The 115,343-nt window shown below is 37.8% G+C and carries 87 protein-coding genes (2 of these 87 running past the window's edge); 55 read left to right on the top strand and 32 right to left on the bottom strand.

Translation table 11 applies throughout. From position 1 onward, the window contains the following. The 3 genes in view from AAC073_RS02110 to AAC073_RS02100 are tightly spaced (at most 35 nt apart) and all read right to left on the bottom strand, a layout consistent with a single transcriptional unit that may run on beyond the window. A protein-coding gene (locus tag AAC073_RS02110; protein WP_339922176.1) for a cytochrome c crosses the window boundary here: on the bottom strand, nucleotides 1-154 show its start. The gene continues 281 nt to the left of window position 1, outside the view; only the first 154 of its 435 coding nucleotides appear in the window; it begins with the start codon at nucleotides 152-154; its stop codon lies beyond the left edge, outside the window. Next, nucleotides 135-803, bottom strand: a complete 669-nt coding sequence (locus AAC073_RS02105; protein WP_339922175.1) for an SCO family protein — start codon at nucleotides 801-803, stop codon at nucleotides 135-137. Before AAC073_RS02105 ends, AAC073_RS02110 begins: the two co-directional genes overlap by 20 nt. 35 nt (nucleotides 804-838) lie before the next feature. After that, nucleotides 839-1,375 (bottom strand): CopD family protein, encoded by a 537-nt coding sequence (locus AAC073_RS02100; protein ID WP_339922174.1) that lies wholly within the window; start codon nucleotides 1,373-1,375, stop codon nucleotides 839-841. Between the two features lie 49 nt (nucleotides 1,376-1,424). On the opposite strand from AAC073_RS02100, the gene AAC073_RS02095 reads away from it, so the two are divergent. Beyond that, the gene (locus AAC073_RS02095) at nucleotides 1,425-1,835 is read left to right on the top strand and encodes a hypothetical protein (RefSeq protein WP_339922173.1); all 411 of its coding nucleotides are present in this window, start codon (nucleotides 1,425-1,427) and stop codon (nucleotides 1,833-1,835) included. Between the two features lie 34 nt (nucleotides 1,836-1,869). Here AAC073_RS02095 and dnaA read toward each other — a convergent pair whose 3' ends face one another. Next, the gene (gene dnaA, locus AAC073_RS02090) at nucleotides 1,870-3,294 is read right to left on the bottom strand and encodes a chromosomal replication initiator protein DnaA (RefSeq protein ID WP_339922172.1); all 1,425 of its coding nucleotides are present in this window, start codon (nucleotides 3,292-3,294) and stop codon (nucleotides 1,870-1,872) included. A gap of 460 nt (nucleotides 3,295-3,754) precedes the next feature. Here dnaA and AAC073_RS02085 point away from each other — a divergent pair, with 460 nt between their 5' ends. From AAC073_RS02085 to AAC073_RS02075, 3 genes are all read left to right on the top strand, one after another. Next, complete coding sequence (locus AAC073_RS02085) at nucleotides 3,755-5,629, top strand: TIGR00341 family protein (protein WP_339922171.1); 1,875 nt, start codon at nucleotides 3,755-3,757, stop codon at nucleotides 5,627-5,629. 371 nt (nucleotides 5,630-6,000) lie between these two features. Then, on the top strand, nucleotides 6,001-6,438 hold the full coding sequence (locus tag AAC073_RS02080) for an OsmC family protein (protein ID WP_339922170.1): 438 nt from the start codon (nucleotides 6,001-6,003) through the stop codon (nucleotides 6,436-6,438). Between the two features lie 147 nt (nucleotides 6,439-6,585). After that, nucleotides 6,586-7,134 (top strand): CPBP family intramembrane glutamic endopeptidase, encoded by a 549-nt coding sequence (locus tag AAC073_RS02075; protein ID WP_339922169.1) that lies wholly within the window; start codon nucleotides 6,586-6,588, stop codon nucleotides 7,132-7,134. Between the two features lie 53 nt (nucleotides 7,135-7,187). On the opposite strand, the gene AAC073_RS02070 is transcribed toward AAC073_RS02075, so the two are convergent. Together AAC073_RS02070 and AAC073_RS02065 are read right to left on the bottom strand one after the other, a co-directional pair. After that, on the bottom strand, nucleotides 7,188-9,086 hold the full coding sequence (locus AAC073_RS02070; RefSeq protein ID WP_339922168.1) for a family 20 glycosylhydrolase: 1,899 nt from the start codon (nucleotides 9,084-9,086) through the stop codon (nucleotides 7,188-7,190). A 149-nt stretch (nucleotides 9,087-9,235) separates the two neighbouring features. Further along, nucleotides 9,236-10,183, bottom strand: a complete 948-nt coding sequence (locus tag AAC073_RS02065; RefSeq protein WP_339922167.1) for a metallophosphoesterase — start codon at nucleotides 10,181-10,183, stop codon at nucleotides 9,236-9,238. Nucleotides 10,184-10,780: 597 nt separating this feature from the next. On the opposite strand from AAC073_RS02065, the gene AAC073_RS02060 reads away from it, so the two are divergent. From AAC073_RS02060 to AAC073_RS02030, 7 genes are all read left to right on the top strand, one after another. Beyond that, on the top strand, nucleotides 10,781-12,538 hold the full coding sequence (locus AAC073_RS02060) for an SLC13 family permease (protein ID WP_339922166.1): 1,758 nt from the start codon (nucleotides 10,781-10,783) through the stop codon (nucleotides 12,536-12,538). A 36-nt stretch (nucleotides 12,539-12,574) separates the two neighbouring features. Beyond that, nucleotides 12,575-13,168 (top strand): adenylyl-sulfate kinase, encoded by a 594-nt coding sequence (gene cysC, locus AAC073_RS02055; protein ID WP_339922165.1) that lies wholly within the window; start codon nucleotides 12,575-12,577, stop codon nucleotides 13,166-13,168. A 1-nt stretch (nucleotide 13,169) separates the two neighbouring features. Further along, a complete protein-coding gene (gene cysD / locus AAC073_RS02050) occupies nucleotides 13,170-14,075 on the top strand; it encodes a sulfate adenylyltransferase subunit CysD (RefSeq protein WP_339922164.1) in 906 nt (301 codons plus the stop codon). Nucleotides 14,076-14,218: 143 nt separating this feature from the next. After that, nucleotides 14,219-15,478 (top strand): GTP-binding protein, encoded by a 1,260-nt coding sequence (locus AAC073_RS02045; protein WP_339922163.1) that lies wholly within the window; start codon nucleotides 14,219-14,221, stop codon nucleotides 15,476-15,478. A 129-nt stretch (nucleotides 15,479-15,607) separates the two neighbouring features. Next, on the top strand, nucleotides 15,608-16,363 hold the full coding sequence (gene cysQ, locus AAC073_RS02040) for a 3'(2'),5'-bisphosphate nucleotidase CysQ (protein ID WP_339922162.1): 756 nt from the start codon (nucleotides 15,608-15,610) through the stop codon (nucleotides 16,361-16,363). 414 nt (nucleotides 16,364-16,777) lie between these two features. After that, the gene (locus tag AAC073_RS02035) at nucleotides 16,778-16,939 is read left to right on the top strand and encodes a hypothetical protein (RefSeq protein WP_339922161.1); all 162 of its coding nucleotides are present in this window, start codon (nucleotides 16,778-16,780) and stop codon (nucleotides 16,937-16,939) included. 113 nt (nucleotides 16,940-17,052) lie between these two features. After that, nucleotides 17,053-18,456: a UDP-glucose 6-dehydrogenase gene (locus AAC073_RS02030; RefSeq protein WP_339922160.1), complete on the top strand. Its 1,404-nt coding sequence runs from the start codon at nucleotides 17,053-17,055 to the stop codon at nucleotides 18,454-18,456. Nucleotides 18,457-18,593: 137 nt separating this feature from the next. Here AAC073_RS02030 and AAC073_RS02025 read toward each other — a convergent pair whose 3' ends face one another. Continuing rightward, the gene (locus AAC073_RS02025; RefSeq protein WP_020890298.1) at nucleotides 18,594-18,962 is read right to left on the bottom strand and encodes a BlaI/MecI/CopY family transcriptional regulator; all 369 of its coding nucleotides are present in this window, start codon (nucleotides 18,960-18,962) and stop codon (nucleotides 18,594-18,596) included. Nucleotides 18,963-19,302: 340 nt separating this feature from the next. After that, the gene (locus tag AAC073_RS02020) at nucleotides 19,303-20,055 is read right to left on the bottom strand and encodes an acyl-CoA desaturase (protein WP_339922159.1); all 753 of its coding nucleotides are present in this window, start codon (nucleotides 20,053-20,055) and stop codon (nucleotides 19,303-19,305) included. 172 nt (nucleotides 20,056-20,227) lie between these two features. Here AAC073_RS02020 and AAC073_RS02015 point away from each other — a divergent pair, with 172 nt between their 5' ends. The 4 genes from AAC073_RS02015 to AAC073_RS02000 all read left to right on the top strand — a co-directional run bounded on the left by AAC073_RS02015 (nucleotide 20,228) and on the right by AAC073_RS02000 (nucleotide 27,012). Then, on the top strand, nucleotides 20,228-20,848 hold the full coding sequence (locus tag AAC073_RS02015; RefSeq protein ID WP_339922158.1) for a sigma-70 family RNA polymerase sigma factor: 621 nt from the start codon (nucleotides 20,228-20,230) through the stop codon (nucleotides 20,846-20,848). Nucleotides 20,849-20,994: 146 nt separating this feature from the next. Then, complete coding sequence (locus AAC073_RS02010; protein WP_339922157.1) at nucleotides 20,995-22,053, top strand: FecR domain-containing protein; 1,059 nt, start codon at nucleotides 20,995-20,997, stop codon at nucleotides 22,051-22,053. 110 nt (nucleotides 22,054-22,163) lie between these two features. Beyond that, nucleotides 22,164-25,475: a TonB-dependent receptor gene (locus AAC073_RS02005; RefSeq protein WP_339922156.1), complete on the top strand. Its 3,312-nt coding sequence runs from the start codon at nucleotides 22,164-22,166 to the stop codon at nucleotides 25,473-25,475. A gap of 22 nt (nucleotides 25,476-25,497) precedes the next feature. Then, nucleotides 25,498-27,012, top strand: coding sequence for a RagB/SusD family nutrient uptake outer membrane protein (locus AAC073_RS02000; protein ID WP_339922155.1), 1,515 nt, complete (start codon nucleotides 25,498-25,500; stop codon nucleotides 27,010-27,012). Between the two features lie 121 nt (nucleotides 27,013-27,133). Here the strand turns inward: AAC073_RS02000 and AAC073_RS01995 are convergent, their stop codons facing one another. After that, nucleotides 27,134-28,459, bottom strand: coding sequence for a S41 family peptidase (locus AAC073_RS01995; RefSeq protein ID WP_339922154.1), 1,326 nt, complete (start codon nucleotides 28,457-28,459; stop codon nucleotides 27,134-27,136). Between the two features lie 195 nt (nucleotides 28,460-28,654). Between AAC073_RS01995 and AAC073_RS01990 the strand changes: the two genes are divergently transcribed. Together AAC073_RS01990 and AAC073_RS01985 are read left to right on the top strand one after the other, a co-directional pair. Continuing rightward, nucleotides 28,655-29,311 carry a TetR family transcriptional regulator C-terminal domain-containing protein gene (locus AAC073_RS01990; RefSeq protein ID WP_339922153.1) on the top strand — a complete coding sequence of 219 codons (657 nt, stop codon included), beginning with the start codon at nucleotides 28,655-28,657 and terminating at the stop codon, nucleotides 29,309-29,311. 3 nt (nucleotides 29,312-29,314) lie between these two features. After that, on the top strand, nucleotides 29,315-30,637 hold the full coding sequence (locus AAC073_RS01985; RefSeq protein WP_339922239.1) for an AarF/UbiB family protein: 1,323 nt from the start codon (nucleotides 29,315-29,317) through the stop codon (nucleotides 30,635-30,637). A gap of 14 nt (nucleotides 30,638-30,651) precedes the next feature. Here AAC073_RS01985 and AAC073_RS01980 read toward each other — a convergent pair whose 3' ends face one another. Continuing rightward, complete coding sequence (locus AAC073_RS01980; protein WP_339922152.1) at nucleotides 30,652-31,719, bottom strand: serine hydrolase domain-containing protein; 1,068 nt, start codon at nucleotides 31,717-31,719, stop codon at nucleotides 30,652-30,654. 360 nt (nucleotides 31,720-32,079) lie between these two features. On the opposite strand from AAC073_RS01980, the gene AAC073_RS01975 reads away from it, so the two are divergent. From AAC073_RS01975 to AAC073_RS01965, 3 genes are all read left to right on the top strand, one after another. Beyond that, on the top strand, nucleotides 32,080-33,669 hold the full coding sequence (locus AAC073_RS01975) for a M81 family metallopeptidase (RefSeq protein WP_339922151.1): 1,590 nt from the start codon (nucleotides 32,080-32,082) through the stop codon (nucleotides 33,667-33,669). 295 nt (nucleotides 33,670-33,964) lie between these two features. Then, a complete protein-coding gene (locus AAC073_RS01970; protein ID WP_339922150.1) occupies nucleotides 33,965-34,540 on the top strand; it encodes a hypothetical protein in 576 nt (191 codons plus the stop codon). Beyond that, nucleotides 34,540-35,223: a DUF2490 domain-containing protein gene (locus AAC073_RS01965; RefSeq protein ID WP_339922149.1), complete on the top strand. Its 684-nt coding sequence runs from the start codon at nucleotides 34,540-34,542 to the stop codon at nucleotides 35,221-35,223. The genes AAC073_RS01970 and AAC073_RS01965 overlap by 1 nt, the downstream gene beginning before the upstream one ends. A 167-nt stretch (nucleotides 35,224-35,390) precedes the next feature. Here the strand turns inward: AAC073_RS01965 and AAC073_RS01960 are convergent, their stop codons facing one another. After that, complete coding sequence (locus AAC073_RS01960; protein ID WP_339922148.1) at nucleotides 35,391-35,852, bottom strand: hypothetical protein; 462 nt, start codon at nucleotides 35,850-35,852, stop codon at nucleotides 35,391-35,393. Between the two features lie 188 nt (nucleotides 35,853-36,040). Between AAC073_RS01960 and AAC073_RS01955 the strand changes: the two genes are divergently transcribed. Then, a complete protein-coding gene (locus AAC073_RS01955) occupies nucleotides 36,041-36,244 on the top strand; it encodes a hypothetical protein (protein ID WP_339922147.1) in 204 nt (67 codons plus the stop codon). Between the two features lie 43 nt (nucleotides 36,245-36,287). Here AAC073_RS01955 and AAC073_RS01950 read toward each other — a convergent pair whose 3' ends face one another. Beyond that, nucleotides 36,288-37,649, bottom strand: a complete 1,362-nt coding sequence (locus tag AAC073_RS01950) for a transglutaminase-like domain-containing protein (RefSeq protein WP_339922146.1) — start codon at nucleotides 37,647-37,649, stop codon at nucleotides 36,288-36,290. A 299-nt stretch (nucleotides 37,650-37,948) separates the two neighbouring features. On the opposite strand from AAC073_RS01950, the gene AAC073_RS01945 reads away from it, so the two are divergent. From AAC073_RS01945 to xylA, 3 genes are read left to right on the top strand one after another with little or no spacing between them, the layout of a single operon-like run. Next, complete coding sequence (locus tag AAC073_RS01945) at nucleotides 37,949-39,592, top strand: sodium/sugar symporter (protein WP_339922145.1); 1,644 nt, start codon at nucleotides 37,949-37,951, stop codon at nucleotides 39,590-39,592. A 21-nt stretch (nucleotides 39,593-39,613) separates the two neighbouring features. Further along, nucleotides 39,614-41,104 carry an FGGY family carbohydrate kinase gene (locus AAC073_RS01940; RefSeq protein ID WP_339922144.1) on the top strand — a complete coding sequence of 497 codons (1,491 nt, stop codon included), beginning with the start codon at nucleotides 39,614-39,616 and terminating at the stop codon, nucleotides 41,102-41,104. Nucleotides 41,105-41,142: 38 nt separating this feature from the next. Beyond that, entirely contained in the window at nucleotides 41,143-42,456 is a 1,314-nt protein-coding gene (gene xylA / locus AAC073_RS01935) for a xylose isomerase (protein ID WP_339922143.1), read from the top strand. Between the two features lie 81 nt (nucleotides 42,457-42,537). On the opposite strand, the gene AAC073_RS01930 is transcribed toward xylA, so the two are convergent. Further along, nucleotides 42,538-43,956 (bottom strand): tagaturonate reductase, encoded by a 1,419-nt coding sequence (locus AAC073_RS01930; protein ID WP_339922142.1) that lies wholly within the window; start codon nucleotides 43,954-43,956, stop codon nucleotides 42,538-42,540. Between the two features lie 990 nt (nucleotides 43,957-44,946). Between AAC073_RS01930 and AAC073_RS01925 the strand changes: the two genes are divergently transcribed. From AAC073_RS01925 to AAC073_RS01900, 6 genes are all read left to right on the top strand, one after another. Continuing rightward, entirely contained in the window at nucleotides 44,947-46,359 is a 1,413-nt protein-coding gene (locus AAC073_RS01925; protein WP_339922141.1) for a putative oxidoreductase C-terminal domain-containing protein, read from the top strand. 27 nt (nucleotides 46,360-46,386) lie between these two features. Next, a complete protein-coding gene (locus AAC073_RS01920) occupies nucleotides 46,387-47,655 on the top strand; it encodes a prolyl oligopeptidase family serine peptidase (protein ID WP_339922140.1) in 1,269 nt (422 codons plus the stop codon). A gap of 10 nt (nucleotides 47,656-47,665) precedes the next feature. Then, nucleotides 47,666-48,862 (top strand): acetylxylan esterase, encoded by a 1,197-nt coding sequence (locus AAC073_RS01915; RefSeq protein WP_339922139.1) that lies wholly within the window; start codon nucleotides 47,666-47,668, stop codon nucleotides 48,860-48,862. A 10-nt stretch (nucleotides 48,863-48,872) separates the two neighbouring features. Further along, a complete protein-coding gene (locus AAC073_RS01910) occupies nucleotides 48,873-49,760 on the top strand; it encodes a TIM barrel protein (protein ID WP_339922138.1) in 888 nt (295 codons plus the stop codon). A gap of 32 nt (nucleotides 49,761-49,792) precedes the next feature. Beyond that, nucleotides 49,793-51,166: a Gfo/Idh/MocA family oxidoreductase gene (locus AAC073_RS01905; RefSeq protein ID WP_339922137.1), complete on the top strand. Its 1,374-nt coding sequence runs from the start codon at nucleotides 49,793-49,795 to the stop codon at nucleotides 51,164-51,166. A 215-nt stretch (nucleotides 51,167-51,381) separates the two neighbouring features. Continuing rightward, nucleotides 51,382-53,478, top strand: a complete 2,097-nt coding sequence (locus AAC073_RS01900; RefSeq protein ID WP_339922136.1) for an acetylxylan esterase — start codon at nucleotides 51,382-51,384, stop codon at nucleotides 53,476-53,478. Between the two features lie 166 nt (nucleotides 53,479-53,644). Here AAC073_RS01900 and fbaA read toward each other — a convergent pair whose 3' ends face one another. Then, entirely contained in the window at nucleotides 53,645-54,706 is a 1,062-nt protein-coding gene (fbaA, locus tag AAC073_RS01895; protein ID WP_339922135.1) for a class II fructose-bisphosphate aldolase, read from the bottom strand. Between the two features lie 200 nt (nucleotides 54,707-54,906). Between fbaA and AAC073_RS01890 the strand changes: the two genes are divergently transcribed. Continuing rightward, nucleotides 54,907-55,764: an ABC transporter substrate-binding protein gene (locus AAC073_RS01890; protein ID WP_339922134.1), complete on the top strand. Its 858-nt coding sequence runs from the start codon at nucleotides 54,907-54,909 to the stop codon at nucleotides 55,762-55,764. 125 nt (nucleotides 55,765-55,889) lie between these two features. On the opposite strand, the gene AAC073_RS01885 is transcribed toward AAC073_RS01890, so the two are convergent. After that, nucleotides 55,890-56,681, bottom strand: a complete 792-nt coding sequence (locus tag AAC073_RS01885) for an NIPSNAP family protein (protein ID WP_339922133.1) — start codon at nucleotides 56,679-56,681, stop codon at nucleotides 55,890-55,892. A gap of 174 nt (nucleotides 56,682-56,855) precedes the next feature. On the opposite strand from AAC073_RS01885, the gene AAC073_RS01880 reads away from it, so the two are divergent. The 3 genes from AAC073_RS01880 to AAC073_RS01870 all read left to right on the top strand — a co-directional run bounded on the left by AAC073_RS01880 (nucleotide 56,856) and on the right by AAC073_RS01870 (nucleotide 59,661). Further along, nucleotides 56,856-57,803, top strand: coding sequence for a UDP-glucuronic acid decarboxylase family protein (locus tag AAC073_RS01880; protein ID WP_339922132.1), 948 nt, complete (start codon nucleotides 56,856-56,858; stop codon nucleotides 57,801-57,803). A 258-nt stretch (nucleotides 57,804-58,061) separates the two neighbouring features. Beyond that, nucleotides 58,062-58,469: a response regulator transcription factor gene (locus AAC073_RS01875; protein WP_339922131.1), complete on the top strand. Its 408-nt coding sequence runs from the start codon at nucleotides 58,062-58,064 to the stop codon at nucleotides 58,467-58,469. Then, nucleotides 58,462-59,661, top strand: coding sequence for a sugar transferase (locus tag AAC073_RS01870; RefSeq protein ID WP_339922130.1), 1,200 nt, complete (start codon nucleotides 58,462-58,464; stop codon nucleotides 59,659-59,661). Before AAC073_RS01875 ends, AAC073_RS01870 begins: the two co-directional genes overlap by 8 nt. Here AAC073_RS01870 and AAC073_RS01865 read toward each other — a convergent pair. Continuing rightward, nucleotides 59,658-60,884 (bottom strand): glycosyltransferase, encoded by a 1,227-nt coding sequence (locus AAC073_RS01865; protein ID WP_339922129.1) that lies wholly within the window; start codon nucleotides 60,882-60,884, stop codon nucleotides 59,658-59,660. The genes AAC073_RS01870 and AAC073_RS01865 overlap by 4 nt on opposite strands. A gap of 146 nt (nucleotides 60,885-61,030) precedes the next feature. Here AAC073_RS01865 and AAC073_RS01860 point away from each other — a divergent pair, with 146 nt between their 5' ends. Then, nucleotides 61,031-62,200 (top strand): glycosyltransferase, encoded by a 1,170-nt coding sequence (locus tag AAC073_RS01860; RefSeq protein ID WP_339922128.1) that lies wholly within the window; start codon nucleotides 61,031-61,033, stop codon nucleotides 62,198-62,200. A 22-nt stretch (nucleotides 62,201-62,222) separates the two neighbouring features. On the opposite strand, the gene AAC073_RS01855 is transcribed toward AAC073_RS01860, so the two are convergent. Genes AAC073_RS01855 through AAC073_RS01830 form a run of 6 tightly spaced genes read right to left on the bottom strand, consistent with a single transcriptional unit; the run spans nucleotide 62,223 to nucleotide 69,820 of the window. After that, nucleotides 62,223-63,551, bottom strand: a complete 1,329-nt coding sequence (locus AAC073_RS01855) for an oligosaccharide flippase family protein (RefSeq protein WP_339922127.1) — start codon at nucleotides 63,549-63,551, stop codon at nucleotides 62,223-62,225. After that, nucleotides 63,548-64,681: a glycosyltransferase family 1 protein gene (locus tag AAC073_RS01850; RefSeq protein WP_339922126.1), complete on the bottom strand. Its 1,134-nt coding sequence runs from the start codon at nucleotides 64,679-64,681 to the stop codon at nucleotides 63,548-63,550. The genes AAC073_RS01855 and AAC073_RS01850 overlap by 4 nt, the downstream gene beginning before the upstream one ends. Nucleotides 64,682-64,692: 11 nt before the next feature. Next, nucleotides 64,693-65,601, bottom strand: a complete 909-nt coding sequence (locus tag AAC073_RS01845; protein ID WP_339922125.1) for a glycosyltransferase family 2 protein — start codon at nucleotides 65,599-65,601, stop codon at nucleotides 64,693-64,695. Continuing rightward, nucleotides 65,594-67,021 carry an O-antigen ligase family protein gene (locus AAC073_RS01840; protein WP_339922124.1) on the bottom strand — a complete coding sequence of 476 codons (1,428 nt, stop codon included), beginning with the start codon at nucleotides 67,019-67,021 and terminating at the stop codon, nucleotides 65,594-65,596. The genes AAC073_RS01845 and AAC073_RS01840 overlap by 8 nt, the downstream gene beginning before the upstream one ends. Nucleotides 67,022-67,050: 29 nt before the next feature. Beyond that, the gene (locus AAC073_RS01835) at nucleotides 67,051-69,192 is read right to left on the bottom strand and encodes a Wzz/FepE/Etk N-terminal domain-containing protein (RefSeq protein WP_339922123.1); all 2,142 of its coding nucleotides are present in this window, start codon (nucleotides 69,190-69,192) and stop codon (nucleotides 67,051-67,053) included. Nucleotide 69,193: 1 nt separating this feature from the next. Beyond that, nucleotides 69,194-69,820, bottom strand: a complete 627-nt coding sequence (locus AAC073_RS01830; protein WP_339922122.1) for a TolC family protein — start codon at nucleotides 69,818-69,820, stop codon at nucleotides 69,194-69,196. Nucleotides 69,821-70,104: 284 nt separating this feature from the next. Here AAC073_RS01830 and AAC073_RS01825 point away from each other — a divergent pair, with 284 nt between their 5' ends. Together AAC073_RS01825 and AAC073_RS01820 are read left to right on the top strand one after the other, a co-directional pair. After that, entirely contained in the window at nucleotides 70,105-70,767 is a 663-nt protein-coding gene (locus tag AAC073_RS01825; RefSeq protein ID WP_339922121.1) for an acyltransferase, read from the top strand. Between the two features lie 47 nt (nucleotides 70,768-70,814). After that, on the top strand, nucleotides 70,815-71,513 hold the full coding sequence (locus AAC073_RS01820; protein WP_339922120.1) for a LytTR family DNA-binding domain-containing protein: 699 nt from the start codon (nucleotides 70,815-70,817) through the stop codon (nucleotides 71,511-71,513). Between the two features lie 289 nt (nucleotides 71,514-71,802). Here the strand turns inward: AAC073_RS01820 and AAC073_RS01815 are convergent, their stop codons facing one another. After that, the gene (locus AAC073_RS01815) at nucleotides 71,803-75,927 is read right to left on the bottom strand and encodes a response regulator (protein WP_339922119.1); all 4,125 of its coding nucleotides are present in this window, start codon (nucleotides 75,925-75,927) and stop codon (nucleotides 71,803-71,805) included. A gap of 212 nt (nucleotides 75,928-76,139) precedes the next feature. On the opposite strand from AAC073_RS01815, the gene AAC073_RS01810 reads away from it, so the two are divergent. The 14 genes from AAC073_RS01810 to AAC073_RS01745 all read left to right on the top strand — a co-directional run bounded on the left by AAC073_RS01810 (nucleotide 76,140) and on the right by AAC073_RS01745 (nucleotide 98,538). Continuing rightward, nucleotides 76,140-77,306, top strand: coding sequence for a glycosyltransferase family 2 protein (locus AAC073_RS01810; RefSeq protein ID WP_339922118.1), 1,167 nt, complete (start codon nucleotides 76,140-76,142; stop codon nucleotides 77,304-77,306). Nucleotides 77,307-77,445: 139 nt separating this feature from the next. Further along, nucleotides 77,446-78,222, top strand: coding sequence for a cupin domain-containing protein (locus tag AAC073_RS01805; RefSeq protein ID WP_339922117.1), 777 nt, complete (start codon nucleotides 77,446-77,448; stop codon nucleotides 78,220-78,222). Nucleotides 78,223-78,362: 140 nt separating this feature from the next. Further along, nucleotides 78,363-78,950, top strand: coding sequence for an RNA polymerase sigma-70 factor (locus AAC073_RS01800; RefSeq protein ID WP_339922116.1), 588 nt, complete (start codon nucleotides 78,363-78,365; stop codon nucleotides 78,948-78,950). Nucleotides 78,951-79,095: 145 nt separating this feature from the next. Continuing rightward, the gene (locus AAC073_RS01795; RefSeq protein WP_339922115.1) at nucleotides 79,096-80,091 is read left to right on the top strand and encodes a FecR domain-containing protein; all 996 of its coding nucleotides are present in this window, start codon (nucleotides 79,096-79,098) and stop codon (nucleotides 80,089-80,091) included. Nucleotides 80,092-80,185: 94 nt separating this feature from the next. After that, entirely contained in the window at nucleotides 80,186-83,512 is a 3,327-nt protein-coding gene (locus tag AAC073_RS01790; RefSeq protein ID WP_339922114.1) for a TonB-dependent receptor, read from the top strand. A gap of 13 nt (nucleotides 83,513-83,525) precedes the next feature. Further along, a complete protein-coding gene (locus tag AAC073_RS01785) occupies nucleotides 83,526-85,205 on the top strand; it encodes a RagB/SusD family nutrient uptake outer membrane protein (protein ID WP_339922113.1) in 1,680 nt (559 codons plus the stop codon). 251 nt (nucleotides 85,206-85,456) lie between these two features. After that, a complete protein-coding gene (locus AAC073_RS01780) occupies nucleotides 85,457-86,950 on the top strand; it encodes an arylsulfatase (protein WP_339922112.1) in 1,494 nt (497 codons plus the stop codon). A 123-nt stretch (nucleotides 86,951-87,073) separates the two neighbouring features. Then, nucleotides 87,074-88,786, top strand: coding sequence for an FAD-dependent oxidoreductase (locus AAC073_RS01775; RefSeq protein WP_339922111.1), 1,713 nt, complete (start codon nucleotides 87,074-87,076; stop codon nucleotides 88,784-88,786). A gap of 15 nt (nucleotides 88,787-88,801) precedes the next feature. Then, on the top strand, nucleotides 88,802-90,205 hold the full coding sequence (locus AAC073_RS01770) for a Gfo/Idh/MocA family oxidoreductase (RefSeq protein ID WP_339922110.1): 1,404 nt from the start codon (nucleotides 88,802-88,804) through the stop codon (nucleotides 90,203-90,205). Between the two features lie 138 nt (nucleotides 90,206-90,343). Beyond that, on the top strand, nucleotides 90,344-91,966 hold the full coding sequence (locus AAC073_RS01765) for an FAD-dependent oxidoreductase (protein ID WP_339922238.1): 1,623 nt from the start codon (nucleotides 90,344-90,346) through the stop codon (nucleotides 91,964-91,966). 238 nt (nucleotides 91,967-92,204) lie between these two features. Continuing rightward, entirely contained in the window at nucleotides 92,205-93,983 is a 1,779-nt protein-coding gene (locus AAC073_RS01760; RefSeq protein ID WP_339922109.1) for an arylsulfatase, read from the top strand. A 9-nt stretch (nucleotides 93,984-93,992) separates the two neighbouring features. Further along, nucleotides 93,993-96,017, top strand: coding sequence for an FAD-dependent oxidoreductase (locus tag AAC073_RS01755; RefSeq protein WP_339922108.1), 2,025 nt, complete (start codon nucleotides 93,993-93,995; stop codon nucleotides 96,015-96,017). 587 nt (nucleotides 96,018-96,604) lie between these two features. After that, complete coding sequence (locus tag AAC073_RS01750) at nucleotides 96,605-97,405, top strand: alpha/beta hydrolase (protein WP_339922107.1); 801 nt, start codon at nucleotides 96,605-96,607, stop codon at nucleotides 97,403-97,405. Nucleotides 97,406-97,407: 2 nt separating this feature from the next. Beyond that, nucleotides 97,408-98,538: an ATP-binding protein gene (locus AAC073_RS01745; RefSeq protein ID WP_339922106.1), complete on the top strand. Its 1,131-nt coding sequence runs from the start codon at nucleotides 97,408-97,410 to the stop codon at nucleotides 98,536-98,538. Between the two features lie 10 nt (nucleotides 98,539-98,548). Here AAC073_RS01745 and AAC073_RS01740 read toward each other — a convergent pair whose 3' ends face one another. The 7 genes from AAC073_RS01740 to AAC073_RS01710 all read right to left on the bottom strand — a co-directional run bounded on the left by AAC073_RS01740 (nucleotide 98,549) and on the right by AAC073_RS01710 (nucleotide 104,204). After that, the gene (locus AAC073_RS01740) at nucleotides 98,549-98,875 is read right to left on the bottom strand and encodes a multidrug efflux SMR transporter (RefSeq protein WP_339922105.1); all 327 of its coding nucleotides are present in this window, start codon (nucleotides 98,873-98,875) and stop codon (nucleotides 98,549-98,551) included. 151 nt (nucleotides 98,876-99,026) lie between these two features. Then, complete coding sequence (locus AAC073_RS01735) at nucleotides 99,027-99,638, bottom strand: alpha-ketoglutarate-dependent dioxygenase AlkB (protein ID WP_339922104.1); 612 nt, start codon at nucleotides 99,636-99,638, stop codon at nucleotides 99,027-99,029. Between the two features lie 25 nt (nucleotides 99,639-99,663). Continuing rightward, complete coding sequence (locus tag AAC073_RS01730) at nucleotides 99,664-100,593, bottom strand: NAD-dependent epimerase/dehydratase family protein (protein WP_339922103.1); 930 nt, start codon at nucleotides 100,591-100,593, stop codon at nucleotides 99,664-99,666. A gap of 121 nt (nucleotides 100,594-100,714) precedes the next feature. Beyond that, the gene (locus tag AAC073_RS01725; RefSeq protein WP_339922102.1) at nucleotides 100,715-102,283 is read right to left on the bottom strand and encodes a glutamate synthase-related protein; all 1,569 of its coding nucleotides are present in this window, start codon (nucleotides 102,281-102,283) and stop codon (nucleotides 100,715-100,717) included. Between the two features lie 442 nt (nucleotides 102,284-102,725). Beyond that, the gene (locus AAC073_RS01720; RefSeq protein ID WP_339922101.1) at nucleotides 102,726-103,238 is read right to left on the bottom strand and encodes a hypothetical protein; all 513 of its coding nucleotides are present in this window, start codon (nucleotides 103,236-103,238) and stop codon (nucleotides 102,726-102,728) included. A 35-nt stretch (nucleotides 103,239-103,273) separates the two neighbouring features. Continuing rightward, nucleotides 103,274-103,708 carry a hypothetical protein gene (locus AAC073_RS01715; protein WP_339922100.1) on the bottom strand — a complete coding sequence of 145 codons (435 nt, stop codon included), beginning with the start codon at nucleotides 103,706-103,708 and terminating at the stop codon, nucleotides 103,274-103,276. Beyond that, a complete protein-coding gene (locus AAC073_RS01710) occupies nucleotides 103,689-104,204 on the bottom strand; it encodes a sigma-70 family RNA polymerase sigma factor (protein ID WP_339922099.1) in 516 nt (171 codons plus the stop codon). The genes AAC073_RS01715 and AAC073_RS01710 overlap by 20 nt, the downstream gene beginning before the upstream one ends. A 278-nt stretch (nucleotides 104,205-104,482) precedes the next feature. Here AAC073_RS01710 and AAC073_RS01705 point away from each other — a divergent pair, with 278 nt between their 5' ends. The 4 genes from AAC073_RS01705 to AAC073_RS01690 all read left to right on the top strand — a co-directional run bounded on the left by AAC073_RS01705 (nucleotide 104,483) and on the right by AAC073_RS01690 (nucleotide 111,755). Continuing rightward, complete coding sequence (locus AAC073_RS01705; RefSeq protein WP_339922098.1) at nucleotides 104,483-105,154, top strand: RNA polymerase sigma-70 factor; 672 nt, start codon at nucleotides 104,483-104,485, stop codon at nucleotides 105,152-105,154. Nucleotides 105,155-105,216: 62 nt separating this feature from the next. After that, entirely contained in the window at nucleotides 105,217-106,212 is a 996-nt protein-coding gene (locus tag AAC073_RS01700; RefSeq protein WP_339922097.1) for a FecR domain-containing protein, read from the top strand. 184 nt (nucleotides 106,213-106,396) lie between these two features. Further along, a complete protein-coding gene (locus AAC073_RS01695; RefSeq protein WP_339922096.1) occupies nucleotides 106,397-110,065 on the top strand; it encodes a SusC/RagA family TonB-linked outer membrane protein in 3,669 nt (1,222 codons plus the stop codon). Nucleotides 110,066-110,078: 13 nt separating this feature from the next. Continuing rightward, on the top strand, nucleotides 110,079-111,755 hold the full coding sequence (locus AAC073_RS01690; protein WP_339922095.1) for a SusD/RagB family nutrient-binding outer membrane lipoprotein: 1,677 nt from the start codon (nucleotides 110,079-110,081) through the stop codon (nucleotides 111,753-111,755). Between the two features lie 177 nt (nucleotides 111,756-111,932). On the opposite strand, the gene AAC073_RS01685 is transcribed toward AAC073_RS01690, so the two are convergent. After that, entirely contained in the window at nucleotides 111,933-113,318 is a 1,386-nt protein-coding gene (locus AAC073_RS01685) for a TolC family protein (protein WP_339922237.1), read from the bottom strand. A 34-nt stretch (nucleotides 113,319-113,352) separates the two neighbouring features. After that, nucleotides 113,353-115,343, bottom strand: the 3' portion of a protein-coding gene (locus AAC073_RS01680) for an efflux RND transporter permease subunit (protein WP_339922094.1). It continues 1,237 nt past the right edge of the window; only the last 1,991 of its 3,228 coding nucleotides appear in the window; the start codon falls outside the window, past its right edge — the gene reads right to left on this strand; the stop codon is at nucleotides 113,353-113,355.

The raw sequence follows: 115,343 nt of genomic DNA, 5'->3' as shown, positions 1-115,343 counted from the left end.
TGCTACAATGCTGCAGATAAAGTTGTTGACCTTGAATGGCATATTGCCTGGTTTTTAGGTCATCTATTCCATTAATACCTTCCTGATCGTTAGAATCCGCACTACCACAGCTAGTGAAAATTATCAATAATAAGCTACCTATTGCTGATTTCATGGTTTTTTCCTAGTAATTTGGGAATGTCTTTAATAAGAAGGTTTACCTGAGTTTCTTTCGTTCCATCATAAACCCCTCTTATTCTTCCTTCCTGGTCAATTAATACAAAAGCACCGGAATGCAAGAAGCCGCCAGGTTCATTTTTATCATCCATAGCTGTGGTAAGGTAACTTGTTTGACCAATTTCAAATATTCTCTCCTGTTCTCCAGTTAAAAAATTCCAGGTACTTGCATCTTCAATGCCAAGCCTAAGTGAATAATCTTTCAAAAGTGCTTGCGTATCATATTCTGGATCTATTGTATGACTCATAATCATGAAATCCGGATCATCTTTATAGGCTTCAAAAACCCTCAACATTTGTTTTTTCATAATTGGACAAATAGTAGGGCAGCTCGTAAAAAAGAAATCAGCAACATATACCTTACCTTTTACATCGGCGTTGGTTACTTTTTTTCCATCTTGATTTGTGAAACTGAAATCTGCTATGCTGTGATAGACAGTGTCAGTTGTCGGCTTACCGTCCACTATTTTTTCCTCCACATGGCGATTACCTAAGATTGGCAAAGCGTCATTACTTGAATTAGATCGGCAGGAATATAGCGTTGAAACGCTTAATACGAGTAAGCAGAAATAAAGTGATCGAAGCATTATTTTTTAATTATTATGACGTTGTAAGGGCTTGATTAGTTCCTTTCCCGTATTTTTTTATACCACTTTGTAGCTAGCATTAATGTAATGCCTAGCAAAACCAAACCAGTGATTCCCCACAGCATATTTATTAAGCTTTTGAGCACGATTAAAAAAACAATGGCAAATAATAACAGTGTTGCTATTTCATTCCAGAGCCTAAGTTTGGAGCTATTCCAAACGGGAGCTCCTTTTTGTAAGGATTTAAAAATGTAATGACAGCGAAAATGATAAATGTAAAGCAACAATACAAAAACAAGCTTGGCATGCATAAAAGGCATGGATAAATAGCCTGGATTGTAATACAAAACCCATGAGCCAAAAATAAGTGTCAACACAGCAGATGGCCAAGTAATAATGTACCAAAGCCTACTGGCCATTATATCCAATTGAGGTTTCAATATGTTTTTCTCCATTTCAGGCCGATCCAAAGCTTCTGTTTGGTAAATAAAGAGCCTTACGATATAGAATAATCCAGCGAACCAGGTGACAACGAAAATTATATGTAAGGCTTTAATGTATTCGAATGCCATTCTTGCTATTTTTGGCTAAATTAATGGATTCTGATCGTTATTGAGACATATGAAATCAAAAAATATAATATATCTACTTACTTTTCTTGTTGGTGCACTTGTTCTTACCATCCTGTTCCAGAGTTTAAGTCAACCAGGGATAAAAGACCTTAAAGGAAATTACAAAGAAATGGCTGTTTACAGAAATGAAAACAATACAGGACCTGTGATAAGAATTTTCGCAGTGTTTACTGAGGGTAAAGATTGGGAAGACATGCGTGCCTATGGGGAATATATGCCACATACTAAATATGGGAATACCAAGGTGTTCTTTTTTGACCAGCCAATAGATGACTTTGATTTGTCTCCTAATCCACCTTACTTTAAAGAGGTTTTTCAAGAATCGTGCATTGGTAGTTATGAAAAAACTGCCATGGGACAAGCAAGTTTTAAAAAATACCCTTTCATTGAATCCAATTGAAACTTCATAAGGAAGATATTATTGGATTCGTCAATTAATAAGACCTGATTTTAAATTGTTTTTTCTGCTCAAGTACTGCATTTCTAAAAGAGACTTCAGTTTCCATTAAGTCGTTGACTGCCTGAACAGCATGAATAACTGTACTATGGTCTCTTCCGCCGAAATGGTACCCAATTGATTTGAGCGAGTGGTTGGTAAATTCTTTGCTAAAGTACATGGCTACTTGCCTTGCAATCACAATTTCCTTTTTACGTGTTTTGGCTTTAAGGTTTTCTAACTTAATCCCATAATATTCAGCACAGGATTTTTGAATAAATTCTATGCTTACCTCAGTTTCAATATCCTTTACGATATTCTTCATAATTGTCTTGGCCAATTCAAGACTTATTTCAACCCTGCTTAATGAGGCATGGGCAATTAATGAAATCATTACCCCTTCCAATTCCCTTACATTAGTATCTACCGTATAAGCAAGGTATTCAATGACATTGTCAGGGATATCTATACCTTCAGACTGCATTTTTTTTCTTATAATCGCTATTCTTGTTTCGAAATCAGGCATTTGCAAATCTGCAGTCAATCCCCATTTGAAACGCGACAATAGTCGATCTTCTAAGCCCATCAAATCCTTTGGCGCACAATCAGAGGTCATGATGATCTGCTTTTTGTTTTGGTGAAGGTGGTTAAATATGTGGAAAAACATTTCCTGAGTTCTTCCCTTACCTGCCAAAAACTGAATGTCATCAATAATCAATACGTCTACTTGCATGTAGAAATTGGTGAAGGACTTGATGTTTCCATCCTTAATGCCGTCCATGAACTGGTTGACAAACTTCTCTGAAGAAACATAGAGGACAAACTTCTCCTCCGGACCATTTTTGATTTCATTGCCAATGGCCTGTACCAGGTGTGTTTTGCCTAAACCTACGCCACCATAAACCATCAATGGATTAAAAGAAGTAATGCCTGGTTTATTGGCTACTGCAAATCCTGCAGATCGAGCAAGACGATTACAATCGCCTTCTATAAATGAACCGAAAGTATAATTTGAGTTTAGATTGGATTGCAGGGTGGTTTGCTCATCCAAACTTGAAAGATCAAAGGGACTATGGGCAGATGCCAGGTTTTCCTTTTTCTTGGCAGCAGCCGAGCTATTGGCACCCTGTGGGTAGCTCACCATATAGGGTTGGTTTTGAGAGTTACCTTTATCTACTACTACCGCATATTCTAATTTTCCATTGGCCCCTAAAATAGTTTTTATTGCTAGTTTTAAAACTTCGACATAATTGTCTTCCAACCACTCATAAAAGAACTGGCTTGGAACTTGAATCGTGAGTACAGAACCATCGATTCGTGCAGGAATTATAGGCTTGAACCAAGTCGAAAAACTCTGTTCATTGACGTGTTTTTCGACCACCCGCAAACATTCAGTCCATATAGCATTTGCCTCTGAATTCATTGAATTTCTTTTAACGAAAGTTGAAAAATCGTGAATACTCCTTTATTAGGGGGTAACAAAACTGAGGAAAATTATCTTAAATAAAAAATGTCTTTTTACTTGATTTTTTTACTTTATGGGTACATTGTCAGATCAGGCAGATTTTGATTTTTTTTTATTTGAAAAATTAAAAAACTTCCTTGTTTAACAATAAGCTAATTTGGGACTATTGATTAATTTTAGATGCATTTTTGTTTTTTAAAACGCCTCAGGTTTGGTTCTCTATCTTTACGAAGAGCTGCTATTAATGGAATAAAAAAATGTTTAACTCATAAAAACTATTTTGGTTAATAACCTCAATTTTTTAGAGCCGGGTTTTTAAAATTGAAAACACGCTTAGCAGTATTTTCTGACTTGTTTAAATTATAGTGTATTGGTTAATGGGTATAAATTGGAAGATTAAAATTTTAAAAGATATTTGATGAAAAGCAGAATACTTATTTATGATGACAAGGTAGAAGATCAGGTTCAAAAATCAATTGTTCCAGCTTTTGGAACTGAGTTAAAAGCTATTCTGCCGTTTTCCTATGATATAAATGAGCGTTTACAGGAAGGTGATCAAATAATTACTTTTCTTTCTGATGAACAATTGAAGTCTTTTCTAATTGTAGCTTTGGACAAGGGGTTTGAATTGGCACTATTGCCACACCCTAAAATGGATAATGGAATTAAGGGTTTCGGAATAAAGGAGGACATTGAAGAAAATATAAATCATATTTTACTTGATGAGAAGCTTGCCAAAGTGGATTTGCTGGAAGCGAATGGAGTACCCGTTTTCAATACCATAATTATAGGTGAATCATTGAGTTTAATGAGCGGATCTATAGCCAGATTTGGTTGGCAAAGATTTTGGCAAAGATTAAGTTATTTCTTTAAGCTTTTTTTTAACACGAGGTTAAACAGTTTCAAAATTAAAGCAGGTGACCAGGAAGAAATTAACACGGCAGCCATAGGTTTAATTATAGTGCATCACGCCCAGAGCAGTCTTCTAAGTAAAAGGATTTTGGAACATGCTGTCATTAATGATGGAAAACTACATGCTTTTATTTTAGCACCCAAAAGTATTAGTGGCTTATTCTGGTTTGTTCTTAGCAGCTTTTTTAGAAAAAAAGGCAATACAACATTACCTCCTTTTGCTGCACATATTAAAACCTCAACGATAACAATTACTGGAGACAAGGCAATAGATTATTCCCAGGATGGAATATTATTGTCCACTGATCTATTGCAGGTTGAAGTTTGTAAAGGAGGCTTAAATATGGTGCCTGGTCAAAAATTAGACATGGAAAACAAAGGAGGAAGCGATGATGTTTTTAAAATTGAAGCCCTGCCTCGAGGAGATGTAAGAGAGGAATTACTGAAAAGAAAACTTCCTCTCATAAACCATGCAACAACTGAGGAATTTAAAGACCTATTTTCAAATCTAAGAGCCAGTTCCGTCACTTCCAGTGTTTATCTTGTGTTAATGTTTTTGGCTACCTTGATAGCTACTTTGGGTCTTTTTGGAAACTCTGCACCTGTGATCATAGGAGCCATGATCTTGGCTCCACTGATGGCTCCAATCATTTCGCTTTCCATGGGAGTCTTAAGACAGGATCGAACTTTGATCTTAAACAGTTCAAAGACCATAGGTTGGGGGGTATTACTTGGTTATATATGTGCCATTTTTATCACCTGGCTTACGCCATTAAACATTGCCAATGATGAGATTTTAGCGAGGGTACGGCCGAATTTATTGGATTTAGGTATTGCTGTTGGGTCAGGTATAGCTGGTGCTTATGCCAGTGCAAAATCAGAAATATCAAAAACCTTGGCAGGTGTGGCCATTGCTGTAGCTCTGGTGCCTCCTTTGGCAGTGTCTGGTATAGGTTTAGGCTGGATGGATTGGGATATTTTTCAAGGTGCATTTCTATTGTTTTTAACCAACCTTGCAGGCATGGTGATGGCCGCAGCAATGACTTTTTTATTCTTGGGATTTAGTCCATTTAGACTCGCAAGGCGTGGAATTCTATATTCATTAATTGTTGTTGCCTTAGTAAGTCTTCCGTTGTTTTTCGGTTTTATGGACATGGTGAGGGAAAACAACATAATTTCCAAACTAAACGGATACGCTAATAATGGGGTTATCTTGAGAGATATTTCTGTTAGAAATATCAAGCCAATAAGGCTAACTGTGAAAATTGTAGCAGATGGAACGCTCGACAAGGGGCAATTGGATATTATTAAGGATGATATTGAAAGACTGTTAGGTGAGAAGGTAGAGTTGGAAGTAACCGTGGCCCTGAAAGTCCATTGACAAAGAAATTTTGGGTTAACTGGAAGAAACTTACCTTGACTTGCTTTTACTATACAGGGATCACTGTATGTTTTGATGGTACTTCTTAGTTGTGAATCAAAGTGTATAACATGCAGATATGAGTAGATCGCATAAATTTGAAATTTTATGTGAATTAATTGAAGTGAAAAACCAGGCATAACCAGCATTGGTATTTTTGTCATGCAAGATTAATGGTGATTCTCTATTTGTGCTTAGGCATTATTTTTGATTGACTAGGTGCAATTGAACTTAAGTCCGTGGGACAAAAGGTTTAGTATTTTTGATAGATAATTAATACATTGAATATTGAAATTCAAGAACAAACTTTAAACCAATCAATACCTAAAAAGATGAAAAGAAAAGCAACAGCAATTTGGAAAGGCTCAGGAAAAGACGGTAGTGGAACCTTGTCTTCACCAAGTGGATTTTTTGACAAGTCGCCCTATAGTTTCAAGACTAGGTTTGAAAATGAGGATGGTACAAAAGGGACTAATCCAGAGGAGATGATCGCAGCCGCTCATGCCGGTTGTTTCAATATGGCATTGAGTTTTCAGATTGCTGGAGCCGATTTGGAAGCAGAAGAATTAGATACGACCGCTACAGTTACTATTGAAAAGGGTGATGCAGGCTTTGCTATCACTGGGATCGTTTTAAACTTGACAGGTAAAGTCCCTGGCATGGATGAAAAGCAGTTCACTGAATTGGCCAATGCGGCAAAAGAAGGTTGTCCGATTAGTCAAGCATTGAGTTCAGTACCTATTTCATTGAATATTACATTTAATTCTTAATTCCTTCGGAAGTAAGTTAGACTTTAAAAAGTACCAAAGAGATCTCTTTGGTACTTTTTCTTTTTTTTAAATCCCGAATTTTATAGAGGTAGCACTTTGTAATTAAGAGGCGGCAAATATTTGGGTTAAAAAAACAGACTAAGTGATATGAATAAAAAAGTGTCAATCCTTGGGTGGGCCACTCTTTTGGGCTTCGGCTTGGCAGGCCTTTCCTTGGTGTATTTTTTTCAACAAACCAGTTTGGTGGCATTATTCGTGGGACATTGGTCCATACCTAACCAGTTGTTTGCTGGACTATTGTCGGGGATTACAGGAGCATTTATTTCCTTAAAGATCATCAATGCCCCCTTTTTTAGAAAAGAGAAGCAAAAATACAATGCACTTATCAATAGTTGGCCTTGGACAATAAAAGGAATTATTTTTATTTCAATCTGTGCTGGTGTAGGAGAGGAGCTTTTGTTTAGAGCTGGGATCCAACCTTTCCTTGGTCTATGGGTAACAGCTTTTCTTTTTGTGTTTATTCATGGCTACCTTAACCCCTGGAATTGGAGGATAAGTGTGTATGGAACTGTAATGATTCTGTTTATAGCACTTATGGGCTATCTCTTCGAGAAAGCAGGAATCTTATCAGCAATGGTTGCACATGCCGTTTTTGATGCTATTCTACTTTACTGGATAGCCGTAAGAAAATCTTAGAAATTTAATTCTCTGATTTCTTACAATATTCACATATATTTTCTGGCATTTATTTATTCCAAGATTACACTAAATTCATTGCTGCTCCTGCCACCCGGAGTGATCGTAACATAGCGAAGTGTTAGTGGCTCCTGGCCTTTTCCTACAATAGGGGCTAATACAGGGTTCGTGTAAAACATAGCCGTTTGATCCGCTTTGTGTCCGTCAAAGGTGTAATAGATACTTGCATTGGCCACTTTAGGATGGATTTTTACAAGGTGTCTACCACTTTTCGCGTCTTTGCTGATTTCTACTGTAGCCTCAGGAATTCTGAAAAACACATTGTTTTGCTCAAGGGCAAGTAGTCTTTCAGGTAACCTATCTAAACTAAAGGAGTTAAAGTCTTTGTTTTCCTTCTTTTTCCAAGCTACTTCTGCCAAGGCGAATGCTCTAGGGAATAGGAAATACTCTAATTTCTTATTAGAAGGGATGTATTCTGTCCATAAATTTGCTTGAACACCCAGGACATGTTTTGATTCCTCTTCTGTAAGAACATCTGGAATCGGATGGTAACTGTAAACTTTCTCTAAAGGTAAAAACCCTCCTATGGCCAACGGTTCTGTTGATTTATCATCGCTCTGACTGTGGTCAAAATACATGTGGCTATTAGGGGTCATGATGACATCATGGCCCATTTTAGCTGCCTGAATCCCTCCTTTTTCACCCCTCCAACTCATTACAGTGGCATTTGGAGCTAGCCCTCCCTCGAGAATTTCATCCCATCCGATTAGCTTCCTTCCATTTTTATTGAGAAACGATTCTATTTGCTGTATAAAATGACTCTGGAGTTCGTGCTCATCGGCTAGATTTTCTTTTTTAATTACATTTTGAGCAATTGCTGATGTTATCCAATGGTCCTTGGGTACCTCATCACCTCCAATGTGGATGTATTCACTTGGGAAAATTTCCATTACTTCCGTAAGTACATCTTTTAAAAAAGTAAAGGCTTCAGGGGTAGGGCCAAATATATTATATTGTACCCCCCAATAACCAGGGACATTCTGGCTGATATCATTGTCATATGCATTACCATCCTCATTTACTGCAGCTATACTCCCTGTTCCTATTCCTTCAAAGGTATCAAAGCTACCAAGTTCCGGATAGGCTGCCAGAATTGCAGAACTGTGTCCAGGAAGTTCTATTTCCGGTATTACCGTTATCTTTCTCTCTGCTGCATATTTTACTATTTCTTTAGCCTCCTGCTGGGTGTAGAATCCTCCGTGAGGTTCACCATCGTAAATAAATGGCTTAAAATCATAGTATTGACCAATAATCGTGGAATCTCTCCAGGCACTTACTTGAGTAAGTTTTGGGTATTTTTTTATTTCTAAACGCCAGCCTTGATCGTCTGTAAGGTGCCAATGGAGGGTGTTTAATTTTAATTGTCCCATCAAATCAAGTATTTTTTTGATTTGGTCGGTACTAAAAAAGTGTCTTGACACATCAAGCATGATTCCTCTGTAGCCAAATGCAGGTTTGTCAGTTATTCTTAATTGGGGAACGGAAGCTTGTCCTCCATTTATTTCGATTAACTGAAAAAGAGATTGAAGTCCATAAAATATACCTTTAGAGGAGCCTTTAATAATGACCTTTGTGCTGTCAATATCTAAAGAATAACCTTCGTCATTATCTGCTAACTCCACTTCCTCAAGAATTATAGAAACTTCGTTTCGAGAAGTAGCGATTTGAATGGGTAACTGAAATCCAACTTTTGCGGCAAGCATTTCATTAAAAATAGATGCCGATTTTCTGCTTTCGTCACTCAAAGCTGCAATAATAGTCCCATGTTTTAATATCAGGTCACCCTTACCCATTTCAATAGATTCAGGTAATGGAATAATGGGGGTTTGGGCTTGGAGATTTGAGGCCAAAAGAGCGATCAATATGCTGGCAAGGAAAAAGAATCTATTCATGTGGAAAGATTTATATTGGATACGCTTTATTTAAAATAAAGTAAGTAAAGTTAAATAAAAAAATACACTAACTCAACTGTGTTAGTGTAAATATTCGAAAATTAAGGTTAGAATTTTCGACACAGGTTTATAAACCAAAAAAATTCAAATTAATTTCCTTCGATATAAAAAGGGTCAATTATAAATAAATTGGGGTTTTCAGGTGCCACTTTTATTTTTACTGAATGAATATCTTGGCTTCCAAATACCTGGACTGCGGTAAAATTAGTAATGGTTTTACCTTTATTATCCATTAAAGGTTTGGTCATCATAAAATGGTGGTGGTCACCATACAAAAGAAGAACTGGTTTGTCGAAATCTTGTACCTGTTCCCTAAGTAAGGTAACGAAGCTGGCATGTCCATTATTTTTATCCTTATTGTTATAATTTAATCCAGCATGTAAAATGAGTACGAGGCCTTTACTTTGGTTGGTTTTTGCTATTTTGAAAAGAGATTTCAACCAGAAATCATTGGCTAATTCTCTTTCATAAAATTCATCATTTATGGCATTTTCTCCACTCTGAAAGTTATTGTTAGAACCTATTACGTGCAAGGTACCAAACGTTACGCCAGATTTTTCCCATGTGGAATTTTCAGGGAATTTTTCATAACCTTCAACTTTGTTTTGTCTTGAGAGTTCAATGGGTTGATGTCCTTGGCTGAAGCTATTTGAGAAAAACAATTGCCTTAACTTATCCAATCTTTCTTCAGGATCATAGCTTCCACAAGACTCCCTGTAGCAATCTGTCCATTCATTGTCACCAGGTGTATAAATTAATGCCTCATCGAAGGTGTTGAAGTAGTCTTTTATTTTACCATAGTATTCATCAGAGCACGGAACACTTCCTGCTTTAATATCACCTACGTGGATTGTGAAAGCTGGCTTGGCCTCATTAATTTGAGTGATCATGCGGTCAAATCTTTCAAAATCTTCAGGTAACTGGTAAGGAACATCTCCAATTGCCATAAAACTAAAAGAAGTTTTGTCTTCTGGTGAACAGGAGGATAAAATTACACTTGTTACTATTGCAAAAGGTAAAAATACGAATGTTTTCATGTGCCTAAGGTAATAATTTGGCAGGTATTTACTTGAAATTATTTTTTGAAAGGTTTAGAATTTAAACTGAAAAAAGGATGATTTTAAACTTTACTTTTCTTTGGATAATATTTTTATTTCTAATAACCAGTTAGTTTTAGAAAAAATATAGCTTAATAATATTTCGTTTTTAGCGCTATTTTCCTTTTGAGAAAATTGACATCTTGCAATTATTTAATTACAATTCTTGCCTTTTTCGAAGTAAAACCATAGTTTCCCTATCAATTTGCAAGACTATTGTATTTTTCATGATTTTTGAACAAGCCTATTCATGCCATAAAGTAGGATTTATAATCATCTGAAAATTTTGAAATGACTATTTGCGCGACTACTTTTATATTTTCATTACCCATTATTTGGATCATTTGTTCAATAATAGGTGATGCTTTAAATATTTACTTCCGAAAGCACATTTTCTTTACCTTAGATAAATTTAAAATGTTTAAAACACTTAATTGCCCTCAAATATATAGTGTCGTTGAGGATTAAAATTTTTAAAATTCCCTATAAATTAAGTGGCCTGACAGGCGACGCTATGACCAACAAATTTAAATTTTAATGTTCCCATCAGGTCTGATAACCATATTGATTGTAATCCTTCTGGTAATTGTGCTGTACAAGGATCTATTGAGGCCTTCCTTTGCTTTTTTGGGAGCTGTCTTTATCCTGTTGGTATTCCAAATAATTACTCCTGATGAATTTTTGATGGGACTGGCTAATAAACAGATTATTGTTATTTTTCTGTTAATTGGTTTGACTTCAGGAATACAGCAAAATATAGGAACTGGATTTTTTTTCAAAATCTTTAGTCAAAAATTAAAGCCTGGTACATTTAGGATTCGACTCATGTTGTTGGTTAGTAGCCTCTCTGCTATTTTAAACAATACGCCGGTGGTGGCATTTATGATACCTTATGTAAAGGAATGGACCAAAACGAATAAATTTCCGGCATCAAAATTCTTAATACCCCTTTCCTATTCGACTATTTTAGGAGGGATGATCACTGTGGTAGGGACATCTACGAATTTGGTGTTGAATGGCTTAATTAGTCAGTTTGGATACCCCATGTTGGGCTTTGAGGATTTTCTTTATTTGGGTGTTTTGGTTGCCACCATAGGCATGGTCTATTTGAGTATTGCTTCTAATTATTTACTACCATCAAGGGAGGAAAATAAAAGTGAAGTGATTGATCACTTGAATGAATACTTAGTGGAGACCTATCTGCCAATGGATTCTAAAATGCATGACAAAACGGTTAAGGAGGCTGGGTTGAGACAACTTAAAGAAATTTTTCTTGCTGAAATCCGAAGAGGAAAAAAAGAAATCTCTCCTGTTGGGCCAAATGAAATTTTGCAAAAAGGCGATAAGCTATTTTTTGCGGGAAACTCCGAAGCTATTTTAAAATTAATTCAAGAGGAAAATGGCTTAAGCTTACCTGAAGATGGTCATGTCTCTAATTATGGATTCTTTCAGTTGACTGAGGCAGTGGTACCTACGTCTTCATCTTTGATAGGAATAAAAGTTAAAGACAGTGACTTTAGAAATAAATACCAAGGCTCTATTATATCCATTCATCGCAACGGTACGCAACTTAAAGGCAATATTGGTGAGACCAAGGTGCATGCAGGAGATCTATTCCTTATGTTGACAGGTAAAGATCACAATAGAAATGATTATTACAAGGATTTAATTATTGTAACATTGAGAGGAGAGATAAGTACTGATAGAGGTAACTTGAAAAGGTTGCCTTCATTATTGGCTTTGGCGGTGTTGTTTACTGGTATTATTGGGTGGATAGATCTTTTTGTGGCAGCTTTTGCAGGAATTCTTACCCTCTATCTATTTAAAGTGTTAAATTTGCAAACTTTAAAGAAAGCGGTTGATTTGGATCTTTTGTTGATTCTTGTTTGTTCGCTTTCTTTAGGTCTGGCTTTAAATAAATCAGGAGCAGCTAATGTACTGGTGAATCTATTGATTCAGTTGACTGATGGATCAGGGGTGATGGTTGCTTTGGTACTATTGTTTATCTTGACGTTAATTTTAACAAGTTTGATAACCAATGCAGCAGCGGTCTCGATTATGTTTCCAATAGCTTTGGAGTTAGGTAATCAATTAGAACAGCCTTTGACGCCTTTCTTTGTGGCAATTGCTTTTGCTGCTTCTGGAGATTTCATGACCCCTATTGGTTACCAAACCAACTTGATGGTGATGGGCCCTGGGAATTATAAGTTCAGAGATTATTTTGTTATTGGCTTTCCACTTACTTTGATTTATTCGGTAGTGGTATTATGTTTTATTAATTGGTATTACTTATAAGTTATAAAAAAGTGTGTAGTTAATTTTATTTTCCTAATGCGTGAAAACATTCATCCATCTGTATTTAAGGTACAAGCCAAACACCGGAAAAAAGCACTTAATCAGGAGCCAAAATTAATTTGGTTTACGGGACTTTCAGGTTCTGGGAAATCTACTTTGGCAAGTGCCACCGAGGATGCACTGTATAGAATGGGGTATTATACTTATCTTTTAGATGGGGACAATATTAGGACAGGATTAAATAAAGACCTTTCGTTCAGTAATGAGGATAGGATAGAAAATATTAGAAGGATTGGAGAGGTGGCTAATTTAATGTTAGACGCAGGACTAATTGTAATATCAGCATTTATTTCCCCATTTATTTCAGATCGTGAAATGATTAGGAAATTGGTCGGGGATGATAATTTTCTGGAAATTTACTTGGATTGTCCACTGAGAATATGTGAAGAAAGAGATGTAAAAGGCTTATATAAGAAAGCTAGACAGGGGCTGATTAAAGACTTAACGGGTATTGGGTCTCCTTATGAGCCTCCTGTGTCTCCTTTTGATGTGGTCCATACAGCGGAGGAAAAAATGGAAGATTCAGTAGTAAGATTGGTAAAAAAAATAAATAAAAAAATAAAAATTTGATATGGCACAATACTATTTATCTCATCTGGAGGAATTAGAGGCAGAGGCAATTTTTGTTATCAGAGAAGTTGTTTCTCAATTTGAAAAACCAGCCTTGTTATTTTCAGGAGGTAAGGATAGCATCGTTTTGGCTCATTTATCGAGAAAAGCTTTTTATCCGTCTAGGATTCCTTTTCCATTAATACATATTGATACTGGTCATAATTTCCCTGAAACTATTGCCTTCAGAGATCAATTAGTGAAGGACCTTGGCGTACAACTAATCGTTGGTTCGGTACAAAAGAGCATAGATGAAGGAAAGGTAAGGGAAGAAACCGGAGCAAACGCCAGTAGAAATGCATTGCAAACAGTCACTTTGCTGGATACTTTAGAGGAAAATAAGATAGATGCTGCCATGGGAGGTGCTAGAAGAGATGAGGAGAAGGCTCGTGCGAAAGAACGTTTTTTCTCTCATAGAGATGAATTTGGGCAGTGGGATCCTAAGAACCAAAGACCTGAGTTATGGAATCTTTTCAACGGTAAAAAGCACATGGGGGAACATTTTAGAGTTTTTCCTATTTCCAATTGGACAGAAATGGACGTTTGGCAATACATACAATCCCAAGATATCTCACTGCCTTCCTTGTATTTTTCTCATCAGAGAGATTGTGTTGTCAGAGATGGCGTAATACTGGCCAAATCGGAATTTGTTCAATTAAAACCGAACGAAGAGGTAAAGAATATGACTGTAAGATACAGAACCTGTGGGGATATGCCTATAACTGGCGCTGTAGAATCGGAGGCGGATAACCTTGATAAAATCATTGCTGAGGTGGCGACTACTAGAACAACAGAAAGAGGTACCAGGGCAGATGATAAAAGGGGAGAGACAGCCATGGAAGACAGGAAAAAGAGTGGTTATTTTTAGGTAATAACCCTATTATCCCAGCCGGTTAGAGGATATGTTTTTGATAAATAGTGTAAGTACCCCTATGGTGGAAACCCTGAATATCAGAATCAACGGCAAATTTGAGATTTATAAAAATTCTAGTGAAATAGTATACATACAATATGAGCATACAGGAAACCAATCAATTGTTAAGATTTACCACTGCGGGATCTGTTGATGATGGAAAAAGTACCTTAATAGGTAGATTGCTTTATGATTCAAAATCTATTTTTGAAGATCAGATTGAAGCGGTGAAAACTTCCAGTGAAAAGAAAGGGTTTGATTATGTAGATCTTTCTCTGCTTACAGATGGTTTGAAGTCTGAAAGAGAACAAGGGATTACTATTGATGTAGCTTACAGGTATTTTGCTACCCCTAAGCGAAAATTTATAATTGCTGATACTCCTGGTCACATACAATATACCAGGAATATGGTGACGGGAGCCTCGACCGCAAACCTTGCAATTATATTGATTGATGCAAGAAAAGGACTATTGGAGCAGACTTTTAGGCATAGCTTTATTGCTTCCTTATTGAAAATCCCACATGTCATTGTATGTGTAAATAAAATGGATTTGGTAGATTACGATGAGGAGGTTTATCAGAAAATCATTAAAAGTTATAAGGACTTTGCCAGCAAGATGGAAATCAAAGACATTCATTTTGTGCCTATTTCTGCCCTCAATGGAGACAATGTAGTGGACCGGTCGACAAGTATGAAATGGTATGAAGGACCTACTTTACTCTACCTTTTGGAAAATGTTCACATAGCGTCCGATTTCAATCATATAGATTGCCGTTTTCCTGTGCAAATGGTAATTCGACCTCATACGCATGAGCACCAGGATTTCAGAGGATATGCTGGCAGAATTGAAGGAGGAATATTCAAACCAGGGGATGAAGTGAAAGTTTTGCCTACCGGTTTTACTTCTAAAATAAAAAGCATTGAACTAAATGGAAAGCCAATTGAAGAGGCTTTTTCTCCAATGTCGGTAACCATGACATTAGAGGATGAATTGGATATCAGTAGGGGAGACATGTTAGTAAGACCCAATAACATGCCTAGCGTGTCCCAAGATATCAATGTCATGATTTGCTGGATGAGTACTAAGGCATTGGCAGGAAGGACCAAATTGTTATTAAAGCATACTACCCAAGAATGCCAGGTAATGGTAAAAGAAATTCTTTACAGAGTAAATGTCAATACACTGCATAGAGAAGAAGGTGTGGATCAAATAGGGATGAATGATATAGCGAGAATTAGTCTCCGATCTTCAAAACCTTTGTTTTTTGATTCCTATAGAAAAAACAGGCAAACGGGATCAATTATTTTAGTAGATCCAAACACCAATGAAACAGTAGCTGCAGGAATGGTGATTTAGAAAGGGTTTTATTGTATATGACTGATTTTCAGATTAATTTGAACATTATCCGTTATGATAAACGGGTAATGTTTTTTGTTTATTAACAGAATTATTTAATGTGGATAGTTTTGCTTTTACTGAATGTACATGCAGATTGACGAAAAACACCTTACTGAAATAGCTCTAGCTGCAGCCAAAGCTGCCGGACAAGAGATATTAAAAATCTATGAAAGTACCGATTTAGGTCTCAAATACAAGGCGGACGAATCCCCACTTACAAAAGCAGATTTAGCGGCGCACCAGAAAATCTCTGAATTTCTAGTGAACACCCAATTGCCTGTCCTTTCGGAAGAAGGAAAGAATATCCCTTTTAAAGAAAGAAAAGATTGGGATATTTTCTGGATGGTAGATCCTTTGGATGGTACCAAAGAGTTCGTTAAGAAAAATGGAGAATTTACTGTCAATATAGCATTGATAAAAAATGGTGTACCAGTCATGGGAGTGGTCTATGCGCCTGTTTTGGATTGGATGTATTGGGGCAATAGTCAAGGAGCTTGGAAAACCGATGAGATTGGGGCTACTATAAAGCTTTTGCATAAAGGTGATAAACTGGTAGAAACGATTGTAGCGTCCCGTTCACATTTGAGTATAGAAACACAGGAAGTTATTGACCAATATCCAGGGGCAGAGGTGATCAGTATGGGGTCTTCACTCAAATTCATGCTATTGGCAGACAATAAAGCACAACTTTACCCTCGGTTTGCCCCAACTATGGAATGGGATACTGCTGCTGCCCATGCAATCTTAAGGGCTTTAGGGTATGAGATAAAGAAAGTAACAGCCAACGAACCGTTAGCCTATAACAAAGAAAATCTATTGAACCCTTGGTTTATAGCTTCTTAATACCATAATTTGGGTAATGTATTTTTATTCACATTTGTATTAAATACATAAATTTCAATGTGAAACGAATATTTAAGCCTACAAGTATATCGTTTCCAATTATTTAAAATTTTTTGAAAAACTTCTAAAAATTAATAATATCTTTACCTAATTTTCCAGCAATAGTAGAATTAACCCAATTTTCCAGTTTTAGGATTTCAATAAAACAGAAATCAACCGAAAAGTTTATTAAATAGTGAATTTAAAGCAGCGTCGTTACCTATGTTGATTGGATTAATTCTTATTTTATTTTTTTTAGTTTGCGTATTATCAGGTGTTTATGGGTTCTGGTCGAATGGATTTTTGGATTTCAATTTTATTTTTAAAGAAATAATTATTTCCTCAATTCGGAGTCGCTTTATATCAATTGGTGTAATGAATACTTCTGAACCAAAATTAAAACTAATCATAGATTTAAAAGCCATATTTAATCCTGCTCAGAAATTGGTTATTGCAATGTCAGATGTGGGCAATGATGTGAGAAGTCCTACTCGTACCGTTTTAGTCTTCCATAAACTCATGATAAAAGGAATCTAAAGATTTAGCGTATAGAATTTAAATTTTAGTATTTTAGTATAATTTTTAATAAGTAGAGTAAAAGGGTAAGATGAGGTTCACCCTGATTTTATAAATGTTTTAAACTATAAGAAATGAAAGTCCAGAATATTTGTTGTATTGGTGCTGGTTATGTTGGAGGCCCCACAATGGCCGTAATAGCAAAAAAATGTCCAGATATTAAAGTTACAGTAGTCGATATCAATGAGGCACGTATTGCAGCATGGAACGATGAAAATGTTGAAAACATCCCCGTGTATGAACCTGGTTTACCAGGAGTAGTTGCTGAAGCTAGAGGCCGAAATTTGTTTTTCTCTACAGATGTGGACAAAGCAATTGATGAGGCTCAAATGATTTTTATTTCTGTTAATACACCTACCAAAACATATGGTGAAGGAAAAGGACAAGCAGCAGATTTAAAGTGGATAGAACTTTGTGCAAGACAAATTGCCAGAGTAGCAAAAGAAAAGAAAATAGTAGTAGAGAAATCTACGCTACCTGTAAGAACGGCTAGTGCTTTAAAAGATATTTTAGAACACACTGGCAATGGGATTAATTTCCAAATACTTTCCAACCCTGAGTTTTTAGCAGAAGGAACAGCCGTTGAGGATTTAATGGCTCCAGACAGGGTGTTAATTGGTGGTGACCAAACTGAAGAGGGCTTAGATGCGATCAATTCCTTGGTGGATGTTTATGCTAGATGGGTACCGAGAGAGAGAATACTTACCACCAACGTTTGGTCTTCGGAATTGTCTAAATTGACGGCTAATGCTTTTCTTGCACAACGAGTTTCCTCTATTAATTCGCTTTCAGAGCTTTGTGAACACACCGAAGCAGATGTAAATGAGGTATCAAGGGCTATAGGTACTGATTCTAGAATTGGGCCTAAGTTTCTTAAAGCATCAGTAGGTTTTGGAGGTTCATGTTTCCAAAAAGACATCTTGAATCTAGTGTACATTTCTCGGTCTTATGGCCTGGATGAAGTGGCAGATTATTGGGAACAAGTGATCATAATGAATGATCACCAGAAAAAACGATTTGCTAAAAAAATTATAAAGAATTTATACAATACCGTAAGTGGGAAAAAAATTGCCTTTCTGGGTTGGGCCTTTAAAAAGGATACCAATGATACCCGAGAATCGGCTGCTATCTATGTAGCGGACCACCTTTTGAATGAGCAATCAAAGGTATCCGTTTTCGACCCTAAAGTGACAGAACAACAAATATATTCTGACTTGGATTATTTAGGCAGTCGTAATCCTGGAGAGAACAAGGAGTCTTTAACAGTTGATACTGATCCTTACCGAGCCTGTAATGGGGCGCATGCCATTGCTGTCCTTACTGAGTGGGATGAGTTTAAAACATATGATTGGCAAAAGATCTATGACAATATGTTAAAACCAGCACATGTTTTTGATGGAAGGAATATTATGGATAAGAAGGCCTTGCAAAATATAGGTTTCCAGGTACACTCCATTGGCAGTGCCGATGACAATTAAAGCTATACTGTTCTAGACAAAGAAGTAAGAGGAGGGTTGATTTTTACTCCTCTTACATAAGTCTGAACTAAAAAAAAGGTGAACGATTTATTGTTCACCTTTTTTTGTACTGGTTATGAAGCGTTAGTTATTAAAGATTAGTTTTCTTTAACATCATCTTTCACTTCAGCCATGATTTTTTCCAAAGCTTTGATATCTAATTGCTCATCTTTGGCAAAAAAGGAAGCTAGATTAGCAAATGAACCGCTAAAATACCCAGTCAATAAATTTTTAATTGTAAAACTTCTGTATTCGTCTTTTGAGACTATTGGATAATATTCGTGCGATTTCCCATATGCTTTGTGCTTTACAAAACCTTTCCTTTCAAGAATACGTATGATTGTCGAAACGGTGTTGTACGCTGGTTTTGGAGCGGTCATTTTTTCCAAGACATCTTTGACAAACCCTTTCTCGATGTCCCATAGAATCTGCATTATCTGCTCTTCTGCTCTTGTTAGTTCTCTCATATTGAATTATTATTGTAGGTGATTTTTTATGAACTTAACCATTTAGTTTTTTATTTGCAATACTTTTTTAAAAAAACATGGGGTTTCACTTGGTATTTTTCAAAAATGTCCCTCAAATACGGATTTTTAAATAATTTGTCATGAAGAATATGCTTATACCAACAATTAGCAATATAAAGGATTGATCAATGATAATATTCTAAGATGGCAAACTTACCTCTAAACCATCTATTCTTATATTCTTATGAGAAAGGTCAATAATTATATTATTCAAAAAGTAAAAAAGTGCTAAAAATTAATTTCTAGCACTTAAAATAAGTTTTTGGAGGGATCGTAAGATTTATTTTACGGATTTTAGTTTGATAATTCCTGTCGCATGAAGTAATTTGACTATAGGGTAGGTCGGGTCAAACTCGAACCATTTCACTGCAAAATTCACTCTTTTAGGTAGTCTATGGTGGTTGTTTTGGAATAGCTCTCCAAGCATAAGAAAATCTAGTATCAGTGAATTTTTAGATTTATCATTGTTATCAAAATTGGCATAGCCATATTTGTGACCACTCCAATTGACTATAGCGCCATGGACAGGACCCATCATGAAATGAATGGGTAAAAGGAAATACATCCACCAATGGGTGCCAGGAAGATCAAACACACTAATGCTAAGGACATAAATCATAACGTAGACAATAACCCATCCAATGCGGATCCCCATCGTATCTGCAAAACGATCAAATTTATTCCAATCAGGAACATCTTTAATGAACCTTTCCTCAGGTTTTGCTCTAAAAGAAAAATGTTCATTGTAAATTTTTTTGGTTTTCCACATCATGGTGAAAAGATTTTCAGTATGATGTGGACTATGTGGGTCTAAAGGAGTGTCGCTATATGCGTGGTGCATCCTGTGTAAAATAGCATAGGCACGAGGCGATAGGTAAGAGCTTCCTTGACAGGCCCAAGTGAAAATGTAAAAGAATTTTTCCCAATATTTGTTCATTACGAACATTTGATGGGCAGCATACCTGTGAAGGAAAAAACTTTGGCAAAACAAGGAGAAATACCAGTGCAGGAGAAAGAAAACAATTAGAATCACTTGAGATATAATTTGATATAGTTTGTAAAATTAAATCGTATTTTCATTAATTACGCAATCCAGCCATTATTTTTTACAAAAGGTGATTATATTCATATTTCTGGACCCTCTTTGGCGAATTTTAAGTCGATTTAGTTTTCTTTTTAATTCTTAAAAAGAAAACGATACATTTATGGAATTAATGAATCAACCCGACCCAAATATTAACCGTTCTGTCAAGGTCCTTTCATCTGAAAATAACGCAAATGAAAAGTTATTAGTAAGTGATTCATACCTGTGGCAACAATTTAAAGACGGAAGTGAAGCTGCATTTATCAAAATTTACAATGATAATTTCAGTTTGCTTTTTAATTACGGATTTCAACTAGTCGGTAACCAAGAGCTTATTGAGGACTGTATACAGGATATTTTTATTTACCTTAGACAAAGAAGAAGTTCGCTTGGTTCAACAGATTGCATTAAGTTTTATTTAATGAAATGCATGAAGAGGAAACTAATTAAAGAGAATAAAAAGTCCAAAATTTCATTTTCATTGGAATCACATGAAGGTTTTTCAATAACTTTTTCTCATGAAGACTTTCTAATCGACCAACAAATTGAACAGGAAAAATCTGATAAACTTAATATTGCATTAAGTCTACTTTCCAAAAAGAAAAGAGAAGCCATCTACTATTTTTACTATCAAAATCTTAATTATGGCCAAATAAGTGAGTTATTTGGATTTTCTCATATTAAATCTGCGAGAAATTTAGTGTATAAGGCCCTTGCTACACTTAAAGATTCCATGAAGTAAAGGATTTATTTTTAGGGTGTTAGGAATTAATCCTGTCAAAAGTAAACACTCTTTATAAGCCCATTTAATTTTTTTTTAACAAATTTTCACAATTTTTTGATGTCATTTTGGCTCTTCGCCCCTTATAGGGTTGAAGGTATCAAATAATGGGAAACAAAGAGGGAACATCACTGGTATTATTAACAAATCCTGAATTTGTTCAATGGGTATTGCATCCTAATAAGGAATTGGATATTTATTGGGAAAATTGGATGCGCGTACATCCTGAAAGTATTCATGAGGTAAAAGAGGCAAGAGAGATTCTTCTTGGTTTGAAACACAAACCACTTCATGTTTCTCAGGAGGTAAAGTCTAGGGTTTTGCAAAATATCTTAGCAAATGATAAACCTGTTTCATCTGAATTATCTCGTTACTCGTTTGATTATAAGGAAAGTAGATCATGGTTGACCATTAAGCAATGGTATAAGGTTGCAGTGATTTTAGTTTTAACCTGCTATACAGGCTATTTGTTAAATCATTTTATAGGATCAGAGAGTCCTTCAGAAGAAAATCAGGAAATACAAGCTACTTTAATCACGAAACTTACACATAACGGAGAGAAACTAAATTTTAAACTTCCAGACGGTTCCTCTGTTTGGTTAAATTCTGGAAGTCAATTGACCTTCCCTAAGGAGTTTGATTCTCTTGAGAGGAAAGTAGTATTGATAGGTGAAGGGTATTTTGAGGTCAAGAAAGACACCTTAAAAGCATTCAAAGTGGTTTCGGGAAATTTGGAAACAGAAGCATTGGGTACATCCTTTAACGTTAATTTTTTTAATCCAACGCAAGTATTGGTCTCATTACTCAGTGGTAAAGTGAAAATCCAGACCAAGGCCTTGGAGGAGAATTTTATACTTGAGCCAGGTCAACAACTGCGATATATTCCAACGGAAAAGGAAATTAAAATTTTTAAGGTTACATCAGAAGCGGCAATTGGTTGGAAAGAAGGCTTGCTTACCTTCAAAAATGCTGGATTTAATGAGGTTATTGAAAGCCTGGAGCGTTGGTATGGTGTCAAAATTCAAGTATCAGGTAAGCCATCAAAGGCTTGGAAATTAAGTGGTAGGTATGAAAATCAAAATCTTGATTTGGTGTTGGACAGAATGTCCTTCGTTGAGAATTTTAATTATGAAATAAATAGAAAAATCATTCACTTAAAGTTTTAATAATATGCATAAATAAGAAAATAGGGGGGTCCCTCGAAAATAGGCAGTTAAGCAAAGTAATTTGCTATGCCTCACCAAAATAAACGATTGAACAGTAAACCAATAAAACTATGAAATTTAAATTACAGAAGACAATCTACCTATTGTCACGCTATTTGCTATATGGGTTTTCCTTGCAGCTCATATTCTTTAACCTGGTTTTGGCATTAAATGTCAATGCTCAGTTCAATAGCATAGAAGATGTAAAGGTGAGTGTGACAGAAAATGAAATGACTTTAGGGGAATTTCTGCTCAAAATAGAGTCAGAAACTGCTTTTACTTTTTCTTTTGATAAGGCGGATGTTAATAAGAACATTTCACTGCTGCTATCCAAAGGGAATGCTAGTATAGAATCATTTTTGAAAGAGATCGCCTCACAAACTTCTTTAGGTTTCCGCCAAGTCAATGACCAAATTGACATACGCCGTACAAAAAATGAAGATATAATGACTCTTATCGAAATAAAAAAGAACATTAAAGGTGTGGTTAAGGATGACGAAGGTCAGCCATTGCCTGGGGCCACTATTTCTGTACAAGGGACAACTACTGGAACTATTACTGACCTGGATGGGAGTTATTCCCTAACTGTTCCAGATGGGGCTACTTTGGTTTTTTCTTATATTGGATATGAATCTCAAATCATTAACATAGGAAATCAATCTATCATCAACGTAACCATGTCAATGGATGAGTCTTCTTTAGAAGAGGTCGTGGTAGTAGGTTATGGAACACAGAAACGTAGTGACCTTACGGGTGCTGTTTCTTCTGTTAAAGCCGAAGAATTGACTGCTTACCCAGCCATTGATGCTGTCCAAGCTTTACAAGGAAGAGCTGCGGGAGTACAAATTCAGTCAAACAATGGTGCTCCTGGTGCCAGTATGAAAGTAAGGGTAAGAGGTGGAACCTCTATCAACGCCAGCAGTGATCCTATATTTGTAGTGGATGGTTTTATTGGTGCAGCTATGCCTCCTCCAGAAGACATCGCTTCAATTGAAGTCCTTAAAGATGCTTCTGCAACTGCCATTTATGGTTCAAGGGGAGCCAATGGTGTCATAATGGTGACCACTAAAAGAGGTAAGTCAGGTGCTGCAAGGATTGAATTCAATACTTCTTACAGTATGCAGAATGAAATCAATAGGCTTGATTTGCTAAATGCAGCTCAGTTTAACGATTATATTTCAGATGCACGACCAAATATACAGCCTGCGGGTGGTGATACTGATTGGCAAGACCAAATATTCAGAACAGGCGGTATCCAAAACTACCAGCTTTCCATTTCCGGAGGGACGGATAATGTTAATTATTATGTATCAGGTGCTTATTTTGATCAGAAAGGTGTCATTATTAATTCTGATTACAACAGGTTTAGCATTACCAGTAATTTAGATATCCAGGCATCAGAAAAACTTAAAATAGGACTGAATCTATTTGCAAGAAGAAGTAACAGTGATGGCGTAAGAACGCAAGAAAACTCTGGTGGATTAACTCCTGGAGTAGTTGCTTCGGCCTTCAAATTTGAGCCTGATCAACCAATCTATAAGCCAGATGGCACATTTACAGTGGCGAGACTTAATGATCCACATGACAATCCATATGCTGTGGCTACCCAATTGGAAAACGAAAATGTAAATGACAGGTTTCAAGGTAATTTCTTTGCGGAATATGATATCATAGAGGGCCTTAAATTTAAAACAACCTTTGGTGCCACTGCCAATACTTCTAGAACTGGAACCTATGCGCCAACTACTGTTACTGAGGGAAGAAATGTAGGTGGAGATGCTTCTATTGATGCTTTCAGAAACACTTTAGTATTGAATGAAAACTACCTTACTTATTCCAAAACATTTGGTACTGACCACACTGTTTCGGCTATGGGTGGTTATTCTTTCCAATCTTCTGAAAGCGAGAGTTATGGTGCTAGAGGTACTTCGTTTATTACAGATGCCTTCTCTTTTTGGAACCTTGGATCTTCAGCTGTATGGCAGGCACCGAATTCTTCGCTAACTGACTGGCAGATTTCCTCGTATTATGGTCGTTTAAACTATTCCTTAGGAGATAAATACCTCATCACATTCAATGCGCGTTATGATGGTTCTTCTACATTTTCCAAAAATAATAAATGGGCATTCTTTCCTTCTGGAGCGATTGCATGGAACATGAAAAACGAACAATTCCTTGAAACTTCAGACCTTATCAGTTTTTGGAAGTGGAGAGGAAGTTATGGTATTACTGGTAACCAAGCCATTTCTCCTTATCAAACTTTGGCCAGGTTCACACCTGTTTTCACCATTATTGATGGAGTACCTGTAAACGCAGTAAGGCCTACTACTGTAGCCAATGATAATTTGACCTGGGAAACTACAGCGCAACTGAATATCGGGACTGATGTAGGGTTTTGGGATGATAGGGTTACTTTCTCTGCAGAATATTACAGGATGGTAACTTCTGATTTATTATTTGCGGTACAATTGCCTCAATATTCAGGATATACTACCCAACTAAGAAATATTGGTGAAGTAGAAAATAAAGGTGTTGAACTTACTTTAGGTGCTAGAAATCTTGTAGGGGCATTCCAGTGGGACATGGATATCAATTTTTCCAGAAATAGAAATAAGGTGCTCTCCTTACCAGAAGGAACTGAAATCCAATACGGATCAGGTCCAGGTCATATGGTTGGTTTAGGTACCACTCAACTATTGAAGGAAGGTTACCCAGTAGGAAGTTTTTACGGTTGGGTTTATGATGGCGTATACCAAGAAGGTGATGATTTTATACCAGGTGGAGGTTTTGAACAACAACCAGGTGGAGAGAAGTTTAAAGACCTTAACAATGATGGAATCCTTAATAGTGATGATAGAGAAATTATTGGTAACCCCAATCCAGATTTCTTTTGGGGGTGGAACCATGCCTTTAGGTACAAGAATTTCGACCTGAATGTCTTCTTCCAGGGTTCTTTTGGAAATGATATTCTTAGCTATACTTTAATGGAGCTTAATTTGATGTCAGGTATCAACAATGCGACTACAGCTGCACTTGATAGATGGACACCTACCAACACCCAAACAGATGTACCCATGGCGTTCAATGGTAGAACCCGTAGGGTTTCAACCAGATGGATTTATGATGGTACTTTTACGAGGTTAAAGAACCTTTCTTTAGGCTATAATTTCCCTAAAACCATAGTAAATCGTTTGAACTTATCAAAACTGAGGTTGTATGTTAGTGCACAGAATATCCTGACTTTTACAGAATATGAAGGATATGATCCTGAGGTAAATTATCGTTCTGATGGCGCCACAGATGGCAACCGAAATCTAGGATTGGATTATGGAAGTTATCCTAATGCAAAAAGTTATACCGTAGGTCTTAATGTAGGATTTTAGGCATCAAAAAACAGAAACAATCATGAAAACGAATATATATAAATCTCTCGTATTGGCAGCCACTTGTCTGTTTGCAAGCTGCGCTGACTTGGAAGAAAAGCCTGTAGGCTTATTGGCACCGGAAAGTTTATTTAACTCCGAAAAGGATGTGGAAACAGCCATCTTTGGTGCTTATGGGTGGATAGCCAGTGAAAGGCTGTACGGTAGGCAATTTGTTACATCTATCATGTTAAGAGGTGATATGGTCGATATTGGAGACAGAGGTACTCCTGCTGAAAGGCAGCAAGTTAATGACTTTAATATGGATGATAACAATGGTATGGTAAGGGTTTATTGGCCTTATTGGTACCAGGTAATTAGTGCTGCCAATGCAGCAATTGCAGGGGCTGAAGGTTTAGACCTTGATGAAGCAGTTAGCAATCAATTAATTGCTGAAGCCAGGTTTGTAAGGGCATTTAGTTATTATCACTTGGTACGCGTATTTGGCGACATTCCTTATATCGATTATTTTATTACAGATCCTGAAGCGGTAAAAGATATTTCCAAGACTTCCGTGGCAGATGTCTATGTAGGGATTTTGGCAGATTTGGAATTTGCAAAACAATACCTTCCTGATACTCAACCTAACAATGTTAGGTCAAGGCCTTCTAAAGGAACAGCAGCATCTTACTTGGCCTCTGTAAATCTTACTTTAGAGAATTATTCAGCTGCTTATGAAGAAGCCAAATGGGTGATTGATAATAAGGACAGGTTTGGTTATGACCTAGAACCTGATTACCAAAATCTTTTTAGAGCTGATATGGCTGATAACTTAAAGGAACACATATTTTCTATTGATTTCTTAGGACAGCAAAATGGTGGTGGAGGAGCTAATGATGATATCATGCCTCCAATGACTGGTATTCGAGGCGCAGACAATCTTGGTTGGAGTGTATGTGTTCCTTCTATGGCAGTGTACAATACCTGGGATGATAGAGACTATAGAAAGCAGGTTAGCTTTGAAAATGAGGCCTTGGTCAATGGTGTAATGGTATCTTATACTGAGTTCCAAAACACCCAAAGACCACACATTGCCAAATACAGAAGGTTCCCTGGCAACAGTAATTCAGATGGCAGGTATTCCGATAACAACTATGCAGCCATGCGTTACGGTGAAGTGTTGTTAATAGCGGCAGAAGCTGCCGCAGAAGTGAACAATGGACCTACAGCAGAAGCAATGTCTTTAGTGAATGCTATTAGAGAAAGAGCCAGGAATGCTGCAGGGCAAATGAATAGTTTCCCTGAAGATGTTCGATCTGGTATGGATAAAGATTCATTTATCAACTTAGTGCTTGAGGAAAGAAGGATTGAACTTTCTTTTGAGTATAAAAGATGGTATGATATTAAAAGGAGGAATTTAGGTGATGCAGTTTTTAAAGGAGCAAATAGCCTCGAACCGCATCCTAATTTTGATGCTTCAAGAGATTATTTGATGCCGCTACCAAACTTGGAATTAGATGTAAATCCAAACCTAGCTCCACAAAATCCAGGTTATTAATTGGATATTGAAAATCAAAGGGTGGCAGGTTTATCCTGCCACCCTTTTTTAATTTTATCCCAAGATTGGAATTAGAAAATTCTAAATAATTATATCGTTAAAGATCAACGCACATTTTGGGTTAATACGCCGGGAATTCTTTTTGAAGACCAGTAAAACCATCAATCATCTGCCATTTCTGTTTATATGACTTAAGTCGGGAAGTGGCATTCAGACTTCCATTTAAGATAAAGGATAGGGCAGTGGATAATCTATCGTCGTCAAGGTTACCCCAATTGACAAAAGAGTCTTCTGAAGCTTCAATATCCACAGGAAAACCATCATAATATTCAGCTTCACCTGAAGCATTTGAAATGGCAAAGGTAATGGGAACCAACTCCACATTATTTTGATCCAAGGTCTCATTAAATGAGGACAAGGGGAAAGACCCTACAGGTTTGCCATAAGTTGTTTCACCTATTAATACTACCTCCATATATGGTTTCAGACAATTTATCACCAATTCGCTTGAAGAGGCTGATCCTCTTGAGGTAATTACTACTAATTTTTCTAAATCAATATTATTGCTCTTTTCGAAATTATAAAGCTCGTTAAGATTGTCCTTTTCGGTATTAAATGCATTGGTATACATTAGTTTACCGTTGGCTTGCGATGGTACCAAAGCATTCATTATTTGCTCGGCTACATCTACCGAACCTCCTCCATTGTATCTTAAATCAAGAATCAATTCATCAATGTTTTCCGATTCGAAATAATTTAATGCCTCTTCTACTTCCAGACTTTTGGTAGGCATTAAATTGGCAGTAGCTTTGAAACTGTTGTATACCCAATACCCGATTTTTTTATTCCCTTCTTCAATAATTTCCTTGTGAAGGACAGAATTTGCCTGATAATCATTCTTGATATTGGTTCTAGAAGTGGTACTTCCATCAGGTAGTTTGAACGTGAAAGTATTAGAAATGCCAGGCAAATTGTCCCCTAAATTAAAATTATAACCCCCTTCCACCCTATAAGAAGCTATTGGCTTGCCATTCACCTCAATAATCTGCCAACCTCTTTGCCAACCGTCCTTTCCGGCCGGTGAATCATCGTATACAAAAGAGACAAACAATTCATCACTGTCATTTAAGCCAAAGCCAAATCCATGCCCTACATTTTGCCCTGTAAATGCATCATTAAAATCTTTTTTTGTAGTAAGGTAAGACCACCTATCCAGTTCAACGTACATAAGGTTATACAATAATTCATCATTAGTCCCATAGCTATTGACGTTTACTACACTTGGTAATTGGTCGTTCCAATAATACCATTCCCGCATACTTTCCAAAATGGCATTTTTAACGAGATTAGGGTCTTGGGGAGTTTCGTCTGTAATTTTTTCACACGATGTAGTGCTGAAAGCAGCTACAAGAAGCATTGAAAAGATAGTAATTTTGGCCTTTAACATTGAAGTGAAATGGTTAAACTGTTTAATAAATAACGAAAAAAATCAAAATATAGATGTTTAAATTTTAATTCAACCCTCGTGAATCTACTCATTCTCCAACAGGATGTTATTAATAATTAAAAAAATTCACAACAATTAACAAACCACTAGGGCATTTATCTTGTTAATAGGGGGAGACTAAATTAGTATTTGAAAATGACAGAAAAAACTAAAAATCAGCAAACTGACGATAGTAAAATTATTGAAGGGTATATTAATCATATTTTAGAGACGGGGCACGAGCCAGCTTCTGTTTTTAAGTTTGCCAAGGACTTAAAAATGAAAGAAGCTGTCTTTTATGAGCACTTCACTTCTTTCGATGCTGTGAAAAAAGCAGTATGGGAGTTAATTTTTGAAAACACCCTTTTTACCTTGGAAAGCCAAGAGGTTTACAAAACCTATACTTCCAGAGAAAAGCTGCTGGGGTTTTTATTTACTTGGATTGAAGAATTAAAAGAAAGAAGGTCTTACTTACTTGCCGTCTATGGCGATGTAACAATAAAGGACAGAAGTTTCCCCAAAGAATTAAAGGGGTTTAAATCAAAATTTAAGGATTTCGCCAATAGTATCGTCAATGAAGGAAGGGCAACAGAGGAAATTGCTGAACGACCTTATTTGACAGATAAATATCATGAGGCCATATGGTTACAGGTCATGTTCGTGTTTCGATTTTGGTTAAAAGACGATTCCCCAGGTTTCGAAAAAACGGATGCGGCCATAGAAAAGTCAGTGAATTTGGCTTTTGATCTGATGGGGAAATCGGCAGTGGACAGTTTTGTTGATTTTGCAAAATTTTTATTTCAATCCAAATAAATGATGACAGAGAAATTGAATGAGCAGCAAAGCATACCGGTTTCAAAGGTGCAAAGAGCAGCTAAATTTATAAGTACGGGAGCTAAGGTCGGTGGGAATTACGTGAAGCATTACGCAAAAAAAGTGGTGAACCCTTCGATGACCAAAGAGGAACTTCATAAAAATAACGCTACAGACATTTATGACTCATTAAGTGAGCTTAAAGGCAGTGCGTTAAAGGTGGCTCAGATGATGGCAATGGATAAAAACATGCTTCCCAGAGCTTACCAAGACAAATTTACGATGGCACAGTACAGTGCACCACCCTTATCATATCCCTTAGTAGTAAAAACGTTCAATCAATATTTTAAAAAAGGTCCCGAAAGCCTTTTCGATACTTTTACTACTTCCGCTGTAAATGCTGCATCGATAGGTCAGGTACATAAGGCCACAAAAGGGGACAAAGTATTTGCAGTTAAAATTCAATATCCAGGGGTAGCTTCCAGTGTGAGGTCGGATTTGAAATTGGTTAAGCCATTTGCACTTCGATTATTGAATATGAATGAGCGGGAGTTGGACAATTATATGGACGAAGTGGAGGGGAAATTACTCGAGGAAACAGACTATCAATTGGAGGTCATAAGGAGCAAAGAGATTTCAGAAGCATGTAGTCATATAGAAGGCCTTAACTTTCCAAAGTATTATGAAGAGATGAGTAGTGCTAGAGTGATTACAATGGATTGGATGGAAGGGAAACATTTAAAAGAATGGTTGGCAACAAATCCTACGCAGGAGGCAAGAGATAGGGTGGGACAAACCTTGTGGGATTTTTATGACCACCAAGTACATAGTTTTAAACAAGTACATGCAGATCCTCATCCTGGTAATTTCATTATACAAGGAGAAAATGAATTGGCAGTGATCGATTTTGGCTGTGTGAAAGTTATTCCAGAGGATTTTTATTCAGGATATTTTTCATTGATTAAAAAGGATTTGTTGATCAAAGAAGAAGAGTTGGATCAAATCTTTTATCACTTGGAATTTATATCTGACCGAGATTCCCCAACCGAAAAAATATACTTCAAAAACACCTTCAAGGAAATGATATCTTTGCTTGGAAAACCTTTCCATGTAGAAACATTTGATTTTGCGGATGATGATTATTTTCAGATGATTTTTGCCTTGGGAGATAAAATTTCGAATGACAAAATGTTTAGAAAATCAAAGCAGGCAAGGGGATCACGGCATGGATTGTACATCAATAGAACCTATTTTGGTTTGTACAATCTATTGAACCAATTGCAGGCAAAAATACAGACGACTAAACCGGAATGGCTTAAGAGTTAGAAGTATTCTTTTGTTTACAAATGTTTTATCATGCTATAAGCCAATTTGTATGGAAGTAGAGGGTCATCAAGTTGGTTGGTCGTTCCTGTCATGAAGGTTTGAAATTCAGGTATGTAAAAACTGAATGCGCCAGAGGTAAAACCTGAATTCCCAATGATTTCAGGATCTTTGGTGGTGGTTGGCAAGATGCGTGATTTTTGGAATCGAAGAAGACCTTTACCTTGACTCAACCCTTGTCTAAATGGTAGCCATTGCTTTGTGTTTTCCAGTTCGGAGAGAGGGAAAAGATGGCCATGGAAAAAAGCCTTAACAAAGCTGAGGCTGTCTTTGGCTGTACTTACGATGCCTCCTGAGGCACCAAAAGAAACCATGGACAGAGGTGAATTTAAGGGCTTGTTTTTATATGAATACAGGGAGGGAGTTCTATCATTTGGGTCTTTGTACACATAGGTTTGGTTCATAGAAAGTCTACTGAAATGAAAATCGTTTAAGGTCTTCTCCAACGACTCACCATTTATACTTTCAATGACCTTACCAAGTAGTTGGTCATTGGTAGAGGAGTAGACCCTTTTTTTTGATTGCCCCGGTTTGAAATCAGGTTTTTGATTTTTTGTTCTTTTTAAAACTTCTGCATATCCCCATTCTTGGTCTATACCGGAGAGAATGTCTTCTTTTAACGGATTCTCATTGTCTTTGGAATAATTCAAAAAATCAGGAATACCAGAATTCTGCGAAAGTAAATGGGAAATGGTGACCTCGTGGGTATAGTCTTTTCCCCGTATGCTAATTAATCCTTCGTAATCCTTTTCGATAAGAAAGTCTGTAATGGGCTGATCCATTCTTAGTAAACCTCTGACTTTTAATTTCAGCACGATTGCCAACAAGTGAAGATTCCCTAACTCCGTAATAAAATAGGGCTGATCTAAGGATACATCCCCCGTAGTTCCCGACCAAAGCAATGGCTCTGAATTTTCTTTATAAATGCTAAGAACAAGTCCAGGAATTTTTTTCTGGTTCGAAAACTGGTTTAACGCTTTATTCCAGGCAGTGAAAATAGTAGATTCCCTGTCGGTTGTAGTCATAAAATAATATTTATGATTAAAAGGGTAAGTTACTAAAATAAAACTTTAAAAGTCAAACAGTATTAAAGGTTCGCAATTATTTAAAGGTTAAATAATTGTGTTTGTAATTTACCAATGATCTTTATGGAATTTAATATAGCAGTAAGTTTCAGGGAATGGATTTTTTTAGCACATGTTTCATTAAATAGGCCTCCCATACGAGCCTACACGGATCAATGCTATTATTGCATTTAAATGTGAAAATGTAAAATTATAATTTTATCTACTTAGCTAGATTTTATGTTGAAAAATAACGTATTTTGATATATAGACGATGATTGATCAAAATTTTGGTCTTTTTTATCATTAAATATTACTACTATGCTAAGAATAAAATCTTGCTATTCCCTGATGGGTTTAATTGGTGCATTACTAATCTTTAGTAGCTGCAGTAACAATTCTACAGAAATTAAGGATGAAGACAGGCAACTACCAAGGATAGCGATAGCTGGGCTAGCGATAGAGTCAAGTACATTTTCACCTGCGGTTTCAGAGAAAGATGCTTTTCATGCGCGTAGGGGCGAAGAAATATTTAATTATTACCCATTTATGAACCAGGACTCTGCCAATCGAACAAGGGCAGAATGGTTTCCCACCTTAAGAGGTCATGCCATTCCTGGAGGGATTGTTTCGCGAGAAGCCTATGAATCACTAGTTGGAGAAACCCTGGACAGGTTAAAAGAAAACTTGCCTTATGATGGTTTGTTTTTTGACATTCATGGTGCCATGAGTGTTATAGGTTTAGACGATCCAGAGGGTGATTTTATTGAAAGAATTAGAAGTGTAATTGGTAAGGAAACGCTTATTTCCACTTCTATGGATTTGCATGGAAATGTCTCTTGGAGGCTCGCGGGCAACACGGATTTAATAACTTGCTACCGTATGGCACCGCATGAAGATGCACTCGAATCCAAGAAGCGCGCAGTGGATAACCTTTTGGAGCGCTTAGAGTCAGGCAAAGGAAAACCAGCGTATAAGGCTTATGTTCCTGTACCTATTTTGCTCCCTGGGGAAAAAACGAGTACTCGTGTAGAACCTGGAAAGTCCCTTTACGCAGAAATAAATCCGGTAACAAAGCAAGAGGGTATCATTGATGCCGCTATTTGGGTAGGATATGCCTGGGCAGATGAGCCAAGAAACCATGCGGTGGTAATGGTGACAGGAGATTCCAAGGATTTGGTCAAGCAAATAGCAGAAAAACTTGCCAATAGTTTCTGGGAGAAGCGAAATGATTTTGATTTTATCGCCCCTACAGCCAGTTTGAAAGAGAGCCTCGATATGGCTATAGACAGTCAAGAAAAGCCCTTTATGATCAGTGATATGGGGGATAACCCTACTGCTGGTGGAGCTGGTGATGTTACTTGGACACTGAAAGAAATACTTGATCGACCTGAATTTAAGTCTGATTCGGGTCCTTCTCTAATTTATGCTTCTATTCCAGGTCCGGAATTGGTAGAAGCGGCTATGAAAGTTGGCGTAGGATGCAAGGTTTCTGCTAAAGCAGGAGCAGCAGTTGATGACCGTTTTTCACCACCAATACTTTTATCAGGTACTGTAGAGGCAATAGAAAAAGGAGATAAAAATGCTGAAATTGAAGTTGTTGTTAAGGTAGGGAGTGTAAATGTCATAGTCACTAAAAAGAGGAAACCCTATCATAGAGAAAGTGATTTTACCAATCTGGGTTTAATGCCTAGAGATACAGATATTGTGGTCGTAAAAATTGGCTATCTGGTACCCGAGCTATATGACATGCGAGCAGATTGGATAATGGCACTTACTCCTGGTGGAGTGGATCAAGACCTGGAAAGACTGGAATTTAAACGCATTAAGCGGCCCATGTTTCCGTTTGATAAAGACATGGATACCCCCGATCTGAGTGCACAGTTGGTTCCCGCATCAAATGAATTTTGATCAGATGTATCTGTTTTGGGTTATTTAGATTAAAAAAACGGATGCCTTCCCCATCTCATTGAAATCTTAAACGGCTCAGAGTTGCTGGACTGAGTATATTCCCTTTAATTTACATTATGAAAATAGTATGCCTGATTTGTTGTTGAAAAACGACAGGTCAGGCAATTCTATTTACAGAAAAATTTCAATTTTCATTCAAGAAGTATCAATTATCAATGGGTTGATTTCTTATTTGTACCGTAATACCTAAAGCAGAAAACTTCTAGAGCGTCAGAATTGTATGAAATCCGAAAAAATGGTAAAAAAATATTGGGCTATTTTCTTCTTTTGTTTTTTTTCTCAATTGACTTATGGACAGGTGAAAATTGAAAAGGAATCAAGGGTAATGAGCAATGAGGTTCCTGAAATAGCCATAAAATGGCTGGAAGATGTTTTTGACCATAAGAAAAAATTAAAATGGTATTTTGAGGAAAGTGCTAACAGTTGCAGCTTTGAAGCTAAATTTATTCGAAAGGGTAAAAAGTACAGTGTTGAATTTAGTGAAACTGGCTTTATTGAAGACATAGAAGTATTTGAACATTGGAGAAAATTACCGCATTCTGTAAGAGATAATATCTCGGATTATATGGAGGATTTGTTTATTAAGTCACGAATAGAGAAAATTCAAATTCAATACACGGGAAGCAAAGAGGACATCCAATATTGGGTGCAGACTGATTTATTGAATCAAATGGTGGTAAAATATGAAGTGGAGTTTTATGGTCAAACGGAGAATTCAAAAAAACTATGGGAAGGATTATTTGATAGGGATGGTAAGGTCCTGATGAAAAGAGAAATTTTATTGTCACCTTCAAATAATCTATTTTATTAATGCGTAAACTATTATTAATCTTTCTTTTGTCTCTTCCTGCTCATCTGATGGCCCAAGGAACCGTAAGGCTATTTGGGTTTTTCCCAGAATTTCAAGTTGGTTTTAAAGCAACAGAAAAACTCAAGGTCATAGGTAAAATAGAAAGTCAACACGGAATGGCGGAAAAGTTCGAAGGAAAGGACGTTGATGTTGGTTACTTTCACAATCTTACAGATTTTCAAGGATTTTTAGGGACCAAAATAAACCCCTTTATTGATATTGCTGGCGGTTATCAATACCGCGTAGATAGTCGTGGAGAGAATAGCCACAGAACAATTCAGCAAATATCCATTCTTCAATTACCTGGGAATTACAAGATTGGCCATAGGATAAGAACAGATCAAACCTATTCCGTATTTGAGAAAAACAGTTATAGGCTTAGGTATAGAATGTCTTTTGAACTTCCAATTGAAGGCAAAAGCCTTGATCCGGGAGAATTTTACTTGGTATTTAGCGATGAAGTACTTTATAGCTATCAGGCAAGGGAAAGCGGCATTGAAAATCGATTAGTGGCTTCTCTAGGTCACCTGTCGAAAGGAAAGCAGAAATTTCAGGCGGGAATCGACTATAGAACAGATCGATTTTTTGATCCTGACCTAAGACACAGGAGTTGGTTTAAATTTGGTTGGTATTTGAGTTTTTAGGGCTAAACCCGTATTGATTTCAAACCACCTATTGGCTTGTGGCATAACTCAAATGCAAAAAACAAATCCGAATTAACATAGTCAGAGGGATTTAACCCTGACTATGTTTTAGAGCTGGGCCTTTTAGGCTTAGTCCAGGTTTCAAATTGAATCATAACTTACCCAGCTTAATAGACATCAATAATTTTATAATTTTGCCCCTTCATACTAAATGCGTCGCCTTTCTTTTTGCCTTTCATTTCATTGTAAATTGGGGCTTCACGCGATATACCGAATAAGGTGTGACCATCAACTTCAAATTGCTCTAAACTCACACTTGGAAAAAAAGTCATTTTATCCGTCTTTACTACAGCACCAAGCGTTACTTCAGTGAAAAGATGGTCTGAAGTTTTCATTTGCTTTAAAAAATCCAACTCTTCAATTACGAAGTTTAACTCTCGTGAAATACGGTGGATGACAAGAGCACTTTCGTTTTCCTGACCTTGTTGGTCATATTCCTGTGGTTCGTCTTGAGGTTGTTGGTCTCCCTCTCTTATTTCTTTTATCCTTTGTCTAAAATCTGACACGATGCTTTCTTGATGGTTGATGGCTTCTTCCATCACTTTTTTCTTATAGGCTACTTTATCCATGATTATTTATTTGTTTTGCCTGAAACGTGTCAAAAAGACTGCCAAAAATGTTATTTATTGATTTATTTTTAGGGGCGGCCTACGAAGAATTTAACAATAGACTATTCCGTAAAATTCTTAGAAATGATCTATTATTTTTGAATTTTTTAAAAAAGATGTATCTTTAGTAGAATCAGAATTTGTAAAATATGAAAATTGTAAAAAAATTAAAGGCATATGCTATTTTTACCCTATTGATGGGCTTCTTCTTTACGTTTACTGTTTCTTCCTGTGGAAGTAAAAAGGGTGAAAGTACAGAACAGACGGAAGAACACCCTGCGGCGGAAGAAGAGCATCCTACTGCAGATGAAGAACATCCAACAGATAGTGATGAGCATCCAAAAAAGGAATAATACCAGTCATTAAAAAAGCGCTAGATAGCGCTTTTTTAATGACTTAATTTGTTCTCGTGAAGGAAAATGTTGTCTTAGCTACTGCTGATTCCCCATTGATTTCCAACACAGGATAGGCCATGAAATTTACTGGGCCTGCTTCTGGTCCAGGGCTCAAGTTGAGGTCCCTACCTCTGCTAAACTCTATCCTATTTGCAGGGTGGCGGCCGAAATAATAGGTTGAAAGTGCGGTGTATTTATTTCCTTCACTTATGTCTACTGGCCACCATTTCCCATCAGCATAAAATTCAGCCCAGCAATGGTAACCATCAATACCACCTTCATCCCTGTCAGAGGGAATTGCTGCCCCTATAGAGAACCTTGCAGGAATGCCAACTGACCTTGCCATAGAAATAAATAAGGAATGGAACTCCGTGCAATTCCCAGTTTTGGTATCGCAAGCGTAAATCGAATCACCTTTGCCATAGTCTCCGTACTTCATGTATTTCATATTGTCTATGATATAGTCGTATATAGCCCTTGCTTGTATAAGGTGACTGTCTTTCTTTTTTTCTCCAATTGCCTCCAAAGCCAATTCCCTAAATCGTCTTCCTACTGGCATTAATGCACTCGATTCTAAATAACGAGGGGCTATCTCAGTGCTGTCCTCATAAGGCCCTTTCTCTTTCCTTTTTACATTATAAACCATTGTCACTGGCTTGCCACTCTCTTCTGAACTGAGGTCCAGAAAAAGGATGTCATTGTTATTCGCATCATCTTTAATGATCTCGTGTTTGCCGGGGATATCTTGTTTTATAAGTTCTATTTCCTGAAAATCATCAGTAACAGCTACTGGAATCCACATTTTGGCCCTGCCTTCTATAGTAGGTAAAATCACTTCGTAGTTGAATTGAAATTGATCTTCACCTTCTATTACTCCAAGTAATTTGTTACTTGCCTCAGCTACAGGAAGCCTATGCCAGGTTTTGTCAGGTTTTTGCTTCCAGGTGTAAAAAGGCTTACCATTCAATTTGTGAACGGTGGTTTCGGTTACCTCCATTGCGCCAGGTTCCCCTTCCATGAAAAAATCCACATCATATACGTCTCCACTGGTATCTGCAAGGTCAACGCAAGCAAAATGACTGTTTGGGCCTAAGTTTGACAGGTATTCCGTGTGAACCCGAACCAGTTGCAGCCTTAATAATTTGCTGTCATCTCTAACGAGAAAATAGCCCTCATTTCCTGCTGCTTTGTTTGTAATAAAAGCTTTGATGCCCTCTTCAATATCAGCAATGTCTACCTTTGGTATAGACTTAGCTTCAGTAGCTGGTTTTTTTGTGTCCTTTTCTTTGGACTGGCAACCTACAAAAGCAAAGCAAATGAAGGATAAACAAATCAGCGAAGCAAAACACGAAAGATTTTTCATTTTAAGTCTTTTAATGGTTGATCTAAGGGGGCTTGAAAGAAATTAATTGATATAAAGTTAGTGTTTCTTACTCAAGTATCAAGTAATGCATGGTAATCCGATTTATTCCTATCAGGAGAATTAGAAAAGCCAGTTGCCATTCCAATTTCAGTACTACAAGCAATAAACAGAAACCAATGGACTACCTTTCTAAGGTATTTTATTTTATCAAAACCATTATTGATTATATTGCATCTTAATTTTTGATTTCTAATATGCAATTGAACTAAGAAAAGCACAAACCCATTAATCCAAAATTCATGAATTTCACCTCATTAGACCTGGCCATATTCGTTGGTTATTGTATTCTCATTATACTGATGGGATATTTTGTATCAAGAGAAAAAGAAGGCCATGTAAAAGATTCCAATGATTATTTCTTAGCCAGTAAGGCCTTGCCTTGGTGGGCAGTAGGAGCATCCTTGATAGCATCAAACATTTCAGCAGAACAATTTATAGGGATGTCTGGATCGGGGTTTGCACTTGGCTTGGCCATATCTACTTATGAATGGATGGCCGCAGCTACTTTAATAGTCGTTGCTATATTTTTCCTTCCCATATACCTTAAAGAGGGAATTAGCACCATGCCTCAATTTCTGCTCAAAAGATATGATAGCAGGGTAAGGACAGTAATGGCTGTATTTTGGCTATTGGTATATGTTTTTGTAAACCTTACTTCAGTGCTTTATTTGGGAGCATTAAGTCTTGAAACCATATTGGGAGTCCCCATGATGTATGGAATTGCAGGACTAGCAGTGTTTGCAATGCTGTATTCTATTTATGGAGGGCTAAAAGCCGTGGCTTGGACAGATGTGGTTCAGGTATTCTTTTTAATCTTAGGTGGCCTAGCTACTACTTATCTGGCGCTATCAATGGTGGGCCAAGGAGATGTATTCCTAGGTATATCAACACTCTTGAATGAAGCACCAACTCATTTCAATATGATTATTAATGAAGGAGAAATGATGATTCCTGATGGTGGAGGAGGTGAAAGGGATGCCTATATGGACTTGCCTGGACTTTCTGTTTTAATTGGTGGTATGTGGGTAATCAATCTTAGTTATTGGGGTTTTAATCAGTACATTACACAAAGAGCCTTGGCGGCGAAATCGTTGAATGAAGCTCAAAAAGGGATGCTCTTCGCTGGGTTCCTTAAGTTGCTAATGCCACTTATTGTAGTGATACCGGGTATAGCAGCCTATGTGATTGTTAATCAAGGTATAGATCCGGCGTTTGCTGAATCAATGACCGACCCTGTTAGTGGTATTATCAAGTCAGACAGAGCTTATCCTACATTACTTCAGTTGCTTCCATCGGGCTTAAAAGGACTGGCCTTTGCTGCCCTGACAGCAGCCATCGTTTCTTCCTTGGCCTCCATGGCCAATAGTACAGCTACAATATTTACGCTAGATATTTATAAAAATTTCTTTGAAGAAAATGCTTCCGAGAGAAAACAGGTGAGAGTTGGTAGAATTACAGCCATTGTTGCCTTTATAATAGCGGCTATCGTTGCTCCGGCATTAAGAGAGTTAGATCAGGCCTTTCAATACATACAGGAATACACAGGTTTTGTGTCTCCGGGTGTGTTTGCCATTTTTGTGTTTGGTTTCTTTTGGAAAAAAACGACTTCAAATGCAGCATTGACAGCAGCGGCATTGACAATCCCTTTATCAGCCGCTTTTAAATTTTTGATGCCTGCCTTGCCATTTATAGATCGAATGGGTTTGGTCTTTTTAATCCTTTCAGGACTTATCGTTGCCATCAGTTTATTTGAAGGCAAAGGGAAAGATCATCCAAAGGGAATAGAGATAAGCAAGGACCTATTTGGCACAAGCACTCAGTTTAAAATAGGTGCAATACTGATATCCGGTATAATCGCGGCCCTATACATTGTATTTTGGTAAATTTTAATTTCCGTTCGTAACATGAGACAACTCCTAATAGGATATGATATTGGCAGTTCTTCTGTAAAAGCCACCCTACTAGATGCCGATTCTGGTAAAGTGGTTGCAGCAAAAGGGCTACCTGAAGTAGAGATGAATATAGATTCCCCTCAAAAAGATTGGGCGGAACAGGATCCTGAATTGTGGTGGAGGTACATTAAAGAAACAACGAAAAATATATTAGTTAAGGGCCATGTAAGGGCCGGAGAAGTAAATGCAATAGGTATCTCCTACCAAATGCATGGTTTGGTGATGGTGGATAAAAATAAAGAAGTCATCCGTCCTGCCATTATTTGGTGTGACAGTAGGGCAGTGGAAATCGGAAATAAAGCTTTTTCAAATTTGGGAAGTGAATACTGTCTAGGTCACCTGCTAAATTCTCCGGGGAACTTTACCGCCTCAAAACTTAAATGGGTAAAGGAGAATGAGCCTGACAAATTCAATAAAATCTATAAAATAATGCTTCCGGGTGATTTTATAGCCATGAAACTTACTGGAGAAATCCTCACCACAGAATCTGGTTTATCAGAAGGGGTGTTCTGGGATTTTCCAGAAAATAAGGTTGCAGACAGGCTTTTATACCATTATGGGATAAATGCGGATTTGCTTCCCAAAGCTGTTTCTTCATTTGGTATGCAGGGGGGCTTGTTGCCAGAAGTTGCCCAGGATCTGGGCCTGGATGCAGGAGTGCCTGTAACTTACAGGGCAGGTGATCAACCCAACAATGCCTTTTCACTAAATGTGCTTCAGGAAGGGGAATTGGCCACCACTGCAGGAACTTCCGGAACGGTCTTTGGCGTTAGTACCAAGCCTGTATTTGATCCTTTATCAAGGGTCAATACTTTTGTACATGTCAATCACCAAAAAAGTGACCCGAGGTATGGTGTTTTACTCTGTATCAACGGAACAGGAATACTTAACAGTTGGCTTAAACGATCCTTTGGTAGTCAATCGCTGAATTATGAAGAGATGAATCACTTGGCAGCAGAAGTACCAATAGGTGCTGAAGGGCTAAGTTTTCTACCTTTTGGCAATGGGGCAGAAAGAATTTTGGAAAATCAACAAGTCGGTGCACATCTTTCAAAGTTAAACCTTTTGAAGCATGACAAAAGGCACGTTTTCCGTGCTGGTCAGGAGGGAATAGTTGCAGCACTGACTTATGGATTTAACATCATGAAGAGTATGGGGCTCAACTTGAAAACGGTGAAAGCTGGTAGAGCCAACATGTTTTTAAGTCCGATTTTCAGAGAAGCTTTTGTTAATATGAACGATGTTTCTCTTGAACTTTACGATACAGATGGTGCTCAAGGGGCGGCCAGGGGAGCAGGAATAGGAGCAGGAATTTATTCAGGTGCTGAGGAAGCATTTCAGGGATTGGATAAAATCCAGGATTTCGAACCAGATGCACATAAAAAGGAAGCCTACGAAGCTGTTTTTTCCCAGTGGGAAGATTGCTTAAACCAGATAAAATAATTTACAATACTTATCTAAAACCTAACAAAAATACAATTATGTCAGATTTGTTTTTTCCTGAAATTGATAAAATTAAGTTTGAAGGAAAGGATTCTAAAAATCCATTGGCTTTCAAATATTACGATGAAAACCGTGTTATTGGAGGTAAATCGATGAAGGAGCATTTTCGTTTTGCAATCGCTTATTGGCACTCATTCTGCGCTACGGGAAATGACCCATTTGGGCCAGGGACAATCGTTCACAAATGGGATAAATCCAATGACCCGATTCAAAGGGCTAAAGATAAAATGGATGCAGCATTTGAGTTTATTCAAAAAATTGGCGCTCCATTTTATTGTTTCCATGACATAGACCTTATCGATGAAGGGGACAGCATTGCTACCTATGAGAAGCATATGGGAGCTATCGTTGATTATGCCAAACAGAAACAAAAGGAAACAGAAATAAAATTACTTTGGGGAACAGCTAATGTTTTTAGCCACCCAAGATACATGAATGGAGCAGCCACCAACCCAGATTTCGATGTGGTAAGTAGAGCAGCCACACAAGTAAAAAATGCCATAGATGCTACAATTGAGCTTGGAGGTGAAAATTATGTTTTCTGGGGAGGTAGAGAAGGTTATATGTCTTTGCTAAACACCGACATGAAAAGGGAAACAGAGCATTTGGCTCAATTCTTAACCATGGCCAGAGACTATGGTAGAAAACAAGGGTTTAAAGGTACTTTCTTGATCGAACCCAAACCCATGGAGCCAACCAAACACCAATATGACTATGATGCCGCTACTGTTATTGGTTTCCTTAGACATTTTGGATTGGACAAGGACTTTAAATTAAATCTTGAGGTTAATCATGCAACACTTGCAGGACATACTTTTCAGCATGAATTGCAAGTAGCGATGGATGCTGGACTTCTAGGCAGTATAGATGCCAATAGGGGAGATTACCAAAATGGTTGGGATACCGATCAGTTTGCAATAAACTTACAGGAGCTCACCGAAGCAATGTTAGTATTGTTGCAAGGTCCTGGTTTTTCCTCTGGTGGAGTCAATTTTGATGCTAAAATCCGAAGAAATTCAACTGACCTGAATGATCTTTTCCATGCACATGTTGGTAGTATGGATGCATTTGCAAGAAGTTTACTTATCGCGAGTGATATCATGGAAAAGTCAGATTATCAATCCCTAAGGAAGCAACGTTACAGCTCCTTCGACGGAGGAAAAGGAAAAGATTTCGAAACAGGCAAACTTGATTTGGAGGCTTTGAGAAATCATGCATTGGAAATTGGCGACCCAAAAATGATCAGTGGGAAACAAGAGATGTACGAAAATATCTTGAATCAATATATCTAAAAGAAGAGAATCATTGGTTTTAAAAAAAGCTGCTTAGATTCTAAGCAGCTTTTTTTATGCTTAGTTTTTACAGGAAATTTTTTACGCTAGCTTTTCTTGTGCCAAAAGTACCTTTACTTCTTTTATCAGTGCTTCGCTAAGTCCGTACACCAGGTTAAGGTCTTGATCCCAAAATTCCACCTTTGCCAAAACACTTTCTACAACTACTTCAGGTGTTTTAATCTTCCAAACTTGATCAAAATATTTAACTATCTCAGCTTTGTCTTTAATCGGGGTAATTTCACCATTATAGTGCCCTCTGTAATAAACAATCATCGCTGCAAACGCTTGAACCATACCTGTAGGGATTTTATCTTTTTTATTGATATAGTCTAGCAAGGATGGCAATACCCTGACTTTCCATTTGGAAATAGAATTCAATGCAATGTCACTGAGCTTGTGTTTGATAAATGGGTTTCTGAAGCGGTCAAGGACATCTTCAGCAAAAGGTGTTAGGTTTTCAGTAGGTTGGTCCATTGATGGGATTATTTCATCAAAGATAACTTTCTGAAGATAATTGCTTGTGCTCTCATTCTCCATTGCATCCTTCACTAGCCTAATCCCTTTAAGGTAAGCTACAGGCACTAGGCAAGTATGGGCACCATTTAGAATACGTACTTTTCTAGTTCTAAAAGGAGCAATATTTTTCACAAAAAGAACATTAAAATCTGTACTGTCAAGAGGCAATTCGGTATTCAACCAATCTGGGCCCTCTATTGCCCAAAAATGAAAGGGCTCAGCCATAACCATTTGTTCATCTTTAAATCCAATTTGGGTTTGAATATCGTTGCCATTGCCCAAGGGATAACCCGGGACAATTCTGTCTACTAGAGTGTTGCAGAAAGTGTTGTGTTTGACAATCCAATCTTCAAATGACCCTGGGAGTTCCCATAGGTTGATGTATCTGAGGATGTTGTCCTTTAGTTTTTTACCATTATTGTCTACCAACTCACAAGGAATCATTACCAGACCTTTTTGCGGATCACCTTTGAAATGCTGGAACCGTTTATAGAGTAATGCCGTCAATTTACCTGGGAAGGATTCAGGTGCTGTCGCCCAATCTTTGTCCTCTTCATCAAAATATATTCCCGCTTCAGTAGTATTGGAAATTACAAATCTTAAATCGGGCGATTTTGCAAGGTCTAAATAAGCCCTGTAATCTATAAAAGGATTTACAGCACCCCTTACTGATTGTATGAGTCTGTTTTCTTCTATCGTTTTGCCTTTGCTTACTCCTCTGGTTATAATATGGTATAAGCCTTCCTGGTCATTAATTCCTTCCGCTGGCTTTCGGCTATGTACCTGCACCATCTGAATGTCCCCATTAAATGATGTTTTTTCGTTAAGGACGTCTATCATCCAATCAGCAAATCCCCTTAAAAAATTCCCTGTTCCAAATTGGATAACTCTCAATGGACGAGAAACAGTTGTTGGGATATTTTGTCTATTTAATAGTTTCATGCTTTACTTAAAATTAGTATAATTAATGTGGTTTGGAAATAATTTTCGCTTGTGCTTTAGCAAGCAATCTTATAGTTGTGATATTTTAATCCTATGGATAGTGGTAATTGAAGAGGGGTAATAAAGGATGTAATGGTTTCATTTTGTATTTGTTAAAGACCTTTGAATTTAGAAAATCTCAAGTCATTTTAAACCAAGATCTGAAATGGGATTACAATGTCATAAATACTAAGGAAATATCGCACCATAGTAATTATTTTTTTCAAAAGTTGCGATTCGCCTCACTACCCCCAATAATATGCCTATGCTGTATATTATAGCAAACTTTAATCAAATACTATACCACTATTAAACATAATCTACCTGTAAATTTTACTTAAAATCGAATGTTAAAATAAGTAACGTATATCCGTTAAATGAAGTCAATATTTATAGCTAAAAAAGGGAGATTTTAATCTCAAATGGATACAACATGTATATTCCTGAGCTTATTTAGGTATAAGCTCCCACCCTTTAAGCTTTTCTTTGGTATTAATTAAATAGTTAGCAATATAAAAAGTATTTGATGATAGTAGGTCTCAAAAATTCCTCTTTTTCTCAGTAGGGAATATCTTTATTTATTGTTAAGCCCTAGATTGAATGGATTTTCAAATCTGGACGATTCTGCTAAACTTACTACCAACCTAGTTATTAAAATCCTATTCAATTTTCATGACAGTGCGCAGAAATGATGGATTCCGGTTATTTTTCAATCTATAATTGCTAAAATGATTGTTTTAGTGGTTACCATTCAATACCATTTATAACGAATTATTGGTTCTTATGCATTTAATGCAATTGCTTGCGCTAATATTTGTTTTATTCTCCTTTAATATTCTTTATATTTAATCCCTTGATGGTTTTTCTTGCTGTTCTTTTTTGAACAATAAATGGATCTTCTTGAATCAAAATAGATTACCTAATTCTAATTAATTACCAAAACCAAATATTATGAGATTCAATAGTAAATTTTGGTCACCTTTTGCTGCCTCAATTTTGCTTTTATCAGTATCATGTTCCAACGAAAAAAATGTGGAAGAAGAAGTAAATACTACCTTCACTGGTGGGAAAGACGAAATTAAACTAATCACCCTAGATCCAGGACATTTTCATGCACACCTTGTGGTGAAATCCATGTATGATCAAGTAGATCCTAAGATTTTCGTTTATGCACCTGATGGACCCGAATTAACGTCGTATTTAAAATCCGTAGAAAGCTACAATACCCGTGAAGAAGATCCCACAAGCTGGGAACTAGAAGTATATAAAGGGGACGACTACCTTCAGAAAATGCTTAGTGAAAAGAAGGGTAATGTAATGCTAACCGCTGGCAACAACAAAGAAAAAACTGCTAATATTAAGGCGACCATTGAAGCTGGAATAAATGTGTTGGCGGATAAGCCGATGGCAATAGATGCAGCAGGTTTTGAAACACTCAAGGAGGCATTTGAATTGGCAGAAAAAAACGATGTCCTTTTATTTGACATCATGACTGAACGATTTGAGATTTCTACCATTCTTCAAAGAGAGTTTTCTCTAATTCCAGAAGTGTTTGGACAAATGGAGAAAGGAACCGTCGAAAATCCTGCCATCACTAAGGAGAGTATCCACCATTTTTACAAGCAAGTTGCTGGAAAGCCTTTGACCAGACCAGGATGGTTTTATGATGTCAATCAGCAGGGCAATGGTATTGTTGATGTGACTACACACTTGGTAGATTTGGTTCAATGGGAAAGTTTTCCAGGCAAGGTCATTAATTATGAAACAGACATCGAAATGATCAATGCCAAGAGATGGACGACTGACCTTACTCTAGAGGAGTTTACTAGCTCTACCGGTCTTAAAGAATTCCCTGACTACCTTCAGCCAGTGGTATCTGATGGTTTATTAAAAGTGTACGGCAATGGCGAAATTAATTACAAGATCAATGGCGTTCACGCAAAAGTGTCTGTGATCTGGAATTACAAAGCTCCTGAAGGTTCTGCTGACACCCATTATTCTATTATGAGAGGAACCAAAGCTAATTTGGTTATCAGACAGGATGCAGAAGAAAAATACAAGCCTGAATTATACATAGAACCCGTTGAAGGTCAGGATTTGGCTGAATTTGAAGAGAATGTAACCAAACAAGTAAAAGTGCTTGCTGCTACATTTAAAGATTTGGATGTTGTGAAAGTGGAAGGAAAAAATTCTTGGAGAATTATAATCCCACAAGCTTACAGACATGGACATGAAGATCATTTTAGAGAAGTTACCGAAACCTACATCAAATACTTAAAAGAAGGTAAGCTACCAGATTGGGAAGTTCCTAATATGTTGGCCAAATACTATGTGACTACACAGGCTTTAGAATTGGCCAAATAATAATTTACTACTAAAAAATAAAAGCGGATGAAAAAGCAAAGGAGGGACTTTATTAAAACTGCTGGATTGGCAGGTTTTGGTTTAGCAGGAGGCGTAATATCTCCTCAAACTTTCGCTTCTTCATCTGCAATTAACGACTTTGCCATGACCAAAAGTGACCTAAGTATTGTCGGTCCTTATGGCCCCTGGGCCAATGGGTTGATAAGCAAAGAATTGCCCTCGCTTTCATTTAGAAACGAGCGATTCAAAGCGCTTGATTCTTGGAAAAAGGAGGCCATGGAGGTGGCTAAAGAACGCCTTGGAATTCCTGATATAGGGCCTTTACCCGAAGTGACCATACATGATACTTATGTCAATGATGGGTTGCATTTCGAGGAAATCAGTTGGCAATTGCCCTATGGTAATCCTACGAAAGCCTTGGTGATTAAGCCGGCAGGCGTAAAAGGTAAGTTACCAGCCATATTGGCTTTTCATGATCATGGGGGAAACAAATATTTCGGCGTAAGAAAAATTACCCGAACAGGAAAAGAACAGCATCCACTAATGGTGGAACATCAGGATCATTACTATGAGGGTAAAGCCTGGGCCAATGAAATGGCCAAGAGAGGGTATGTGGTAATTGTGCCTGATTCCTTCACCTTTGCCAGTCGCCGAGTACTTTTGGAGGAAGTGCCTGAGAACCGCAGGGGAGGCTTAACAGATGAAAACCCAGAAAAAGAAGAAAACATTGCAGCTTACAATAAATGGGCTTCAGACCATGAACACATCATGGCCAAATCCTTGTTTTGTGGTGGTACAAGCTGGCCAGCAGTGTTTTTTGCAGAAGACCAAATCGCATTGGAAATTCTACTTGCAAGAAAAGATGTAGATCCAGACAGAGTAGGCTGTGGAGGCCTTTCTGGTGGTGGTTTGCGAACGGTGATGATGGGGGGGTTAGACCATAGAATCAAATGTGCGGTCTGTGTGGGTTTTATGAGTACATGGACAGATTTTTTATTAAACCGAGCCTATACGCACACCTGGATGGCGTATGTGCCAAGGCTACCCAATGAATTGGATTTCCCGGAAATTTTAGGCTTGCGTGTTCCATTGCCCACATTGGTGCTTAATGATAGTGAAGATCAATTGTACACCCTTCCAGAAATGCAAAAAGCAGATAAAATTCTGGAGGCGGTTTTTGATAAAGCAGGAGCAAAAGAAAATTACAAAGCTTCCTATTACCCCGGACCTCACAAGTTTGACCAAGCCATGCAAAAAGAGGCTTTTGAGTGGTGGGATCAGTGGTTAAAAATTTAACTATTTCCTTATGAAAAACACCTTACTTATGAATTCAAATTGGTATTTAACAGCAATTTTGATTATGGTTTTCACCTTTCCCAAGGCAGTAACTGCACAAAGTGCCGACGCTGACATGCTTTGTGTAGGGGATCATTGGACAGAGGCAGAAGGAGCTTCCTTTCTTCAAAAAGAAAAGGAAAAATACAGTACTGAAAAAGCTTGGGACAAAAGAGCCGCAGCGATTAGGAAACAAATTCTAAAAGGGACAGATCTTGTGAAAATGCCTAAAAAATCCCCATTAAAACCAATAATGGGTGAGATTAGAAAATTTGACGGCTATGTGGTCCAAAACATTGCTTTCGAAAGTTTACCGGGGGTATTTGTGACGGGTAGTTTGTATATGCCTAATGAAAATCCAGGTAAATTACCAGGTATCATTAGTCCTCATGGCCACTGGACAAAGCCTGGCGATGTGGGAAGATTCAGGCCTGATGCGCAAAAAAGATTTGCTTCTATGGCCAGAATGGGTGCCATAGTTTGGGCATATGATGCTGTTGGTTATGGTCAATTGGGAGAAATGGGCTGGGAACACAGAGAAGGTGATGTACTTAAATTGCAATTGTGGAACAGTATCAGAAGTGTGGATTTTATACTTTCATTAGGTGCTGATCCTGATAGATTGGCAGTTACAGGAGCTTCAGGTGGAGGAACGCAATCATTTCTTTTGGCAGCAGTAGACGATAGAATCGATGTTTCAGCACCAGTAGTCATGGTTTCGGCTCATTTTTTCGGTGGATGTGAGTGTGAAAGTGGCATGCCAATTCATAAAGGAAAAAACTTTCAAACCAATAATGTAGAGATTGCAGGAGTATTTGCACCAAAACCACTTTTATTGACCTCTGTAGGTGGAGACTGGACCAAGAACACCCCGAATGTCGAATATCCATTCCTCCAATACATTTATGGGTTAAAAGGTAAAACTGATAAGGTTGAAAACAAACATATCCCTGAGGACAACCATGGTTATGATGAAAAGAAAAGAAAAGCTGTATATCCTTTTTTAGCTGAGAATTTAAAATTGGATCTTTCAAAAGCCATGTACAGTGATGGCCGTTTAAAAGAAGAAGCAGTTACAGTAGAAGATCAAAAAGCATTGTATCCTTTCAATGATAAGAATCCTTTCCCTGCCTATGGTATTACTTCCATAGATAAAATAAAATGGTAAACCCAAAACAATGAACAACGATCAAAATAATCGAAGAGAATTTCTTAAGAAAAGCCTTATATCCGGTATAGCACTCAGCAGTATGGGAGCAACTTGGGCGAGTCCAGCAGTACCAAGAGCGGCTTCTATGAAGTTGGGTTTGGTGACTTATCTGTGGGGAAAAGACTGGGCTTTACCCCAACTTATATCCAACTGTGAAAAAGCAGGTTATGAAGGAGTAGAGCTTCGGACACAACATGCCCATGGCGTAGAAACGAATCTTAGCAAAAAGGAACGGAAAGAAGTTAAAAAGAGGTTCAAAGGCAGTTCAGTGACATGCGTTGGATACGGGAGTAATTATGAATACCATAGTGCTGATCCTGCAGAGTTGGCTGCAAATATTAGAGATACCAAAGCATACATAAAACTTTGTCATGACATAGGTGCTACTGGAATTAAAGTAAAACCCAATAGACTTCCAGAAGAAGTGCCTAGAGAAAAAACCATCGCTCAAATTGCTAAATCCTTTAGCGAGGTAGGTGATTATGCTAAAGACTATGGTCAGTTGGTACGGGTAGAAGTGCATGGAAAAGTTACCCAACAGCTTCCGGTGATGAAAGAAATATTTGATCAGGTAACCTCTTCTAATGTTAAAATTTGTTGGAATAGCAACAATACGGATTTAATGGAGCCAGGACTAGAGGGGAATTTTGATATGGTCAAGCAATGGCTAGGAGATACGACACATATCAGGGCATTTGATGAAAATGATTATCCTTTTCAAGAACTTCTCAAGTTGATGAATCAAGCTGATTACAATGGATGGATATTAATAGAAGCACATAGTGATCCAGCTGATAAATTGGCAGCAATGATTACCCAAAAGGAAACATTTGATAGGTTACTGAAAACCCTATAGGATAGAAAACCAAAATTATTCAAAAAATTGAAATGACGGAAAGAAGAGATTTTATCAAAAAGAGCCTTTTGGGAAGTGCTGGACTGGCAGTAGCAGGGATGACCATGAGTGCCAAATCCTATGGCAATATTTTAGGTGCCAATGACCGGATACAGATTGGTATGATCGGTATAAGAGGCCAAGGAACCAACCATATCAACCAATATTGTAAGCTCAAGGATAGCCGGAATGTGGTCATCAAAACATTGTGTGATACTGATGAAAATACCTGGGCAGAAAAAGTGAAACTGGTGAAAGATTCTGTAGGGGATAAGCCCAACACAGAATGGGACATGCGGAAGGTGTTAGACGATCCAGAAATTGATGCCGTATCATTTGCTACACCAAACCATTGGCATGCACTCGGAACCATTTGGGCATGTCAAGCAGGGAAACACGTTTATGTTGAAAAACCTGCAAGCCATAATGTGTTTGAAGGCAGGAAGATGATTGAAGCGGCCAGAAAATACAATAGAGTGGTTCAGGTAGGTTTTCAAAATAGGTCAATTGAGAATGTACAAGATGCTATGAAATTTCTTCATGAAGGCAATATAGGTGAAGTTTACATGGCCAGAGGCTTGTGTTACAAACCAAGGAATAGTTTCGGTATTGCCAAGGACAGTGCTCCTCCTGAAGGATTGCACTACGACATGTGGCTTGGGCCTGCGCCGTATAGAGCATATAATGAGAAAAAGGGACATTATAACTGGCACTGGCACTGGGATACAGGAAACGGTGACACTGGAAACCAAGGGCCGCACCAATTTGATGTTGCTCGCTGGGGATTGAATAAAAATGAGCATCCCGTATCTGTATTTTCATCAGGAGCCATTTATGGCATATCTCCCAAAGAATGCTCGCAGGAAACCCCCAATACCCAGACTTCCATCTTTAAATATGAAGATGGCAAAACTTTAGAATTTGAAACCCGCGGAAGGTATACCAATGGAGAATCTAGCCTCGGCACCAAAATTGGGAACATCTTTTATGGAACAGATGGGTACCTGGAGCTTGACGGTGGTACCTGGAAAGCTTTCCGCACGGATGAGAAAGAACCGTTTGCTACCTCCCAAATGGCTAAATCAGAAGTTTCCAGTAGCAATGTGTTGGTAGCTGCTCCAGGTGGTGCCGAACACTACGCTAATTTCCTTGACAGTGTGAGGGCAGGAAACAATGAAAGATTGAATTGTGATATTAGAGAGGGGTATTACTCTTCTGCTTTGCCGCAGATAGCTAACATTTCTTATCGTTTAGAGAGAGGGCTTAAGTTCATGGGAGAATATGAGAAATTTGCCAACGACACTGAGGCAGATACCATGCTCACAAGACCTAGTCGACCTCCTTACGTGGTCCCAGATCAAGTATAAATTTTAAGCACAAAGGCCTCAGGATTTGGTCTTTTGGTTATTACGATTAATTAGGAAGGTTTTTTCTTTTAAAATGAAAGAAAAAACCTTCCGTTTTTAAATCATTCTTGCTCTCAAATTAATAACCACAGTTGATATTTAATTAAATAATTTTTATACAAACGACTACTGGTTTTGAAAACCCTTAGTACCATTTTATTACAAACCTTCTTCAAATGAAAAACATACCACTGACACTATTGCTTTTTTTAGGCTTGTCTACTATCGGGTTTGCTCAAGAAGACCTAACAGTGATACAATCTCACTGGGTTAACTTCACCGATGGTCCCAATGCCCTCTACAAACACCAAAGCCAACAAGCACTTGAAATGCTTGAAAAAAGAGAAAAGGCAATTTCTTCCATCTCTTCCTTGAACGAATGGAAAGACTGGCAAGCCACAGCTAAAGACAAACTGATGGAGGTCGTAGGACCATTTCCTGAAAAAACACCTTTAAACCCAAAAGTTACAGCAAAGCATAAAGGTGATGGATATAAATTGGAAAACATTGTATTTGAGTCCCGCCCGGGATTTTATGTAAGTGGTACACTGTTTATTCCGGATGGAGTGAAGGGAAAAACACCGACCATTATTTATTGCTCAGGGCATACTCCATTGGCTTATAGAGCTCCAACTTATCAGCATGTAATACTTAATCTGGTGAAAAAAGGGTTTGTGGTTTTTGGCTTTGACCCTGTTGGACAAGGAGAAAGATTGGAATATTTTGACCATGAAACCAATAAAGATTTGGTAGGTGGCCCGACCAAACAGCATTCCTATCCTGGTGCACAAGCATTTGTGGCAGGCTCTTCAGAAGCCCGACACATGATTTGGGATGGTATTAGGGTAGTTGATTACCTGTTGACCAGGAAGGAAGTAGACCCTGAAAGAATTGGAATCACTGGTAGGTCAGGAGGAGGAACACAGTCCTCTTATATCGCGGCCTTCGATGAAAGAATAAATGCTTCAGCTCCAGAAAATTATATTACCAATTTCAAGCGACTGATGCTAACCCATGGTCCTCAGGATGCAGAACAAAATTTTTACCATGCGATTGCAGAGGGTTTAGACCATCCTGATCTTATGATCGTCAGAGCTCCTAAACCCAACTTGCTAATCTCCACTACCCGTGACATGTTTAATATTGAAGGGGTTAGGGAAACTAGCAAGCAGGTTCAAAGAATTTATGATGCCTATGGCGTTTCCGAGAATTTTCAAAAAATTGAGGATGATGATGGACATGCCTCGACAAAGAAGAATAGAGAGCGAATGTATGCCTTCTTTAGAAAGCATCTTGATCTTCCAGGACCTGTGGAGGACCAAGATATCGACACACTAGATATGGAAGTATTGCAGGTTTCTCCTACAGGGCAGCTAGTGACCAGCTACAATGGCAAAACAACGTTTGAACTTAATAAGGAGGGATTGCAAGAATTGAAAGGCTCACTTAAAGAGAAAGTCGCCTGGGCCAAGAAACTTTCAGGCTATCAAAAGCCGGGAAAATTGTCAGAAACCATGATGGTGGGTAGGTTCCAACGAGATGGGTATACCATAGAAAAACACCTGTTGAAAGGAGAAGGTGACTACTGGTTGCCTTATCTATTGATGAAGCCAGACCATGCTACGGACAAAGCGGTTTTATATCTAGATCCATCTGGTAAAGCTGTTGATGCGGGTGTAGGTGGAGACATGGAGACTTTGGTGAAAGCGGGAGCCATGGTACTTGCTCCTGATCTTTTAAATACCGGAGAGATGGGCAATGGTGGTTTTAGAGGGGATGCCAATTTTGATGGAAATTCTTATAACCTTTGGTTTGAAAGTATTTTGATTGGAAGAAGTATTGTAGGGATTGATGCGGGTGATGCCAACCGCTTGGTAGCAATTTTACAGGAAAAAGAAGGTGCCAGAGAAGTAAAAGGAATTGCCAAAGGAGAAATGTCTTCCGTACTGCTCCATGCTGCCAATTTCAATACCTCCCTATCTTCTATAGCGTTGATAGATCCGATGAGTTCTTATAGAGGAATTGTAGCGTCTCACAAATATAATACTAGTGAAATCAATTATTCAGTAGCAGGTGCATTGAAACATTATGATTTACCAGATCTATTGGAAAATTTAAGCAATACCAATCCATTGGTTCTACATGAAAACACAGAAATAGAAAAAGAATTCTCGCTATTACCAGAGCGTGGAGGTATAGATAAAATCAAGTCTCATGCTGTAAAAAATGCAAACGATAGAAAAGCCTATTTGACAAAATGGCTTAACCCATAATAGTATTTAAGGGTAAAGGTTTAATTCGGTGGAATCTGATGACGAGATAAAAGGGCTCAGAAAAAGCAGATTTAGAAATACGGGTTAAAATTATCCTCAATACTATCAAACTAAAAAAGCTACCCAAAACGGGTAGCTTTTTTACGCTAATAGCAATTTTCTTACCTTAGTTTCTATCCAAAGCATTAAGCATATCAAAGGCAAGTTCTAATCTCTTACCAAAGTTTTCTTCACCTTTTCTAAGCCAAACCCTAGGGTCGTAAGACTTCTTATTTGGACTATCTGGTCCATCGGGATTTCCCAATTGGGTTTGAAGGTATCCTTCTTTGCTGTGGTAGTATTTTAATACACCTTCCCAGAAGGCCCACTGAAGGTCAGTATCAATGTTCATTTTTACAGAACCATAACCATTGGCTTCTCTGATCTCCTCTACAGTAGACCCTGATCCACCATGGAATACGAAGTTCACAGGTTTGCCAGTAGTTCCGAATTTTTCGTTGATATAATCTTGAGAGTTTTTCAAAATTATAGGTTTCAATGAAACATTACCCGGTTTGTAAACTCCGTGAACATTTCCGAAAGCTGCTGCTACAGTGAACAAGTCGTCCACTTTTTTCAACTCCTCATAAGCATAAGCTACTTCTTCAGGTTGCGTATATAGCTTGGAGCTATCGATTTCCGTATTGTCTACACCATCTTCTTCTCCACCAGTAACACCTAGCTCAATTTCAATTGCCATTTTAATTTTAGCAAATTCCTTGAAATATTTTACAGATGTTTCAATGTTTTCCTCAATAGACTCCTCGGACAAATCCAACATGTGAGAACTAAAAAGAGGTTTTTTATAAGCTTCGTAATAGGCTTTTCCTTCGGCAAGTAAGCCCTCTATCCAAGGAAGTAATTTCTTAGCTGCATGATCTGTATGCAATACTACAGGCACACCATATATTTCAGCCATTTTATGAACATGCAGGGCACCAGCAACACCACCAGCTATAGATGCTTGTTGTTTGTCATTAGGTAGGCCTTTACCAGCATAAAATTGAGCGCCACCGTTAGAAAACTGAATCATTACCGGGGAGTTGACCCTTTTTGCGGTTTCTAAAACAGCATTCACAGTGTTACTGTTGATACAGTTTACTGCAGGCATGGCAAATTCACTTTCTTTCGCATAGGCCAATAGGTCTTTAAGCTCTTCGCCGTACTTTACTCCAGGTTTGAATTTCATATTAAATAATTTATGGTTGTATTAAATATTGATCCTCCCCTCATCCAATGAAAGAAAGGTTTGGAACTCAAAGATATAAATAGTGCAGAACATTTGCCTTATGATTTGGTTGAAAAATACTTTTTTACCGAATATTTCATAAATTTCATGCCCAATTTTATTCGTTGGAAACTATAAAATTTCCTTTATATATTTGCTATATGGAAACGATAAGGATTACAGGAGTACCTGAACATTTTAATTATCCTTGGCAGCAGATGGTTAAAGACCAACCTTTTTTGGAGGATCAGGTTGAATTGGTTTGGGAAAATGAACCCAGAGGATCTGGCGCCATGAACAGTGCCATAAGAACTGGCGCTACAGATTTAGCCATCATTCTAACAGAAAGTTTTCTTAAGGACAAAGTTGAAGGGAATTCGGGGAAAATCATAGGCTATCACGTGAAATCCCCTTTAGTCTGGGGGATTCATGTCCCAAGTGCTTCTGAGGTACATCGTCCCAAAGATTTGGAGAATGCACCGTTTCTTGTGAGCAGGATGGGTTCAGGATCTCATCTAATGACCTACCTTCTAGCGAAAAAGGAAGGCTGGGATACGAAAAGCCTTAATTTTGATATTGTCAGCAATCTAGAAGGGGCCATTAATTCTTTTAAAGACAAAAAGACTAAGGGGTTTCTTTGGGAAAAATTTACCACAAAGCCATTGGTTGACGATGGACACTTTAGAAGGGTAGGAGAGATACCAACACCTTGGCCCTGCTTCGTAATCGTTGCTTCAGAGAAAATGTTAAATGAGAACAAAGGCTTGCTAAAGAAAATTCAGAAAGAAATATATCGTACCAACAAGCTGTTGATGGAGGACAAACAAAGCTTTGTATTGCCAATAAGTGTGGCCTATAAGCTTGACCAAAAGGATATTCAAGAATGGATGTCACAAACCAATTGGGCAACTGATGGTGAGGTGCCTGATAAGGATGTTATAACCACCCTAGATGCTTTGCTAAACCTTGGGTTAATAGATAAAAGGTTAGCACCAGATGAAATAATTGAAAAATTATAAATAAAAATTCTATGCACATGAGATTGTATGCAATGGCATTTTTGATTTCATACAATTACATCAAGGCATAAAAAAGGCCGATAATATTATAATATGATCGGCCTTTTATTGTGGAAAATTAAATTTTAGAAATCTGAGTAAGCAGTAGGTCTTAAAAGTCTTTTGTCATTTTTAGCTACAGTATTGTCATACTCGTTATTAGCCTTTAAAGCCAACCAAGCAGGGTAATCACTAAAAGTGGCCCAATGGGCGTCCCTATCTTCCATGTTTTCAAAGGCTGTCATATAGACCAGGTTAGGCATATTTGCACCAGCAATCGGCTCTCCATAAAATACGCCATTGAAATTCAATTCATCAAAAATATCGATTTCACCTTCATTAAACATTTTCACTTTCTGATTGTAAAGACGTTCTGTTGCTGATTCATAACTTCTTAATTCATAAATTCTTTCGCTTTTTGGAGCGCTTAGTTTGGGCAGGGCCATTCTGGTTCTAGTTTCAAAGGCTTGCAATAAAGAGGTTTCTATCCTGCTGAAAGAAGGATTATCGAAGGCAGCCTGAATATATTCTTTGCCATCCTCTTGATGTTTGGCATCTGTATTTAACTTTCTTTGGAACCTAAAAAAGTCTTTAGCATTCGTAAAGGGTAAAAAAACGTATATCTTTTTACCAGCATCTGGTTCTGAAGGCAAAGGCTTGAATACACCTACATGCGCTACCCCAGCTCTATGTGCTGCGGGGATAAAGGCATTTTCCAAATAGTTGTCAATTACTTTTTCTTGGCTTGAATTTTCGATATGGTACATTCTAATCTCATAGAGATCGCGCTTGCCATCTTGAGCAATCAATGTTGTAAAAGAACCTATGAAAAGTAGCGCTATAGTCAATAGCTTTAAAATGGGTAAATTGTTTGTCATGGTATTTTAAGGGTTTAAACGATTTTGTTGATAAAATTATTAAATAGATACATAAATTTAAGTAAATTATAGGCAACATTAAAAAAATGTTATTTGAATGGAGAATATATTATTATTTTTGGATATCAAATGCGCAGTAATAAATATTAAGTTTTTAACTAATTGTTTAATAAAATGAAAAGGATTTTAGTAACCGGTGGAGCCGGATTTTTAGGTAGCCATCTTTGTGATAAACTTTTGGGTGAAGGTCACGAAGTGATATGTGCCGACAACCTTTTTACAGGAAGAAGAAGAAACATTCACCACCTATTAGAGAATAAAAATTTCGAGTTTTTAAGGCATGATGTAACCCTTCCATTGTATGTAGAAGTGGATGAAATTTACAACCTAGCCTGTCCTGCCAGCCCTGTTCATTATCAGTTTGATCCAGTTCAAACCACAAAAACTAGTGTTATTGGTGCAATTAACATGTTGGGCCTTGCAAAGCGGTTGAAAATAAAGATTTTGCAGGCCAGTACCAGTGAAGTTTATGGGGACCCTGAAATTCATCCTCAACCAGAATCTTATAAAGGCAGTGTAAGTACGATTGGACCCCGGGCATGTTATGATGAAGGAAAAAGATGTGCTGAAACTTTGTTTTTTGATTACCATAGGCAGCATGAATTGAATATCAAGGTTATGCGGATTTTTAATACGTATGGACCAAGGATGCATCCAAATGATGGCAGGGTTGTAAGTAATTTTATTGTTCAGGCTTTAAAAGGAGAAGACATTACTATTTTTGGAGATGGAATGCAGACACGTAGTTTCGGATATGTGAGCGATTTAATTTCAGGAATGCATAAGTTGATGAACAGTGCGGACAGCGTGATTGGACCTATCAATATTGGTAATCCTGTTGAGTTTACAATGCTGGAATTGGCCGAAAATGTATTGGAACTTACTGGTTCTAAAAGCAAACTTAAATACATGCCTTTGCCCCAGGATGATCCTATGCAAAGAAAGCCCAACATAGATTTGGCGCGAAAAGAACTTAATTGGGAGCCAAAAGTACAATTAAAAGAAGGCTTAATTGAAACAATTAAGTATTTTGATCTTGTCTTGAAAGAGGACAACATATAGGTACCAAATTCATTTTAGCATTGTTCTTATTAAAGGACAATGCTATTTTCCAGCAATGCTTTATTTTTTTTTAAATACGAATTTTAGTTATTCAAATATTATATTTTGTATTTTATAAACTTCAGAGAATAATTGTTCCTTAATATTCCAAAACATTTGATTAAATAAGGAAATTAAATATTAAAACCTTTTTTTATATGAACGTTCGTTTTTACCTTTATTAGCAATATTAATAGGTTAAATTTTTATTCGGCAATTATGAAAAGTAAATATAAAATTTTTGGTATTGATGATGAACCTTCAGTTTTACTGATCATCCAGCACTATTTTAAAGAAAAGTTTGACGTTAAAGTATTTAATAAACCAGCAGATGCCATTTCAAACATGCAAGAAGGAGATTTGCCAGATATTATTATTTGTGACCTAAATATGCCTGAAATAAGCGGTTCAGAATTTGTCGGCCTTGTTCGTTCAAGCGGCTTTTTCTCTTCCATTCCTTTAATTGTTCTTTCTGCTACAGATTCTTCTGAAAAGAAAATCGATATTTTAAATCTTGGAGCAGATGATTTTATGGTTAAACCATTTAATCCCAAAGAACTAGAAGCGAGGATAAATTCAATTTTGAGAAGAACAGGAAAATTTGCAATCGAATCCATAAATGAATAAACAAACTAAAAAAATCGCATTGATTTCCGAGGACCCTAAGGTGATCGATGCAATTGAAAAGGCTGTTGGAGATGTCTTTGAAATTAATACTTTTTCTAACGGCATTATTTTTTACAACTCGCTTTCTACTTCATCAGATAGCTTTTGTTTGATCCTAAGTGATTCTACATTATTAGATGTACATGGGATCGCTTTAAAAAATACAATTGAAAAACTAGGTTTTGGGCACTTGCCATTTTTTATGATCGTGGATAAAGCCACGCCAACAGACATTTACAATGCCATTTCTAAGGGGGTTTCTGATTTTATTTTAAAGCCAATTAATGGAAGGAAATTAAAAACCCGACTGGAGTTTCAGATGAATCATCCAGTAATAAAAAAGAAGAATACTGAATACACGGCCCTAAAAGAATCTAAAACGCCATTTGTTAAAAGATTGTTTGATATTGTGGTGTGTAGTTTTATTCTTTTGGCCTTGCTACCACTATTTTTGATCGTAGCAATTTTAATTAAATTAGAATCAAGAGGTCCTGTGTTTTATTATTCTTATAGAGTAGGTACGGGCTACAATATTTTCAAATTTTACAAGTTCAGGTCAATGGACCCGGATGCAGATGCCAAACTGCAGCAACTTAAGCATCTTAACCAATACAATGATCCTGAAGAGGTGGAAGAAGAAGTCCAAGCTTCAACATCACTGAACGAAGTAAAGGAACTCTGCGAATTTTGTGAACAAGCAGGAGGTGGGTGTTTGCAGCCATTGTATGATGACAATAAAATGGTTTGTGAGAAAATACTTATGGCTAAAAATGACAGCAATAAGGACGCCGCTTTCATTAAAATCAAAGACGACCCAAGGGTGACACGTATTGGTAAATTTATAAGAAACACAAGTATAGACGAATTGCCTCAGTTATGGAATGTTTTAAGAGGCGACATGTCGCTTGTGGGCAATAGACCTTTGCCTCTTTATGAGGCTGAGAAAATTACTACTGACAAGTATTCACTCAGGTTTCTTGGTCCAGCTGGGATTACCGGGCTTTGGCAGGTAGAAAAACGAGGGAGAGGCGCCATGTCTGAAGAAGAACGATTGAGTCTTGACAATGATTACGTCAAAAATTTCAGTGTGTGGTTTGACATAAAAATTCTTCTAAGAACTATCCCAGCTTTGTTTCAAAGTGAAAATGTTTAGTCCACCAATAATTCCCAAAATAACTTAACACGCCCTTTCCAAGTGTTTTTCGAAGCCTCAAGAAATCTAAGTTCAGCTTTTTGACTTGTATCGGTTGCTAATTCGGTTGCAATAGCGCTATTAAACTCCTTGGATGTCTTTTCCAAGCTAATCAGTGGATGAAACAATTGAATGTCCTCTGAAAAGGGGGTCGCTACTATTGGTTTACCGGATGCTAGGTATTCATTGATTTTTAGCGGATAGATACTTTTTGTAACTTCGTTGCATAAAAAAGGCAATATCAAAAGCTGGAAATGCGCCAGATACTGGGGGAGTTGTTCTATTTTTTTAGGTCCTGTAAAGTACAAGTTTGGAATTTCATCCAGGTTTATAGTCGTGTGTCCATTATGATTTCTAGGGCCGACCATGACTATACTTTTATCTCGATTTGCCTCACATATACCTTTTATAAGATCATAATCCAGTCTATGGCAAATGTTTCCAGTATAACCGATTCTAGGTTGTGGGATCCTTTTGAGGTCTTCTGGGATTTCCAGTTGCTTTTCGTAAGCAGTTTTAAACAAATCAAAATCTGCGGCATTAGGAAAGTAGGACACCTTTTTTCCTGAAAGATTTTCCAGGTCTTTTTGCAGCATAAGGGAAGTTACAAGACTTTCATCTGCATTTCTAACAGCCTCTATTTCTTTTTGGGCACCATGCTTTCTCAAATACAATTCTAAAGCTCTGATATTGTCTCGGGATTGGTAAACATATGCCTTGGGTTTAAATTTTGTTGGTAATTTGTTTAAGTACAAAGGATTAAAAGAATTGAAGAAAATAAAATCTTTTTCACTAAGTTCTTTTAATGCTTTTTGTATTGATTTGGCTAATCTTCTGTCATTCCAATCTGAAAGTGTATTGTACAGCATTCCAGGAGGTAACCAATTTATTGGAAGCATCAAAGGAGGAGTCAATGCATAAAGAAAAGGGCTAAATTGAGGCAAAGGTTTAAGGCTATTCTTGCTCCAGATTAGGGCTTGTTTTCTTGCATAGACGGATGGTTTCTTACGCTCTTTGAAGTAATCCAATAGCGTAAAAGGATAGTCTACATAAATAACTTTTTGTGTTTGTGCAAAAGTTTTGGCCAGCGACCAGGAAGCTGATGAAAATTCTCCGTCCCACCGGGACATGCTAGTCATTACTATGGTAACCTTATCAAGCGTAAGGTTAGAAAAATCCTTCATAAAAAGCTGTTTTTTTTCTAAAATAATGAATGTTTTCCGCATTGGAAAGCTTAAATTTAGGTTTATATAAACCATTAATTTTTAAAGCTTTGATCTTATTTATTATTATTTCGTGTATTTGCAGTTTTTATCTTTTATTTCCATTATTGAGTACTGTTATTTCATTTTTTGGTAGTAAAATAAAGCTTAAAGAACCTGCCAACTCCGCCGATTTTGCTTGCGTGATAACGGTTTACAAGGAAAAAGATATTGCATGGCCTTTGGTTAGAGCTCTTTTGGCTCAGGATTACCCTCATTTCCACATATATTTAGTTGCCGATGGGATCACCGAAAATATGGATTCAATGGTACATGATAAGCTCACTTTGTATCAGCCAAGTCCTTTTTTAAATAGTAAGGTAGCTTCTTTGGGATTGGTGCTGGATAAAATGAAAGAGAGCCATAGTCATGTAGTAGTTTTTGATCCTGATAACCTGGTGCCAAGGCATTTCTTGAGGGTAATTAGTAAATTTCACGCAAGCGGATATATGGCGGTCCAAGGAAAAAGAATTGCTAAAAATATAGCTGGTACTTATGCTGCATTGGACGCATTGGGAGAGTATTACTATGATTTTGCTGTAAGAAATATTCCATTTCTACTCGGGTCATCTTCTACAATTGCCGGTTCTGGGATGTCTATTGAAAAAAATCTTTACAGTAAAAATATTGCTAAAGAGTTATTGGTATTGAAGGAACAAGGGGTGGTGGTAGCAGAAGATAAATCTTTGCAATCAGAACTTGTAGATCAAGGCCATAAAATTGCTTATGCAGCCGCAGCCATTATTTTTGATGAAAAAATTACTGCTGCGACTCAAATAGGTAGGCAAAGGGGACGATGGCTTAATAGTTATTTTGGACAACTGCCTGGAGCATTAAAGCTATTTGTAAATGGGGTCTTGAAATTTGATTGGAACCGTATTTATTTCGCCCTAATGACAGCTATGCCTCCCATGGTTTTTTTAGTTGGTACAAGTTGCTTATTGGCAATAGCTGCGTTATTTGTAAATTGGAGCTACTTCTTCCTTTTAGGGGGGAGCCTTGTGTTGTTTGCGTTAGGTTTCCTATTGCTATTGCTTCTTAATAAGACACCTCAAAAAGTGCTAAACGCCATACCTAAAATACCTCTATTTGTGTTAGGTCAAATCTCGGGAATGCTTAATATAAGGAAAGCCAATAAGGATTTTATGGCAACAACCCACAATGAAATTACTGAGATTGGGCCACTATGGGAGGCTAGAAAAAAGGAGTTTAAACACCTGGAAAAATTTTGGCAATAGCAGGCTTAAAATTATTTTGATTTTATTTCTTAAGCTTACTTTTTAAGGTGTGGAGCATGATTGGATAATTTTGAAATGCTTTGATCCAACAACGACCGAAATTTACTTCAATAAATTTGCTCAAAATGATATGCTTAATAACTGCAGTGATTAAAATGGCAAGTACTAATCCATAGGCCGCTCCCAATAAGCCGAACCATTGAATAAAAACCCAGCTAAATATGGCGCCATAAATGAAGGTGCCAAAAACCATAATCATGTTTACAAAAGGCTTACCTATTGCATCTAAGAATACGCCAGACTGTCTATCAAATGGCTTTATTAGTGCTAAAAAAGCCATAATTCTTAAAAATGGAACAGCGTCTAGATAGGCTTCGCCTGCAATGAGAAGAACGATATAATAGGCAAAAACTAGGCAAAATAGCCAAAAAGGAGCTGTAAGACTTAGCATCATTCCCAAAGTTTTCTCATAGATTTCTCCTACTAGGCCTGCTTGTTTTTTATCATGTGCCTCAGCTGCTTTTGGATAACTGATAGAGGCGATAGAGTTGACAGGTATTTCTACCATGTTCATTACTCTTCCAGCTGTGTTGGCCATTGCCACTTGCACTGGTGACAACAAAGCACCCAATAAAAATTTGTCCAGACTGTTTGTTAGCATGGATACAAGATTAGTTCCAAAGACATATTTCCCAAAATGGAAAATTCTGCTTAACCAGTATTTTTTTGCTTTGAAACTAAATTTAAAATATTTTCTAACCTGATATACTGACATAAGAGTAGCCAATGTAAAGGCGAGATTTTGGTACCAAGCCAATTCAGTCAAACTAAGCTTAGTATCAATTAGGTAGGCAAATAGAATAACCAAAAAGAAGGGCAGGCTTTTACTTATCCCAGCAAAAAAATAGGCTTTAAAATCATACTTTGCCTGCATAAGCACAATATTATGGGTGTGAAAAATCAACACAGGAAGCACTACAGCGTGAATTTTCAATAAATCGGCCAACCCTTCTGCATTTAAAAGTTGCTCTAATGGTTTAGCAAACAACCACAATAAAAGCACCATCAATAAGCTTAAAGCGGCATTTAACCAAATTGATGCGGTCTGAATTTTTGCTTGTATGGCATCGTTTTTACCTACAAGGAATTTTATCATCCCATTTTGAATGAATCCATTTCTGGCCATATCAATAATGGAGACTATAGTGATTAGTAATACCCAAATCCCAAATTCTTCCGGACTAAATACTCTTACCAAGAGCATGAATCCGATGAATCCGAGTAAAAAGTCTACCCCTCGGTGCATCATGGTGAAAAATCCTCCGGTAAGCCAATATTTCTTATCTGTCATTTGCGCGAATAAATTTCCTTATAGGCAGAAAGGGTATCCAAAGCTCCCTTTTTATAATCGAATAAAGGGGGTCTTAAAAACCCTCTTTGTATAAGCATGTTTCTTGACGCTGAATCGGACAAGGATTTCTGTATGGCTTTGCTAATAGCTGCAGGATTGAATGGGTCAACGATAATAGCGGCATCTCCAGCTACTTCAGGCATGGAGGAGGTATCGGAGGTGATTACAGGACAACCACAAGCCATGGCTTCTAGTATTGGAAGACCAAAGCTTTCTCTTAGAGATGGGTACAAAAACACTTTCGCTGCGCTGTAAATAGCAGGTAAATCTTCATTTGGAATATATCCTGTAAGGTGAATACTCGAAACCAAGTGTGGAGCTTTTATCTCTTCTAACATAGTTATCAGCACTTCTTTTCCAAAATCAGGCATTACTAAATCATGGTGTTCTATCCCTTTCTCTTCCAAAATGGCCAGGCTCTTAAGTACTCCCCTAAGGTTTTTCTTAGGATCCGTATTCCCCAGAAACAGGATGAAAGATTCGGGGAGATCATACTTCAATCGGATAGCTTCTTGTTTTTGGAGATCTTCTATTTTAAAATGATTGGCTACACCATTATAGATGACCTGAACCTCATTGTTTTCCAGTCCAAAGTGCGCTACAATTCTTTCCTGTTCGTAGTGAGAAACAGTGAATATCATGGCTGCTTTTTTTACCACTTTTGGTACATTCCATCGTCTGTATATATTGCCAAGCCGTTGGTACCAGGTTCCTTCTTTTAAATTGATTTTTTCAAGGTAAATGATATCGTGTAAGGTGATAAGCAAGGGTATTGAACAAGAAACTGGTGCTGTATTGCTAGTGCAGTGGAGAAGGTCTAAATGATAGGTCTTTATAGCTTTAGCAAGGTTTTTTTGTTCCCAAATAGGGTAGGGGGCTGGAGACAATGGGACAATTTTAAAATTGCTTGTTTCCTTTATGGCTGAAGGGTCCTCAGTATCATTTACAAAAATAAAATATTCATTTTCGGTGTCCAGTTGTTGCAGGTTTCTTATCAGGGCAAGGGCTACCATGTCCATGCCATGCTTTTTCTTTCTAAAAATACGTTGTGCTTCTATGCCTATTCTCATCGTTAGGTAGTTTAATTAATTAGGGTAGGGTTCTCTTTGATGTCTTTTAAAAAAAGGCCGTCTAAAAATCCTTTAAAGTATTTTCTGAAATGGTCCCATTCTGAACGGAAAACATAAACCAGCAGGTTTTTTGGCAAGGCCACAAGCAGGTAATATCCTGCAGTAAAGATGAATAATGGGTATTCTACATTTCTCCGTAGGTATAGCCACCTGTTTCTACTCATGTAATAGGTTTTTAATAGCGAGTTTTTGCCCACACTCATGGATTCTTTGTGTAGGATATAACTCTTAGGCTCATACCATATCTCATATCCTGCTTGTTTGATTCGTTCACAATAGTCCATTTCTTCATAGTATAAAAAATAGAGCTCAGCCATTAAGCCGATCTCATTTACTACTTTCTTGGGAATAAACATGGCAGCTCCGTGTGCCAATTGAGTAATTTCTGCTACCTGGTGTTGACCATTGTCTTTCTCTAAATATCCTTTTCCCTTCCCTCTGCCCGTTATCGGATTTATGGCCGAAAACCCAGCATATTGAATAATATCAGGCTGTTCGTGGTAAAGGATTTTAGGACAAACCAAACCAACTTTTTCTGATTTTTGAGTACGTTCTAGAATGGCTTCTAAAATATCAGGAGCGACTTCTGTATCGTTGTTGATCAAAAAGAAAAATTCCCCTTTGGCTACTTCCATGCCCCGATTGTTTCCTCCAGCAAACCCTTCATTTACTGGGTTTTTGATCAATATGGTGTCAGGATATTCATCAAGAATACTATCCGGAGATTCTTTAGAGGCATTGTCTACCACTATAATTTCCACATTGGGATAGGTGACTTTTTGAAATGAGGCTAAAAAGTCCATGGTGTGGATGAGTCCATTGTAATTAATGGTAATGACGGAGATTAATGGTTTATTCATTTTCAGAAGGTTTATTTAAACTTTTATCCATGTCTTCGGCTAGAAAAAAATAAGCCCAGGACATATAAAGAATGATTCCTGTAGGCATTTGACCTAATAGTGGGTTACCATATGAAGCTGCAGCAATACCTACATATCCTCCAAATATTGCGAGGAGCTTTTGCCTTAACCTTGGGTCTTTAACCTTCCATATTTTGAGCAAACCCATACCGGCAATAAAGGCAAGGATACCTATGTGGAGGTAAAGTCCTACGATTCCCATTTCCGCCCAGATTTTTACGAACCAGCTGTCATTGGGTGTTTCGGCCAGAAATGTTCCGGGACTAAACCTTTGACCCCAAGAGCCTGATGTTCCAATACCGCCTCCAAATGGTCTTGTTTTTAAATATTCTGCAAATTTTCTTTGATTTAAGTACCTGACATTTAGCGAAGGGTCATCAGGATTTAAGGCAGACCGCATCCTGCGGACCTGATAATTGTTATTAGCTATGGTTGTGAATTTCAGAAAGGAAAAAACCAGTGCCAAACCGAGTAGGCCAATGGCCATTAATTTAAAATTTTTTGAGGCAAAAAGATAAGCCAAAGAACCAGCTACGGGCACCATTAATGCTCCTCTAGTGCCACTCATTATCATCAGATAGAAAAACAACAAGGCCATTACTGCAAAAATTATTCGTTTTTTGAACGAAAAAGGACCTAAGGCCAAGACCATTGCCATTACTCCGGCATGCGCTATTCCTGCACCAAATTGACCTGCGTCTGAGAAAAAGCTAAAGACACGAAGGTGCCCAAATAAGACATGCGTTGATCTCGATCCGGCGTCTAACCACCTGTTTTCTGCTGCATCTAAGCCAATATAAAATTGTCTTAAGCCCCAAAAAGAAGCCAAGATTGAAAAAATAAAAACAATGATGAAGAGTCTGTTCAGGTCCGAAGGTTTGTTTGCATACAATAGGGTCAAAGGGACAGTAAGAAGCATGTATAGCGCAGTACCCCTTACAGCATAAACCCATGCAGTAATGCTTCTAGCTTCTGGATTAAAAATTTCCGCCACATTGTATCCCCACCAGATTATGGTAACTAAAAACAGGCTGTTATGCAGCTTGGTAAAATCCGTCTTTATATTGTTGTGAAACAAAGCACTAATAATGAGTGCTGCTAAGGCAAAGTCTACTGACAAACCTAATGGTAAATTGGTGATATATCTAGTTGCACCGATCGAAACAAACGCGAAAACCAGACCGGTAGCCAAGGCTTTATTCGGGTGACTCATCATGAAAATGACCAAGGCCAGTGCAGAAGGAATTACAACCATTAAACCTATCCCTATCAACCCTGTTTTTATAACAAATAAACTCAATATTCCTGCTGTCAGTAAACAGAAAATTGGATTGGCGATATTTGTTCTGGTGAAATGCATTTAATTATAGCAGAATTAAATAGGGTTAATTAAGTAAGGAAGCGCTTCAATTTGGCTCGAATTGGAGACCTTTTCCTTGGTATTTCTCCATTGATATCCTCTAGTTCATCACCATTCATCTTGTTCAACCAAATTAAATGAGGAATTTTTATCATCTCTTTTAAAGTGTCGTTAAAGTAGTTGTCCGAAGATTTCCATTTTCGGCTAGCATCCGTAACCATTACCAAGGCGTTGGCTTGGTTAATTAATGGATAATTAAGAGGCTTTTCATTCGTGTTTGGTAACTCTATTAGAATGAACTCATGAGGCAAATTGGTCAATTGATTTTCCCAGAATTGGGTTTCCTTTTCTGGATTAGAAATTGAATCAGTCTCCATGACTAGTGTTTCACAAGACATTTTTTCGGTGTCTTCCTTATTGCCACAATAGAGAACACTTCGATTTTGTTGTAAAAGCTCATTGGCCAAAAATTGCAATAAAAATGTTTTTCCTTCGCCGTTTTGATGGCTATAGAAAAGCAGGATTTTTTGTTTTGAACTGGGGAAATGCTTGCTTAAATTATTGTAAAACTGTTTGATTTGATTATTACGTAATTTATCCAAGTAAACATTTTTTGGAATGTTTTTTTCCATTATCCATCCTCCGGCAACCTGCAGGTTTGTCAGTTCGGTGGCACGTTTGCTAGATTTGATCGATGAATCCAGAAAGAAAGTAAGAAGTACCACCGTGAGAACTAAACCACCTGTACCAATCATACCTCCTATTACCATGAACATTCGCTTTGAAGCTTGTGGCGTTTTCGGATAATAGGGTGCGTCTATTAGTTTTTGGGTGGCAGACATTTCCAAGTCGTACTTTTGGAGGTACGCCATGTTTAGTCCATGTAGAATAGAAAGGTATTGTTCTTCATTCACACTTACTTCTCTTTCCAGTTTTTTTAGCTCTGCACCAAGAGGAGCAAATTCATCAATTTTTTCTAAAAGGTAGGATTTTCGTGTTTTCATCACATCCAATGCCTGCTTTTGTTCTTGGTAGGATATTTTCAAAGTCAGCCACTGATCTAAGATGGTTTCCCTTTGGACGCCTTGGATTGAATTATTATTTTTAAACAATTGGTCTGACAATTCTTTTATTTCTTCTTCCAAGCCTTCTATTTCCTTTTGTATGTTTTCTATTTGCTGGCTTTGGCTAGTTAATACTGATAGGCCCTGGATTTTTAAATTTCTCGTGACAATTTGATCCTGCAATGCTGAAATGTTTTTAATGATAACCTGTCTTTGGTCAAAATTTTCAAACATCTCTTCGATCTGTTCTAAATTAAATCCAGTACCTGAAAGGAGTCTTTTAGAGCGTTCTTCATCCTGGTCATGCTCGAGTTTGGCAATGTCCAGGTATTTACCCTGTTCGTAGTAATTGAGTATGCGGTTATCAGTCATAAACCCTTTCAGGTTTTCCTCAGCATTCCTCAATTTATTCTGAGCTATATTGAGTTGATTTTGGAAATAAGCGATGGTGTTTGTGTTTTCCAATTCTTTCATATTGGAATATCCGCTCATAAATGATTCTGCTACAATTTTGAGCGTGTAATAGCAAATGCCGGCATCATTTGTATTGTATTTTATTTCCATCATGTCACTGGAAAACTTCCTCGAAACAGATAGACGTTCTATTATTTTATTAACGGAATAATATTCGTGTTCTCTGATTAAATATTCAATGGGCGAATCATCATTTTCTTCGAGATTTTCTAGAATATTTTGATATGTTTTCTCTTCATCATTTATTACTGCTAATTTTTCCCAAACCTGAGGAGGAATATGGGATTTTAGATCCTGATAGGCCTCTATGCATAATACTTCATCAACTTGTTCAGGTAGAGCCAAGTGCTTAGCTAAAAGTTTCAAAGAAGATTCTTTAATCGTTTTCCTGGATTTTACTATAAGTGTGAGGTTGTCGAAAAGGTTATTGGAAGTATAGAAATCCATTCTTACGACACCACCATCAGTAGCACCTCTGTCAGAGGTAGGATTTGTAAATACCAATGTAGAGGACTCGTAAACTCTAGGTAAATCTTGTGTAAGGAAAAAGACGCCTACGGCTACAAAAATTGGGGTTAAAAAAATCCAAAGTTTGTTTTTCCAAAGAAGCCGAATTAATTGTTTTAATGTCATTTCACTGAATAAAATTGGCGAGCGATTCTCCTAATAGAACTTCTAGTTTTTGAATGGCTACAAAAAAGTTTCTCCTGGCATTTTCATATTCTGAACGTGCAATTGTATAGATCTCCTGGTTTCTTAAAAAGGAAGTAGCGTCAAGGTTTCCCAAGTTAAATTCCATTTCCATTTGTTGTAAATTGGTACGTGCTTTTTCTTGCATCTCCAGCCTTATGAGCATAAGCTTCTGACCTAACAACGCGCTATTGTATTCCTCTATCACTTGATTGGAAATGGTTAATTCCATTTCTTTTGTTTTATAAAAGGTCGCCTCAAGTTCTTGTTTCTGTAGTTTTACTCTATCCTTTTTCAAAAAGATCTCTGAAAGCGGAATACTGAGGTTTGCTCCTGTTCTGTAGCCATTGGCTACGTTGGATAAATCTGACCCAGAAGCATATAATATTGCCTGATTTCCATATGAATAATCAACATATACCCGCGCCAAATCCGACCATGATTTTTTTGCCAAACTTATTCTAGCCTCAGCAGAACCTACCAAGGCTTGATTTATTTTTACCGTAGGGTGGTTAGCTATGGCTACAGCAATCAAACTGTCTAATTTTGGTAATTGGTTCTCAAGAGGCATATTTAAATTTATGTACTTTTCAATATCATTTTGTTCCTGAGCACAAAGATTTTTCTCGGAAATAAAAAAAATTAAAAACGTAATTGTATAAATGAAAAAATTGACTTGAGGCTTTTTAAATATGAATTTCATTTATTTATATATCAAAGACATTAAATGCTTCACGTAAAATAATTAACTGTTTTTATCTTATTTTTAAAATAAATGTAATAAAAATTTTAGTTTATCCTTTTTTTTGAATTTAAAATTTTCACTTCTATATTCATTAAATATTTAAAAATCGAATGGTTCAAGGCAAGATTTCGAGTAAAATATCTCAATTAAGTTACAGTATTTACGGACGGAAAACAAGAAGTTTTAGTGAAAGACTATATGTATATATTTCCCTAATTAAGAACCTGAAAACAGGATTATTTCGAGTTGTTAATGGTAAAATTCGCTTAAGGAATTGTGCAAGTACCGGTAAATTGATCACTGTAAGAGGGCCTTTGAGAGTTGAAGGTTCAGGTAAAATTACAGTTGGCGACCACTGTAAAATTTGGTCTCATATGGGGGTCACTCAGTTATTTGCAGATAGAGGTGCTGAATTAATAATTGGGGAAGGTACTTTCATAAACACGGCTTGTATAGTGTCGGCAAGTAACCGGATTGTTATTGGCAAAAATTGCCAAATAGCCAATCAGGTTATTATAATGGATGGGGATTTTCATGGTGTAGATGATAGAGACGCGCCAGGTAAATCAGATGCCATCATAATAGGAGACAATGCTTGGTTGGCTACCCGGTCAATGATCTTGAAAGGAGTGGAAATCGGGGAAGGAGCAACCGTAGCTGCGGGTTCGGTAGTAACGAAAAATGTGGCTCCTTACACTTTAGTAGGAGGAGTTCCAGCAAAACTTATCCGAAATCTTGAAGTGCCAAATCAAAATCAAGACAAACCTGCTTAATTGAAGCTGGCTATTTTTAATCTTTATTTGAAATTACAATATTAACAATGGATAACTGCGTAATCTTGGATGATGATTCATCTAGCATAAAAGTGCTTTCCCATTATATTGAAAAGACAAAGACGCTAAAATTGATGGCGGATTTCTCAGATGCAATTGATGGATTGAACTATTTGGTGGAAAACCGAGGGAAGATTGACCTTTTATTCCTAGATATTGAAATGCCAGAAATGAATGGTTTTGAAATCCTAAAACACAGCCAATACAATGGTGCATTAATAATTATTTCTGCCAATAACGACAACGCAATTGCTGCCTTTGAAACCAATGCCTGCTTTTACCTACCAAAGCCATTTAGTTATCCTCAATTTCTAAAGGGAATAGAAAAGCGAAAAGAAAAAGAATTTAATATTGACCCGAACGCTTATTCAAAAGATTTTATCTTCGTGAAAGATGATAGGTTATATAAAAAGATACTCTTTTCCGATATAAGTTATTGTGAAGGTAAAGGAGATTATATTAGTTTGAAATGTAAAAATAAAACTTATACTATTAAGTCAACTATTTCAAACTTTCTGGACAAGTTATCAGGAAATTTAGAGTTTGTTCAAGTGCATAGATCCTATGTTATAAATCTCCATTATCTCACAGATTTTGATAGTGATACCTCCGTAGTTGATGGGAAAATTATACCTATTGGAGCCAAATATAAGGAACAATTAAAAAGTAGTGTTAATTTCCTGTAATCCATTTAATTCAATTATCTAAGCCATTTTTGGTTGTGCATTTAATTGCTTCTAAAGTAAATAATTTAAAATGTATAAAGATTAAGCTTGGCACAAATGACCAGGCTTATCCCTATTAGCGAATTTTCAGCTTTTACAATTCTACTTGTGTCAAGGCCAAGATCTTACCACATTGAAAGTAATCTAACTTTTTGAAAGGTTGCCTTTTTTGTCGCCATAGGCAACATACTATTGTTATATTTGGTAACCGGTGATCTTTAACCTTAAAGCCAAATGCTGACTAAAAAAATCAGTCACCATTAAGGATGTAATCATTTATGAGCGCTACTACTTTTTCATTTTCAGTATTGTAGCTATCTATTAGATTTTTGGATAACTCTAAATCTAATACAGGCATTTCCTCTAATTTTAAAGCAATTTTAAAAATTATTCCAAGTCCAGCCGTAAGTGCAGACCCTTTGAGTTTATGGCCCTCAGAATTCAAGCCTTCTAAGTTCTTCTCGTTAAAATGATTTTGAAGGATTTTTCTTGACTGTTCTAATTCGTGTATAGTGAGTTTTAGGACTTCTTTAATTATTACGGGCTCGTCACCTAAGTACTCCTTTACTTTATCAACATCAAAATGTGGCTTTTGGTCCTGGTTTGTTAGCTCATTTGAGCTGTCAACTGCTAAAGGGGTCTCTTTTTCAGTCTCTGAATTGTCCTCTTTTACTTTTAGCCACTTATCGAAAATATACCGTATGTTTTTTTCTACAATCGGTTTAGGAACAAAATCAGACATACCTGAATCCAAGCACTTCTCTTTCTCACCTTTAATATTTCCAGCGGTAATAGCTACTATAGGTATTTTTCTGGTCCTTGAATCTGCTTTAATTTTTCGTGTGGCCTCATGCCCGCTCATTACTGGCATCTGAATGTCCATGAGAATAAGGTCGGGTAAATGTTCTATTGCCAATTCATAGGCGTCAAGACCATCTGTAGCTTCGATGATTTCAACCTGAGGGGATACCTTCATAACAATTGTTTTGGCTAGAAACATATTAATTGTATTGTCTTCAGCGATAAGTATTTTCCCCTTACTTTGATGCTTGTTTATGTCATTATCTTCTGAGGGTTTTTGCGCTTTATCTGATGTAGTTAGCGTTAATTTTGCCAATGCATCAAACAATTCATTGTTCTTGATTGGTTTTGACAGCCTTTTATTTATGGAAAGTTCCTTGCATTGCTTTTGTATGAAATCGTCTTCAGCAGAACTATGTAATAGTAATATAGGTACTTGGGCTTTTTCCTCACTGAAGTTCTCTCTTATTTTTTTGGAAGTTTCTAACCCATCCATGTAGGGCATATTCAAATCCATTAATACTACGTCATAAGTATTGTTTTCTATTTGCTGCAATGCTTCAAAGCCATTTTGAGCTTCATCTATAGCTATGTCATTCATAGAAAAAATTTCTTTGAGGATAAGTCTATTGTTTTCATTATCATCCACTATCAGGACGTTATTGATAGGGTAATTCGTTGAATTTTCAGTGACTGCCCCTTCTTCTGTTTTGAGGATTAAATCAAAATAAAAGGTACTCCCTTCTTTTAATTTGCTTTTCAATTGCAGTTCTGAGCCCATCATGGACAAGAGCTTATTGGAAATAGTTAGGCCTAAGCCTGTACCTCCATACTTCTTTGTAGTAGAACCATCCTCTTGCATAAAGGCTTCAAAAATTCTTTTTTGGTACTCATCAGAGATGCCAATTCCTGTATCTCGAACCTCAAACCTTATTATTCTTTTATTTTCCTCAATAACTTCTAATGTCTGTATTTTAAGTTCTATTTCACCCTCATTTGTGAACTTAACCGCATTGCCCAAAAGATTGATTAGTATTTGTTTTAGGCGTATATCATCCACAAAAATGAATCTTGGTAAGGTTTTTTCGATATTGAGCAGCATTTCCACCCCATTTTTCTGGGCTTGGTAAGACACAACATCTGTGGCTTGGCCTGAAAGCTCAAAAATATCCGATTTGTTTAATTCTAATTCTAGCTTACCAGCCTCTATTTTTGAGAAATCAAGGATGTCATTTATGATGTTTAATAAAGCAATTGCAGATTGATTGACAATTCCTATGTACTGATTTTGAGTTTCATTGAGATCTGTTTTCACAAGAAGATCAGTAAATCCAATAATACCATTGAGCGGCGTTCTTATTTCGTGGCTCATATTGGCTAAAAATTCCGATTTTGCTAAACTCGCTTTTTCGGCAATTTCTTTAGACTCTATTAGGTTTTTCTCTAGAAAATTCCTGTCAATAGCATTTGAAATACTATTTGCAAAGCTTTTTAATAACGAAAGTTCAGCTTGAGACCATTCTTTTTCATTGGTGCAATCATCATAGCCAATAAAACCCCAATATCCTTTATTTGTAAATATTGGAATGGTTAAAATGGATTTAATATTCTGGTTATCTAAAAACTCCTTTGTTTCTGAATCTTCAGATAAATCCGAAACGATGGCTTTGAAAATCTCATTTTTTTCCATTGGCAATACAAACTCTCCAAAAGCTTCAAAAGGAATGTTTTGAAGGTCAGGATTATTGATTTGAGATTCGACGGTCTCAGTGCTCCATTCGAACCTTTGGGAGGTAAGTTTTTCCCCATCTTCACCAATGCTATTTTCAAAATAATATATCCTATCTACCCCTACGGATTTACCTATTATTTCAAGGCTATTTGGGATGGCTTCATAAAGTTTGTTGTTTGATAGAAGCTCATCCGTTGCTTTGGATATGGCCAAAAGCATTTGTTCTTTCTGGATAAGTTGATTTTCTTGTTTTACTTCTTCATCAATGTCTTGAATAGTTCCAGACAGGTGAAGGCATTTTCCGTTTTCAATATTGGCCTCCCCAAGCGTTCTTACCCACAGCTCTTCTCCCAATTCATTTACAATCTTTAATTTTTCGTCCCAGGGTTTTCCGTAATTTATAGCCAAATCAATGACTTCCTTTATTTTATCTCTATTATAACCTTCTTTATAATATTTTACACCGTTATCAAGGGTAGGGATGAAGTCGTTAGGTACCCCGAAAATTGTTTTCGTAATATCTGTCCAAGTAATGGTTTGTTTTTCTAAATCAAATTTCCACCCCCCTATTTTGGCCATAATATGGGTCTGATTGAGGATTTCTCTGGCATTTTGGATTCTTTTTTCCAGCCTTAACCTTTCTGAAATGTCGATAGAATTTCCGATAACATAGCTATTACCAAAATGATCTTTTTCCATTTTGTTGCTGTATAACCACACCTTTAATTGGCCATTTGCCTGAAAAGTTGTCATTAATCCCTGTGCCTTGCCATTTTCCTTAATCTCCTTGAGGTAATCATCAATCTCATACCGAAATTTCAAGGGTATAATGTCCCACAGTTTTTTATTTAGCATTTCCTCTACAGTATAGCCTAAAAGCCTAGCACCATAGTTGTTAAAACTTAAAAAATTGCCTTCTAAGTCATGGGTCAACATCAGCCCTTGGCTGTTTTCAAAGAAGGATCGGAATTTTTCTTCACTTGCAAGAAGTCGCTCTTCATTCTCTTTTTCTTCACTTATGTCCCTACCAATGGCAAAAACCCATTTGTTTTTAAAATCTCCAGTGGCCCTCCAAGAAAAAGTTTTGTATTCTCCATTTTGACATTTTAACTGATGACTAAAACTAGTAGTAGCTCCTCCGCTAATTAAAGAATTGATCTGTTGCATTGTACTATCTACATCGTCAGGATGTATGTAGTCAGTTACGGGCTTGTTAGAAAGTTCATTTTCGTCATAGCCCAACAGGGTTTTGAAGGCCTTATTTACTTTAATGAATTTCCCATCAAACCTTAAAATTGTTATAAGGTCTTGCGATAAGACCATTGCTTTGCTAAGTATTCTTTCTTCTAAATCGTCAGATTGAGGTTTGAGCAACTCCTGTGCTTGTGGGGTTAGCAGTCGTAAATTTTCTGCTATTGATAGGTTTTCTGAAGGAGTCTCTTGATTTAAAACTACTAAATATCCTGTGACTTCCTTCAAATGATCAGTAATAGGAAGTACTGCAAGGTATTTTAATTCACCTAAAAAGCTTAGATAGTCACTTTTAAGTAGGGGTTTATGATTTGATAAATCGTGAATTTCTGTAAATTCAACCGTCTCATTTAAAAAGACAGATAGAGGATCATTTGTTTTGATAATATTCGAAGATTTCAGATCAGAGGTAGCATTAATAAAAATACCATCACTCTTAATTGCACCTAAAAAAGCATGATTACACGAAGTTAATTTTAGTGCCAGCTTTGCAATATTTGAGGTATTTTCATGTATGGAATTATTTTCTGGTATCATTTTTTTAATATGTCCGGTATTCTCCGTATTATTATCTGAAATATTTTTTTTCATACTCTGAATTGTACTTTCTTGAGACGGATGCATTATCTCAAAATAATTACCAAAATAAAATAAATTCTTGTTAAGCTAAATAGCGTAGTTCTATTTTTTTTAAAAAATTAAAGTATCTAAGAAAAAGCTAGTTTTGTTTCAAACGGACTTTAAATTTTTACAAAATCGAAATTTTAAATTTAAAAACAAATTCATTATTTAAATTAATTCTTATGTTGCAAGTAGTTTTTTGGATAGCGATAGGTGTGGTTACCTATACATTTTTAGGTTATGGCATCTTGATTGGCTTCCTAGTAAAATTAAAGGGTTTGTTCAGCAAAAAGGTTAATCAACCGGAAAAAGAGTTTTTACCTGAGGTCTCGCTCGTTGTACCTTGTTATAATGAGGCTGATATAATTAAAAACAAGATCCTTAATTCAATTGGTCTTGAATACCCAAAAGAAAAGTTGAGAATATTTTTTATTACGGATGGTTCAAGTGATAATTTTAAGGAGGTTTTGGCAGAATTTCCTCAAGTGAAATTGCTCCATGAGGATAGAAGAGCAGGGAAAACTGCAGCAGAAAATAGGGCCATGAAATTCGTTAGCAGTCCAATCGTGGTATTCACTGATGCCAATACCATATTGAATGGTATGGCCATAAAAAACATTGTTAGGCATTTTAGAGATGAGAAAGTTGGTTGCGTATCTGGTGAAAAACGAGTGCTTGTAGAGGAAGAAGATTCCGCCAGTTCTGCTGGAGAAGGGATGTATTGGAAATATGAATCCTTTCTCAAAAAGATGGATTCTAAGCTATATTCAGCCGTAGGTGCAGCAGGAGAGTTGGTGGCCTTTAGGTCTGATCTCTACCGAGACTTGCCAGAAGATACCATTCTAGATGACTTTATGCAATCACTCCTTATCGCTTCTGATGGGTACAGAATTGTTTATGAACCTGAAGCTTATGCGATGGAAACGGGTTCAGACTCCACAGGTGAAGAGTTAAAACGTAAAATTAGGATTAGTGCGGGTGGTTGGCAGTCAATGAAAAGGTTGTTTTTCAAAATCACTCCATTCAATCACCCAGTTTTATATTTCCAGTATCTTTCACATAGGGTACTTAGATGGACAATCACCCCGTTTTTGTTGGTATTAATCTTTTTTGCCAATTTCTTTCTATTGAATCAAGGTATGATTTACCAGCTATTGATGCTTAGTCAGTTGTTTTTTTATGCAGCCGCATTGCTCGGGTATTTTTTGGAAAGTAGAAAAATTAGGGTCAAGATTCTATTTGTTCCTTTTTACTTTTGTATGATGAATTATGCTGTGGTTGCTGGTTTGATTCGCTTTACAAAAGGGAGTCAAAAAAGCACCTGGGAGAAGGCCAAGCGTAAAAGTTGAAATGCCTGAGAATTTTCTATTTCAGGTACAATTTTTAGCTAATATAGGTTAGGTAATGGGACTAATTTCTAAATTTATTTGGAGGCCAAAGAAAATGGTGTTTTATTGTTTGATTAAGAAACAAGCAATACCCAAAATCATGAAAAAACTGCTCTTCCTGTTGTTATTGGTCTTACCAGGCTATGTAAATGCACAATATTTACCTATACCCTCTGCTGTTTTTGAGTGGAAAATGTTACCAGCTTATGCAGAAGCAGGTACGGAAATAAGACCAATCGTCGATGGACCCACTGAAACTTTGGATAATTTCCGAGTCAATCACTATACACTCAGCCAAGGTAAAACAATCTCTATTAAGAAAGGGGATGAGAAATTGATACTGATAGGGTCTGGCGAACTTCTAATCAAGCAGGGAGGTGAAAGTGGTCAATTGGGAAGTAGGAGTGTTGCTTGGTTGCCAAGCGACAAGTCAATAGAAATTAAACACCTTGGAGATGCTGCTACAGCATTTTTTGTGATAAAATGGGATGCCGATAAGGTGGGAGATGAATTTAAACCTGACCTTAGGTCTTTGACTAGCTATGATTATCAAAAATTGGCTTTTAAAGAAAGTGCTAAAGGAGGAAGAAGAGATGTGGCCAGAGGACCAACACCTACTTTACAGGAATTGGAGATGCACATTACGACTTTGAAGGAAGGTGAAAAAAGTCATGACCCTCATAGGCATGCTGATGAAGAAATAATAGTAGTGCTTCAGGGCGAAGTGGAAGAGATGATAAATGGTGTGCCTTACCTACTTGGACCAGGTTCGCTTATCTATTTGCATGCACAGGATGCCCATGGGATTCGCAATGCAGGGAAAGGAACTTGTGAGTATTACGCTATTAGATGGATTACAAAACATACTGGTAATTAACTATTTAAATAGGAGAATGAAGGATTATGGCATTTTTTTATTTAAATTTTATTAGGCTATATTGTCTTTCTAAATCCATGTTAATTCCTTCACATTTAAATTACTTTTGATGGGAATTTGTAACCCCTAGCAGTAAACCCATGCGTATCCTAATGAAACATGCAGACAATATTTTGCTGATTTCTCTTAAACAAGGAGATATAGCTGCTTTTGATGAATTGTACTTTCGGTATGCCAAGAAACTGATGGCTTTCTCTTTAACTTTTTTTGCAGATCAACAATTGGCAGAAGAAGCGGTGCAGGAAGTTTTCGTAAGAGTTTGGGAGCGGAGAAAAAAATTAGATGAAACGAAATCATTTAAGAGCTACCTTTTTCAAGCTGTCAAATTTTACATGTATAACTATATAAGGAACAGGAAGAAAGATTGTAGCCTGGATAATTTGTCAGAAGATTGTGAGGTTGACCCATATAGCCATGAAGACGATTTAACCCTTAAAGAGATGGAAGGAATGGTAATGGACTTGATCGAAAAATTACCAAAAGTACAAAAAGAGGTGTTTAAGTTGAATAAACTGAAGGGGATGAACAGTGAGCAAATTGCCCACCAAATGAATTTATCTAAAAGAACCATTGAACATCATATTTACTTGGCCTCAAAATCACTGAAAAAAAACCTGCTCCATAACCCTACTCTTGAGCTAATTATTTTCTTCAATATATTCTTTTGAAATATATTATTAATCTTTATAATTCAGTATTAAATTTTATAATTGATGCGATTTAATTTTAATTGGATTAATTAGTAATTTTTTTTGCCTTTGATTAAGTAAATTTACGCGTTGATGGTTTATATAATCAAATAACAAAAACCCATTGAAAAAAGAGACCATCATCAGATTTTTAAGGCGAACAGCTAATCAGGAAGAACAGCATCAAGTGATGGAATGGTTAGCAGAACCTGGTGCAAAGGAAGCCTTCGATGAGATTTTAAAAGCAGAATGGGATAGCATATCCCCAAAGGAAGAGGATGTAACAGACTACCAAAAACTTCTTCAGCAAATCCATTCGAGAACCTCAGTCGAGAAAAAAAGCACTCAATTTTCCTCAATCGTCCCCTGGCCCAAAATTTTTAAATTAGTGGCATGTTTCGCCCTTTTGGTTGGGAGTATGTTTTTGATTAAAAAGGGACTTGATCAAAAAGAAGAAGCACCCTCTTTGACAGAAAGGACAATCCAGCGAAGTACTGGTTCTGGTGAAAAATTGACACTTAAACTCCCTGATGGTACAGTTATCATTTTGAATGCTAATTCCAGCATTAGATTTTCGTCTGGCTTTGGCAAAACAAATCGTTTTATAGAATTGACTGGAGAAGGCTACTTTGAGATTGCAAAAGATAGCTTGAGACCATTCCAGGTCCAAACCGATGGGATCAGGACAACAGCATTGGGAACCGAGTTTAATGCTTTTGCAAGAGATGGTGTCTATTCAGTCGCACTTACCGAAGGTGAGGTTGCTGTAGCGTCAATTGACAAGAAGGTTGAATTAAAGCCTGGGCAACGATTAATTTTGGATAAACATAATTCTTTATCAAATTCTAGAATAGAAACCTTTGAACTTAATGAAATAATTGGATGGAAGGAAGGAATACTGACCTTTGACAGAGTTGCACTAAAATCCATTTTTCATGATTTGGAAAAATGGTATGGAATTAATATAACCATTGAAGAAGGGTACAATTTGAACAGAAGGGTAATTGGTACTTTTCAAAACAAAAACCTAAGCGATGTTTTAACAGGACTTGGGTTTTCTATGGAATTTGAATTCAGCATAGATAAAAATAAGGTAATGATAAAAAAAAGTAGCCAATGAAATAGAAGCAATAAGCAGGGTAAAACGAACATCGCCAAATGAAAAGAATTACCCTGCAGACCTTAAAATTTAACCTTTAAAATCACTTAAAACTATGAAAAGAAAATTACTGTACCTAATTAAAATGGTATCTAAAAACCTATTGTATGGCTTACTGATGCAGTGTTTGTTTATGACAACATTAGCTGCACATGAGATTAATGCTCAGATCAGACCCATTGATGAATCCTTTATCAGAATAAATAAAGTCCAATGGGATTTGGCGGAGATTTTTCTTAAAGTAGAAAAATCAACTGATTATAAATTTGTAATTCCAGAAGAAATATTAGACAATAACCCAAATTTAAGCTTAAAAAATAAGCGACAATCGGTCAATGAATTATTGATGGATATTGCGATTGCTGCAGGTCTAAAATTTAAGCAAGTAGACAATTCTATTTATGTAGCCAATGGAATCAACGTTGTTTCAAGTCAGAAAATTGAAATAACAATTGAAGAGCGCCCTATAAAAGGTAGGGTTGTCGACAGTAAAGGACTGGGTATTCCTGGTGCCACCGTATTGATACAGGGAACCAACATGGGGACTGCCACGGATATTGATGGCAACTTTTCCTTAGACATTCCGGAGAATGCCGTTTTGGTATTCTCTTTTATTGGTTATGAGCAACAAGTCATCAATGTGGGCAATCAAAGCGAAGTCAATGTAACAATGACTGAAGATTTATCCTCATTGGATGAAATTGTTGTCGTAGGTTATGGTACACAGAAAAAAGTAAATCTGACCGGTGCGGTGAGTTCCATTACTTCCAAAGAAATTGTGAACCAACCAGTAGGGCAAACCTCAATGGCTTTGCAAGGAATTGCAGCAGGAGTTACAGTGACCCAAAGAAGTGGTCAACCAGGTAGTGATGGCGGTTCTATTCGTATTAGAGGAATTGGTACGCTTGGTGATTCTAACCCCCTCGTAATGGTAGATGGTGTAGAGACAAGTCTTAATAATGTGGATCCGAATGAAATTGAGAGCATCTCTATATTAAAGGATGCCTCTTCCGCGGCCATTTATGGTGCCAGAGCGGCCAATGGAGTGGTGCTAATTACAACCAAACGTGGTGTAGATGGGGTAAGGGTAAATTATAATATGTACGCTGGTTTTCAAGTGCCTACCCAACTCCCCAATATTGTGGGAGCCATAGATCACATGGAAATGGCCAATGAGGCATTCACTAACATAGGCAATGATCCACAATACACCGATGAATTTATTGCTGCTTACAAAGCAGGGATGCCTTCTGACCAGTATCCTGATACAGATTGGCAGGCAATTACGATGGCCAATTCTGCTTTTATGCAGAATCACAATTTAAGCATCAATGCTGGTAGTGAAAAGTCGAAACTTTTTGCATCAGTTAGTTACTTGGATCAAGAGGGTATTATTCCAAATACAAGCTTTAATCGATTTAACCTAAGACTTAATTCAGACATTAATGTGTCTGATCGGTTGACACTTTCTACGGATATATTTTTAAGAAGGGCTTTTCAAACTCAACCATCTAGTGGAACAGGTTATGTTTTTCACTGGATGAGGAGAATTCCTTCAAACGAAGTAGGAATACTGTCAAATGGGCGATATGGTGAAGGATGGAACGGAGACCATCCTTTGGCAAGGGCTAAAGATGGAGGACTGAACACCAATGAAAGCCTGGATGCTATCCTTAATTTTCGCCTGAAGTATAAAATTACAGAAGGACTAAATGCAGAGGTGATGTATGCGCCTAAATTTTGGAATCCACACAATAAGAGTTTTTCCAATATTACCCAGACTTATGCCAGAGATGGAGTTACCCCAACTCACTTTGTACCACAAAGAAACTCACTGTCGGAAAGCTTTAACCGGGAATGGTACAATAATATTCGGGCCATTGTCACCTATGACAAGACCTTTAATGATGTTCATACCATTGGTGTAACGGCCGGCTACCAGCAGGAAGACCAGACCAATCTCTGGATTTCAGCTTACAGGGAAGTATTTCCTTTGCCTCAATATGAGCAGATCAATGCCGGAAATCGTGCAAATGAGCAAACAGGTGGAGCCGCCTCACATTGGGCTTTGCAGTCCGTGTTTGGTAGGGTTGCCTACAATTTTGACGAAAGATATCTTTTAGAAGGCAATGTTCGAAGAGATGCTTCTTCCAGGTTTGCAGAAGGAAACAGGTCAGGTATTTTCCCTTCCTTTTCTGCTGGGTGGAGAATTTCTGAAGAATCATTTATGCAGGATTATACAGGTCTAATTGACCAATTAAAACTTCGTGCCTCCTGGGGCCAATTGGGTAACCAAAACATTGGTCTTTATCCTTTTGCTGCTTTTATGGCATTAGGAGGAGGCTCACAGGACTATTCCTTTGGGGGTTTAAATGCTCCGGGTGCTGCCCTAAACAGTATGGCCAACTCATCAATCAAGTGGGAAACTACTGAGACTACAGATATCGGTCTTGAGTTTAACCTTTGGGGAAAATTGGATGTTTCGGCAGATTATTATGTCAGAAGAACTAAGGATATTCTCCTTGCTTTAAATATTCCTCAAACCATCGGTCTTAGTGCACCTTTCCAAAATGCAGGTGAAGTGGTAAACAAAGGCTATGAATTGATGGTAAATTACCGAAACAAGGTAGGCGAACTCAATTACAGCATCATGTTGAACTATTCAGATGTTAGGAATGAAATCATAGACATGAGAGGGATTGAAAACACCGGCTTGACTGTCAATAGAGAGGGGTATCCTATAGGTTCTTTCTTTGGATATGTAGATCAAGGCTTGTTTCAGTCTCAAGAGGAAGTAGACAATCATGCGGACCAGTTTGGAAATATTGCCCCTGGTGATATCAAATACAAAGATGCAGATGGTGACGGCATGATCAATGACCGTGACCTGGCAGTGATAGGAAGTCCAATTCCAAGACATACTTTTGGTGCACGTTTAAACGCTGACTATAAAGGATTTGACTTCTCCATATTTTTGCAAGGAGTTGGGAAAGCGGATGGTTACTTGTTTGGTCAAGGCATTATGCCGTTTTTTCTAGGCGGTACAGTTCAAGAGCAGCATAAAGATCATTGGACCCCTACCAATACAGATGCGGCCTATCCTAGATTGGCCTGGAATCAAACCAATAACGAACAAAATTCAAGTTTTTGGATGAGAAATGCCGCGTACTTAAGAGGTCAAAATATCCAATTAGGCTACTCATTTACTGAAGCAGCTTTGGCTCCATTGAATATTCAGGGGTTAAGGATCTATCTAAGTGGAAGAAACCTCTTTACAGTTCATAATTTTTATGAAGGATATGATCCAGAAGCACCTATTAGCAACGGCGGATGGTATCCCCAAATGGCTACCTATACTATGGGGTTGAATGTTAATTTCTAAAGACTGAAAACTGATGAAAAAGATAATAATATATACACTACTTATACCCGTTTTGCTGTTTTCTTCAGCATGTAATGAGGAGTTTTTGGAGCGGTTGCCACTAGACTCGCCTTCTAGTGAGACTTATTTTGCCAACGAGACAGAACTAGACATGGCAGTCACAGGCGTCTACAATAGACTATGGTACTATCCTGTTGGGATTGCCTGGTTCTTGTCTTTTGATTTTGCGTCCGATGATGGATGGGATCGAAATGGCAGTGATCTACAGGCACTAGGCAGGGGAGAGCAAAATGCAGACAATGGTTATACCAACGGTTTTTGGTCGCATTTCTATAGAGGAATTAACCGGGTGAATTTCATTACTTCTAAAGGAAGCCATCTAAGACAAGAAATGGATCCTGCCAAGTATGAAAGGCTTGTAGGAGAAGCGAGATTTATCAGGGCTTATTTTTATGCCTATTTAACAGAACTTTATGGAGATGTGCCTTTGATAACCAGCAACCTTACACTTGAGGAGTCACAGACACCAAGGGCGTCTAAGGAAGCGGTAGTTGATTTTGTATTGGCAGAATTAAATGAAATAAAAGACCATCTCCCTATGAATGCTGCTGAAAAGGGAAGGGTTACAAAAGGGGTGGCGCTTGCGCTAATTTCAAGAGTGGCTTTATGGAATGAAAGATGGGATGAATCGGCTGCTGCTGCGAAAGAATTAATGGATTCAGGTGCCTATCAAATAGACCCCGACTATGAGGGGATGTTTACTTTTGCTGGTGATAATTCTAGTGAGGTAATCATGAGGATTCAGTATCTTCGTGGTGTAAACACCCACAGTATGCCAAGGAATTTTTGGTCGAGAATGGCCCTTGGGCATTCCAATAAAAAGCCACCTCAGGACATGGTAGACTCTTATGAATGCATAGATGGATTGTCTATAGATGAATCTCCTCTATTTGACCCCCAAAGTCCATTCGAAAATAGAGATCCAAGGTTGAACTATACTTTGGTAGTACCTGGATCCAGGTTGGTCAACTGGATTTATGAAACCCACCGTGACAGTACCATGACTTGGGAATTTAGAGGGGATGAGATGGTAAGGGTACCCAATATAGAAGCGGGGCATGCCTATGCCTCTTTCACAGGTTATCTGTACAGAAAACACATAGATGTTGCCAATTACCCGACAGATGTAGGCTCTACTGATCAAAACTTAACCATTTTCAGGCTAGGAGAGGTATTGCTTAACTATGCCGAAGCAAAGGTAGAGTTGAATCAGCTAGACGAATCTGTTTACGAAGCTTTGAATGCTATTCGTGGAAGGGCTTCCGTGCAAATGCCAGCTATTGAAATGGGCAAAACCCAGACTGAGTTGCGAAACATTGTTCGCAAGGAGAGAAGACATGAATTAGGAATTGAAGGTTTTAGGTATTTTGATATCCGAAGATGGAAGGTAGCAGAGGATGTGATTCCTGGCCCTTATCGAGGAAGAGTCAATAGATATGGTGGCGGCGGCTGGTTGGCTGAGGCCCCTATGATTGATGAAATGGGTACCCCAAACTACGACAATATTAGCAATGCTGATGAAATGGTAGTGGTGGAGACAAGGGCTTTTGATCCAGATAGAGATTATTTATGGCCAATACCGAGGATTGAATTGGAAACGAATACTGCGTTGACTCAAAACCCAGGTTACTAAGTAAGGTTTGGAATCTTTAAATTGAGATAAGCCATCCCTAGTGAATTGCCTGCTCCATTTAAAATTTAGGTGGGGCAGGTAATTAATTTTTAAATTAAAGTAGAAATTTTCAAATACCGATATCCTTGTATTTAGTGAATTTTAAATCCATTGTATTTAATACAATTTCATTAAGCAACTTTATTATTGGAGTTAATCTCATTGATTAAAAGTAAAATCATTTAAAGTAGTAATATTAATTTATTGGCAGAATGAGATATATACAGATTGGTATGTTGGCTTTAGCCTATATGCTTATGTCCTGCAATTCTGGTGAGAAGGAAAAACTAAAAGAGCCTTTACCAAATATTCTTTTTATTTACGCAGACGATTTGGGGCACGGTGATTTGGGAGTATACAATTCGCTTTCAAAAATCTCAACACCAAATTTGGATCAATTAGCGATGGATGGTATTCGGTTTTCTGACGCTTATTGTCCAGTTTCAGTATGTTCCCCTAGTAGATATGCTTTAATGACTGGGGAATATCCTTGGAAGAGTTGGAAAAAGTCTGGTGTGATGGCCAATTATGAACCATCAATGATAGAAGAAGGGAAACTTACCTTGCCCCAAATGCTTCAGAATGCAGGATACCAAACAGTAGGGTTTGGAAAATGGCATTTGGGAACTACATTTCCCACTAAGGACGGTAAAGCACCAGTTGGATATGGGAAATTTCGACATGATCAAAATGGAGCTAATATTGACGTCAACAAACCCCTTAGTGATGGCCCTTTAGCTAGAGGATTCAACCGTTGGTTAGGGTTCAGTTGTGCAAGCGAATGCTGGATATTTGAAGACAATCATATAGTTGGTGCACTTGAACATGATCTTTATACGATTGAAGCGGCTACTGGAACAGAGGACCTTGAAAAAATTCCATTGCAGGGTTTCTTACCTTATATTACGGAAAAAAGTATTGATTATCTCCAGCAATTCAAAGAAACGGAATCAGATGAACCATTTTTTCTTTATTATTCACCCTATGTTCCGCATATTCCACTAGCCGTTGATCAAAACTTTATAGGGAAAACAGATGCAGGTCTATACGGGGATTATGTGTTTGAGCTAGATCACTATATTGGACAATTAGTAGATGAGCTCGAACAGCTTGGCTTAAAAGACAATACAATAATAATTTTTGCCAGTGACAATGGTTCGCAGTTTATTGCGACAAGTCGGGAAGGAGATAATGAACAAGCTACGAATAGCCCAAAAGATGTGGAAAAGACATTTAACCCAGATGCGCATCAACCTAATTTTCCTTTTAAGGGTACCAAGTGGTCCGTTTATGAAGGTGGGGTTCGCACGCCTTTAATTGTAAGTTGGGCAGGTAAATTTCCAAAAGGACAGGTGAGCAATCAACTTATCGCGCTTAACGACATTTTGCCTACTTTAGCAGAGCTAGTAGGAGCATCCTTACCGGATGGGTCAGCTAAGGATGGTCACAATCTATTATCAGCATTTTATGGTAATAATATGACTGTAGGTAAAAGAGAATCGGTAGTGGTTAGAGGAAGTGGAAATGCTTTTGGATTGCGTGAAGGGGATTGGAAAGTGTTAGGCGAATATCCTTTTGTATCGCCGGTGGAACTTTATAACCTAAAGGAAGATCCTGGGGAGACAGAAAACCTCGCGCTTGAGCATCCTGAAATTGCAGAAAAGTTATTAAAACTGTTAAACGATCATTTAAATTCTACCATATAATTACACTAAGATAGCTCCCAATTTCATTGGTCCTGAGATTGTAATTAATGTTTAGCAAAAAATAAACCATAAAAAACCACTCAAGACGCAGCCCATGAGGTTGCCTTAATAAAGTTAAACACCATGAAGCAAACGTTTACAGCAGTTCTATTTCTTTTCACCTTTTGGTTTACCTATTCTGCTCAGGCCCAGAATTCCTCTTATGACTTAGTTGTCTATGGAGGCACTTCAGGAGGAGTGGCAGCAGCCATTCAAATATCTAGAATGGGAAAATCCGTCCTACTCATTGAGCCTTCAAATCATTTAGGCGGGCTTACCACAGGAGGTTTGGGAGCTACGGATATTGGGAATAAAAATGTAATTGGAGGTATTTCCAAAGAATTTTATCAAAATGTCAAAGCATATTACGACGATCCTGAGAAATGGAAATATGAGGATAGGAGCGACTATTTATCCAGACCAGATCAAACTAGATCTAATGAAGGTGAAGATGCCATGTGGACATTCGAGCCATCTGTAGCCATGAAAGTCTATGAGAAAATGTTGGCTGATGAGGACATTAAAGTCATTATTGGAAAGCGATTAAACAGAGAAAGTGGAGTAAAATCCAAGAATAATAAGATCACTTCGATCACCATGGAAAGTGGAGAGACTTATACAGGTAAAATGTTTATGGATGCTACTTATGAAGGTGATTTGATGGCCGCTTCAGGTGTAAGCTATACTACCGGAAGAGAAGCCAACAGTCAATATGGGGAAACATTAAATGGTGTTCAAGCCAATTTTTACAACTTAACCCTCAAAGGGAATGTTTCCAGAAATGCTATTCATCACAATTTCGTACCTGGCGTTGATCCCTATGTGGTGAAGGGTGACCCTTCTAGTGGTTTATTGCCATTTATTATTGAAGGAGGGCCTGGGCTGGATGGAACAGCAGACAAAGGAATTCAGGCTTATTGTTACAGAATGACGCTTACCAATGAACCTGAAAATCGCATACCATTTGAAAAACCCGCCAAGTATAATGAGCTGGAATATGAGTTGTTGTTTAGGAATTATGAAGCAGCAAATGGTCCTATTGAAAAAATGTACCATTATGGAGATCCCTTAGTTCCCTGGATCAATACCCCTATGCCCAATAAAAAGACGGACACAAACAATCAAAAAGGCTTTTCTACAGATTTTATAGGTCAGAATTTTGATTACCCAGAAGCAAGTTATGCAGAAAGAGAAGCCTTTAGCAAAAAGCAATTGGAATACCAGCAAGGGTTAATGTGGACATTGGCTTATCACCCAAGAATTCCTAAAAAAGTTAGAGATGTGGTGTCCCAGTGGGGAATGCCAAAGGATGAATTTACAGATAGAAATGGTTGGACACCTCAGCTGTATGTAAGGGAAGCAAGGAGAATGGTAAGTGATTATGTAGTTACTCAGGCGGACTGTGAAGGGCTGGTGCCACAAGTGGAAGACGGCGTGGGAATGGGGTCTTATGGGATGGATTCTCACATGGTTCAGAGGTATGTAGATCACAATGGCTATGTTCAAAATGAAGGCAACTTCGAAGCGAGAGGCTTGAGTGCCTACCCGATTTCTTATAGGTCTATAGTGCCTAAAAAAGGAGAAAAAGAAAACTTATTGGTACCTGTTTGCATAAGTGCTACGCATGTGGCCTTTGGATCAGCTAGAATGGAACCCGTATTTATGGTCTTGGGTCAATCTGCAGCTACTGCTGCTTCCCTAGCGATTGACCATCAGGTAGCGGTTCAGGATCTTGATTATGATTTATTGGTTGAGGTACTGCTTAAAGACAATCAGATTTTAGAATACGCAAAATAATTGAAGCTAATAATTATGCCAATTCAACCCAAAAACCACAGAAGATCTTTTTTAAAAAAGTTATCGACATCCACTGCCTTGGCAGTGGGTGCACCGATAGCCATTGCCAAGGCATCTAAAGGATTTGAATCCTCAACTTATCTTGAATTGGTAAAAAGGAAGGCAGTATCTGCCAATGATAAAATCAGAGTAGCTGTCATAGGTACAGGAGGCATGGGTATTGGTGATGCCAATACGGCTTTGATGGTGGATGGAGTTGAAATTGTGGCAGCATGTGACTTGTATGATGGAAGGCTAGATCGTGCCAAAGAACTATGGGGTTCTGGTTTGTTTACGACCAAAGACTACCGAGAAATTTTAGAGAGAAGCGATGTAGATGCAGTTATCAATGCAACAACTGATCATTGGCACCAAAAGATCTGCCTAGATGCCATGCAGAAAGGCAAGCATGTCTATTGTGAAAAGCCCATGGTTCAACGTTCTGAAGATGGTCATGATATCATCGAAATGCAGAAAAAAACAGGAAAGGTATTTCAAGTAGGTAGTCAATATGTAAGTTCAATCATTCATGCCAAAGCCAAGGAACTTTTAGCTGCAGGAGAAATTGGTGAGATAAATTTTGCTGAAGCACAGATTGATCGACACAGTGCGAGAGGGGCTTGGCAATACACAGTGCCATTAGATGCATCTGAGAAGACAGTTGATTGGGATACCTACCTGGCCAATGCACCGAAAAGAGATTGGGATCCGCTTCGCTTTTTCAGGTGGAGAAACTATCAGGATTATGGTACAGGTGTAGCGGGAGATTTGTATGTACACATGCTTTCCATGCTACATTTTGTAACAGGCTCTAAGGGGCCTGAGAGAGTCCAGGCTACAGGTGGTTTGAGGTACTGGAAAGATGGAAGAGATGTGCCTGATATTCATTTGGGATTATTTGATTATCCGAAATCGGAAGCCCATCCTGCATTTAACCTTTCCCTCAGAACCAATCTTGTAAGTGGGGGAGGAGATAATTTTCTATTTAGAATCGTCGGTTCGGAAGGAGACATTACCATCGATTTTAATGGATTAAAACTACGTAAAACTCCTTTTCCTAAAGATCCTGGTATGTCCTTAAACAGTTTTCCAGAAGCCATGCAGGAAGCACTCAAAGCTGCGCACAAGGAGAAATATGCTCAGAAAGCTGAAATGGTAGGGCCTTCTGAATTTGAATTCAAGGTGCCTTCCAACTATAAAGGAGACAGATACGAGCATTTTGTCAATTTCTTCGAATCTATTCGCCATGGGAAACCTGTGGTGGAGGATGCAGTATTTGGACTCCGAGCATCGGGCCCAACGGAAGCAGGCAACATCAGTTATTTCCGAAAGAAAATTGTCGGCTGGGACCCTGAAAACATGAAGCTTATTGGGGTTTAGTGTCGTGAAACAAACTCAAATAATCTAAAAATTTAAACACATAAAAATATAATAAACAAGAATTAATCAAATATAACTATGAGAAAAACGAGTATTTTAAAGGCTGTGTTTTTAAACCTTGCTTTGCTTTTTGTTTTTATGGCGTGTAGCCAAAAGGTAGAGCAAGAAGAAACAACAGATGTCATTGTATATGGAGGCACATCTGGAGCGGTAACTGCAGCTATACAAGCTAAAAAAATGGGAAAATCAGTGATAATGGTTTCCCCCGACAAGCACTTAGGAGGCTTGACAGCCGGAGGTTTGGGCTGGACGGATACAGGTAAAAAAGAAGTGATAGGTGGCCTATCCCGTGAATTTTACCAAAGAGTCTATGAAAAATATACCGAAGATGGTGCTTGGAAATGGGAAGCCAAATCTGAATTTGGAAACAAAGGACAAGGTACCCCAGCTATAGATGGAGCCTTCAGAACAATGTGGATTTTTGAACCTCATGTGGCGGAAGAAGTTTATGACGAATGGGTAGAGGAATTAGGTATTGAAGTCCTTCGCGATGAATGGTTGGACAGAGAAACCGGTGTGACAGTGGAGGAAGGGAAAATCACCGCCATCCGAACATTGAGTGGCAAGGAATTCAAAGGTAAAATGTTTATAGATGCTACCTATGAGGGAGATTTAATGGCTGCTGCTGGTGTAAGTTATCACGTAGGTAGAGAAGGAACAAATGTTTACGGCGAGGAATGGAATGGTGTACAAACAGGTGTATTTCATCACAAGCATCACTTCAAGGCAGTAGATCAGCCCATAGACCCTTATATAATTCCTGGAGACCCTTCTTCAGGATTACTTCCAAAAATTAGTGGTGAGGATCCTGGCGTTAAAGGTGAAGGGGATAATAAAGTTCAGGCCTATTGCTTTAGAACGTGTATGTCTGTAAATCCCGACAATCAGGTGCCATTCCCAAGGCCTGACAACTATGATTCTACCCAATATGAATTGCTAGGTCGAATTTTCGATGCTGGATGGACAGAATGGTTTGGTAAATTTGACATGATCCCTAACAAGAAAACGGATACAAATAACCATGGTCCATTTAGTTCAGATAATATTGGGATGAATTATGATTACCCAGAAGCCAGTTATGAAAGAAGGAGAGAAATCATACAGGAACATGAGGACTATCAAAAAGGACTATTGTATTATGTAGCAAATGATCCTAGGGTGCCGAAAGAAACGCAAGATGAATTTAAAAAATGGGGCTTGGCCAAAGATGAATTTACGGACAATGGCAACTGGCCACATCAAATTTATGTTAGGGAAGCCAGAAGAATGGTAGGTAAATATGTGATGACTGAAAATGAGTTGTTGCAGAAAAAACCAACTCCTGAATCAGTTGGGATGGGTTCTTATTCCATAGATTCGCACAATATCCAACGCTATGTGGATGAGAACGGACATGTGCAAAATGAAGGTGATATTGGCGTTGGGCTACGTCAACCATATGAAATTGCCTATGGTTCTTTAGTGCCTAAAGCAGATGAAATTACAAACTTGGTGGTTCCTGTAGCCGTATCTGCTAGTCATATTGCCTTCGGTTCTATCCGTATGGAGCCGGTATTTATGATTTTAGGACAGTCAGCGGCTACTGCGGCAGTAATGGCTTTGGATGGGGGAATCAGTGTGCAAGAGCTTCCTTATTCTTCCTTGAAAACAAAATTATTGGAAGATGGCCAAGTTCTTACTCTTGCAGATAAAATAAACTGATAATAGCATTTAATAGCAGGGAAAGATTGAATAGGTTTTTGTAGGAGCAGGACATTTGGCCTACTCCTACAAATTTCAACCAGGATGTAGAGACACTGAAGAAGGAAGCGATCATAGGCTTCTTGCTTTTTATTGTGATTCGACCACTGGCAAATACCTTTGAATTAAATAGATAGCGACTAGTTTGTTTCCTTCAAATCAGCAGAAGATTAAACACCAACATTTATAAATTATAAGAATGGGCATTGCTGTAAAATATGCTAAATCCTGCCTACACCTTTTTTTGTGCTTGAGTTCTTTAATTGCATGCAAGTCAGGAGAAAAGGAAAAAATCAGGCCTAATGTATTGATCATCTTAACAGATGATCAAGGTTGGGGAGACCTAAGTTTTACTGGTAATCCCAACTTGAAAACGCCGAATATTGATAAGCTAGGTGTCGAAGGAATCAGTTTTGATAAGTTTTATGTTTCTCCTGTTTGTTCACCTACCCGTGCAGAAATGCTTACTGGTAGATACCATTTGCGTGGAGGAGTAAGTGGGACATCCGCAGGACAGGAGCGACTGGATCTTGACGAGGTTACCTTTGCGGAAGTGCTTAAAAATTCGGGATATGTAACTGGGGCATTTGGTAAATGGCACAACGGGATGCAGTACCCTTATCATCCCAATGGCAGAGGGTTTGATGAGTTTTATGGCTTTTGTTCAGGACATTGGGGCGATTATTTTAGTCCTCCATTAGAACACAATGGTAAACCTATCCAGGGTGAAGGATTTCTAGCGAACGACCTCACCTCGAAAGCGATGGCATTTATTGAAGAAAATCAGGAGCAACCCTTTCTTGTTTACCTTCCCTTAAACACACCTCATTCGCCCATGCAGGTTCCTGATCGTTGGTACGATTCATTTGCTAACAAGGAACTTGATAGCCTAGTGAACGGGGAAGACCAGGATTTTACCAAGGCAGCTTTAGCCATGTGTGAAAACATCGATTGGAATGTGGGAAGAATTATGGATCAGTTAAAATCCCTCAATCTTGAAGAAAATACTATTGTAATTTATTTTAGTGACAATGGGCCAAATAGGTTTAGATGGAATGGTGGGATGAAGGGTAGAAAAGGATCTACAGATGAAGGGGGCGTAAGGAGTCCATTTTTTATGCAATGGAAAGGGACCATTTCTGGTGGGGAGGTGATAGAAGAGATATCAGGTGCAATTGATCTTTTCCCAACCTTAATAGACATGTTGGGTTTAGCACATAAATCAGCCAAACCCTTCGATGGAATAAGTTTAAAACCATTGATATTTAAAGAAGCCACAAACTGGGACGATAGGATAATCTATAGGCACTGGAACAACAGAACGAGTTTAAGGACACAAAACTTCCTTCTCGATCATGAAGGTGCCTTGTTTGAGATGAACGAAGATCCTTATCAGAAAAACCCAGTTCAACATCAATATCCAGAAGTTTCAGCAAAGCTTATTGCAGCAAAAACAACCTGGGAAAAGGAAATGGATGAAGAACAGGCCAATGATCCTGAGTTTAGGCCATTTACTTTAGGTGCTTCCGAAGCCATTTACACACAAATGCCCGCTCGTGATGGTACTGCTTATGGACAGATTCAGCGATCAAATCGTTTTCCAAATGACTCCTTTTTTACAAATTGGGTGACTTTGCAAGACAGTATTACTTGGGAGGTAGAGGTATTAACAGCAGGGAAATATGCTGTTGAACTTTATTATACTTGCCCGCAAAAAGATATTGGCGCTACCTTTAGACTTCAGGTAGGAAAAAACATTCTCGATGGCAAGGTAACTTTACCACACGACCCATTGCTTAAAGGGGAGGAGAATGATCGGGTAAAACGCATGGAGTCTTATGTGAAAGACTTCAAAGCCATGTCTTTGGGAGAAATTAACCTGGACAAAGGAGAGGCGACTTTGTCTATCAAAGCACTTGATATTCCTGGTAGTCAGGTTATGGATTTAAGATTGATAGTATTCACTAAAAGAAATTGATAATAAGTAATGAAGAAACAATTTAATTATTTAGCAATGGCTTGCTTGATGCTGTCAAGCTTGTTGTTCTCCTGTTCAGGCCCTGAAAAAGCCGAAGTAAAAACGTATGATGTTGTTGTATATGGAGCCACCTCTTCTGGAATAATAGCGGCTTATACAGCCAAGACCATGGGCAAATCAGTTTTGCTGATTGAGCCCAGTGAACACTTAGGTGGTTTGACTACCGGTGGACTTGGCTATACAGATATTGGAAATAAATTTGCCGTTACCGGCCTTTCAAGGGATTTTTATCGAAAACTTGGAGATCATTATGGGAAATTTGAACAATGGATATTTGAACCAAGTGTCGCTAAAGCAACTTTTCAAGAATATTTGGACCGTGCAGGAATTACTGTTCAATATGGATTTAGAATTCAAAATGCAGAAAATAAGGACGGTTGGATTACCAAAATTTCATTAGAAAATTCTAACAACCCCTCCGAACCCATAAGAGAAGTTTACGGAAAAATGTTTATCGATGGAACGTATGAAGGAGACCTGATGGCCAAGGCTGGTGTGAGCTATGATATAGGTAGAGAAGCCAATGATAAATATGGTGAAACTTTTAATGGTGTTCAATTGATGAACGGTCACCAGTTTCCTGACGGGATTGATCCATATAAAACACCAGGTGATCCTTCAAGTGGCCTTCTTTGGGGGATAAGTGATGACGTTTTGGCTGAAGATGGTACCGAAGATGATAAAATTCAAGCCTACAATTATCGAATCTGTTTGACCAATGACCCTAGTAATCGTATAGAAATAACAAAGCCTGAAGGTTATGATCCTTCTATGTTTGACCTGTTAGTTAGGCTTTTTGAAGCCCAACCAGAAAAAAGAAGTTTGGGTCAATATTTTATTTGGAGCAGAATGCCAAATAACAAAACTGACATCAACAATAGGGGAGGTTTTTCTACAGATATGATTGGTGCAAACCACGAATATCCCGAGGGAAGTTATGAAAAACGGAAAGAGATCATAGCTGCGCATACCCTTTATACGAAATCTCTTTTATATTTTTACAAGACGGATCCAAGGGTGCCAAAAGAACTTCAGGATGCCATTCAAGAATGGGGCTATCCAAAAGACGAATATGTAGCTACAGAAAACTGGACTCCTCAATTGTATGTTAGAGAAGTGAGGAGAATGATAGGGGAGTATGTAATGACGCAAGCCAATTGCGTGGGGGATGAAGTTGTGGAAGATGGCGTTGGAATGGCTGCTTATACAATGGATTCCCACAATATCCAACGTGTAGTCTTGGAAAAGGACGGTAAGAAAATGGTAAAGAATGAAGGGAATGTAGAAAAAGGAGGTTTTGGACCATACCCGATTGCTTATAGATCTATTATTCCAAAAGCAAGTGAGGCTAAGAACTTATTTGTTCCGGTAGCCCTTTCTGCCAGTCATATTGCCTATGGTTCCATTCGTATGGAACCTGTCTTTATGGTGTTAGGACAGTCAGCAGCAGTAGCGGCAAGTCTGGCCGTGGATGCAGGGCAAGCTGTTCAAGAGGTATCCATTCAAAAGCTACAGGAAGAGCTCCGTTCAAATCCATTGGCAGATGGAAGTACAGCAGAGATATTGGTAGACAATGATGATGAGGGTGTAGATGTTACAGGAGATTGGGAAGTTCAAAACCGAAATGGATATGGTCCTACACTTTTGAAAAATGCAGGCAAAGACAATTCAGTAAATAAAGTAAGTTTCAGTCCTAAGGTTGTAGAAAATGGCAATTACGACATTTATGTCTATTTCTCTGGAACCGAAGATGCAACCAGTCAGACGAAAATTATTATCTCAGATGGGAAAGCAGAAAAAGAGGTTTTCGTTAAAGAAACTGATATAAGAGTTGAAGGTCAGACACGAGGCGAATGGGTAAATGTAGGTGCTCATACCTTAGAAGTAGGTGCGAATCCCGTTGTTACTGTAAGCACAGAAGGTGCTGACGGCGCAGTTGTAGCTGATGCAGTACTTTGGGTGCCTGCGAAATAATAATAACCTCCTTGATTTAAAATCCTTGATTTAAAATAAATGATCCCAATTTCATAAAGTTATATACTTTTTGAAATTGGGATTTTGTTTTGAGGTTCTGCCATAGATGGAGCTGTCATGTGATTAATGTCATTATTTCAGTTCCTACGTACTTAAACATTTTGGATAAAGCCATAGAAAGGATTTCCATTATTTTCCTGACTGAAATATTTCTTGAGGATTTCAAGAAATTATTAGAATCATATAATATGTATTAGATTGATTTTTAGTAGTTTAAATCCGGTAGTTTAGGGGTGTTCCATGATTTTGTCCACATTTGAGAGTGGTTTCTCCTACTCGTTAAATTTTACACATTTCTTAACCAAACAAGTTAGGTATAATAATTGCTTAAAAACTTTAACGCACAAATAACTATAATAATTGGAATTTCACCTAGTCAATTATTAGCTAGATTATTTAAAATTTTTCCACATGTTTTTTTGTTTGAACCTAACCAAATCTGATTCGGTTTTAAAGCGGAATCATGTAAGGTTGAGTAAAAAGACAGGCTGTTATTGAAATGAATTAATTTCAAAAGACGAAAGACAATGAGTACTGATAAGTTATTTAAAAACAATGTGACAATTTCTGGCAATGGTATGCAGCCGATAGTTTTTGGTCATGGTTATGGATGTGATCAGAAAATGTGGCGCTATATAGCCCCTGCCTTTGAGAAGGATTACAAGGTAGTTTTATTTGATCATGTGGGTTCTGGGAAATCAGACTTAAATGCATACGATTACCAAAAATACGATTCTCTTAAAGGCTATGCTGAAGACCTCCTGGATATTATTGTTGACCTTGATCTTAGAGAGGTAATTTTTGTAGGCCATTCAGTAAGCAGTATTATTGGGGTACTTGCTGCTGGCGAAAGGCCTGATTTGTTTGACAAATTAGTATTGCTAGGACCCTCGCCTTGCTACATCAATCAGGATGGATATTTGGGGGGATTTAACAAGGATGACATTGATGAATTAGTAGTAACTTTAGAAAGTAATTATTTAGGTTGGTCAAGTTTTATGGCTCCCCAAATTATAGGTAACCCCAATATGCCCCAATATTCTCAAGAACTGGAAAACAGTTTTTGTTCCATGAATCCCGAAATTGCAAAACACTTTGCAAAGGTTACCTTTTTGGGGGATAACAGAGCGGATTTAGAAAAGGTAGCCACGTCTACCTTGATTCTCCAGAGTCACCCGGATGTGATTGCCCCCGTTGCTGTTGGGGAATTTGTTCATGAAAAAATCAAGGGTAGCCAATATGTTCTCTTGAATTCTTCCGGCCACTGTCCTCATTTGACTTCTCCGGATCAAGTTATTTCTAGCATACAATCTTATTTAGGAAGCTGATTTTGATAGCAAAACCATTCATAGAGGACTCAGAGGATCTTTACCAAAATGCCCCTTTTGGTTATATGTCCATGCGCGCTGATGGGCTTATTGTTAACATCAATACCACCTTGCTAGTTTGGCTGGGCTATGAAAGAGACGAAATTCTACTTCAAAAATCGTTTCAAGATTTACTGGGAATGGGAGAAAGGATTTATTTTGAAACGCATATGATGCCCATGCTTCAAATGCAAGGAGAAATTTCTGAAATAAGCATTGAGCTTAAAGGTAAGCAACCTAGAAAACTGCCGACACTGATAAATGGAAAACGAATTATTGGCAGTTCAGATGACAAACCCTTTTATAGGTTTTCAGTACTTAATATTACCCAACGGAAACAATATGAGGTAGAACTGATAAAAGCTAGAAAAAAGGCGGAGCAAACTGTAGATCGGCTTAAACAAATTAATGAAGGTCTTGAGCAATTTGCTTATACGGCATCTCATGATTTGCAGGCACCCCTCAACACGATCTCTGGTTTGATGGGTTTGCTGGACAAAGAAGGTTACTTGCCCCCTGGCAGCCAAGGGGAGATGTATTATTCTCTTATTTTAAACAATACCCAAAGGATGAAACAAATGATTAAAGACCTGCTCGATTATTCCAAAATGGAAGGGAATGAGAAGGGATTTGAGGAAGTTTCATTAAATGAAGCCTGTAAGATTGCATTGGGGATGTTGGAAGATCAGGCAAAAGAAAATAATGCAACTTTTACTATTGGAGAGTTGCCTGTAATCTTTGCGGATAAGATTCAAGTGTTTCGACTTTTCCAGAATCTATTTAGCAATGCTTTAAAATACCGGTCTGAGGCTGATCCGATAGTCACAGTGTCATTTGAAGATAAAGGAGATCAAATCACTGTCTATGTTAAGGACAATGGCATTGGTTTTAAACAAGATGCTTCAGCTAAAATATTTGGCTTCATGAAAAGACTTGATCCGCACGGAAGCATTCAAGGTACAGGCATAGGACTTTCTGCATGCAAGCGAATCCTCGAAATTCATGGGGGGAAAATAGCCGCAATTTCAGAACCGGGAAAGGGAAGTACCTTCTATTTTACAATTCCCAAGATCGCTAGAAAACGCGATTACTAATCCCTTTTTTTTAGTGCGAAACTGCCTTTAAACCGATTATGGAGCCAATAAGTGCGAAAATGAAAAATATTCGCCAAAAATGGGCTGGTTCCTTAAAGAAAAATATACCCACCAAGACCGTTCCCACAGCACCTATTCCTGTCCATACAGCATAAGCTGTTCCAATTGGAAGACTTTGTGTTGCGCGGATAAGTAATAACATACTTATTGTCAAGCAAACAAGGAAGCCCCCATACCAACCATACACTTCTTTTCCTGTAGCAACTTTTGCCATACTCAGGCAGGAAGCAAAAGCGACTTCAAAAAGACCTGCAATTATTAATAGGATCCAATTCATGGGTTTATTTAAAATAGGTAAATATTGTTTTTTTCAGGTATCAAAGTTCAATTTTATTATTGAATTTTATCAGATGCGTAATGAATTAATTTCATTGAGGGGCACAGCGCGATTGCCTAAATTTCGTGGGAATCTGTTTTTAGTTGGTAATTTAGCGACTAACAATAGTTCTAAAAGTAAGGTTTACTCTAGGGCTAAAAATTCTTTTGGTTGGTGGTAAACGATGTAACCAATTGGTTTGTGTTTCTCCCTTCATAATCAACAAACTTCCGTTTTCTAATATTAGTTCTGACTTAGCTTTGGTTTCTTTGTGCTTAAAAGAGAATTTTCTTTCTGCTCCAAAACTTAGTGAAGCGATTGCCCCTTGTTTTTTCAGGTCTTTTTCCCCATCACTATGCCATGCCATACCCTCATTCCCATCATGATACAAGTTTAAAAGGCAGGAGTTAAAGGTCTCTTCAGTAAGTGTTTCTATCGCCTGCTTTAATTCAAGCAAGGCTTGGGTCCAGGGCAATGCCGATTTGGTAGTTTTGGAATAGGTGTATTCAAATGCTTCTTCTCCATACCATGCTACTTTTCTTTTGGTAATGATTTTTTTACCAAAAATAATGGCTTCGTCATTTTTCCATTCGATCGTTTGCATCAAAATAGATAGGAATTCATTTGCTCTTTTTTGATCAAATATTTTTCCATAATAATTTGCTGTTCCTCCGTATGGTAAGAGGTTTTTAGTTGGATCTATTTTCCGTTCAAATAATTCCATATGGCTGTGTTTGCACTTCTCTCGATTACTTATAATTGGTCTCTATTATTTGTTTTATTCCCCGATCATAGGGGGTAGGCTTAAAATCAAAAGCCTTCTCGAATTTACTGCTATCAAATACATAATCCCTGTCATATTGGTAGAGCATTTCCACTGATTCCTTCATAATGGGATTAAATAGTCCCATTATTTTCACCAAAAATTTAGGGGCCAGTTGGATCCTCGCAGAAGTATCTAATTCCTTTGCAATATTTTCTATCCATTGCTTTCCTGTGTAAGGTGAAGAGGCAGTAGGCAAATGCCAGACCTGACCATAAGCCGTTTCAGTATTGCCCAATAGTGCTGTGGCAATGGCAGCATCGATGGTATAAGTAAATGAATGAACGAAATGGTCACTTATCAACCAATTGGCTTTTTTACCTTGGCTCAGCGGTTTGAATACCATTTCAGTAAGAAGACTATTGTTTGAGATAGAAGGGCCATAAAAATCTGCGGATCGGGCGATAAGGGCTTGAATTTTTTGGGAAGCTATTGCATTCAGAATCATTTGAGCAATTTTAGCTCTGACAGCGCCCTTTTTACTTGGTGGGTTTATGGGGGTTTCCTCCGTCATGCCATTTAGAAAGCCTGAATCATACATATAGATGTTGTCAAAAAACACCAATTTGCAATTCTCTTTCGTGCAGGACTGGATCACATTTTCAATAAATGGCACCCATTTTTCAGCCCATTCTTTATAACTATAAGCAAATCCTACTGTAATATAAACAATAGAAGATCCGTGGACAGCTGCCTCTAAAGCCTTGGGGTCTAAAAGATCTGCGGTAAATAATTCATCAGTATCATTAACCCTTATTGGGTGTCTGCTAACCAACCTTATCTTGTCTGGATAAGTTTTTAGCGCCCTTGCCAATCCAGTTCCTATGGCACCAGTTGAGCCTAGTATTGTTTGCATAATTTCCGGATTTATCTATACCCCTAAATAAATTGTATGCCTAATCGTGAATATCAATCCAAATAGAAAAACAAACGATCAATTAATACCCTGGCCTTATTTGGTGATTAATAAAGTTGGTTTATTTTTCAATAACCTTTTCTTTAACGCCATTCATCATATGTTCTAAGTAAAAACCTTCAGGGACTTCAGGATAGATTTCGCTGTATTTCAATACTTGATTCATCCCAATTCTGCGATTGATATGCTCCCTGTTTAATTTCTCTGTTTTTCTAATACCTGAAGCAGCAATAAGTTCGATAAAACTTTTCACAGTTTCTTCATGAAAGTTAGCTACTCTTTGGGATTTGTCTTTCACTACTAGGCCTTCCATTAAACTTTTATTTTGTGTAGCTACTCCTGTAGGGCAGGTATTGACATTGCATTGCAAAGCTTGGATGCAGCCTGTAGCCATCATCATTGCTCTTGCACTGTTCACCATATCGGCCCCCATGGCTACCACCCGTGCAATATCGAATCCACTTAATATTTTTCCTGCTGCTATAACTTTGATGTCTTTCTTTAAATCAAAACCTCGAAGGGTGTCAATTGCGAAGGAAAGCCCATCTTTTAAGGGCATACCTAAGGAATTGGAAAATTCAATTGGAGCAGCTCCTGTGCCTCCTTCACCACCATCAATGGTTATAAAGTCGGGTTTAATTCCAAGGGAGACCATGGCTTTGCATAAGTCTATAAACTCTTCCTTTCTGCCAATGCAGATCTTAAATCCTACAGGTTTTCCTCCAGACAAATCCCTCAACTTTTGAATGAAGTACATCAAGCCTTCAGCACTGTCAAATGCGCTGTGTTTGGGTGGAGAATGAACATCTGTATGGGGTTTTACATGGCGAATGGCAGCAATTTCTTCGGTGTTTTTGGAGGCTGGAAGTATACCTCCATGCCCTGGTTTGGCACCTTGAGAAATTTTAATCTCGACCATTTTCACATTGTCAAGGCTGGCATTTTTCTGAAAGTTTTCTTCACAAAAATTACCTGCATCTGTTCTGCATCCGAAATATCCAGTGCCAATTTGCCAAATTAAATCTCCACCAGGCTGTTTGTGATAAGGGCTTATTCCACCTTCACCAGTATTGTGTGCAAATCCACCAATTTTTGCTCCAGTGTTCATTGCTAATACTGCGTTTTTACTTAAGGAGCCAAAACTCATGGCCGATATATTTAGAATGCTAGCAGAATAAGGTTGTAAGCAGTCTTTCCCCCCAACCAAAATCCTGGACTCGTGTTGGATGTCAGCATGGTTGTTGGCATAAATGGAATGGTCCATCCATTCATATCCAGCTGCGTAAACGTCCATTTGTGTACCAAATGGCGTCGTATCATTGGCTTTTTTTGCCCTTTGATAGATCAATGAACGAAATATCCTATTGATTGGCCTTCCTTCAGTATCCGTTTCTACAAAATATTGCATAATTTCCGGTCTGATGTCCTCTAAAAGATACCTGAAGTTTCCAATTACAGGGAAATTTCTCCTAATGGCGTGTTTAGTCTGAAAAATATCCACCAACCCTAAGACAATAATGGGTACCACTATAAATAAAATCCATAAAATAGAAGGCATGTAGAGGAATATGGCAGGGATACAAACGAGGGCGATTAAGGAGGAAATGACGAATATGTGTTTTGGTTTCATTTACAGATTTTCTAAGGAGTAAGTAATGACTTTTGCCATTGACACGTTATTTTTTCCGGTACAAATTTGACAACGAACCTGTTGCTAAAGGAGTTCAAATCGGTAATCCCAATAGACTGATTTGATAAAATTGAGATATAATCAATGGGTAATCAAGCTAATTTACCATTTTTTTCCTCAAGTCAATGAGTTTTTAGAATTGGGTTGTTGTTTGAGTTTTTTTTAGACATATAGTTCCCGGCCTAGAGTATAAGATTACAAGCAAACAACAACCCATTTTCAGTTTTTTTTAAAGGAATTGTGAAAGTAGACCCCATCCTAGGTTCTAGAATGAAAATAAAAAAAGCAGGCCATAACCGACCTGCCAATATAAATATTTAGTAACCTTTTAAAAATCTAAATAAATAGGTAATAAGTGCGTTTTTTTTAAAGGCTAACAGTATTATTCTTTCTTTTTATTCATTTTTGCAGCGGTTTTTGTGGTGACAATTATTACTCCGCCTTTCGCATTATGTTTTTTCATAGCCTCTTCTCCTTTTAATACGTTTATGGAATCTATGTCAATAGGATCAAGCTTCCCCATGTCTGCCTTGCTTGTTGGAATTCCATCAATTATTATAAGAGGTTCTGTCTCATTGTTAGCCCCTTCTCGAAATTTAAATTCAACTGGATTTGGATTTATGGACTTGGTTTTAATCAAGATAACACCATTTGGCGCATTGTATTCTTTTAATGCTTTCTCTCCTTTAAGCACATCGATGGACGCTATTTTGTCTTTGTCCAATAGGTCAATAATAGAATGGTCGTATTTTTTACCATCAATATAGACATCTGGGTTGTCACTGTCTTTAATGGTGATTTCCACCTTTTCTTTTACATTTTTACTTGTTTCCTGAGCCGTTATACTTGAAAAAGGTATTAGTGCTAGGCCGACTACTAATAGAAGGTATCTCATGTTGATTTGTTTTTTAAGGTTATATTTTGTCGTTATTATTCTGTAGTGCTGTAAATGATGATTATTTCGTCTTCATAGAGCACCTTTTTATTGGTTGTTTTTATGGTGTTGTTTTCAAACATAGCCAAAGCCTCTTTTAATAAAGCCTCTTTTTCTGCCAGGCTTTTCGTTTCTGGGGTTGGCGCTGGCCTTAAGTAAAACAACAAGAATAGGAGGGATGCTGCTATGGCCATGCCGCTAACAATCAGCTTTCTGATTTGCTTCTTTTTTTCTTTTTTCTTTACGGCTTTCCAAATTTCATCATTAAAACCTGTCCTTGGATTTTGCTTTTTCCCTTTTACATATTGGAACCACTGTGTCTCTAATGACTCATCGTCAGTTGAATTTTTGATAAGTAATTCCTCTTCTTCAAGTGTACTGTGTCCTGCAGCATACTTTTCCATCAATTTTTTAATTTCCCCCTTTTCCATAGCTGTATGTTTTTTGGAGTTCTATCGCCACTTGTTGCCTCGCTCTGGACAAAAGAACCCTAATATGGTCCACTCTTAATTTTGTTAATTCGGCAATTTCAGTAAAATCCATGCCGTCTAAATCTCTCATAATCATGACTTCCTTCTGTTGTTCCGGAAGGCGTTCCAATACCTTCTCTATATTACACTTGAGCTCTCTCCATTCGAAAGAATCATGTTCAGGTGCTGATGCCAAAAACTGCGTTTGTACATCATATACATCCTCCCGCGGCTTTTTCTTTTTGATCAGATCAAGGCAATAATTCCTTGCGGTCAAGAAAATAAAGGCCGGCAGATTGGGGTGATTTTTAATTTGTCTCCGACGCTCCCATAGCTTAATCATTATTTCCTGAATGGCATCCTCAGTATTGGCGCTATTGCCTAACATCCTTGCCACCATTGGATATAACCGCTCTGACATTGAAATAACCCTTTCTTTAAATTCTGTCGCTTTCATTTGTACTTTAATGACGATAAACTTGTCTATTCATAACAGAAAAAGGAAATTTTCTTAAAAAGTAAGATTTTTAGGCTTTTATAAGGTGTGGTTTAATAAAGAACAAAATTGTGTTAATTTTTACATAACAATAAATTAATAGTGAGATAACTTTCCTATAAATCTTAAAATAAGGGTATAATTAAATAAAAAACGAATAATCTTTTTTCGAATTTGTAAGTAGTACATGGGTATTTAATTGTCTTAATAAAAGACAGGCAATAAAAAACCAAACACCAATGCCACAATCCAAGACCGATGCTAAAGTTATGGGCGTTTTGTCCCCTTCCAGGCAAAATTCGGAACCTATGCCAGTAGAAAAGGCTTCTCGAAAGGCAATACAGGACGAACAGTTAATATGGCATGCTTTTAAAATAGCACCATCCAAAGGTATGGAGCTGGTATTTAGGAGGTATTACCAGCCCCTTTGTTCCCATGCGGTGCGCTTTGTGGGGTCGAAAGAAGTTGCGCAAGACATTGTATCAGACTTGCTTGCTCAATTTTATGACCAAAAATTATTTTTAACCATTACAACTTCCATACGCTCTTATTTATTTAAGGCCGTGAGAAATAGAGGGTTCAATTACCTCAAGCATGATTTGGCTCGAAAAGGAGACTTGGCTACATCACCTGAACCGAGAATTGCTGAGACCTATCAACCTGATAGCATAACCCAATATGAAGAACTTTATCAAGATTTTGAAAAAGCCATAGAAACGTTGCCCAGTCAACGAAGAAAAATTTATCTCTTGTTCCAATTAGAAGGTAAATCTATGAAAGAGATCGCAATGGGGATGGATTTATCTGTAAGAACGGTAGAAACGCAATTGTATAGGTCAAAAATAGCTATTAGAAATTTTTTAAAAGACAAATGGCTGGTTTTCACACTGGTATTTACCCATCTGTTTTAAAGGCCTGATTGACTATTAGTTTCCAACTGCGCTTACTAGCTAACCTATAACACGATTAAAAAATGCATGATAAAGATACGATAAAGGAATTATTGCTTAATTATTTCAAGGGATCTGTCTCCGTAATCCAGAAAAAATGGATAGATGACTGGGTGAATGAATCCCTTGAAAATGAAGAAGTGTTTTATTCCTATCTAGAGGAATGGGAAAGAAAGAACCCCCAATACCTCACCGATACGGAACAGGCATTGGTAACCTTTAGAAACAAAAGTGAATCCGGTATAAGCCAAAAAATTGGTTCAGGGTCTTCTCTGAAACCTCAAAAAAGAAGAGCTTTAAAGCTGTTTTTAGTGGCTTCATTAACCCTTTTTGGGCTATTGTTTTTAGGTACATTTGATAAAGTTACAGTCAAAACCTACAATACCGGCTACGGTGAAATGATCACTATTACTCTATATGATGGTACTATAGTGCATTTGAATGCAAATAGTGAATTAAAAACCCCGAGATTTGCTCTTTTTTCAAATTCTAGAAAAGTGGAATTATTAGGTGAAGCCTCCTTCAATGTTACACACGACCCAATAAATAAATTCATTGTCCACACGATGAATGGTTTAGATGTAATCGTTCACGGAACAGAATTCACTGTGTATAACCGTAGACACAATACGGAGGTGCAACTAAAGTCAGGAAAAGTTGAATTAATCAAACACAATGCTAACGGAGACGAGTCTGTCTTAATGAAACCAGGTGAAAAAGTGCGGATGGAAATTGATGGTGTTCTTCAGAAAGAAAAAGTTAAAGCGCCTGAGGATATTGCTTCTTGGACGCAATATCGATATGTATTTGATCAAACAAGCCTTATTGAAATTGCGCGTATTATAAGCGATAATTATGGTGTTGAGGTAGAAATTTCTGGTGATTCAATTGGAAAACGAACCTTGTCTGGTTCTTTCCGGTCTGAAGATGCCAAAGAATTTGCTGAAGCAGTAGCTCAGGTTTTGGGCATCTCTTTGGTAATTGAAAAAAAACGTTTTCGATTTGCTAAAATGGACTAGCATTTTTGAAGGCATTTTCTTGTCAGAAGACAGTCCAAAGGACCGTGACTTCCTATATCTCTTTACCTAATAAATTTATAGCCTATTACATTAATTTCTTTAAATGGAAAAACAATTTCTAACCCAATTTTATACATCCGATTAACCATAACAAATAGTCAAAAATTTAAACCCTAAATCTAATATGAAAAAGATTTTACCCTTTTCACTTTTGGTTTGGACATTTTGCTCCCTGTTGCATTTTGGTCCACTCACAACTGCCTATGCTGCTGGCATAAAGCCCCAGCAATTGGCGCATCTTACAATGGGCAAACACCAATATGATATCGCTTTGGCTGATGCGTTGGATAAGCTGAAAGATTTTTACAAAGCAGATATATTATTCGCCGATGGAATGATAAAGAACCTTTCGGTAGACAGTACATTAATCGATTGGGAAAAAGGACTTGAAAAAAATCTCCTAAGACTACTTAGCCCTTATGAACTCTCGTTTGTAAAGCAAAAAGGAGGATCTTATGTGATTGTGCCTAAAAACAAACAGTCAGGCAAAAGCATGGCTGAATTGGCCAGGCTTGTCTCTGACAACAGCGAACTAATTCAGGTTGCCTCCCTTGACAATGGTGTTCAATCAAGCCAATACCAAATGATCGCCAATCAGAAGGTCAGAGGTAAAGTTACATCTGATGTCGATGGTTTGGGACTGCCGGGAGTTACTGTACTCTTAAAAGGTACTTCATCAGGAACAATTACTGATCAGGATGGAAATTATAATTTAGAATTCGACAGAGAAAATGCCGTTTTGGTTTTTTCTTTTATAGGTTTTGAGAGACAAGAGGTTACGGTAGGTAACCGTGAAATAATTGACATTGTATTACTTGAAGACATGAAATCACTACAAGAAGCTGTGGTTACTGCCTTGGGTGTAAAAAGAGAAAAGCAATCCCTCGGATATTCAGTAGGTAGTGTAGATGGGAGAGACCTTACTGAAACACCACAAAACAATGTCTTGAACGCCATGGCTGGAAAAGTTGCAGGCGTACAGATATCTCAAATGGATGGTGCCGCTGGGTCATCAGTTAATATCATTATTAGAGGCGGAAATTCCCTCAATAGTGACAATCAACCGCTTTTTGTAATTGATGGAGTACCGGTAGCCAATAAGTTGAACAATGGATTTGGCGGAGCGGATATGGGGAATCCCATTTCAGACATCAACCCCAACGACATCGAAAATGTATCTATTCTTAAAGGTCCGAGTGCTGCAGCCTTATATGGTTCAAGGGCTGGTAATGGGGTAGTATTGATTACAACTAAGTCTGGTTCGGGAAGAAAAGGCATTGGAGTGGCTGTGAGTTCCTCAGTGGTGATGGATTTTCCCTTTCGGTATCTTCCAATACAAAATGAATTTGCCTCTGGAAAAAGTGGCGCACATGTTTTTGAAGAAAGTGAAAATGAGAGTTGGGGACCGGAGCTGGATGTAGGAGAGGAGTGGGTTCAATGGAATTCTAACGGGGAGCCTGCACCACTTGTCTCTTATCCTGATCGGTTTAAAGACTTCTTTCAGACAGGGTATACAAATACCAATAATATAGCTGTCAATGGAGATTATGACGAAGGCAGCTTTCGATTGTCAGTAGGGAACATGTCAAATGAAGGAATTATACCCAATACAGATTTCTCCAGACTTACCATAGGGCTCAACACCAATTACAATATTACCAATAAATTGAGAGCTACAGCAACCATTAATATCACAGAATCTGGTTCTGATAACAGGCCGATTATTGACGGTGGTAGAACTTCTCCTGTTAGGAGTCTTTTTGAAACAGGACCTCAGGTGAATATCTTAGATTTGGAGCAATATTGGATTCCAGGATCCGAAGGTATACTGCAACGGAAATACAAAGAAAAGCAAAACAACCCTTATTTTGTCATAAATGAAAATCCTACCGGTTTTGATAGGAATAGAACGGTGAGTAAGCTACAGCTCGATTATGACGTTACTAATAATTTAAGCATGCTACTTCGCTATGCTAGGGATTCCTATGAAGAGCAACAAGAGGCAATCATTGCATATAATAATTATGATCAGATCAATGGAGGCTACCATATAAGAAATAATTTCAATAAGGAGAATAACCTGGATTTCATGATGAATTACCAGAAAATCTTCAATGAAAACTGGAACATAACCGCCTTGGCTGGAGCCAATAGAATGGAGCAAAAGTACAGCTTTGTGGACAATAATGCCGGTCAGTTGGTTATTCCCATGTTGTATACAATTGCCAATGGTGCACCAGGTACGGTATCTTACGATAGCCAACATTTCTGGAAAGTGATTTATGGTATTTATGGCTCTTTATCTACTGGTTACCAAAATAAATTATTCCTTGATATAACAGCAAGAAACGATTGGTCCAGTACCTTACCTATAGAAAATCGATCTTATTTCTACCCATCCGTTTCTTTAAGTGCCATTGTCTCAGAGATGGTCGAGATGCCTTCTTTCGTTGATCTTTTTAAATTTAGGGCAGGCATCGCTCAAGTGGGTAATGATGTAGCACCTTATAGCCTGGTCCCGACTTTTGGAACCGCATTGGACTGGGGAACCGCAAAGAGTATGTACATGGGGGGGCTATTAAGAAATGCTTCCTTAAAACCTGAAATATCAACCTCCTCAGAAGCTGGCCTGGATATTTCTCTTTTCAACAACCGATTGGGAATAGAAGCGACCTACTATGTCCGCGGCAATAAAAATCAGGTATTACCTATAGATCTTCCTATAGAATCTGGTGCTAGTAGTAAATTGATTAATGCTGGATTGGTGGAAAGCCGAGGCTTTGAATTAGGAATTAGCACTACCCCAATAATTGCAGGGGATTTTAGATGGGACCTAAATGTTAATCTATCCAGAAATCGAACAAGTATCAAAGAGCTGGCAGATGGGATCACCTATTATAATTTTACTTCATATAGCGGTGCTGAATTGAGAACCTATGTGGGTGGAGATATTGGTGACATCTACATGCGCCCCGTGCTCACTGTAAAAGATCAAGAGTCAGCTTATTTCGGATATCCTGTACTTACCGGAAGTGGGTTATATCAAGAAGATCAGGATGTAAATAACTTAGTTAAAATTGGGAATTTCAATCACGACCTTATGTTGTCATTCCAACCGACATTTAGGTACAAGAAATTTAGTTTATATGCCAATATAGATTGGAGACAGGGAGGAGAATTTTATTCCAATACGATGATGTTTTTAGGAAACAATGGGATGCTGGAAGAAACACTCTCAGGGGTTTCATATGATGCAGGAAGACCTATTGAAGATCAGGTTAAGGATAATCCAGAAGCCTATTTTGGTAAATGGATAGGGGGAAGAAATGCCGCCTATGGTGGACTTCCATGGCCTGGAGATGAAGCCAATTTCAGAGAGGAAGATGCTAGTTTTAATGTGGGGGTACGCGAAAGTCGAGACGCAGAAGGAAACATCGTCTACATAGAAAATTTGGGTGGGGCTACTACACAATGGCTAAATCCTTTCCAGGCCTACAGGTATGCTCATAGGCCTTTTCCAGACAGAAACCTCTACAGTGCTACTTATGTCAAATTAAGGGAAATAGCAGTTACCTATCAGTTGCCAACAAGCTGGTTGGATAAAATTAGCCTGAGGAGTGCTTCACTTTCAGTGGTGGGCAACAATCTTTTTGTCTGGACCGAAGCAGGAAATGGAGTAGATCCTGAAAGGGCCTTTAGGCAAACTGGTAACCGTTGGATACAGGGCGTGGAATATTACAATGTAATGCCCTGGACCGGTTCTCTGGGACTGAAATTAAATGCTGAATTTTAACTGAAGAATAGCCATGAAAAATCTATTAAAAAATATACTTTGTATTGGATTGATAACGACTTTTTGGGCTTGTGAAGACCTCACTGAGGTAAACATGAACCCAAATAGTCCTGAACAGGTGTCTTCCAATTATATTCTTACCTATGTATTGTCAAATACAGCCAAAACCTATCATAACCTGGGCTATGAAAATTCCAAAATTGCTGGAGCAATGCAATATGTACAACGGGGGACCAATGAAGGTGCGGTAGTGGTAAATTTCTATGGCTGGGGACATGAATCATGGAATAGCTATTTTGATATACTTAGGAACAATCAAGTTATCTATGAAAATGCAGTAGATGAAAACAATGATTTCTTTAAAGGAATAGCCTTAATAATTCGCTCATTTCATTACGGCCTTATGAGTGATCTCTATGGAGATATTCCATATTCCAGCGCTTTACAGGCAAATAATGATGTGTTTTTCCCTATATACGATCGCCAGATAGATGTTTACAATGGCATCCTGGTAGACTTGAGAGAAGCAGATGCGATACTCCAAAATCTTGATCCTACCAAAGATGTGGTAAATGCTACATCCGATATAATGTATGGAGGTGATGCCCAGAAGTGGAGAAGGTTTGCCAATGCTTTGCGAATGCGGTACAGCATGAGATTGATTAATAAAAAGTCCGACATGGCTTCCTTGGGAATTGATTTGGATAAAGAATTTAATGAGGCTTCGCAATTTACATTTATGGACAATAGTGATGATGCAAAAGTTAATTTTCTTGGTACAGATGAAAATAATGCTACACCTGGAGGACCATTAAACAGTCCAAATCCTAACTTATTATTAAAGCCGGCACAAACACTTGTAGACAAACTCATCGACTTGAATGATCCTCGACTATACCGTTGGGTATTGCCTGTGCAGTACAAATGGGATGATCAAGTGACGGTAGAAAAGGATTCTGTGGTAACCAATATTCTTGGGGAATCGGCAACGGTTCGGTTTAAACCAGCTCCTGACGGAGTAGCTGTGAATACCAATTTATATGTTGGCTTACCGGTTGGCCTTCCTATCGTGGAGGCCATGTCGTACAATAAGGGGGATGATGAAGAAGGGTATCACCCAGAAAGAAGTCCTTACATCTCTTACCTGCATGAAAGGTATAGGAAAAATCAGGACAGCTATGTAAGTATGAACCTGATTACCTATAGTGAAATAAAATTTCTTATGGCTGAGGCAGCACTTTTAGGAGGGCTTGGGGCCAATGACCCAGAAGCACATTACAAAGAAGGGATTCGTGCTTCAATGGAAAAATATGGTATACTCTCAAATTCGGGGGACTTCAATTTTGATACCTATTACGAGCAGGAAGCAGTTTCGTATGCTAAAAGCACCAATAAAGCACAGCGGATTATTGATCAAAAATGGATAGCCAATTGGCAAAACCCCCAAGCCTGGTTTGATTGGAGAAGAACGGGTTACCCAGTATTGGAGGTAGGGCCAGTCACACAATTTGGTGCGGCTATTCCTGTCAGGTACATGTATCCTTCTCCTAACCTGGATCCAAATTATTTGGTCAATTATGAGCAGGCTATATCCTCACTTGAGGATACCCAATTTATTCCTGCAGGACAAAGTAAGGATCATCCATATGCTAAAATGTGGTTGTTGCAGAACTCAGCAAAACCCTGGTAATGGCAAGAAGTTATAATGGACATTCGAGTTGCTGATTTTAGAGTGATTCCAACAAGACGGATTAAGTAGGGTAGGCTATTGCAAATCCTATGTTAACCTTAAAGAAAAGCAAAAAGCCACTTGATAATTCAAGTGGCTTTTTGTTTTTTATGGTTATTATAAAGGAGATAAAACGTATTAATTCCAACCTCCACCGAGTGCTTTGTAGATATTTACTTTAGCATTCATCTGGCTCATTTTTATTTCTATTAGCTCCATTCTGGATTCTAATGCTTCCCTTTGGGTAAGCAGGACCTCCATGTAATCTGCTCTTGCTGAGCGGAACAAGCTATTCGATATGGTGATAGATTGGTTGAGTAATTCTACCTCTTTTGACTTTGTCTTATAGCTTTCATTCGTATTGGCTATTTGCGAAAGCTGATTGGCTACTTCTATATAGGCTTGCAAAATGGTTTGCTCATAACTGTAAACCGCCTGCAACTGCTTTGCATTGGCACTATTATATGTAGCTTTTATTGCATTTTTATTCACCAATGGTGCCATCAAATCCCCGCCCAAATTGTATAATAAAGATTGAGGGTTGACCAGGTATTTTGGATTAAAGGATCCGAAACCTACCCCCGCTTCAATACTGAAAGAAGGGTAAAAATTCGCTCGTGCTATCGCAACATCAAGTTTGGATGCCGCTAAAGCTAGTTCAGCTTGCTTAATATCCGGTCTATTGACCAACAATTGGGAAGGAATTCCAGAATGAATTTCGTCAACCGTTATGTCATTGAATCCAGAAGAGCTTCTTTCTATGCTTTGTGGAAATCGGCCTACAAGAAAGTTGATTTCGTTTTCTGTTTCAACAATCTGCTGCTTGATTTTGTATTGCAGGTTCTCGGTGTTAAGTACTTGCGCAGCAAATCTGTTTACTGCCAATTGCGTAGTTTGGGCGGCCTGTTTTTGTTGTTCAATAATATGTAGTGCATTCTTTTGAATGCCTATATTTTTTTGAATAATTTCCAACAAATTGTCCAAGGCCATAAGCTCATAATAAGCGCTTGAAATTTCTGCGATCAAATTAGTGACCATGAAATTTTTACCTTCAACACTAGATAAATACCTTGTTACTGCTGCCTTCTTACCATTTCGTAGTTTTTTCCAAACATCTAACTCCCAGGAAGCAAAAGCGCCTACCATAAAATCCGGCAAAGGATTAGGAATGGCCTTGCCTTCCCTTATATTCAGGCTTTCATCTACAGCCCCATGTCTGGTATATTCTCCATCTTTCTCCATGCCAGCACCCAATCCTAGATTTACAAAAGGTAAATACTCGCCTTTCCTTGCCAGGATCTCGGTATTGTCTACTGCAATTTCCTGTAGCATAATGTTCAGCTCCTGATTGTTAGCAAGAGCAGTATCTATCAAGGTTATTAACTGAGGATCAGTAAAAAAAGCTTTCCAGTCGGTAGTGGCACTGTTTGTGCTGTCTTTAGATTGGTTGAAACTATCCGGAACAGATTTGCTTTCATCAATTGTTGTCGCCTGAGGTACCTTACATCCCCAAACAAGAAGCATGCAAAGCAACAGGGTTGTCGTATTTATTAGGGATTTAGTGACCATTTTCTAGTTCGTTTTTCGACAATAATTTCTTTAGTTTCTTAAGCAATCTTGAATCGGATTGCCTTCTTACGTAGTCTTCACTTAGCGGTGTCTCATCTTCATCTCTGATCAATGTTCTGCCTTCTGCGATACTGCCGAAAATATAGTATAGGCCTGGTACGATTATCACACCAAATATGGTCCCGAATAACATTCCTCCCATAGCTGAAGAGCCAATGGTTTTGTTACCTATTGCGCCGGCTCCTGTAGCGATTACCAAAGGAATAAGTCCTGCGATAAAAGCAAATGAAGTCATCAAAATAGGACGGAATCTAACCTTGGCACCAATTATAGCAGCTTCAAGAATAGTAGAGCCTTGTTGGTGCTTCTGAATGGCAAATTCCACAATCAACACCGCATTTTTCCCTAAGAGACCTACTAACATTATCAAGCCAATCTGCGCATAAATATCATTGGCGAGTCCCATGAATTTCAACATTAAAAAGGATCCAAAAACACCTATTGGTAAAGAAAGGATAACAGCCAAGGGAATGATAAAACTTTCATATTGAGCAGCCAATACCAAATACACGAAGATTAAAACCACGATAAAGATGTAGATGGCCTCATTTCCTCTTCTGGATTCATCGTAGGAAAGCCCCTCCCAAGCGATGTCATATCCATTGGGTAGCGATTGTGCTGCCACTTCCTGAATAGCTTTTATAGCATCACCACTAGTGTATCCCTTTGCCGGGACGCCCTTGATAGAGGAGGAGGTGTACAAGTTGAATCTAGTGATTTCATTTGGTCCTTGTTTTTTCTCCATTTTCATAAAAGCAGAATAAGGAACCATCTCTCCGTGATCATTTTTAATGAATAGTTTCAAAATATCCGAAGGCATCTTTCGAAATTCCGGAGCTGATTGAGTATAAACTTTAAAGAAATTTCCAAACCTAACAAAGCCTTGCTCATAGGTACTACCGATAAGTACATCGAGGTTTTCCATGGCTTTGCCTATGGACACCCCTTTTTGCATGGCTAATTTATTGTCTATTGTCAATTCAAATTGAGGGTAATTGGCAGCAAAGAAAGTGAATAGCCCGCTTAGTTCAGGCCGCTCTCCTAATGCATCCATGAAATCACGGTTTACCTGGTCAAACTCTTGGTAATCAACCGTACTGTTTTTGTCCAACATTCTTAGGGAAAAACCATCTGATGCACCATAACCAGGCACTGCTGGTGGCTCGAAGTACTCAATAACAGCTCCCAAGTCTTTGGTTTTTTCCTCAAGTTCCTCTAGTATCTCTGTGACAGAGTGTTCTCTTTCCTCCCAGTTTTTAAGGTTAATGAGGCAGGTACCTGCATTTGATCCCCTTCCTTCTGTAAGGATTTCATACCCTGCTAAAGAAGATACGGATTGGATACCATCAATCTCTTCGGCAATTTCTTGAAGTTTTCTTGATACTTCATTGGTGATTTCCAAAGTTGAGCCTGGAGGGGTCTGAATAATCGCATAGATCATTCCTTGATCCTCATTGGGTATAAATCCTGTAGGTAAATTTTCATTGACTGCAAAAATCCCAAAACCAAAAGCCAGAAGAACACCATAGGTGACTACTTTTCGGTTAACAATAAGCTTAAGTAAGCCTTCATATTTATCGGTAACTTTCTCGAATTTTCTATTGAACCAATCGAGGAATAGATCTACTGGGGATTTTTTTCGAGGTTTTCCATGATTATTTTTAAGAATCATCGCGCACAAAACAGGTGTAAGCGTAAGGGCTACCAATCCTGAAAGTACGATTGCACTGGCCATAGTAATGGAAAATTGCCTGTAAAAAACACCTACTGGGCCAGTCATAAAAGCAACAGGAATAAATACTGCTGTCATGACCAGGGTAATGGCTATAATCGCACCACTGATCTCCCCAAGTACCTTTTTTACTGCCTTAAATGGGCTGAGATTCTCCTCTTCCATTTTAGCATGAACGGCCTCAACTA

The organism is uncultured Cyclobacterium sp. (assembly GCF_963977555.1).
Classification (GTDB): domain Bacteria; phylum Bacteroidota; class Bacteroidia; order Cytophagales; family Cyclobacteriaceae; genus Cyclobacterium.
The sequence above is the reverse complement of the archived record's forward strand: the minus strand, read 5'-3'. Positions and strand labels throughout refer to the sequence as shown.

What these genes read in the sequence shown, in the direction of transcription:
- AAC073_RS01940 (WP_339922144.1), top strand. Translation starts at nt 39,614, where the DNA reads ATGAGACAACTCCTAATAGGATATGATATTGGCAGTTCTTCTGTAAAA.
- AAC073_RS02080 (WP_339922170.1), top strand. Translation starts at nt 6,001, where the DNA reads ATGAAAAGAAAAGCAACAGCAATTTGGAAAGGCTCAGGAAAAGACGGT.
- xylA (WP_339922143.1), top strand. Translation starts at nt 41,143, where the DNA reads ATGTCAGATTTGTTTTTTCCTGAAATTGATAAAATTAAGTTTGAAGGA.
- dnaA (WP_339922172.1), bottom strand. Translation starts at nt 3,294, where the DNA reads ATGAATTCAGAGGCAAATGCTATATGGACTGAATGTTTGCGGGTGGTC.
- AAC073_RS01965 (WP_339922149.1), top strand. Translation starts at nt 34,540, where the DNA reads ATGCGTAAACTATTATTAATCTTTCTTTTGTCTCTTCCTGCTCATCTG.
- AAC073_RS01950 (WP_339922146.1), bottom strand. Translation starts at nt 37,649, where the DNA reads ATGAAAAATCTTTCGTGTTTTGCTTCGCTGATTTGTTTATCCTTCATT.
- AAC073_RS01985 (WP_339922239.1), top strand. Translation starts at nt 29,315, where the DNA reads ATGACAGAGAAATTGAATGAGCAGCAAAGCATACCGGTTTCAAAGGTG.
- AAC073_RS01705 (WP_339922098.1), top strand. Translation starts at nt 104,483, where the DNA reads ATGCCACAATCCAAGACCGATGCTAAAGTTATGGGCGTTTTGTCCCCT.
- AAC073_RS01790 (WP_339922114.1), top strand. Translation starts at nt 80,186, where the DNA reads ATGAAAAGAAAATTACTGTACCTAATTAAAATGGTATCTAAAAACCTA.
- AAC073_RS02000 (WP_339922155.1), top strand. Translation starts at nt 25,498, where the DNA reads ATGAAAACGAATATATATAAATCTCTCGTATTGGCAGCCACTTGTCTG.
- AAC073_RS01850 (WP_339922126.1), bottom strand. Translation starts at nt 64,681, where the DNA reads ATGAGAATAGGCATAGAAGCACAACGTATTTTTAGAAAGAAAAAGCAT.
- AAC073_RS01925 (WP_339922141.1), top strand. Translation starts at nt 44,947, where the DNA reads ATGAGATTCAATAGTAAATTTTGGTCACCTTTTGCTGCCTCAATTTTG.
- AAC073_RS01805 (WP_339922117.1), top strand. Translation starts at nt 77,446, where the DNA reads ATGAAAAAACTGCTCTTCCTGTTGTTATTGGTCTTACCAGGCTATGTA.
- AAC073_RS01775 (WP_339922111.1), top strand. Translation starts at nt 87,074, where the DNA reads ATGAAGCAAACGTTTACAGCAGTTCTATTTCTTTTCACCTTTTGGTTT.
- AAC073_RS01800 (WP_339922116.1), top strand. Translation starts at nt 78,363, where the DNA reads ATGCGTATCCTAATGAAACATGCAGACAATATTTTGCTGATTTCTCTT.
- AAC073_RS01855 (WP_339922127.1), bottom strand. Translation starts at nt 63,551, where the DNA reads ATGACAGATAAGAAATATTGGCTTACCGGAGGATTTTTCACCATGATG.
- AAC073_RS01920 (WP_339922140.1), top strand. Translation starts at nt 46,387, where the DNA reads ATGAAAAAGCAAAGGAGGGACTTTATTAAAACTGCTGGATTGGCAGGT.
- AAC073_RS01990 (WP_339922153.1), top strand. Translation starts at nt 28,655, where the DNA reads ATGACAGAAAAAACTAAAAATCAGCAAACTGACGATAGTAAAATTATT.
- AAC073_RS01815 (WP_339922119.1), bottom strand. Translation starts at nt 75,927, where the DNA reads ATGAAAAAAAATATTTCAGATAATAATACGGAGAATACCGGACATATT.
- AAC073_RS01770 (WP_339922110.1), top strand. Translation starts at nt 88,802, where the DNA reads ATGCCAATTCAACCCAAAAACCACAGAAGATCTTTTTTAAAAAAGTTA.
- AAC073_RS01810 (WP_339922118.1), top strand. Translation starts at nt 76,140, where the DNA reads ATGTTGCAAGTAGTTTTTTGGATAGCGATAGGTGTGGTTACCTATACA.
- AAC073_RS01900 (WP_339922136.1), top strand. Translation starts at nt 51,382, where the DNA reads ATGAAAAACATACCACTGACACTATTGCTTTTTTTAGGCTTGTCTACT.
- AAC073_RS01915 (WP_339922139.1), top strand. Translation starts at nt 47,666, where the DNA reads ATGAAAAACACCTTACTTATGAATTCAAATTGGTATTTAACAGCAATT.
- AAC073_RS02025 (WP_020890298.1), bottom strand. Translation starts at nt 18,962, where the DNA reads ATGAGAGAACTAACAAGAGCAGAAGAGCAGATAATGCAGATTCTATGG.
- AAC073_RS01840 (WP_339922124.1), bottom strand. Translation starts at nt 67,021, where the DNA reads ATGCATTTCACCAGAACAAATATCGCCAATCCAATTTTCTGTTTACTG.
- AAC073_RS01880 (WP_339922132.1), top strand. Translation starts at nt 56,856, where the DNA reads ATGAAAAGGATTTTAGTAACCGGTGGAGCCGGATTTTTAGGTAGCCAT.
- AAC073_RS01835 (WP_339922123.1), bottom strand. Translation starts at nt 69,192, where the DNA reads ATGACATTAAAACAATTAATTCGGCTTCTTTGGAAAAACAAACTTTGG.
- cysC (WP_339922165.1), top strand. Translation starts at nt 12,575, where the DNA reads ATGCGTGAAAACATTCATCCATCTGTATTTAAGGTACAAGCCAAACAC.
- AAC073_RS02035 (WP_339922161.1), top strand. Translation starts at nt 16,778, where the DNA reads ATGAATACTTCTGAACCAAAATTAAAACTAATCATAGATTTAAAAGCC.
- AAC073_RS01870 (WP_339922130.1), top strand. Translation starts at nt 58,462, where the DNA reads ATGAATAAACAAACTAAAAAAATCGCATTGATTTCCGAGGACCCTAAG.
- AAC073_RS01970 (WP_339922150.1), top strand. Translation starts at nt 33,965, where the DNA reads ATGGTAAAAAAATATTGGGCTATTTTCTTCTTTTGTTTTTTTTCTCAA.
- AAC073_RS02070 (WP_339922168.1), bottom strand. Translation starts at nt 9,086, where the DNA reads ATGAATAGATTCTTTTTCCTTGCCAGCATATTGATCGCTCTTTTGGCC.
- AAC073_RS01700 (WP_339922097.1), top strand. Translation starts at nt 105,217, where the DNA reads ATGCATGATAAAGATACGATAAAGGAATTATTGCTTAATTATTTCAAG.
- AAC073_RS01960 (WP_339922148.1), bottom strand. Translation starts at nt 35,852, where the DNA reads ATGGATAAAGTAGCCTATAAGAAAAAAGTGATGGAAGAAGCCATCAAC.
- AAC073_RS01785 (WP_339922113.1), top strand. Translation starts at nt 83,526, where the DNA reads ATGAAAAAGATAATAATATATACACTACTTATACCCGTTTTGCTGTTT.
- AAC073_RS02095 (WP_339922173.1), top strand. Translation starts at nt 1,425, where the DNA reads ATGAAATCAAAAAATATAATATATCTACTTACTTTTCTTGTTGGTGCA.
- AAC073_RS02045 (WP_339922163.1), top strand. Translation starts at nt 14,219, where the DNA reads ATGAGCATACAGGAAACCAATCAATTGTTAAGATTTACCACTGCGGGA.
- AAC073_RS01830 (WP_339922122.1), bottom strand. Translation starts at nt 69,820, where the DNA reads ATGCCTCTTGAGAACCAATTACCAAAATTAGACAGTTTGATTGCTGTA.
- AAC073_RS01685 (WP_339922237.1), bottom strand. Translation starts at nt 113,318, where the DNA reads ATGCTTCTTGTTTGGGGATGTAAGGTACCTCAGGCGACAACAATTGAT.
- AAC073_RS02005 (WP_339922156.1), top strand. Translation starts at nt 22,164, where the DNA reads ATGAAATTTAAATTACAGAAGACAATCTACCTATTGTCACGCTATTTG.
- AAC073_RS01710 (WP_339922099.1), bottom strand. Translation starts at nt 104,204, where the DNA reads ATGAAAGCGACAGAATTTAAAGAAAGGGTTATTTCAATGTCAGAGCGG.
- AAC073_RS01765 (WP_339922238.1), top strand. Translation starts at nt 90,344, where the DNA reads ATGGCGTGTAGCCAAAAGGTAGAGCAAGAAGAAACAACAGATGTCATT.
- AAC073_RS01740 (WP_339922105.1), bottom strand. Translation starts at nt 98,875, where the DNA reads ATGAATTGGATCCTATTAATAATTGCAGGTCTTTTTGAAGTCGCTTTT.
- AAC073_RS02065 (WP_339922167.1), bottom strand. Translation starts at nt 10,183, where the DNA reads ATGAAAACATTCGTATTTTTACCTTTTGCAATAGTAACAAGTGTAATT.
- AAC073_RS01725 (WP_339922102.1), bottom strand. Translation starts at nt 102,283, where the DNA reads ATGAAACCAAAACACATATTCGTCATTTCCTCCTTAATCGCCCTCGTT.
- AAC073_RS02060 (WP_339922166.1), top strand. Translation starts at nt 10,781, where the DNA reads ATGTTCCCATCAGGTCTGATAACCATATTGATTGTAATCCTTCTGGTA.
- AAC073_RS01755 (WP_339922108.1), top strand. Translation starts at nt 93,993, where the DNA reads ATGAAGAAACAATTTAATTATTTAGCAATGGCTTGCTTGATGCTGTCA.
- AAC073_RS01930 (WP_339922142.1), bottom strand. Translation starts at nt 43,956, where the DNA reads ATGAAACTATTAAATAGACAAAATATCCCAACAACTGTTTCTCGTCCA.
- AAC073_RS01750 (WP_339922107.1), top strand. Translation starts at nt 96,605, where the DNA reads ATGAGTACTGATAAGTTATTTAAAAACAATGTGACAATTTCTGGCAAT.
- AAC073_RS01885 (WP_339922133.1), bottom strand. Translation starts at nt 56,681, where the DNA reads ATGACAAACAATTTACCCATTTTAAAGCTATTGACTATAGCGCTACTT.
- AAC073_RS01945 (WP_339922145.1), top strand. Translation starts at nt 37,949, where the DNA reads ATGAATTTCACCTCATTAGACCTGGCCATATTCGTTGGTTATTGTATT.
- AAC073_RS01910 (WP_339922138.1), top strand. Translation starts at nt 48,873, where the DNA reads ATGAACAACGATCAAAATAATCGAAGAGAATTTCTTAAGAAAAGCCTT.
- cysQ (WP_339922162.1), top strand. Translation starts at nt 15,608, where the DNA reads ATGCAGATTGACGAAAAACACCTTACTGAAATAGCTCTAGCTGCAGCC.
- AAC073_RS01720 (WP_339922101.1), bottom strand. Translation starts at nt 103,238, where the DNA reads ATGAGATACCTTCTATTAGTAGTCGGCCTAGCACTAATACCTTTTTCA.
- AAC073_RS02030 (WP_339922160.1), top strand. Translation starts at nt 17,053, where the DNA reads ATGAAAGTCCAGAATATTTGTTGTATTGGTGCTGGTTATGTTGGAGGC.
- AAC073_RS01955 (WP_339922147.1), top strand. Translation starts at nt 36,041, where the DNA reads ATGAAAATTGTAAAAAAATTAAAGGCATATGCTATTTTTACCCTATTG.
- cysD (WP_339922164.1), top strand. Translation starts at nt 13,170, where the DNA reads ATGGCACAATACTATTTATCTCATCTGGAGGAATTAGAGGCAGAGGCA.
- AAC073_RS02010 (WP_339922157.1), top strand. Translation starts at nt 20,995, where the DNA reads ATGGGAAACAAAGAGGGAACATCACTGGTATTATTAACAAATCCTGAA.
- fbaA (WP_339922135.1), bottom strand. Translation starts at nt 54,706, where the DNA reads ATGAAATTCAAACCTGGAGTAAAGTACGGCGAAGAGCTTAAAGACCTA.
- AAC073_RS01875 (WP_339922131.1), top strand. Translation starts at nt 58,062, where the DNA reads ATGAAAAGTAAATATAAAATTTTTGGTATTGATGATGAACCTTCAGTT.
- AAC073_RS02075 (WP_339922169.1), top strand. Translation starts at nt 6,586, where the DNA reads ATGAATAAAAAAGTGTCAATCCTTGGGTGGGCCACTCTTTTGGGCTTC.
- AAC073_RS01735 (WP_339922104.1), bottom strand. Translation starts at nt 99,638, where the DNA reads ATGGAATTATTTGAACGGAAAATAGATCCAACTAAAAACCTCTTACCA.
- AAC073_RS01760 (WP_339922109.1), top strand. Translation starts at nt 92,205, where the DNA reads ATGGGCATTGCTGTAAAATATGCTAAATCCTGCCTACACCTTTTTTTG.
- AAC073_RS01820 (WP_339922120.1), top strand. Translation starts at nt 70,815, where the DNA reads ATGGATAACTGCGTAATCTTGGATGATGATTCATCTAGCATAAAAGTG.
- AAC073_RS01715 (WP_339922100.1), bottom strand. Translation starts at nt 103,708, where the DNA reads ATGGAAAAGGGGGAAATTAAAAAATTGATGGAAAAGTATGCTGCAGGA.
- AAC073_RS01825 (WP_339922121.1), top strand. Translation starts at nt 70,105, where the DNA reads ATGGTTCAAGGCAAGATTTCGAGTAAAATATCTCAATTAAGTTACAGT.
- AAC073_RS02085 (WP_339922171.1), top strand. Translation starts at nt 3,755, where the DNA reads ATGAAAAGCAGAATACTTATTTATGATGACAAGGTAGAAGATCAGGTT.
- AAC073_RS01695 (WP_339922096.1), top strand. Translation starts at nt 106,397, where the DNA reads ATGAAAAAGATTTTACCCTTTTCACTTTTGGTTTGGACATTTTGCTCC.
- AAC073_RS01690 (WP_339922095.1), top strand. Translation starts at nt 110,079, where the DNA reads ATGAAAAATCTATTAAAAAATATACTTTGTATTGGATTGATAACGACT.
- AAC073_RS01905 (WP_339922137.1), top strand. Translation starts at nt 49,793, where the DNA reads ATGACGGAAAGAAGAGATTTTATCAAAAAGAGCCTTTTGGGAAGTGCT.
- AAC073_RS01730 (WP_339922103.1), bottom strand. Translation starts at nt 100,593, where the DNA reads ATGCAAACAATACTAGGCTCAACTGGTGCCATAGGAACTGGATTGGCA.
- AAC073_RS01980 (WP_339922152.1), bottom strand. Translation starts at nt 31,719, where the DNA reads ATGACTACAACCGACAGGGAATCTACTATTTTCACTGCCTGGAATAAA.
- AAC073_RS01865 (WP_339922129.1), bottom strand. Translation starts at nt 60,884, where the DNA reads ATGAAGGATTTTTCTAACCTTACGCTTGATAAGGTTACCATAGTAATG.
- AAC073_RS01845 (WP_339922125.1), bottom strand. Translation starts at nt 65,601, where the DNA reads ATGAATAAACCATTAATCTCCGTCATTACCATTAATTACAATGGACTC.
- AAC073_RS01890 (WP_339922134.1), top strand. Translation starts at nt 54,907, where the DNA reads ATGGAAACGATAAGGATTACAGGAGTACCTGAACATTTTAATTATCCT.
- AAC073_RS02105 (WP_339922175.1), bottom strand. Translation starts at nt 803, where the DNA reads ATGCTTCGATCACTTTATTTCTGCTTACTCGTATTAAGCGTTTCAACG.
- AAC073_RS01975 (WP_339922151.1), top strand. Translation starts at nt 32,080, where the DNA reads ATGCTAAGAATAAAATCTTGCTATTCCCTGATGGGTTTAATTGGTGCA.
- AAC073_RS02100 (WP_339922174.1), bottom strand. Translation starts at nt 1,375, where the DNA reads ATGGCATTCGAATACATTAAAGCCTTACATATAATTTTCGTTGTCACC.
- AAC073_RS01780 (WP_339922112.1), top strand. Translation starts at nt 85,457, where the DNA reads ATGAGATATATACAGATTGGTATGTTGGCTTTAGCCTATATGCTTATG.
- AAC073_RS02015 (WP_339922158.1), top strand. Translation starts at nt 20,228, where the DNA reads ATGGAATTAATGAATCAACCCGACCCAAATATTAACCGTTCTGTCAAG.
- AAC073_RS01995 (WP_339922154.1), bottom strand. Translation starts at nt 28,459, where the DNA reads ATGTTAAAGGCCAAAATTACTATCTTTTCAATGCTTCTTGTAGCTGCT.